Origin of the sequence: Chryseobacterium sp. Y16C (genome assembly GCF_022488405.1) — a bacterium.
In the GTDB taxonomy this organism is placed as follows: Bacteria; Bacteroidota; Bacteroidia; order Flavobacteriales; family Weeksellaceae; genus Chryseobacterium; species Chryseobacterium geocarposphaerae.
In genome coordinates this window covers 1,094,678-1,210,020 of the sequence record NZ_CP092711.1, presented here as the reverse complement: position 1 = coordinate 1,210,020, position 115,343 = coordinate 1,094,678, and the positions used below count along the sequence as shown (strand labels likewise).

Sequence of the window (115,343 nt, the reverse complement as noted above, 5' to 3'; positions counted from 1 at the left end):
TCCTGTTCGCTTTTTGTCGGATACCCTATAGTATCCGGCGTTAAGGGTTATTTCATCAATGGTATGAATATCAGATGATTCGCTTATGGTATCCTTTTTTGCGATTGATATTGCAGATAACTCTGTGTTAGAAGCTTTCGATTTGATTTTTTTTGGTCTAATTATAACACTGTTATTGTCAATTAAAGTTTCTACTGGAATATCTTTCAAAATTTTATTCAGACAGTCTAATACCGGTTCGTTTTTACATTTGGTGGACTGAACAGTGTAACCCTTAAGATCATCACTTGAGTAAATATTATCTTTTACATTTTCGGAGAGGAATTTTTCGACTGCTTGTGAAGCAGTTGTTTTTCCGGTTTCAAAATTTACCCTCTTTGTTGAGAGTTTTTCCTGAGCATAGAGCCCTTGGCAGGTTATTGATAGTATTAGGATCAATAGTACTGCGCTGCAAACTTTTTTCATTATTTTTGCATAGTATTTAAAAATTAATAATGGATCGAACAGTTATTGGTTGAATACGCGGCCGACGGTTGCACCCGTCGGTCTTTTTAATTTTATTCATCCAGGTCAGTTTGTTTTAGGAGTAGGGGATCAGTGCAGAAGTATGGACTAACCAAAGTCTATTCTTCCAATTGAAATGTTTTATCATTTATTTTTTTTGTATTTAGGTTTAGTTTTAGGGAGATCAGTCTTATCATATCCGCTGCAGTGGCTTTTTCTTTTGTAGCACTAAGTTTTGAATTTGAAGCGGTAGAAGGGTACTGAATTTCTACGGCGTAGGTATCTTCTAAAATTTTTATGGCATCCATAAGCTTTAAATCCGTAAATGAGATTGTCGCTGTATTGTTCTTTAGCGTTGTATCAGTAGTTTTAGTGGCAACAATGGTTGCTACATCCTTTGAGCCGAAGTTGGAAAATGTCTGTTTGGGTTTAATTATAAAGGTTTCTGTCGGTTTTTCCGCTTTTATAACCTGAACTTTGCCCTCGTAAAGATCTACGTTAAACCGTTGATTGTCCTGTGTGATTTTAAAGATTGTACCCAAAACTTTAGTTTGGTAAGATCCTGCATGAACGATGAAGGGATGTATTTTTGATTTGGTCACATTAAAAACTGCGTCACCTTCAAGAATTACTTCTCTTGTATCAGCTGGAAAAGACTTTTCAACGGTCAATTTTGCGCCTTTGGACAGCGTTACTATGGAGCCATCTTTTAGGGTTAATGTCAAGACATTCTGAGTAGCCTGATAGACATCTGGAAGGTACAGAGAGCGGTATGAAATTACGCTACCGATTAACACGAGTACGGCAGCAATCATCAGGGAAGTATATCGAATAGTTTTTATCTTTCTTTTTTTCGCCTGGTGAGCTTCTATTCTGGCGTAAAGTTTTTGATGGAACTCTCTTTTTTCCTGCTCTGTCGGAGTTTCCAGCTCGGCATCTGTTTTATTTCCGAGCTCATTCCATAATTCTTTTGCTTCATCAAAAGAAAGCTGATCGGGCTGTTTTCTCTTGTCCATAATAAAGGGGCTTTATTATGTATACCTGAAAGTAGCTGCAATAGCCCCCCCTAAAAATTGGATTTTAACTAAAATTAAGAAGTTTTAACGCAATTTAACTATTATTTTGGTGTTCACGCAAGAAAAGCATTGCTTTTGAGATCTGTTTTTTTACAGCTTTGGATGATAGATTGAGATTATTGGCAATTGTTTCCTGTGTCATGCCCTCAAATTTATTCATGGTGAATATTTTCTTTCGTGTTGCAGGTAGCAGTTCAATATTTATCCTTAAAAGTTCAAGCTCTTTTTCTTCTTCAAGAATTGCCTGTAATTGGTCAGATGAATCATCGGATAAATGAAGGTCAGCGACTTCTATTATGTAAGGAATTTTTTTCTGCTGTACGGAGAAATTTGAAATTTCCTGAATGCAGGTTTTTATAATGACGCTTTCCGCATTCTGTTCTGTTAATGATTTTCGATAATTCCATAAATGGAAAAAAATATTCTGTAATATATCGAAGACATCATCACGATCCTTCACTTTTCGGGATACCATCGCGAACATACGGTTCCAATATGTCTCATAAATTTTCTGAAACATAACATCGTAACTATTCTTATTGCGTGAGAATAATGGCATTTTTGGTTATTTAGGATAATTCGCAGTACACAAATTTAAGTATATTTTATTAAAATTGTTTATTTTAGCAATATATTTGTACGTTTATGGTATAAAAATTAAAGGATGTTATGCTAAATTGTAGTATATACCGATTATAATTTAATTTTGAATTTTATATCATATTTTAGTGATAATAATTTTCGTTTGTAAAAATATTTATATATTAGCACCCTAATTTTATCGGAAAAAAAAGCGTAAGCTGTCAAATTTGGCTGAGAGAAACTGCGAACTTCTAAAAAAACCAAAAATATTGACAGACTTACGCCTGTGTCTCAAAATATGGGCATGGGCTAGGTCGTCTATTTTGGTTTTGGGTTCTTCGCAGTACCTTCTCTAGCAATAGCACCTTGTTCCATGCCTTTTGTATTTACCCAAGAATACTTTAGTGCAAAGCCGTAATAATTTAGATTATTATACGACAGGTTTTGACGTTTTGAGAGTTTAGTTTCGCTTTTAAATCATTGATAATAAATACCTGGCCTGAGAATTTAATTCAAATTTCCGTGAAAACACGGAAGCCAGACTATTAAAAATAAAATATATTGCGAAGCCAAAATTAACCTTGAAAAACACACCTGTGAGATGAGACAAATATTATTATTTAGCTTGTTTTTATGCTATCATTATATATATGGACAGATTCCAAATCTGCCGCAAAGACCAGGTGTTTCCAATTTATACAGTGTACCTGAAAGTCTGAATAATCAACCCAGCCATAGACCAAACTCTCCAAATATTAATGCGACTTCAAATTATTATAAAAAGGTTACACCCCGAGATGATCAGGATGAGATCAATAAAGAGGTAGATCGGCAAATGGCAATGATCAGGGAAGAATCGTATGTGAAAAATTATATGCTTACTTCTTTATCTGATAGAAAAGGAACCGACTCTTATTACAGGGCTTTTGATAACTTAATGAAGTTCGACCCTGACAGCTACTCCATTACAGACGCTGTTTTTCTGGTTGAAAATGCATACAACAACAATGACCATAATTTTCAGTCAGCATATCAAACGCAGATTCAGAAAGCTACTAACATGATCAGGCAACAGATGAAAAGGAGTGTGATAGATGATTCTGATAATGTGGCCAAGAATCTTGCAATATTCAGATACTTTGCGCAGGATACAAAGCAGAATGGAAAAGTTATCCATAAGGCAATCAAATATGACTTTGAAGACTATATGGGTGCCAAGGATTACAGTAAGATGTTTGTTTCCAAATTGATGAAAACAAATACTGGGCAGTGTCATTCCATGCCGCTTTTGTATTTGATGTTAGCAGAACAGATTGGTGCAGAGGCCTTTCTTGTTGTGTCACCCAATCATTCTTATATACGCTTTAAAGATGGGGACGGCGAAGTTCTTAGTGTTGAGCTTACCAATGGAATGTTTTCTGCAAACTCTTTTGTTTTGAATTCCGGATATATTAAAGCTGAAGCTCTAAAGAACAAGCTTTATATGCAGAACCTATCAAAGAAAGAAGTTCTCTCACAGACTTATGTCGACCTTGCCAGTGGATATATCCACAAGTTTGGGTATGATGAGTTTGTTGCAAAAGTTTTAGGAAAAGCACTGGAGCTCAATCCAAATAATATAAATGCGACATTATGGAAAAGTAACACCGATCAGATGCGTTTTATGCAGGCCTGTAACCGGGTAAATATTGACCCTGAAAATAAGGAACAGTTGCAAAAGATCAGGAATTACCCTCCGCTGGAAAACCAATTTCTGGAAATAAAGGCTGGATTTGATTACATAGACCAGTCAGGTTTTGCCCAAATGCCTGCGGAACAGTATGAAAAATGGCTGGGTTCTCTACAAACGACGGAGAATAAGCAAAAGAGTGAGGAGATTGCAGAACGTTTGAGGATATTGAATGCACAAAAACAAAGGGAAGCTGCAAAAAAAATAAAACTTATCGTGCCTAAGAAGGAAAGTCCAAAAGTATATGCAATTCCGAAGGAATTTTTATAACCAGATAATTCAAAATACAACTACAATAATGAGAAAGATTTTATTTTTTGTTTTACTGTTTTTTATTGGTTTTAGCCAGGGGCAGGTAAAGCAAAACAAAAAGATAAGTAACAAAAAGGAATGGGTTAATCCTGTCAGACTGACAAAGGAAGAACATTCTCGTCCCTACATGGATGAGGTTTTAAAGACCAGGGATAGCTTAAGCCCTACGGAAGCTGAGAGGAGGCGAAAAAACATTGAGGCGGGAAACCCATTCAAAAAGTACGGTTACTATCCAAAAGTAGCGACGCTAAGCAAAGGAAAGTATCTGGAATTCCACGATCAGGATAGCATAGTCACAATCGGATCTGTAAGGTTTAATGTGAAAAAAGGGGAAATCGTTGATTTTATTGAAATAGACCTTGATGATCCGGACGCACAACCGATTGGAGATACACACGGCAGGTGGATCAGTCCAGATCCTTTAAGTGAGGAATTCCCAAGTTGGAGTCCCTATAGCATGTCGTTCAATAACCCTGTAAGATTTAAAGATCCCACAGGTTTAGCACCAGAAGACGCTACCGAATGTTGTTGGTGGTTACGTCTAATGCCGTTATTTGAAGAATCTTCAATAAAACCAAACTTAATTGAAACAGTTACGAAGACTGGTGAAGTCGGAACCAAGCAAAGTGAAGCCGTAACAAAAGCTCAGCAAGAACATTTCAATTTTGGTAGATATGTTGAAGAAAAACAGCTTGCCGAAATGGGAAAAGAGAAAAATACCAAAACCTATGAATACACCGATCCCAAGACTGGAAAGACAGGAAAAACTATTCCAGATGCAATGACAGAAGAAGGAGGAACAGTGGAAATAAAGCACGTTGCCAAACAATCGTTTACCAAACAGCTTAGGGGTCAGCAGGAAATTTCAAAAGCAAGTGGGCAGGAAGCAATTTTGAAAATTAATGAATCTGCAAAATTAAGCGAACCCCTTAAAAATTCAGGCATTAATATTCAACGATATACGCCTCCGGCAAAGCCTAAAATTGATAACCTTAGAGTTACACCAGCTCCGGCCCCAAAACTAATTCCTGTGCCAAAACCTAAAGATCCTTGTGCTGGCGTACCAGGTTGCACATAATTCCAATTTTATTATATTTAAAGATGACAAATGTTCAAATATTGCTTAGCGCTATTAAGGAGCAAGCAGAAAAATTTTTATCAGAAAGTGGAGAATTTGCCCCTTATGCTACCTATGTCAGAGCAAATGGTGACCTAGCTTATATCTCTGCTTATTCGGAATCAACTGACTCAAAAGAAATGTATGATATTTTATTGGCTGGAGCATATGATGATTTAAAAGATGGGAATGTTCGGGTTTATGCTATTGCTCAGGACGGAAAATATCAAGGTAAAGATGTATTGGTTGTGGATTTAATACTTTCACCTGAAAGCAAATTTCAGCAAATATATCCCTATACTATCGATGGTAAAAAAGTAAAATTTGGGGAAATGATCTAAATTCAGATTTATGATGGACAATCCATATTTAAAATTTAAAAATGATGACCTGAAGGAATCTAAAGTTTTAGCCGAAGCATTAAATATTTCTGAAATCGATTTTTTTAAAATTCAAGATTGGTTTGACCAATTACTTCTGTATCATCAAGAATTAACTAATGATAGGGAAGACCAATTGAAGGCAGAAAAGGAATTGGAGATTAACTTCCAGGAACTGATCTCATCAGAAATTGAAAAGAATAGCTATAAGTACATCCTGCCAAAACTGTTGCATTATAATAATGAATTTCATGGAGCTTTTTTAAGGTCTTTATATGTCGCCAGATTGGGAGCTTTGCTCGGAAATATTCTTATCCCAAGTTTTGTGAAGGACAAGATGATTACTTATTCACCGGAAGATTATTTTCATATTACGGTTTATCTTAAGCATAACTATTTTGTTTCACCGAATAGCAACATTTTGGAAGACATTATAAAAATTGAACAATCCCGAAGTATTTTCAAAAAAGCCACTGTGGAAGTTAAGCTATCAACTTCGAAAAATATATTGGATATTCTAAATCAGAAAACTTTTCACCATGATGTAATTTGTTTTAAAAAGATTTTAAAATTAGTAACAGCAAACGACACTGGATTAATGGATTATCTGAAAAATTATAAAGTGGAAAATAACCAATGCTGTTATAAAATTATTAGTGACATTCTGAATTTTGGAATAGCAGCAGATCTATGGAAAGACTTTGAAATTAAAGTTCAGCTAATTCATTTCTTTGATACATCGAGAGGTGCCAAAACTACATCGAGTTGGTTAACAAAGTTAGATGAACTAACCATGAGAGTCGGTAGTTCCAAACTTTTACAACTTGCTAAGACAGTTTTGAAAAATGAAAATTGTATAAACTATAAGTTTGATTATGGGGTACAATGGAGCGATGATACTGCAAAAAGATTTTTGAAATGTGCGCAATGGATAAAAGATAGTTTAAAATAAGTAATTCTCAAAAATTGATATTGTTAGGTATTCAAAATAACACTGACAATACCACTATTATTAATGGCTAAAAGAGTAAAAACAGAGATTGGAGATATATTCTCAGTGACTTTGGACAATGGAAATAAAAAATATTTTCAATACGTTGCTAATGACCATACCCAATTAAACAGCGATGTCATTAGATCATTTAAAAGAGAATATCCCGCTGATGAAATTCCTGTTTTTTCCGAACTGTTAGCGGGTGATATTGACTTTCATGCGCATACTATGATCAACATTGGAGTAAAACAAGATTTATTTAAACAGGGAGGAAAAAGCATTGTTTATCCAGCTTTAAACGATGTATTATTCCGCGACACAAATGATTATGGTAAAAAAGTTGGAGAGGAACCAATAAAAGTTTCCGTTAATTGGTTTGTATGGAAAATTAATGATGAGAGTTTCACAAAAGTAGGTAAACTGGAAGGCGAAAATCAAAACGCGGAAATAGGAGTTGTCATACCCCCTTTCGCAATCGTTTATAGAATAAAGACTGGCCATTATAATTTTATTTATCCGGGTTTTGAATAAAAAACGGTGTAATATGAATAAAGTTACAATTGCGCTTATGATTCTTACAATTCTTGTCCTGTAAATACAAAAGTGATAAACCAAATGTTGAATCATCTAAAGTTGTAGATTATAATATTATTGTAATGGTAAAATCTTATAATGAGGTTGCTATCAAAGAATTAGATGCTAAAGCAGTGAATGATCTGTATAAAAATGGGATTGTGAAAGATTCCAAGCACAAATTGGAATTTTTCTTTTATTTGAATCTAGTGGACTAAAAATTAAAATGCAGATAGCCATGAAATTAGTTGAAATTATTAAAGCGATCAGAAGAAATACAATTAACGATTTACTCGGTGAAGAATTCAGCGATACAGATTATGAGAAAATAATCCTATATGGAGAGTTCTCGGTGGGAGTTGATACAATATACAGGTTCTTCAAGTCAAAAAGGGGAATGGGAAACATAGTTAAAGATGGTGAAATGACCTACGAACGCCTTTGTTCACTTAAAGAATTAGGCTTTTTGATAGATTATTACCTTTCTCAGTATGATCGAAAGCCAGATGACATACTTGCAATAGATATCATCGATCATTTAGATGATCCAAATTTTTAAATCTGCTCTTTTTTGGGCATCAAAATTATGAAACACTTTTATATCTTTTTATTTTTCTTGGTTGCCGGTGTTGTCAAGTCACAGGAAAATCGATTTTATAATGAAGCATATGTGACTATTGATAATATGCTGAACGATAAACAGAAATATAGTTTTAAGACTGCTGTACTGAGTGTAGAAAATGCATATTATCAGGGAAAGCTAGATACGGTTGAAGTTGACAGAAAAATAAAATTTATCGCCAACTTTTGCAAAACTATCGTTCGTAACCGCGATCTGACCTATAATGAAAAAGATAAGGAAACAGTAAGTAAATATGCTGCAATCTTTTCGGTAATTTGTGAAGAAACTCCAATTTTAATAGATCAGGACACAATAAAATATAAACCATTTTCCTATGATTTTCAAGACGTTTTCGGGCACAAAGATCTGACAAGTCTTTTTGTTTCTAAACTGATGGCAACGCAAAAAGGTAATTGTAATTCATTACCTTACTTATATAAAATTCTTGCAGAGGAACTAGGTGTGGAAGCAAATCTTGCATTGGCTCCAAATCATATTTATATTAAACACCATATAAAATCCATCGGTTGGTACAATACAGAGTTAACAAGTGGTATTTTTCCACAGGATGCCTGGTTGATGGCTTCGGGATTTATCCATTTAAATGCTATTGAAAATGGAGTATATATGAAAGCACTAGACAATCGTGAGAGCCTTGGGTTATGTCTTGTTGATCTGGCAAATGCCTATAAGCGTTCTTTTCCGGATAATGACGGCACCTTTGCAATCAAGTGTGCTGAAAGGGCTCTGCAGATCAGTCCTAATTTAGTAACAGCGTTAATTTTACGCGCTGAAACCCACAAAGAACAATATCAGAAAGTGGAACGTTCTGATCCTAAATCAAAAGAGCTTCTGGCATCATTAAATAAAGAATACAATCATATCCATAAAATCGGGTATAGAAATATGCCGCAAGGGATGTATTTAGAGTGGCTCGTTTCTTTGAAAACGGAAAGAAAAAAATACGAGGATGTGAGAGTAGGTAGGTAATGAAAAAGTTCGTATATGTGTTATTTATATGTTAGTAAAAGTTTTATGGTGTATATTTGATTCGAACTAATTATAATGCCATAAAATCAATGCCTAAAAAAGTATTCGACAAGGAACAAATTTTCGGAAATTGGAAACTAATTAAAGAACTTGCTCACGGAGGCAATAGTGTAGTGTGGACCGTTGAAAACCAAGTGAGTGGTGACGAAAAAGTAATTAAGTTGCTAAAAAAAGATCATGAAACAGCTCGGAAGAGATTTTTAGATGAGATAAAAATTATAACTGAAAACCAGGATAATTATGGTGTAATGCGGATAATTGATCAGGCAACTTTCCAGGATGAAGATCTGTGGTACGTAATGCCAAAAGTTCAACCTATCAGTAAGTATTTGCATGATAAACCATCAATAGTTAAAGTAAATGCTGTTTTACAAATAGCGAAAGTACTTTCTGTCCTTCATAAAAAAGGTGTGTCACATCGCGATATTAAACCACAAAATCTTTTTTTTCAAGATAGGTTTATTGTTGGTGATTTTGGGTTAGTTGATTATCCTGATAAGGAGGAAGGTCTAACTATTATTGGTAATGCACTGGGACCTAGATGGACCATTGCGCCAGAAATGAGAAATAGTCCTGAGAATGCTCTTGGGGTTTCGGCTGATGTTTATAGTCTTGCGAAAACTTTGTGGATCTTATTGACAGGTAGGGAGAAAGGTTTTGAGGGACAGTATTCTCCTTCTGGATCTGTTGGATTAGGAAAACATGTCCCTGACATGTATTTGAATGTACTTGAAGATTTATTAGTTGCTTGTACTGAAAATGATGCAGAATCAAGGCCTGATATTGATAAATTTATTGAAGTTCTGACAGAATGGAATGCTATTCAAGCTGACTTTTATAAAAAGAATGATTTGGATTGGAGAACTATTCAATTTAAATTATTTCCAATGAATATGCCTGCTTATGCTGAATGGACAGATTTAGAGACCATTTGTGATATTTTTAATATAATAGGTGGAATTGAAGCGTTAAATCACATGTTCTTTAGTAATGGAGGAGGTCTTGATCTGAAAGGAGCAAAGCCATCGCGTGAAGATGGATTTTTGGAGCTTGATTTTGGAATTGCTTACATTGTAAAACCTATACGATTGTCTTTTTGTTCTTTTGGTGACGCTTTTGAGTGGAATTATTTTTATCTGGAACTAGGTGATATTGAGCATATATTTTATTCACATAATGGAAGTGAGCAGCTAATTGAATTAGCTTCTGGAGAATACAAGCCTTATGATTATATTGAGAGTTATTATGAAAAGTATGATGACGGAGAAAATTATGTTCCTTCTGACTATCGCACAGTAATCAGACTCAGTGGAGCACGGTTGGTTGCATTTAAAAAAACTTCTTCTTACAATTTAACTCCATCTACTTATGATGGACGTCATGGAAAGATGGGGCGTATCAACTTTAGAAATTATATAAAACATTTAATAGAAATAGGATACAATGCATCTTACGTTAAAGATGAAAATGGAAAAATCGAAGGTAAACGTTTTACACATGATCTACGTTTTTACAATCCTGAATTTGAGGAGTAGTTAATTTAAGGCAAGCGTAGACTAAAATCATTGTTTTATTATATTTCTTAATTCCCGAATTTCTTGCATCATTTTTATGAGCATTGATTTTACATCTTGATTAGTGAAGTCTATAATCTCCTGCTCCTTGGATGAAAAACTGCCAGCATATTGCCAAATTTCCCACACATCAGCAAATAAAATATTGTAACTATCATAAAATTCGTTATCTGATCTAACGGTAATGGAATCAGTATTTATGCTTTCAATACGTTTGAAGGTAAATCCTGATCGGGTCACCAGCACATGGGTTTTACCGACTTTGATATCGACAATACTTTCAATGTATTTACCCACCACATATGTGCCATCCTGATAAGGAGGCATGGAATCACCTTCTGCAGGAAATGCCCTATATTTTCCATTATGAAGGAAAGGTAGTGACATAGTTTGCAGGCTTTCGATATACTCAGGGTCAGCATAACCTGTTAAGTATCCCATTGAAGCTTTGTAAGGTATTATTTCTATTTTATTTTCCCCAACTGAATCCGTTTTTATAGGTAGCAAGATCCTATTATCAGGGAGATTTAACATCTCCTGCAGTTTATATTTTCTTAAATCGACAGTGAGCAATAAATCTGTGCTGATATGGTAATATCTGGAAATTGCCAATAATACATCTAACGGGGGTGAAGCCTTTGCGGTCTCATATTTTGCATAAGATACCCTAGTCACAACCAGTCTATCCGCGATCTGCTGTTGCGAAATTTCCGGAATTTGCTGTAGTCTTAAATACCTTATGTTATCCGCTAAAATTGAGAGTGTTGACATTTTGTGAATATTTTTCACAACAAATGTACTGTAATTTGTGAATAATCTTATCAAATTTGCTAAATAATTTAGTAAAAAAATGGAGCGGTCGATTGTACATTTAGATCTGGATACGTTTTTCGTGTCCTGTGAGAGATTGGTTAATTCCGGTTTAAACGGAATCCCATTGATTATTGGTGGTGGGGACAGGGGTGTAGTTTCTTCATGTAGCTATGAGGCACGAACTTTTGGTGTGCGATCAGCAATGCCCATGAAAATGGCGCTCCGCCTTTGCCCACAGGCGAAGGTTGTCAAAGGGGATATGGAACTATATTCCAGAATGTCCCATACGGTTACTGAAGTTATAGAGGAAAGTGCGCCTGTGATGGAAAAAGCTTCAATCGATGAATTTTATCTCGATCTGACCGGAATGGATAAGTTTTTCGGCGCTTATAAGTGGACAAATGAGCTTGGGGCAAAGATCGAAAAGGAAACAGGTTTACCGATAAGTTATGCGTTATCGACTAACAAAACTGTGAGCAAAATAGGAACTGGCGAATCAAAGCCTCACGGACATCGGGAAATACCATCTTTAGGTGTACAATCTTTCCTAAATCCGCTATCAATAAAAAAAATGCCGATGGTGGGGAATGCGACTTTTCAATTATTTTCGAGGGTCGGAATTAGAACCATAGGCACACTTTCTGAAATGCCTGTAGAGATCCTGCAGCAGATGATCGGCAAAAATGGTACAGACTTATGGAAGAAAGCAAACGGTATTGATGAAACTCCTGTCATTCCATATTCTGAAAGGAAATCCATTTCCAAAGAAAGGACATTTAGCAGCGATACAATGGATACCTATGAGGTAAAAGGTCTGATATCAGGAATGGCGGAGCAGCTTGCCCATCAGCTCAGGCAGGAGAAATGGCTGACCTCAACCGTGGTGATCAAGATCAGATACTCAAACTTTGACACCGAATCCAAACAATGCAGGGTGAGTTACACATCCTCTGACCACACCTTAGCGAGAGTTGCACTGGAACTATTTGATAAGATTTACACAAGACGTATGCGGCTCCGTTTGGTTGGTTTGCGATTTACGGACCTTGTTCACGGGAGTTATCAGATGAATCTTTTTGAAGATAATGCGGAGCTTATCAGCTTATACCAGGCGATGGATAATATCAAGAACCGTTTTGGTAAAGATGCGGTTGGACGGGCTGTTGGGTTCAATTTTTCACGTTAGCATGTACAAGTATGTTTTTAAATTGTCATTCCTTTCACAGTCTTCGTTATGGCACGTTATCCATAGACGACCTTATTTCTCAGGCTTTAGCACTGGGGGTAAAGGAACTTGTTCTGACAGATATAAATACGGTGACCGGAGTTTATGAATTTAAAAAGAAATGCGAAGAAAATAATATCCGCCCGATTGTTGGTGTTGAGGTGCGCAACGGAAGTGAATTATACTATATAGCAATTGCAAAAGAGTTTAGTGGGCTTGCCGAAGTAAACAAAATGCTGACTTCTTATAATTGCGATAAGATTGATTTACCATTGCAACCGGAATTAGCCTACAACTTTATCCTATATCCACTGAGCAATATTCCGGACAACCTTCAAGAAAATGAATATGTAGGAATCTATGAAGATGAAATAAATCTGTTGATAAGACCGGAATATAACAAGCTGTTATCTAAAATGGTTATTCTTTGTCCCATTACTTTCAGCACAAAAAAAGAATATAACCTACATCGGATTTTACGCGCCATTGATAACAATACCTTGCTTTCCAAGCTTGCAGAAAAAGAAGTGTGCAGGAAATCAGAATATTTTCGTTCTGTGGATTCAATACATAGAATTTATCGTCACTATCCTGAAATTATTCAGAATACGCAAAAATTACTTTCAAAATGCAGCTTTGATTTTGTGTTTTCCACACCCAGAAATAGAAAACATTATACAGGTACAAAGGCCGATGACCTTAAACTTCTGACCCGTTTAGCTTATGCAGGATTGGAAAGACGGTACGGTAGAAATCACGAGGTAGCAACTAAGCGAATCGAAAAGGAACTAAAGGTAATTGATGAACTAAACTTTAGTGGGTACTTTCTTATCACTTGGGATATCATCCGATATAGCAACAGTATGGGCTTTATGCATGTTGGGCGTGGGAGTGGAGCGAACTCTATTGTTGCGTACTGCTTGGAAATTACCGATATATGCCCCATAGAGCTCGATCTGTATTTTGAACGATTTCTGAATCTTAACCGGAAAAGTCCGCCTGACTTTGACATTGACTGGAGCTGGCAGGAGCGTGATATCATCCTTGATTATATTTTTAACCGTTATGGTAAGGAGTATGTTGCTTTTTGCGGAACCAATGTCGAATTCAAATACCGTTCGATCATTCGGGAAGTTGGAAAAGCATTTGGACTTCCAAAGGAGGAACTTGACGAGCTCAGCAAATATCCAGAGCGTGTATTTCGGGACGATATAGTAAAGCAGGTGCAGAAGTATGGGAAGCTGCTTGAAAAATTTCCTAACCAGCGGAGTATGCATTCCTGCGGGATTATTATTTCCGAGGAACCACTCACAAACTTTACGGCCCTTGAAATGCCTCCCAAAGGGTTTCCTATCGTGCAGTGGGATATGCACGTTGCCGAGGAGATCGGTTTTGAAAAGTTTGATATCTTATCTCAAAGAGGGCTAGGTACCATCAACGATACGGTCAGGCTTTTAGAAGAGAAGAGGGGAATTAAGGTAAATATTAAGGATACCACTATTTCCAAAGATGAAGTAAAATGTAATGAATATTTGAGCCAAGGGCGAACGATAGGTTGCTTCTATATTGAATCTCCTGCAATGCGGGGATTATTGCGCAGATTGAAATGTAATAACTATAAAGTTTTGGTAGCCGCCTCTTCCATTATTCGTCCCGGTGTTGCCCAATCGGGAATGATGCACGAGTATATTTTTAGACATAACAATCCTGACAAGTTTGAGTATTTCCATCCTGTCTTTGAGAAGCAGCTAGGAGATACTTACGGCATCATGGTATACCAGGAAGACGTGATCAAGATTGCGCTTCATTATGGTGGGGTGTCTGCTGCCGATGGAGATATACTGAGAAGAGCTATGAGCGGAAAAGGTAGGTCTTTAAGTGCACTTCAAAAAGTTAAGGACGATTTTTTTGCATCTTGCAGAAAACAAGGGCATCCAGAGGAACTGAGCCGGGAAATTTATAGACAGATAGAATCTTTTGCAGGGTATTCATTCTGTAAGGCTCACTCAGCTTCTTATGCAGTAGAGAGTTATCAATCGCTGTACCTGAAAGTTTATTATCCATTGGAGTTTATGGTTTCGGCGATAAATAATATGGGCGGTTTCTATAGGACAGAGGTCTATGTACACGAGGCAAGGATGTCAGGGGGTGTTATATTGAATCCATGTGTCAATAAAAGCGAGTACGAAACAACGATTTATGGAGAGGAAATATATCTGGGACTGATGCTGCTTGAAAAAGTTGAATCGAAATTTGCTCAGCTGATACCAAAGGAAAGAAAGGCAAATGGGGAGTATAGGTCAATGGAAGATTTTATCAAGAGAGTTCCAATTGGTATTGAGACTTTGCAGACGTTGATCTTTATTGGAGCATTCCGTTTTTCAGGTGTTCCAAAGAATGAACTATTGCTCAAAGCGCGCATTCTACTGGGGGATTTTAAACCAGAGAAAAGATTTCAGACTCTTTTTGAAGAACCGATCAAGGAATACAAATTTCCGGAGTTAAAAAGAAATGTGTTTGAGGATGCTTTCGATGAAATCGAGATTTTAAGTTTTCCGGTATCCTGTACACCTTTCGATCTACTTCAGACGAAGTACAGGGGAACTGTTATGGCCAAAGATCTTACAGAACATCACAAAAAGCAGGTGAAGATGCTTGCCTATCTGATTTCAAGGAAACATGTTCCTACAAAAAGGGGAACAATGTACTTTGGTACCTGGATAGATGTTCAGGGAAACTATTTTGATACAGCTCATTTTGCTGACTGCCTTGAAAAATATCCATTTCAGGGTGGGGGATGCTATCTATTATTGGGAATTGTGGAAGTTGATTTCCATTTTCCGACAATTACGATCACCAAAATGGCAAAGATGCCATTTATACCTGACCCGCGGTATTCCCATGATGAAGAGAAGAAATATGAAGCGCAACAGCGGATTCGGGAAGATGTAAGTATGACTTTCAGGGCCCCTTATCCGCAGGAGCATGAAATAGGACTTCCCAGAAAACGTTTTTAGATTCTTTTGAAGAAATTTTAAACAAATTGTTTTGAGGATTGGTTATTTAGAAAAACAGATAGGAATGGAAAATCACAAAATTATAGAAGTCTTAAATGATTTAATAGAGATCAACAATGATAGAGCTGAAGGCTTTGAAAAAGCTATCAGGGACATTAATGCCGAAAACATAGATCTTAAAGCTGCCTTTGAAAAATTCGCCTCACAAAGCCGAAGCAATATTACAGAGCTTGCCGGACTTGTGGGAAGCAAGGGTGAAGTTCCCGAAGACGGGAATACGGTCCTTGGAACATTACATCGCGCTTGGATCGATATAAAGGCAACTTTTGGCGGTAGTGACCTTCACAGTATTCTGGAAGAATGTGAACGTGGGGAAGATGCGATTAAAAAGGCATACAAAGACGCACTGCAGGAAAATGAGCTCGGAGAAGATGTTCGTGAAGTTTTATTAAAACAACAGGGTGGTATCCAAGCGAGCCATGATGCGGTCAAAGCTCTCAGAGATTTGAGCAAATAAAAATAAGGATTAGATTGTATAGAAAATGGTTGAAAAGCTGTGTTTATTTATTAACACAGCTTTTTCTTTTAGGAGATTATACAGAATATGATTGTGTGTATTAGAGAGTTAATGTTACTGCAAATAGAATACAGCAACAATAGATCTATTTCAGACCCTAATGATGATGTAAGCGGATTAGAAGGACTTTTTAGGGTATATAAGCATTATCTGCATTATATTTTTTACTTTTATTATTTAGAATAGTTCTTAATAACTTAATTTAAGGAAGTGATATGCCCAAAGTAACCCCAGAACTTTTTGAAGTTCTACACGATAGCAGAGCTGAAAATACATTGGCTAGGCTGTATAAGGAAGCTCTCAAGCAGGGCTGGTCTATGGTTTTTCATTTCATGCCCAAAGCATTTAAGTTCTTTGGTAAAGGAATAGACTGGAAAACAGAAAATGAAAGCTTTTATGAGGATAAATATATACCGATATTACCGTATCAGGGTACCTTTATCTATATGCAGGCGAGAGCACTGAATGCGAAAAATATCCTGGAATTTGGAACATCTTTTGGAATTTCTGCGATTTATCTTGCAAAAGCCGCGAAGGACAACGGAGGTAGAGTTATTTCAACGGAGTACTTACCCCATAAGGTTAAAATTGCCCGGCAAAACCTCATTGAAGCAGGTGTCCATGAGCATGTAGAGATTTTGGAAGGGGATGCGATGCAGACTTTAAAGGATCTGGATGTGGAATGGGATTTTGTTCTTCTTGATGGATGGCCGGACATGGTATATGCGGTATTCAAGCTGATCGAGCCGAAATTGAAAAAGGGCGCCGTGATCCTTGTGGATGATGTTCAGGGATTTCAACCTTCCATGAAAGACTATTTTGAGTATGTACGTAATCCTGCAAATGGATATCTTTCTACAACCGTATATCCAAAAAAAGCGATGGAATTTACGATTAAGCTTTAAATTTCTTATATTGGTAATGTGTTAACTAACCATCTTAATAGTATATTGTAGACTAGTCGTGAGATTAGTCTATTTTTTTTCACTTTGTCTGTCAGTCCGAGACATAATTTCAGGAAATGGTTTGTGGAAAAGGAAGATGTTAGCATGACCTTTCGGGTATCTTAAACGTAGGAGATTGCGGTTGGTCTTCCCGGAAAAAGGATGTTAAGGTATTGATAAAGAAAAATGATTTTAATGCCATTACGGAAACCCGTAGGCTGATCTGAAATTAATGCTTAAATTTGCACCTGAAAATTGAGAACCTTCGCTCAGGTCGTTCAATGGTCAATAATTATTTGTCAACATACAAAATATAGTATATTTCAAATACACGTTTGAGGCCACTTATGGTTTTAATACGTTTCATGGTTATTAGTTTTTAAACGCATCTTTTAAAGGTGCATTTTTTTATGGAGCTAATCACATAAAAAACTCCCATTTCTTGGGAGTTTTTAAGATTATGATCTAGCTAATATTTGATGATGCCCGATGCCACATTACTTTGGCGTTGTCTGTTTTTTTTCGATATTCTTTTCAATGACACTGGGGTCCATATAATCTAAATGGATACTATGCCTAAGATAATAGCTCCATCGCCAAAAACACAGTGGATTAATCTTGTACAATCTGTAAAGCCTCTGGTTCTCTTTGGCTGGAGATGTCTCTTTAATCCAATATTCAAAACCAAAAGTTGAGAATCCGGGGCTTTTAAAACCAAAATCTGTGGTTATCCTGTATGAGCCATCAAGATTGGAGTATCTGAAATATCCCTCATCTAACCAGCGATGAATATCCTTTCCAATAAAAGGCACATTGGGAAGTAGGATCATAATGCCTAGCACTATAATAATTGTTTTCCTCATCATTCTAATTGTTTTCCTCTTCATAGCTTTTAGTTCAGTTGCGGGCGATTTGCATTATCTGAGTTTTGAAAGTCCATTGAGCTCATTTATTGCATGATATTACTTTGACTGGTTTTTATTAGAAAAAGTCAGAAGTCCTGCCATTTATTCAATGGTTTAAAGGGAACTCTGTTCGGCTTTATTTTTTCCCAGTCGCGGTATTCGAAATTTTTGCTTACGGTTAAATAATAACGCCAACGCCAAAAACAAAACGGGTTAATTCTATACAACCTAAAAATTTCCATATTGGCCATTTCCGGTCTCGTAGCCTCGATAAATCCAAATGTTACCCACTTGCTCATCCAAGGGTGAAAAACCTCCATGTACTCTATACCGGTAAAAGAAGCGTTTGCATTAGCATACCGAAAATGGTCACCATCAATGGCCTTAAGTATCTCCGTACCTATAACCGGTGTATTGGGTATCACCAGAACAGATAGTACAATTCCTATAATAAATTTTCTTTTCATATCCTTTATTGACAATTCGTGCTAGTTGGAGGATCAATCCGACCTAATGTGACATTTGGATTGCCCGCCTGTTTTAAATTTGCTAAATATGTGTATACGCCATCTGGTGTTAAAAATCCATTATTGTTTAACTGTCCGTTACTTGGTAGAAGTAAATTAAAAACATCGGTAGCATAATGTGTACAGTTGTTATCATTGAGGTCATAGGGGACTTTCGATAGGGCAATAGATTGGCTTATGATTGCGTCGAATTGCGCCTTGGTGACAGACAAACTATATCTTGCATCACTTTTTCGCTTATAATCACTCGATTCTTCCCCCATTGCACTGGTAACTGGCAGCATGGTAGCCGCCGATGGACCAGATTGCGGGTAGAATCCATAAGAAAGCCTTTGAAGCTGAGTACCGTTTGATTTTTCAATTGTTAGAAAAGCGTGACCAGGTTTATCAGAATTAAGGTCTATTCTATGTGCATTTAAAGTCACCTTGTATTTTGTATTAGCATCATTTACCACATTGTTGAAACATTTCAATCGCTCCTGAATGTCAATAGTGGTTATAGGTGCAGCTACCACGAAAGATGTACTTGAAGTGCCTCCACTACCACCTCCATGATTACCACCGCCTCCTCCGCCGCCACCTCCGGTTGCTGTACCGCTGCACGTTGTATATAGATAAGTCCAATATTCGGTACCATCATCGTAGTACTGTACCAGATACCACTCGCTGCATACAACAGGTATATTTTTACTGGTGTCAGGTTTGCTGTTTTCTTTGTTTACGTTGGTATCGACATCCTTAGTCTTCAATTGAAGGTTTACCATTTTCAGCCCACTTGAGTCAAGTGATTGGCTGTACAACAAGGTATCATTAAGATCATATACCATATAATATACTTTTCCAAGCTCTTCACCTCGATACACTTGTTTTTTAACAAAATTAGAAACAGCCTGTTCGGAAAATTCCGCCACGGTTCTTGTATCTGCGAAAAGGCTCACCTTATTGGCGCTGGCTACTTTATTTCCTTCAATGGTAAAAATCAGGTTTTGCTGCATGGAATATCCCCAACCTAGGATTGTGCCGTCCTGCACGGGAACCACGAGCGTGGTACTTTTATTTCCGTTTATGAGCTGTGTTTTTTTCCAATCTAAGGGAAAAGGTTTCCCGTGATCCTCGTACCATTTTTTTGCTATCGAGGTTTGATCGTTCTGAGGATAATTTTCCATATCCCTTTCGCATGACTGTAGCAGCATAATTGCAAATACTGCACAAATTAGTTTTCTGAAAATTTTTGTTAACATGTTATCTGGTTTAAAGGTTAGTGTCGCTGTATTTCTTTGTCCAATGAATTATCGAAACTAAATTAAGCCTATAAAAACTTAAAACTTTTGACAAAAGGCAAAAAATCGATACAGATAGTAACGGGATCTTTATTAATTAGCAAGCTTTGAAAAAGCTCTATCGCAGGAATATCTGTAAATAAAGATTTCTGAATAAAATTAAAATTCTCTAACTTTACTCAAGAGTTACCAATTGCCCTGTTATGACATCCCGAAATTTGATCGACGAAAGGGCACTGCTTTCCCAGTTTCAAAGCGGTGATAAACTGGCTTTTGATCGGATTTTCACAATGTTTCACTCTTCATTGGTATTTTTCGCAGATAGGTTACTTCTGAATATCGGAATGGAAATTTCCAAGGATATTGTACTAGATATATTTCTGAAGCTATATGACAGAAGGGAAGGATTTGAAACCATGTCAAATATCAAAGCTTTCCTTTATATTTCAGTACGAAACAGCTGTATCAAAACTATTGAAAAGCAGAAAGTAAATCAGAAGCGGTTTGATTTGTATACGAAGAATTTGGATGAGTTTGACAAAAATGTACTGGATAACATTGTTCAGACCGAAGTATATGAAGAGCTCTATCGAGCGATTGATCTGTTGCCTGAACCATATCGGCTTATCATGGGCAGGCTTGTCAGCGGCGATACGCCAAAAGAGATATCCGAAGAGCTCGGTATCCCTGTCAGTACAATAAATACCCAAAAATCAAGAGCGCTTTCAATTTTAAAAAAATCCCTCTCAGGTGCTGGAATTGCACTTTTAATAATTTATTCATAATTTTTTAACTTTTTTGAGACAACAAATAGGCATTTCCGGTTTCTATTTAAAATGAAACCAATGGAAGAGCACAGAATCCTTGAGGAGTTAAAGATTGTTCCGCTTCTAACGAAGTTTGTCAGAGGGGAGGATCTGACCATCCTTGAAGAGAAAACGATTGAGATCTGGCTCAACGCGAGCAGTGCGAACCGTACTTTCTTTGAGCAATTACAAGATAAGGAGCACGTTGCTCGGGAACTTCTAAAAAGGGATGCTGCAGGTGCTACGACTTCCTCAGAACTTCTAAAATTACATGGTCGCTTAAAACAACGTCAATCCCGTTACAGACGGATCACTATCTGGACTGCGGCTGCTTCGATATTGTTGTTTTTTTCGCTTACCATACTTCTTTACAGATATTATCAGTCCAGAAATGTTAGTGATGAAAAAGTTGATGTGGCAATGGCTGACATTGATCCAGGAAAGGATCAGGCGACACTGACTTTTGACGATGGGAGAGTTATCGACCTTGATGGTAAAACAGTAAAAATTGATGCAGATGGTACTACCTACGTTGATGGGAAAACTGTTTCACAGGCTTCTGTGCAATATGCGACGCTCACGACACCCCGAAAAGGACAGTACAAAACGGTATTAGCGGATGGTACACAGGTCTGGTTGAATGCCGAATCAAAGTTAAAATATCCTACAAAGTTTACGGGAAAAGAAAGGTCAGTAGAGCTTCAGGGAGAGGGGTACTTTGAAGTAACGCACAAGCCAGATAAACCTTTCATTGTTATATCACGAGATCAGAAATTGAAAGTCCTAGGGACAAAATTCAACATAAATTCTTATGACAATGAACCTGCAATCATTACTACTTTGGTAAGTGGAAGTGTTGTACTCACGAGTAAGCAGGATGATAAACCAGTCCTATTAAAACCGGGGCAGCAAGGGAAGTTAACAGCACAATCATCCGTATTTACCATCAATAATGTGGATACCGAAGCGTTCACGGCCTGGACTGTGAGTGATTTTCAATTTGACGGTACTTCGTTGAAAGAGGTTTTTAGGCAGCTTGAACGCTGGTATGATATTGATGTGGATTTTAGCACTATTCCAGATACCAAAGTTGTCGGAACCATCAACAGGGAGAAAAAACTGTCAAGCGTGCTACATACACTTGAAAAAATTACAGATTTACAATTTAAAGTTACGGGAAGGAGGGTCCAGATCAAAAATTAAAGAATTATAGTTTCATATGTTGGCCCAAAAAAAGATGCCGGAGTGTTAGCGCACTCCGGCGATTGGGTCTATATCGAAGTTTTGAGCAACTAAAATACTATTTAACCCTATACAAATCTATGAAAAAACATGATTTTTCCAAGAAGGAAAACATCCCTCCGTCGATGGATATGTTTTCCAATCGGAGAAAACTTCTGCGCACTGGCATAAAGAGTACGTTATTCTTTATGCTACTTGCCAGCAGTACTGCGATAAAGGCGCAACAGATCAATCTCTCATTGCAGAGAGCGCCGCTATCTACTGCAATGTCCGAAATTCGGAAATCGACAAAATATGATTTTGCGTACAATAAAGATCTGCTCAAAAAGGTCAAGCCGATAACTGTAAATTTAAGAGGAGCCTCAATAGAGGAAACTTTAAAAGCTCTTTTTGCCGATCAACCCGTGACATACGAGATTGCGGACGGCATTATCATTTTAAAGGAAAAAAAGGTTTCAGATTTAAAAAAAAAGGAAACAATAAAAGGCAGGATCGTCGATGAACATGGTAATCCGCTTGCAGGTGCTACGGTACAGGTAAAGGGAACCAACTTTGTCACAACTTCTGATGGTTCAGGTTTTTTTGAGATACCAGATGAATTTTCAGGATCTGAACTACTGATATCCTATTTGGGATATGGACGTATTGAGGTAGCTGCTAAAAATGCGGGCAGCATTGTGTTGACAACAAATGACAACCGGATCGAAGAGGTGAGTGTTGTTGCCAGTGGGTATCAGTCCATTCCAAAGGAAAGGGCAACAGGCTCTTTTTCAAAAATCGATAATGCGACCTTTAACCGTCAGGTTTCAACTGACGTTATCAGCAGACTAAAGGGTATAGCGCCATCAATATTATTCGATGAGCGTTCAGGTTCTCCGAAGCTTACTATCAGGGGACAGGCTACTATATTTGGAAACGATCAACCGCTGATTGTTGTCGATAATTTTCCGTATGAAGGGGACATCAACAATATCAATCCGAACGATATTGAGGATATTGACATTTTGAAAGATGCTGCCGCAGCTTCCATTTGGGGCGTAAGGGCTGGTAATGGTGTGATCGTGATTAAAACTAAAAAAGGACGAGCAGACGAACCGATGAATATTGGTTTTACCTCAAATGTTACCATAGGACAGAAACCGGACCTTAATTATATTCCACAGATCAAACCGACGGACTTCATTGATATTGAAAAGATGCTTTTTGACAAGGGTTTTTACAATACCATTATCAGTAATACTGCTGACAATCGTCCATATTCACCAGTTGTAAGTATTTTGAATGATCAGAAAAACGGGCTAATAACGGAACAGCAGGCAAACACACAGATTGATGCCCTACGCAGTGGCGATCTGAGAAGAGACATGAGTAAATACCTGTACCAGCAGAGTGTTAAACAGCAGTATGCCTTAAATTTAAACGGCGGTACAAATAAATATACCTACTATTTTTCAGCAGGATTTGATAAAAATCAAAATTCAGAAAAGGGTAACGACTTTAGCCGTGTTAGCCTTAACAGTAATCAGGTTTTCCGACCAATTGAAAAATTGGAGCTTTCGGCAGGGCTTTCCTATAACCAAAATAACCAGTCTGCTTCTAATGTTATTTCGATGCTTAGCAATATGGGACAGGAACAAATGTATCCATACGCAAGGTTAGTCGATGATCAAGGAAATCCCTCAATTATAACAAAAGATTTTAGTAATGTATTAAAGCAAAAAGCACTTTCAGATGGCTTACTTAATTGGGATTTTATTCCGTTGAATGAACTGAATTATCAAGAGAATAAAATTAAGCAATCTGAAACACGGATTAATGTAGCAGTGAAATACATGATTTTACAGTCTTTAACTGCCGAAGCGAGATTTCAATACGAGAATCAGCTTGGCAAGATTCGTAATTTTTATGATGAAGGGAGTTATTTTATGCGGGGTCAGATTAATCAATATACAACTTTTTCCAATGGTTTAATAAAACGTAATATACCTTTAGGAGGTAAGCTTGATAATACTAACAGTGAATTAAATGCCCTGAATGGTCGTTTTCAGTTGAATTTTGATCAAAGATGGAATAAACATCAGGTAAATGCTATTGCTGGTTTTGAAGTTAGAGAAACTAGATCAAATGGCACTTCGGCTAGTTTATATGGTTTCGATCCAAATGTTGGTTCAAGCGTTACAGTCGATTACCTGAATGAATTTCCATTATATGGAACAAGCTTTACCAACCTTATTCCGCAAGGTAATGATTATTCAGAAACGCTAAATCGATTGCGATCTTATTATATCAATGCAGGTTATAATTATGACCTACGCTATGTTTTATCTGCAAGTGCAAGGATTGATCAATCTAATCTTTTTGGAGTAAGAACAAATCAAAAATCTGTACCGCTTTGGTCCGTTGGTGGAAAATGGAATATTAACAAAGAAAAATTTTATGATGTAAAATGGCTTCCAAATTTAAGTTTAAGATCAACATTTGGTTATAGTGGTAACGTGGATAGATCTATAACAGCCTATACAACCGCAATGATTACATACAATAGTTTTAATCGTCTTCCTGCGGCAACATTACTAAATCCTCCTAATAAAAATTTAAGATGGGAAAAAAACAGAATGTGGAATATTGGAATAGATTTCGGAACAAAAAATAATCGTTTTACTGGAAGTATCGAGTACTATAACCGAAAAGGTGACGATTTGATTGGCAACGGAGCAATCGATCCAACTACTGGTTTTTCATCTTATAGAGGAAATGTTGCAGATATGTCAGGAAATGGAATAGACGTCGAGCTTAATTCCAATAATATCAATGGGAAGCTTAAATGGAATACGACAGCTCTGTTTTCAATTGCCAAAAATAAAATCACAGCATATCAACGCCCAACCTCGTTAAGTAATTTTCTAAGCGATAACAGTGTTTATAGAAATCCCTCAACGTATTCACCTGTTGTTGGTAGACCTTTGTTCGGTATTTACTCATATCCTTGGGCAGGGCTAGATCCACAAACCGGACAAGGGCGGGGTTACATTGATGGTCTTGCATCTACTGATTATTCAAAAATTACACAACAATTAGCATTAGATCCAGAACAAAATTTGATATACAATGGTAATGCACTACCACCATATTTTGGAGCCCTTAGAAACACTTTCAATTATAATGGTATTGAGCTATCATTTAATATCACTTATCGTTTTGGTTATTACTTTAAAAGGAATAGTATAATGTATTCTGCATTATATAGCTATTATGGTTCGCATGGAGATTTTTATAATAGATGGCAAAAACCGGGAGACGAACTTCAGACAAATGTTCCTGCAATGAGTTATCCAGCAAATATCCTTGCAGATGATTACTACAAAAATTCTGAGGTCTTGATTGAGAAAGGGGATCACGTCCGTCTTCAGGATATACTTATTTCTTATAGTTTGAATCCACAAATTTTAAAATCGCTTCCCCTAAAAAATTTACGAGTTTCTGCAATCGCAAATAATATTGGTATTCTGTGGAGAGCTAATAATGTAGAATTAGATCCTGATTTTCCTACATCGAAGCTTCCAAAAACATTTACTATTGGATTGAATGCTAACTTTTAAAAATTATAGAAATGAAAAAGTTAATTACTATGCTCACATCAATATTCCTAATTTCGTTCGTGATAGGCTGCTCCGATAAATGGTTAGAAGAAAAGCAGGATATTAAATTGATTGTTCCCGCCACCCTCAATGATTTAGATCTACTTTTGAATGCTGATTTATTCCAATATGACGGGAGAGGTGGGATAGAAACCTCCTGTGACGATTATGAATTTACAATTGAACAATATAATCAAATTTCTTTTGGTTTTGATAGGGATTTTATTATTTGGAAAAAAGATAGAAATTATGAGAACTTAAACCTTGTTCAACAAAATGAGTGGAAATGTGCATATAGCCAGATTCAGGTTTGTAATGTAGTTTTGAAGCGACTAATTTCAATAGAAAGAAACAATTCTAATCAGATTGAGTATGATCGTATAAAGGGTACGGCTCAATATCATCGAGCAAAGCAATTTCTAAATATGGCTATGACTTTTAGTAAAAATTATGAGCAAAGTACCGCTAATACTGACTTAGGAATACCAATTAAGCTCGATGACGATATTGATGAAAATGTCAAAAGGGCAACAGTTGAGCAAACTTATCAACAGATTATTCAGGATTTACGACAATCTGCGCAGAATCTTCCTATCACACAACCTGATTACACGAAGGTCACCAAGGCAGGTGCCTTCGCCCTTTTAGCTAGAACGTTCCTTTATATGAACAGTTTTAATGATGCTAAAAGTGCAGCTGATTCCTCGTTGAAATATAATTCTTTTGTTCAAGATTTCAACCAGATTACCAATACTTCTGCTAGTCGACCCTTAAATATTCAATCAAAAGAAATTCATGTTAGAGGTGTTATGGTTAAATCGTCAAGTAATCCTACAACTGGCCGTATTAATACGATGCTTTATAATCAATACACCAATGATGATTTACGAAAGGTACTTTTTTTCAGAAGTGAAGCGGACGGAAAAGTCACATTTAAAGGTAGTTTTTTAAGTAGTCTTTTCACAGGAACGACTACTGCTGAGGTACTTTTAATTCTTGCAGAGGCGAAGGCTAGACTAAATGACACCAAAGGTTCACTAGAAGCTCTGAATAAATTGGCGCTCAACAGATACAAAAAGGAGAATTTTGTTCCATTTTCGGCTTCAAGTAATGCAAATGCTTTAGATATTGTTCTTAAAGAAAGAAGAAAAGAGCTGTTAGCAAGAGGATTGAGATGGCAAGATTTGAAAAGGCTAAATATTGATCCAAAATACTCGATAAACTTGACTAGAACTATTGGGACGGAAATATTCACATTACCTGCTAATGATCCCCGTTATGTTTTGCCAATTCCACAATTTGTAATAGATTTTAATCATATCGAACAAAACAAATATTAGAAATGAAAAACAATATTCTTTTAATAGCTTTCTCATTTTTTTGCCTGAGCCTCTTTGGTCAAATAAAAACTAAAATAACAGGGTTTATTCCTGAATATAAAGAGAATAGAGCAGATGTAGAACTAAATGTATTTTACCCACATATCATTGGAAACGGCCGAAAGGCTGACTATAAGACTAAGACTTTAAATGGTCGTTTCGAATTTGAAATAGAAATAAATGAACCTTTATCAATTAGCGCTAATTTAAATGAAAAGCATATGATTTTTCCTGGTGCATATGCAATCTTAGTTAATCCGGGAGATAGCATTAATATTGAAATACCCGATGCAAAGAAACTAGGTATAATGAATCTTAAATTTTCTGGTAATGGAAGCCAAAAAGTTTTTATGCAACAGGCAATAGTAGCAAAGCTACTTGCCCTTTATAAACAAGATCCAGCTTATAGTTTTCAATCTATAAGCTATAAGTTTATTAGCACAGATAAAAAATTAGATGTTATTGATTCAATTTGTAGAAAGTACAAAAATAGTTTTAAAAAATCTGATATTGACCTAATAAGGGCTATGGAGTACGAATCAGTATTAAATTTGTTGATGTATTCTAGCATTCAAAGTACAAGTGATTCTTTAAGCACATTATTTAAAGATTATATAGTAAAGAAAAATAGGATAAAAATATTTTTAAAAAATGATGTAATAAATAATGATGGAATGACTGTTCTTCGCGACTTTGTGTTACTTTCCGAATTCGATAACCCCGCCAAGCATGGAGGTATGCGGATAAGACAGGACAACCCAGTAGAGTACTGTAAATTAGTAATAAAACACTTATCGAAATATCCTGCTGCAAAAGAATATCTACTCGCAAGTGCTGCTTTAAATGTTTTTGCAAATGAGCAGGATAGCGAGAACACACGGGCGATATACCAAATATATTCGGATAATGTAAAACACGATTCGGAATTTTTTAGTACAGTAAGAGACAGCTATCAAATTGTCATGTCGAGATTAAAAAGAGGAATGGATTTTTTTGCTTTTTCATTGCCTGATACAACTGGAAAAAAATATAATCTTTCCGATTTTAAAGGTAAGGTTATTATCCTAGATTTTTGGTTTAACGGTTGCGGAGGGTGCAGGGTTTTAGCACCAATCATGGAGGATTTGGAGAAGGAATATTTAGATAAAAATATTCAATTTATTTCGGTAAGTATTGATAGTGATCGAAGTTGGTGGTTAAAAGGTATTGGGAAATACTGCAGCAAAAGTTCATTACAACTTTATACTGAGGGTCTTGAAACTAATCATCAGTTAGTGAAATTTTTAAATCCTAATGGATATCCTTTTTTGGTTGCAATAGATAAGGAGGGGAAACTAATTGGGGTACCTCCTAATCCAACAGGAAAACGAGAGGCTTTTAAGAGGTTTCTTGAGCCGTATCTATAAGAAAAGACGGCCATTTTTGGCTTGTCTTTTCACCTCAATATCTAACCAATTACTTGTAGATTATGAATTCGTGTATTCATTCTTTACAAATAGTATATTCAATATTACAAAAATAAAGAGACTGCTTTTAGGCAGTCTCTTTTTGTTATTGTTGTGGCCCGTTATGCATTTTGCTTGCATTTCCCGTTGGCAAACCGGTAGATGTATCATATTCTTGGGAGCATAAAATCTTTGTTTCATCTTGGCAACGATTTTCGCCGGTTACTTGTGGTCCTCGTGAACCGTCAGGATTCACGTAAAATTCTTGTAAAGCTAATTTTGCACTGCTACTTGCCGGCGCAAAAGAGAAAGCTGCGAAACTTCCGATTGCAATTGCTGCAACTCCTAATGTAATTCTTAGTGATTTCATGATGTTTGGTGCTTTTATAAATCAAAAAGCTAAACTTTGGTTAGTTTTTTGCCTACTCTTGGTTTCAGGTTTTCGGCTTCTCCTGTTTGGTTATTAGTTTAGTTATAAGTGGTCTGAACACTATTGTGTGGGGCTCGCCTTAGCGAAAAAAAAGTGATCAGACCAATAATGTTAATTGCAAGGGCAATGAAATTAAAATACAGCTGGTCATTCCAATTCATTCCTTTGAAAACTGCAATACATGAGCATGGAATGCTCGGTGCAAATTTTAAAATGTAAATTAGGTAAGCAGTATAAAGGATCAGGACAGAAAGGGAAGTTAATAATCCCAATCTTCTCCAGTTCTTTTTTAGTAGTAGTATGACAATCCCGAGGTGTACAGCCTGTAAAATATATGGTAGGACAGCTCCAACTGCAGATAGCAGGTAAGCACCTTTTATCTGTCTATTGAATGTATCAAAATCAAAGATTTTACTGGCGAACGTGTACGCCCATACAAGAATGAGGATAAATATGATCAGTTCTGAAATGATGTTCTTAATGCTCATGATGTGGTTATTTGATGGTTGTCATAAATGCCTTAACTGGTCGTATGCATTTTCGAGGATTTAAAAATCTATTTTCAAAATTTCTATTTCATCAAATTTAGAATGCATTTTGGCTGAAATGCAAGAACTTGTTGTCTCAGAATGCAAATGCACACTGTATTAGAAAAAATTCACACTTAATGTTTCCATTGATCTTTATCTTTTGGTGGTGGATCTTTGATCTCATTTCCGTCGGCGTCAAAACTTAAGTTTGACGTCGTTTGCAAAGTGTCATTCTCTGTTTTTAAATAGAGTTTTTGCTGATTTTCTTTTTCTGCCAGACTGTTTTCTTCTGGCACTATTTCCATTTCATCCTGTCTGCAAGATTGTAATGTGCAAAGGCTGAAAAGGATTATCGATATTGAGATAACCGTTGTTTTTTTCATTGTAAAATTTTTTAGATTATCTCGGCCGAGACGTGGTTGAATTCTGTGGTCCAAATTATCAGTCTTTGGGATTGGTTAAAACAACTTGTGGTCTCAGTTATCAAATGCACACCAATGAATTACCCACTGCAGCAGATGTAAATAATTGAAAAAAAGTCACCTAATATTTTTGAAAAAAAATGTGGTTTTGGGGGCATTTTTGAAGTGTATTAGAAACCATTCACATGTATTAGAACGCAAATTCACACTTGCAATTTTGATGTTTAATTTCGTAATGCGTTGATATATAGTTCGCTAATTTGTAAAACGCTTTTTCACGTAGCGATGAATTTGGGGTGTGTGGTATATGAGAAATTTTCTTAATTTTATAGTAATACTTAGCCATGAACCGCCCACAAATTCATTTTTTATCAATCATATTACTTTTTCTGTGCGAATTGCTGTTTGCCCAGCAAGAAAAGCTGAGCGATTTTTATCTCATCCAACGTCAATACGAGAACCTACCGGAAAATGATGCAGCAGCACTTCCGCTGGTAGGAAAGCTTATCCAAAAGGCAAAATCGGAGAATGATCATACCCAGCTGTTTCTTGGTTATAAGGACGCCCGCTATTACTCGGCTGATCCGCAGATCAAACTGAAATATGCAGACAGTGCAATTTATGTCGCAAAGGCAATTAGGAACGATAGTTTATTGAGCAGTGCGTACATGAGTAAAGGAGTGGTTTATTACTTTTATCTCAAAAAATATAAGCTCGCCCTAAATGAATATTTGAAAGCTTTTGAGAAGAATAAAAGCAATAAAGATCCATATTACAGAAACAAACTTAATTACCACATAGGAGTTGTTAAAAGCTATATAGGTTATTATAAGGAGGCTCTTAATAATTTTGAGGAGGGCAGAGCTTTTTTTGAGGGTGAAATCAAGAAGTATCAGCACCCTAATTTGATGTATGGGAATCAAAGAGGGTATTTGAATACGATCCATCAAATGATCGTATGTTACCGCAAACTGGATGATAATAAAAAGGCTGATTCGCTGATAGCGGTAGGGCTTGCAGGATCATCGAAAAATGCGGATTACAAGCAGGAACACAGTTATTTCCTCAAAGAAGAAGGCATTCGTGAATTCCGAAACAAGCATTATGGCAATGCGGTCAAAATGTTGAACAATTCTTTAGCAGCGCTTATCCAGGTCAATGACTTCGCGTGGTTGACCGTATCATACTCGTACCTCGGCAGAGCCAAGTGGGAGCAGGGAAATATCGGAGAAGCGATCAGGGATTTTGAAAATATAGATTCAATTTTCGTAAAGCATAATTTTGTTCTGCCGGAAGTAAGACATATATATGTCGATCTGATAAATTATTATGCAGATAATAAAGACAGTGCAAAATCATTATACTATACCAGGCAGCTTCTTAAAGTCGATAAAATTCTTGAAGAGGATTTCGTTTATCTGTCTTCAAAAATCCATCATGAGTATGATGCTGATAAACTTTTACAGGAGAAGGACAAATTACAGCGGATATCCTGGATTAGAGGAACTGTATATGTGATCCTATTATTTATTTTTTCCTTTGGAGCGTTCTATCTGCTTTTAAGGCTGAGGTCCAGAAAGACGGTTATTGGTCGGAATAGCGTTTTAGGGATTAACCTCGCAGGTGGTACCTTAAATATGGAAGAGGAAGGAGCATTCAGGATGCGAACGTACAGGAAAACCGATATAGGTAATGGTATTGTTGAGGATGTTCTTCGGAAGCTGAGTGAATTTGAAGCAAATCACGAATATCTTAATGAGCATATCAAGCTCAAATCAATGGCCAAAAGTTTTGGTGTAAACCACAATTATCTATCCGAAATTATTCAGGCACATAGGGGCGCAAATTTTCATCTATACCTCTGCGAGTTGCGGATTTCCTACATTACTAAGAAACTTGACACCGATAAAGAATACCATAAGTATACCAGTGACACACTCTCAAAAATGTGTGGAATTTCATCAAGGACTAATTTTTCAAAAGTATTCCAGCAGATAAATGGTATGAGTTTTACACAATATCTACACAAAGTCAAATCTGAACTGGGTAGCGTTCCTATATCCGTAAATGAATAAAATTCGCAATTTACCTTACGGATTTCCGTAATTATCCTTATCTTATATATAATATATTTAGCCTCTTATGAAAGATCAATGCACTATCACATGGACTGGTCGTGTTGTGAAGGAACCAATACCCCGTCATTTTGAACTTTTTGAATATGTAGGAACGGACGAATTAGGACAGCCGATCAAAGTTTACGTATATAGGGTTGAAAAAATTGAAAAGGATAAGGAGCAGCTTCAAAATAGACCTATATAAATAGCCTATTGCTGTCAATTAACTCCAATATTTTGGATTGAAATCATTGATAGATAGGGCATAGTAAAATTACGACACTTTTCAAAAAAGTGGGTAAATCATTTTGCCGTGATTTTTCAATATACTATATTGCAAAACCAAAATCACATTAATTTATGAAAAAGAATATATATATATTTAGTATTGACGTGCAACCCTGCACATAGAATGGAGTTTCAATCCTATTGAAATTTGTACGAATTCATCTCAGTACAGTCACTTAATTCCTTTATCCCAAATAAGGAAAAAAATAGATCGGACGACGTAGCTGAACAAAAAGTCTCACCGCGCTCAGGGAGAATATCACCGTAATTATATAAATGAAAAAATAGATATGTATGTTTCAGAAAGACATGGATCATATAGATTCGTCAACAGGAGGAGGAGAAAGTAGCAGTTCAACTACTGTTTTTTCTTCACAGCCTGAGAATGCAGGGGCAAAGACTTTTTTTGATAAGCCAATGCAGAATAACGAAAGGTCACTTACTAAAGGGAAGCTATGGAAGAACCAGCCTACTTCAAAAATTTATAATGCTGGAGCGATTTCGGAAAATGAAGTAAATGGGCTGAACAGGCTGGTGAAGCTTGAAATCGTGGTTGAAGGCACCACCATTCGATTCTTCAAGCATTTCAAGCTTACACAGAGTGCGGTAAAGCACCATACCTTTGAGTTGACCTTAGCGCACGACACATTGGGCGATGCTGAAAACCACAATTTGGAAGAGGCTCAAAATTTCCTTGGAAAACGGATTACCGTTGTTTTCAGATATAAAGATGTAGAAGAAAGCCCTGAAAGAAATTTTGTAGGGGTTGTGACTGAGGTCGGTTTCAGTCAGGATCAGGGAAGTTTGGGTAATATAGTCCTTATTGGTGAAAGCCCGACAATTTTGTTGGACGCTGCACCCCATACGCAAAGTTTTGGGGGAAGCCAGGAAATTAGTCTCAATAGTATTGCCCAGCAAGTTATAAACGAGGGACTTGATCCCAATAAGTTTGATTTCAGGGTTGATGCGAACTACGGGAACATAAGTTACAGTTCTCAATATGAAGAAACGCATTATAACTATTTGGGGCGGATGGCGGAGGCTTATGGAGAACAGTTCTTCTATGATGGAGAGGTATTGCATTTCGGAAAGCTTCCGCCAGCTGAAAACCCTGTGAAGCTAGTATACGGCAGGAATCTCAGTGATGTGAAAATAAGGATGAAAGCCCAGCATGTCAAGCCTTCTTTCTACGGTTACAATAGCCGTAAGAATGAGAAATTGACCGGAGGAGATCCAGCTATTAAACATACTTCAGATATCGCTCAGCGAGCCTATGAAATCTCTGCTAACACTTTTAAAACTCCTTCATTGCGCATAGCACCGATAAAGGCAAATTCATTTTTGGATGTTGAAGCTTCACAGAAGGGTACTGCTGGCAGCAAGGCTGCGGAGGTATTTGTTACTACCGGAATATCCACTGTACCGTTCCTCTATCCGGGTTGTATAGCGGACATTGAAATGCGAAAAGCAGAAACCAGCGAGACGTCATATTTTACCCGATTGTTATTAACGGAGGTCTTACATGAAGTTGATGCAAGGGGATACTATAGCGGGCGTTTTGAGGCTATAGCCGCTGATTCGGGTTATATCCCCCGACCAGAATTTATTGCCCCAAAAGCTGAACCGCAATTTGGAAAGGTGGTATCCAATACAGATCCATTAAACCAGGGAAGAGTTCAGGTTCAATTCGACTGGCAACAGGGGACGGATTGCTCCGAGTTTATCCGGGTCATGTCACCTGATGCAGGAAGCAGTGATGATGTGAAAACGAATAGGGGCTTTATGTCAGTTCCAGAGGTAGGAGATCAGGTGATGGTAAATTTCGTCTACCAGCATCCTGACCGACCTTTTGTGATGGGTGGTCTTTTTCACGGTGGCATTGGAGCTGGTGGAGGAACAGGAAACAATATTATGTCTTTTAGTGGAAGGAGTGGAACAGAACTAAAATATGATAATGGTGCAGGTTCAATAAATCTTAAAGACAAAGGTGGCGCAAATATGTATTTTGACGGAACGGGCAATGCCACTACTGATGCTAATTTAAATCATGTTGTCAATGCTGGCAGTACAAGTTCCATCAATGTAGGTGCAAAAGAAAACAGTCCTGCGACTTCGGTTTTTGAAATGGATGATAAGGGTAATATCAATTTTAAGGGAAAAAAGAGCCTAACAATTACTATCGGAAACAGTTCTCTGAAAATGAAAGAAGACGGTACAATCAGCTTGACCGGAAAGGACATCACTGTTACAGGAAGCAACAATCTGGCGATAAATGCTACGCCCTCTGAAAAGGGAGGTGGTTCAGGTACGATCGACATCACGGCCAAAGGAGGTGATATTACGATCAGCAATGACAAAAATATAAATGTGAAAGGTGGAATTGAAGTTAAATTGACCTAAAATGGAATATCTAAAAGACCAGGCGATTCTGGATTGTGACAAGGGCTTACTGACATCAACGTTGATTGTTACTTCCAATCCGAAGATCAAGCTCCGGGAGGGAAAGTTTGCAACTGATAAAGACAATGTTGCAGGATTGAATATCCCTCATTTTGGATTGTGCGCACTGAAAGGAATCTGCCGTTTAAATCTTGAACTTTCAGGTGTTCCATTGACTTGGATCAAGGCTGTACCAAAGATCAAAATATTGGATAAAAAACCATTATCAGACGTATCAAAATGTATATGTCCCTATGGTGGTATTATAAGCTGTAAGAACTCAGGACAACTATAAAAAAAAATTATGGAGTTAGCAATAGCAGGTGGAGCAAGTGGTTTTTTTGCAAGCGCAACCACCGCAGGGACTTCGATGTCGTGGAATCCTATCGGATGGATAATTCTGGCAGTTGTTGCGATTGCTGCAATCTGGTATTTCTGGGACGATATATGTGATTTTTTCTCTGCTGTAGGCAATGCAGTAGCGGAAACAGCAAAAGTGATCTGGGAATTTGTTTCTAGTCCAGCTATACCTGCTCCGCCTCCAGCAATAGATGAGGATCTGCCAAAACCAGTACCTCCTCCAATAGACATACCCCTGGATAAACCCGTTACAGTTCCGATAGCACCGCCGATTACAGTTCCACAGGTAAAGCCTCGAACAAGAAGGCGTGAGAAAGATATTTATAATGTTTATGACCTTCATGTGGGAACACCCGGACTAATGCGTAATTACACGTTTGGAGCTGGGTTCGTAAATCAATTTATGATGAGTGGAGCAATCTGGAAATATGGATTAACTTCTTTTAAGTCGGTTTATGCAAGATATTTAGTAATTTTCCAATTATATCATGGTGATAAAGATGAATATATTTTAAATAATCTATCTTCAGGAAAATTATTACCTTATGAGTGGTATTTACAGAATGTGAACTATGCTACAGCCAACGCTGAGGAAGTTTCTTTGATCGATGCATATACGGCAACGCATGGTAAGCTACCTCCTGGTAATACTTTTAGGGGTTAGTTTTTTACACAATTATAAAATTTGAATAATGAATGAGCAAGAAATAGAGAAGTTATTGCAGAAAATTAGCAATCAAAAAATGTTTGGTGAAACAGAAAAAGCAATCGCCAACTTACATATTTTAAATAATGAGTTCCCGAAAGAAAAGAAGTACTTAGCACTTTTAGCAAGTTCTTACCTTGATGCCGATTCCGTGGAAGTGGCGGAGGAATATTGCGCAAAAGCACTGGAAATAGATCCTAGTTATCCGGAGATATTCGAGCTCAAAGGTCTTATTGCAGAGAAGAGGGGCGATGATGAACTGGCCGAAAAATACTATAAGGAATCCATTTCAACGGGCATTCCCTTTAAAATGGGGCATCTTAGGCTTGTATTATTATATTACAAACTGGAAAAATATGAAGATGCAATAAAGGAAGCTGAATATCTGCTTGCCAATTTTGATATAGGTAGGAATGAGTATTCAGCCGATGAGCAACGTCAAATTTTTGCCCAATGGCTATCGTTTGCGTATAATAGGCTCTATTCGTCCCTTATACGAATTGGTCAATATGAAAAGGCAGCTAATAAAATCAAAGAATTTATTGCTTTCAGAGCTAACTATGTAAATGATCCATATCAGTTCCTTACCGAAGATGAGATCCTGTTTAAACTGTACCATGCCTTAAACGATGAAGAAAAAATGAAGGAGATGGCAGAAAAGATGCTCAACCACTATATGCTTCCTGAAAGTATGATAGATTCGATGAAGAAAGATGCACAGCAGGGGTATTTGGAAAGTGCAAACCCCGAAAATTATGCCGTATAAACAGTAAATTATAGGATGGCCATCATCCGCCGTTAAATCATGTCCGATCTATTGAACGCAGTGGAATATAGATTTTCATTTCACAAAAAGAGTTCTTATAAAGGTAAATCGTTATTCAATATAGAATCCTCTGGTACATTCACATTAGAAAAAGTGGATGGTGATAAAGCAGAATCGAATTTTACCTTTACCAATCTTAGCTATAAAAGCAGCAACACGAACGATCCTTTATTGTTCAGTCCTGTCGAATGGAAGTATTCCCGCGATTTAGGGATTGCTGCAATTATCAATAAAAAGAATTTTAAACCCAAGTGGAACCGTTTTAGGGATAAACATCGTAATCCATCAAACAGAGTTCTATTGATGGTCATTGAAAAATTATATTTCAATTCACCATTAGGGATGGAACATGATACCTTTTCAAATGGTGTCTATTTACCTTTCTTTATAGATTCCAATGGCACTTATACTGAGGGCGAAAATTACAGGGGGCTGCAATATTTGTCAATGCCACTGGATATACCCTTGGATACTGTATTTGTCTGCAAAAAAGCGGATGAAAGGGAAATATTGCTCGAAGGCTGGGTTACGTTAAACGAACAGTTTCTTGATAACCTACTTCTTGATCAGGGGTTTAGGAGTAAAGTAAAGGATTACCATGTATCCAGAGACTTTTCCATAGATTCCAAAATAATTGTTATTAAAGATACCGTTGCTGACGTAGTTAAACAGATAAGTTTCAGTTTAACTGTTAAAGGTGAGCAGGATCTTTTGGAGGAAATTACTTATGAGGTCCACACAGATTTTGATAGCTATGAAGGAAATGTACACAAGATCTTCGAAGGGAAAAAATATACACTTGAAGAGTGGGAGGAATTTGAGCGTGACCGGAAAAGACCAGGAAGGAACTTTTCTTTATTAGACGGGGATTGATTTCACGAAAAATGATATGACATAATTTCTCTGTTTAATTATAAAATTCGATTTCTGAATTATTTAACTTATAAAGAATATAAAACGATAAATAACATATCTGCGAAGCTAACTGGGATACTTTGTATCCCACAAATAACCCGCAACGGCTGTCGAAGCGGGGATAGCGTAGAAGGTTACAGCCGTTGCAGCCGATTTTCGCGCCAAAAGCCGAAGGCTTTTGGCCGCCGGCAGTTTTTTCAACTGCCGACGGTAATGGGTTGTGATTTAAAATTTTTCAGATTGAGGAAAAATCCACGGTTTTCTGTCATACCGTCCTTTAGCAGGTTCCATAAAAGCGATGCCCCCAAGTGCGCAATGGTACTATTGATGAAAAGATCCTGTTTTTCAAGTGATTCCGCCAGTGAACAGCTCGGGGTATCATCTTGCTGTTCCGAGATTTGCATAGCTGTACCATATTCCTCAATAATAGATGGTAGGTTTTCAAATGTTTTGAACTTTTTTGAGGTCGGCTGATCTATGTTTCCGATAGTTGAAAGTATGCCCTGTCCTGAAAATTTGGTATTGCCGAGGTCTAGCCAATACTTTGCTTTGTCCCTGTGGTAACCATAATCTTTGGTTAACTTCTGCAATATCTTGTTTATTTCAATTCTTGATGCAACCGTATCTGTACAGGTTACGTAAATTGATGCGCTTGCATAGTCGGGTATTTGTCCATCGGCATTACGCTCGAATTTTCTTGTTTCCGCTTTCCAGTTTGTACCAGCCCACCTGTTAAGCCTATTGATGATGGCTTGCGATTTATAAAGATTCCGTTCCGAGTCAGCAAACCGTTGCCGTCCGATATTGGAAGCTGTAATAATATCATCGTCCCACAGGTGTACGTCCAATCCTGGGTGGTCAAGTTCCATTAAACTATGATTGATTTCCATAAGTGCGGTCATAAATTTAGAGCCCGTTCCGCCCGCACCAATTACATTTACACGAATGGGATTTGTTGGACTTAACAGATAATTGTCCAAGAAATGGATATTTTTCTTTGGCGTTCTCATAATAAAATGTCTTTAAGTTTTTGTGATGTTTTTACAAGCATTTCAGTAGGGAATAGTTTACCGTTATCGATAAGGTTTTCCCACAGCATCACACAGTTTCCCTTAACAGGATTATGGTCAGACATAAGGTGTGAAAAGTAGCTATTGAAAAAGTAGTTTTCCCATAATTTCATCAGCTGGTCAATGGAACCAGTTTCAGCAGTTGAAATATCCACAGTCCCCATACATACGGAGCCATCCGCATAGACGTTAAAATATGGTGCGTTGTAAAGCGGTGTATTGATTGTGGGCTTTCTCGATGTTGAAAGTGCAAAAACTTTCAGCGTTTCCCTGTCTGCAACCCATACCATTGGAGGGGTATGTGCTTTTCCCGACTTTATCCCAAGATGGCTACTAAAGTGCAGATCCCGAAACTGTGCTTTTGTGTACCAGACAATGGTAGCGGATTTAGCATCGAAAGATAGCAGGTTGCTGTTAAGAATACCACTGGATTTTAAAAGGTTAAGATTTTCTTCATCCACCTGTAAAGCTGTCGCAAGTCTTTTGCCCTCGTTCACAGATAGGGGATGCGGATTGATGGGTATACCATTTTCCATGTCAAAATATTCGACATACGTTTCATTAAAGCCTGTCTTACACTGATAAAACACCAATGCGCAGGTAGGGTCGAAATAATTTGCGAAGCTGTTGGTTATATCTTCCATGAGTTCTGTTTATTAAAAGTTATGTTCCTGCCATAGCTGAATGAGCCTGTCAATATTGTCAAATACCTTTGTTTCAAAATCGAAATCATTATTTTCTATTTTTCTGTTATCAAATGGAATAAATCGTGTCGGTTCGTCTATCTCCGAAAATTCCTGCAGGTCGCCATTTACAAAATCGCAAAGGGTGTGAAAAAGGCTTCCTTCGATGGAAGCGCAGAATGAAACGTAGTTGTCAAGGGTGACAGGGCGTTCGGATTCTTCGGTCATTTCCCTGTACCGTAATGGAAAATATTTACGATCAATGCGGACATTTGGATAGGTGGTAAAGAGTTCATAAAATGAACTGGCTATCGAATGAACATCTTTTTCAAATTCATTTTTTGGTTTAAATCTGTGTAAGAGCTTTTTAAAAGACTGTAGATTCGTAGGTTCTGTGATTAGTTCTTTTATATGATCTCCTATCAATTCTGCATCCTTGAACTCAGTTAAATATTCATCTGAATTTGAATCTTCCTCCTCATCGTCCAAATAAGAGTTTTCGAGCATATCGTACATGGAGTTCAGGTAGCAATCGTCATTTCTGTAATAGGGAACAGCGAGTACCTGATAGATATATGCGTAAACACAGACCAAAAGTTTACTTGCTTTTACGGTTTTTCTATTGTGCAGGATTGTGTAAAGTGGAATCACAGGGATATAATAAAGTGTACAACCTGTGTTGTATCTGTCCTCTTTGGCAAAAAATGTACATTTTCCATCATTTACCAATCTGATTTCGCGCCAGTCCTCGGTGCTAAGTTTAAGCTGTGTTTTCAGGTGTGCCAATGATTCCGAAATATTATACGGGTAGGGCAGACCTGCACAGTCCAGTTTAGTTACATTCAGTTTTTTTGAGATATTGGAGAGAGATTTAAAAAACTCCCTCTCCAATTTTGAACTGTCGTAATTTTCGCCAATTTCTGGTTCCTGCAATCTTGCATGGAACTGCATGCCTAAAAAGGCATTGGTAACATCGTGTGCGGAGCGGACTGCCGTCTGTCCTTGCGAATTTCTCCTGCATCCTTCGGACGTTTCATCCAGTTCCCGAACCCGCACAACTGGCGGTGAAGTTGTGACTGGCTTACTGCTGTGGGCAGTTTTACCGTTTGCGGATATTTCTTTTGCATGATTCATGGGTTTTGAATTTTAATTAACCTTTAGTTCCGATAACTGTCTCAAAGCGGTATTCCACAATGTCGTCCACAATTGTAGGACGTGAAATTTTTGCCGTTGTCAGGGCAGGGTAGTTGTTTGAATAAAAATTCAGTACCGCCTGAAGATTCCATTTTGGCTCGGGATCATCGAGCCTGATTTCATGTTCTTTTTCTTTGAGGATAAAAACTCGCTGAAGTGTTGTTGCTACTAACATAATATTGCATTTTAGGGGTTATATTCTTCTTGGTCGATCTTTTCCTGCTCATTTACCTGCTCTGCTTTCTGCTCGGAAGCTGACCAGAGATCGGGAACAAATTGCTTTTCGTACTCATCCTGTTTCTTTCGGATGTCTTCTTTATGCTCGGGATAATCACCGACTTTCGGTAGTGCCGTCCATGCATCCTTGTACTTCCCAACTTTGGCAAGGGCATCGGCTTTCAGTAGTGCTTCGCTATACTTTCTGCCCTTAGCTTTTTCCTTATCTGATTTCTGTTTTTCCATCGCAGAGTTAGCCTGAGCCGTTTCCAGTCCCTTTAGAAAATTTTGCATATTTGAAATGAGTGCGTCTGCCATCTGAACGGGTTTTTTGATATGTTCAAAGAATCCGATATCCAGTTCTTCGGGACTTCCTTTCAGATTAAAAGGAGGAATGACATTTTTTGCCTTATCTGCGCAACCATCATTCTCGATCAAGATAGATACGAGTATCCTGTTTTCTGTTGCTTTTGTAATAGATAGCGTCAATTTGCTGTTGATGTCCATCTGTGCAATCTGTCTGAAAAAATTAGCTGTTTCCATAGTAGTTCATTGCTTTGTCGCTTACGCACTCAGTGATATATGATTCTGAAAAGCCCTGTTCCCGTAGGTAGTCTTCGTAGGCTTTCATTTCCCTTTTAAATTCCGCTGTACCTTCCTCTCCTGTGAGAAAAAGTTTATGTGCGGTTCCATTTTTCAGAGCCTTGGTAATGTCCCTGTATAGTTCCTTGATGTGTCTTCGCTGATCTGAAAGTTTACGGACTTCCATTGCGAACATTTGGTATCGTGAAAGAATATCTAAGAAAATGAACGCTTCCACTACATTCTGATTTTTATAGTTCTGTACAAACCTGTTATAGAGCCAGTCTGCGAACTTATATTTTGCCAGTATATCCATTTTTAAATATTTATGAGTTTGTTACTTAATTTTAGTTCTGTTTCAATTTGGTTCTTCACTATCTTGTTTATTTAGGGTTTCTGCGTAGCTTGTATAACGCTCGGTCAGATCTTCACCCTTATAAAATCGGTCAGCACGATAGTTGTAATTTTCCTCGTACATTCTGATGTCTTTTGTTATAAGATTTATGTAATATCTATACATGGCATTGACCCTTCTTTCATCCATTGTACAGTGCATTTTGAGAAAGTCCATTTCCTCGCTGTGGTTATTGAAATTTAGAAGCGGGGTGAATACTTCTTCTACGATATAGCCCTGTTCGGGTGCGCTCGTACTATCGGCAACACAGATAATCTGCTGTCCGTTTGATAAGGTGATATGTAAGTTTGAACGTGTCATTTTTTTAATTTTTAGCGGTTAAAATTTCCTGTATCAATGTGATGTCAAAATCGACTGTTCTGAATTTGACATCTTCAAAAGCTTCATAATTTGCCATTCCAGAGGGATGAACTATCAGCGAATCGCTTTTAATGCAGTCAAAGTGCCTGCATAACTGCTCGATTTCCTCCGCTTTGGCATCTAAAAAAGCCAGTTCTTTTTCACCGAACCACTGCTCGTAGAATGGTACTTTTTCTGTCCTGCACAGCAGAAAGGAAATACCGTGTTCTTTCCGTGTGATATAACCCGAATAGTATTCTACATTTAGGACTTCGAGCAGGTCTGTTGTTTCAAGCGACTTTTTTAGCCAGTCCCCCCAAAGGGGGATAATGGCTACTTCATAGTTGTTTCGACCTGTTTCGCTAAATGCCTTGATGAGCATGACATCAGTCATTTTATCTGATTTTTTCATAACTAAGGATTTAAGTTTATGTCTACTATTTTTCTGTTACCGAACAGCATATAAATGGCGTATTTAAAGTCTCGGCTACATTCCTTTTGCTCGGTATAATGTATCGTTGCGTGCATGGAGAAAAGCGCATCGTAACCGTCAAACAATTGATCTCTGAACGTCTTTTTATTTCTGTACAGCCTTGTACCGTTTTTAAGGTATCTGCGCTCAAAATTGGCTATGTAGTCAAACCACATGCTGACATCAATATCTTTTTCAGTCCAATTTTCTTCAATCTCGGTTCTATGGTTGTGCCACAGTTCCGCTTCCTTCTTGATAAATTCGGTCAGTGGTTTGAGTTCTTCGGGAAACAGTCTTGCGAGCAGATAGGCTCTATCAAGGTTGTTCATGTGATGTAAGGTTTTCATATAGTTTTAATTTGAGGTTTCGTTCTTTCTAAAATCAATAGTTACTACCTTATCGTCACCGAAATAGAGTTCTATTGCCAGTCTCAGCATTGTGGGTGTCACTGAGGAACCTGCAAATCTTATCATACAGTGAATCCCGAAAACGCTGTTATCCTGATAGAAAAAATGGTCAGCAAAAATCCTCGGATTGCGGTATAGCAGTACACCGAATTTTTCTATTGTCTGTTCAGCATTCTGCACAAGGCTATACCAATAATCGGCTGTTACAATGCAGTTTGGTGGCCATGCTTTTCTAATATCCTGCTCTTTCTCACGTAAGTGTGCTATTTCGGTTTTAATAAAGTCGGTCAACGTTCCGAGCTGATCGGGAAACAGCCTTGCAACGGCAAATGCCCTTTCGGTATTGTTCATTTCTTGTAATGATTTCATGATATTTTGATTTTAAAATGGTGGCAGTTCTATACAAGCCTGCCACCTTTTGGCTGTGCTTAATTCAGTTGGAAAATGTCTGTTCCGATTTTCTCGAAAGATGTGCATAGGTCAAATGCTTTCTGTGACTTGAGCTGTGCAGTACCGCCAAGTACAATGCTCTGTAACTTCGATTCATTGTCCTTGTAATTTCGTACGTTCTGAAAGTAGCCAGTTACGGCATTGTAAGCCCCGAACAAGGTGCCTTTGGTGGTTTCGAGTTGCTGTGTATCATTCATCATGGCGTATGCAAAGGCATCATCAACGGTATTTTTGAACATGGTCGAAAGTTCGTCCTCAGCTCCTTTTTTAAGTAGGTTATAGGCTTCTGTATTGGGGCATAAAGCAAGCTGTATCAGTTTTTTAACTTCGCTGTCCTTGATTTTGATGGTTGCCCAATGGTTAAAAATGCCGTCCATCTGCGTGGTCATGGTGTTTGCTAGTCCCATGACTTTATGTGCATCACTCAGACGTTGTTTTGCTCCTGCGGTATGTTTTATGCGTACCACGTTACTCATATTGCGGAGTGATGCGTTCAGGGTGTTTTGGCAAACGATTCGGATAGGGGTGAATGCTGCTGTAATGCTTCCGCTTCCGTCATGGCTTGTGGTCAGGAAGATGTATTTTTCAATGACATCGTCTGAACTTCCTATGCGGATGTAATTTGGGAGTTTGGCGGTAATGAATATGCGTTCGCCATTACCGAGTACGCCTGCGGTCTCGTACAGAATACCGCTTCCACCACCTACGATAGAATCAAAAAACGTAAAGGCGTCTTTATTCTGTACAATGTGGTAATCTCTACCCACAACGCCCAGAACGGTATTGTTATCTGTGCGGATATTGGCAAAATAGTTAGGTACTTCGATTTCAGTGTCCTGAATGACGATACCGTCCGAAATCTGTACGATTCCTGATCCTTTGGTGAATAAAGGGCTTTTTTCTACTTCGTAGTCCAATCCTGCGTGCCTGATTGCTTCGGCACTTGTCGGGTAATCCTGTACGATCTGCCCCAGACCGTGCCAAGCCTTTTCTTTTACAGCGAAAAATGAATATCTACCTGTTCTATTGTTGAAATTTAAATTATGTGCCATGATTTCTATTTTTTAAATGGGTTTAATGTTTTGGTTTTTGTACTGTCCTGCCTAGAATGGGAGGTCGTCTTTCTCGTCTTCTTTCGCAGTATTGGCAGGTTCCTGTTTTTTACTGGCCTGTACGGAATCTTTTTCCGATGCTGTTCCCCAAGCGGGTTTTATATTGGAGGTTGTGAAGTTCAGCCCCGCTTTTGGGTTGCCGTCCTTTCCCGTCCACGCCCTTGCGCTGATCTGTCCCGTCAGTTCGACATATAGCCCCTGTTTGAGCCATGAAACTGGTTTTGCGCTTCGCCAGTAGGCACATTCAATAAATGCGGTGTTGTCCACCCATTCCCCCTGTTTGTTTTTGTAGCCGTCATTTACAGCTACACTGAAGTTTACCACTTCCTTACCTGATGTTGTTTTGCTGACCGTTGCATCTTGTGTCAGCCTTCCTGAAATGTTCATAACTTTTGTTTTTAAGTTGTTATACAATCTTGTTACATTTGCTCCCTTTCCAGTCCTGCTGAGGCTCGCCCCCAAATCATTTTTTCAAAAGAAAAAACAGGAAAAAAAAGAAAGTCAATCCGTACATAGGGGAATTGCGGTAAGGCAAAAGGAAACGGAATAAAGGATGGGTGAGTGCGACGGCATGTGTTTATGCCGTAGTCTTTTGCGGGCTGAGGGTTGGCTGCCCGATGTACTTTTGAATGTCTTTTTCGACTGTTCTTTTGATAAAACTGATTCCCCCAATCTTATCCCTTTAAAAGATTTATGGGGTTAAAGGCATTGTTATTTCATAGGGAATTGTGAGATGATTGTGGAGGTATGGTGTGGACAGCTTGCGATTTGCTATGTGAGGGGAGCAGAAAGCTCTTTTACGGAGTGGTGAAGCGGCTGAGTAAATGTGCTTTGCTTTTGAATGGAAAAGAATAGAACTATTAAAAAAATAGGGATATAAAAGAAACATAATCTTGCGTGAGTGATAGAAGCGACATCCTTTTGCCTGGGCAAAAGATATAGCGGATAGCGCGGTCCTCCGGTCATTTAGTGAAAATGAGTGAAGGGCACGCCCAATTTTAGTTGCTATCGATTTATAGTTTATTTTAAATATGTGCTGATAACTTCAATATGTTAAGCATGATTTTAAGTATACTGAAAAATCCGGACGACATTTGTGTGATTTTTTACTTGCCTTAATAATTATTATATTAACATGCCAAACTTAATTATGATGTTTTATAATACTGCTAATTCAATTGTTGCCCCTACACAGATACAGTACACAGTTTTCAGTGGAGGAGGTGCAAATGAGTACAACGATTTCCATAGCGTTGCACTGAAAATTTTAAGGGAATTTCCTAAAGATCTTCTGCAATTGGCAGATCCGGCAGGATTCTATAACTGGTGTTTTCAGACGGGGCGTAATCAGGGAATAAATTTATACCTGCTCGAACCGGGATTGTTTACTGCTGAACGGGTAGTGAACAGTACTTTTTTCAATGAATACTCAGGATTTTTTAATATAGATCTGGTGAAGGTATTTTTAATCGATAGCAATATCCCCAACCATAAGGAGATTGCGCAGCTTGTTAGTGATATGAACTTTGGTTATTATATGATGATCAATGATCCAGGAGAAGAAAATGCTGCCTTTTATGATGAAAATAATTTCTTTGCGGATGCGCATGGTCTAATAAAGCTTATCGAAAGGGATTTAGAACAGATTAATATCGTATTGCAGAAAGATTACGGTTTTCAAATCGACAGTTTTAATTTTGAGACCAACCCAAAGGCCGATGAGCTAAATCCTTTCCATCCGACCATGTACAGCCATTCCAATTATTTTCTTCTTAATCAGATCTTAGCAAACGATTGGGCTAAGAAACATCAATGGCCTAAAAAGGAAGAGATGCCAATGTTCAATAAAAAGAGGGCGACCATTCAGTTGGGACAGGCGGCTGTTATTGATGGATTGTCTCAAGTTGTGCGTATCAAGGAACCGGCGGCACTTATAGAACCCCTTTACCCGCCGATTGTTATTATTGCACCATTTCATTTTCCGCGATTCAAAAAGTTTCGAGCAAAACCATTTGAAACCAGGAGGCAAAAGGCTTTATTTAAGGTTTCGCAGACCGAACAGAATCTTGATTATACATTTGAAATTGAGGAAGACACGCAAAAGATCTTGGGACATGAGCTGATCGGGCAGGCGTTCAGTTTTCTGACAAATAGATTGAATATGCTCGATTACGCAGGTTACCTTCACGGGCAGCTAACGTATTCGCCGATTTTCAGGATGCCTATTGTGGGAAAATCGCTCAATATGGACCTATCGCATTTTGAAAATGCTTTTACAACCAGAAAACATGCTATAAAAAAAATTGAAACAATAGGGGAATTGATGCGGAAAAAGATGGTCGTTCCAGCATTAAAACAATATTTGGAAGAAAGAAATGGACAGATTGTTTTTATATCCGATCTACCAATGGAGTGGTTACGTTTGGATAGATATCCCATTTGCCTGACCCATGATGTTTGTCGGATACCTGAATTTAATTTTAGTAGCCTTGTCAATAACTATGTGCACAACCAGCGGTTGACATTTGCGATAGGATCAGATATTTTGGAACATACATTAATTATTCATTGTGCCAGTGAAGAAGATCAGGACATGCACCATTACTTTGGGCGAATTGCAGCTATGCAAAAGGACCTAGGGTTTAAAAGCGTTTTCTGCAAAACCGTTGATGAAATCGAAGATGCTGTGAAGACATTAAATCCTCATTTTTTAATATTTGATTGCCACGGTGATTTTGATGAAAAAGATCTGTCAAGCTTCCTTATAGTCGATGACAAAAACAATGTAAGGCTAACAGGAGAAGAGATCATCGCGCGGGGTATTAGCGCTCCTTTGGTATTTATTTCTGCCTGCAGTACAATGCCAAATTATGGCTACGTGAAATTCTTATCAGATGCTTTTATGCAGGCTGGCGCATTTGCTGTTACAGCTACCTTTATGCCAATTATGATGCATGACGCTGCTGTACTTATTTTACGAATTTTAAGCAACCTCAAACAACAGGAAAATAAGGTGATTTTTTCCAATTGGCTGGGTTTTATATCCCATACTTTGCGAAGTACACTTATTTTTGAAACAGTAAGGAAAACCAGGTCAAAATATAATCTTGATAAGGAAATAGCTGATGATAAAGTTGCTGACATACTTTTAAGGCTGATGGTTTTTGATACGCGCGAATCTGCGCTGGATGAACTGAGTGAATATTTGCAGGGAATTATTCCTGAAGCTGATGTAGCTTTTGAAAATTTAAATCATGAATGGCTATCATATACAACCCTAGGCCGAGCAGATCTCATTAAATTTAAGCTTTGGCATGATAAGCATGTACAGATTAACGAAGCTGTTGAGCAGTAATATTTCCGCACATAATAAGTTTTATAAAAAGAAGTAAATTGTGATAAAATAATTATCATGGAAGTATTTTATAATATCAGTATTAATGTCAGCATCAGCAACGTTGAAGCTGGGTTATTATATAAATATTTAAAAATGCATCCAGTAGAAAAAAAGTATGTGGGCGAGGGACATTTCGCATTTTTCTTTGATGAGTTTGAACAAAACAAGGAATTTGAGTTCATGCTGAACACGGCAGTCATTGATTCTTGCGTAACAGTTCTGGAGGACCAGGATCTGGGTGATCCGCTGGAAAATGTACTAAAGAGAAACCTTCTGGAAAAAATTTATAAGTGGTCAGATATCATTGATAATGAACAAAAAGCTATTGATGAGCTGGAAAATAATTTCTATCTCAATTGCACTGAAGAATTTTATAGGGCGGATATCGGTTTTAGTTTTGAAAATTATTTAAAACTCCATAAGCAGGCTAGTCATATTCAAATTTTAATTAAACAAAAGGCATCTATTTTAGAGAAGATTAGGCGCTTCTTTAAGCTGTAAATATTTGTAGGATTTCAGCCTAGAACTAAATTCTTAACAGGCACGCACATTATAGGGTTATCTGAGTGAATTTCTTAAAGCAGTTCAAACTAATTGCGGTTTTGAATAGGGTTATCCTATCCAAAGAAATATTAAGTAAAGTTGGAAATTTTTACATATTCGAAGAGGATTATAATCAGTTTGATATGCAAATTTCTCATACTATACAATCCGTAAAAACCCCTTAAATAAATAGTGGAATCACTTATTTGTTGACTTTTGATATTTTATACCTTTCCGCCACAAAACCTAATAACCAAAATGCAAAATTTCCAAAATGTAGCAAGGTGGCGGTATAGCCTTTTATCACTGAATTTACCGTCATATTCACCGTCATATTTATTGTTTATCAAGGGATTTATTAAAATTAAATTTCCCTTAAAATTCACTTTAAGATTTTGTAAAGTGAGTTTTTAACGATTTATCACACGCATAGAAGGTTCCTTTATGTCAGTGTCCTTTCTACAAAAATAGTAAAACGCCTGCCCGGGCGTCTATATAAATTACACTACTAACTAATAATATTTTGAATCTATGAAAAGAAAATTTTTACCCTTATTATCATTATCGATAGGGTTTTTCGGATTTTCTCAGACATCCGAAGTCTACTTTAAGTATGATGAGGCTGGTAATCAGCGTTACCGCGGTCCAGACCTAAATGCTAAGCAGTCATCCCCCGACTCTAGCGAGACAGCGGCCAAAACAGCTTCTCTAACTCAAACAGCAATTTTGGATGAAAAGGAATTCTGGAAGCAGATACGGATTTATCCTGTGCCAGTAAATGATTTTTTAAGTATTGACTGGTCTGAAAAGGTTGACGGTTTAATTGAATCAGTCTCCCTATATCAACATAGTACAGTTCATTGGAAATTTCAACAGCAGAATATTCCATCGCTAAACAGGCAACTCAAAATTAATATGACCGGCTATGACTGGGGTGTATATGTTTTGCGCTTTACTTTAAAGGACGGAAGAATATTCAGCCGAAACATTACTAAAAGATAATCGATATGAGAAAGTATTATCAAAAAAAAATAGAATTATTTTCATCGGTTCTGTTATCTTTTATTTCCGCGCTGTGCTTTTCACAGACGCCACCTAAATTTCATGATACAAAAGGAAATATTGAAGTTAACAAATCCGGTCAGCTCCAATATACTCTAAATATTGATCTGCCACCTGGCGTAAAAGAGGTTGCACCCAATATCAGTCTGGTTTATTCCAGTGGAGGACAAAATGGGTTAGCAGGATATAACTGGAATATTTTGGGGCTAAGTTCAATTTCAAGAACAGGTAAAAACCTTGAAAAAGACGGTATTACCAAAGGAGTTCAACTGGATTATACTGACTATTACAGCTTTAATGGCCAGCGATTGATCCTGAAGTCTGGTGAATATGGTAAAGATGGAGCTCAGTATGTTTCAGAAAAGTATTCCAATGTTAAGATTAAGTCTATCGGATCTGTTTCTGGCGTTAGCTGGCAAGGACCTGAGTTTTGGGAAGTCACATTTGATGATGGCTCCCAGGCGTGGTATGGAGCAATAGCGACGGGTAACAGTTCTGGCAGAAGTCCAATTGATTATAATATTGTAAAATCTAAAGATACCAACGGAAATATCATCTCATATAATTATGTTTTGGACGGGAATGTTTCTCTTATCAGCAGTATTTTATGGGGCGGAAACGAGAATGCGGGTACGCAGCCGAAGAATAAAATAGATTTTGTTTTTGGAGCCCGGGCGAAACCTGAAAAGGCATTCATACGAGGTGTTGCTTTTACGCAGACAAAGCTGCTTCAATCCATTGTTGTCTCTACCAATAACAAGCAATATAAAAAATATAATGTTTCCTATAAAAAAGACGCTCAGGGGACAAACTACTCGTATTTGGACAAAATAACTGTATTAAACAGTAAAGATGAAGAGGCAAATCCAGTAATATTTGAATATGATTCATCTCCAAATTGGACTAATGAAAGTTGGCTATCACTTAATGCCACCACTACCACATCCTTAAGACCAAACAAAGATACCGATGTTGTCGGAGACTTTGACGGTGACGGTAAACTTGATATGTTAAGATATTTTTCCGTTACAAACGGGAGAATACCACAACCTGGAGTGTATCTATTCAGGGACTTTTATTCGAAAACTTACGAAAGTGAAAGTCCACAGTTTATAAACAGTTCCTTACAGAGTTTGAAAGATTTCATCCCCTCGAATTTTAAAAAGTCGAATATTATCAAAAACCGTCAGGGAATAATCGGGTTCAAAAAAGTGAACAATCCATCAACTTCAAAAAAAGACCTTCAACTTTCTTTTTACAGCTTGTCGGACACCGGAAACACTTTGGTACTTGATTTTAGTAAGACTGTTCCAAACATTGATACTTTTAGTGACGATCCCAACGAATTTGAACCGCCCGGTAATTTAATACATACAATATTGGGATTGGATAATTTTGATTTTAATGGAGATGGATTGAATGAGCTAGTTCTACAGATGAATTTTAATTATTGTACACCTGGCACGATTGATCCGAACCCTACATTTCCTAATGACGGTACTCTTAAGCCACCGGGTACAGTCTGTGAAAACCTTAAAAAATATGTGTTAATAGATCCGGACGAATCCATACAAAATGATGACTGGCATTACACAATCGACCTATATCCGGATACAAATGAGGATGTGTTCAAAACCTATAGATCGGGAGATTTTAATGGAGATGGTATTTTTGATTTTTTAAAGTTAGATCAGAATAAGAAGCCGCTATTGATCACCTTTCAGAAAAATCAAGATGGAAAGTACGAGTCCAGTATAAATTATTTTAATCCGACAGGTAACGAAATCATAGAAGGTGCCTGGGATTATAGTACCATTGGTGATTTTAATGGAGATGGCTTAAGTGATATTATGCTACCACAGTCAGGTGCTTCAAATCAGTGGAACAAGTATACATCGAAGGGAATAGGTTTTGAGAAAGAAGTTGTCACCTTCTTGGAGCCCCGCGGTAGAAATCTATGGAGCAACGGTCAAAATTTTGAAATTAAGAATCCAAGAACTTTTGTTTCCTATGATATAAATAATGATGGTAAAGCTGAGGTGTTGGCGCTTGAGTCCATCAGGGGATATTATTATGCAAGTGTTCAGGATAACAATCAAAATGCTAAGTATGGCACAATGACTGAAATCAGAACTACTTTTTGGTCGCCAACTGGTGGAGAGTATACAACAGATGGCTATTATGAGCATTTTACACAATACAGGGTTGATTCATATAGCTTGTACCTTAACAGTGGTAATATTGATGCTGAATTTGCAGTAAACTACCGAGATATGATCGGCTTACCTGTAAACCAGTGGGCAGGTGCTATGTTAAGAAAAATGGTTATGGTGTCTGCCGTAACTTCTGGCAGTGCTATCGGTGATCAGCAACGTCTTGTTTCACATCCATATTATGACATTGCAAGAGCGGGTCGAATTAAAAATATTACACAGGGTGGAATTACCACAACTGTTACTTATAAGCAATTAGACAAAGAAGTAAATCCCGGACTGTACGATGCTGTTCAAACAGAAAGTTATCCTTATGTTGAAATTAATCAGTCTACGGGAATGTTTGTGGTATCACAGCTCCGTCAAAGTACGACAACGGATAAAGTTTTAAAACAGGATTTCAGATATAGAGGGTTAACGTCCAATATCCTTGGTAGAGGCATGATCGGTTTCAGGAGGACTGCAAGTTCATCCTGGTATGCGGATGGGTTAGAAAACACAAAGATCTGGTCAGGATTAGAAATAGATCCGGTAAACGAAGGGGTGCCTGTAAAAGAATGGTCTATAAGAACCAACATTGAGACGAATATTTTCCCGGCAGATATTTCAGAAAATAACAGCCAGTTATTAAGTTTTAAATCCACTACATATCAAACGGATAAAATTCTGAACGGGCAGGTGATATCAAGTGTCGCAGATGCTGATAAGGCAAAGGTTGTTACAGCAATTCTTCCAAAAACAATAAAAGCCAAAGATTTTCTTACAAATACTCTTGCAGAAAATTCCAATACATATGGAACTTATTACCTTCCTGCACAGACAATTTCTAAGATCAATACTTCTTTTGCAATAAAAACCACACAATACGAATATGACCATAATCCAGCCGGAATTGGAAATGCTTACTACATCGGACGTCTAAAGTCAAAAACAGAATCTGTTCAGGCATATTTAGACACGAAAAATGACAAAGAGGAGTATACCTATGAAAATAACCGTATAAAAACATTAAAAAAGTGGAATTGGGATAATACTGCTTATACACTGGACACTTTCACATATGATGACTTTGGTAATATAAAACAGAAAGTTTCAACTAACAGTATAGATTCACAAACCATAACATCAGGTTATGTATATGATGCAACAGGTCGATTTTTAGAAAAACAGATAGATAATTTAGGTTTAGAAACCATTAGTACGTTTGGGGATTGGGGGCAACAGTTAACAAATAAAGATCCTTTTAATAATCTCATTACAAATAGTTATGACGATTGGGGCAAACTGTTAACATCCACAAAATCTCTTGGAGGCACGACAAGTTATCTTTATGAAAAAGATGGTAATTCCAATGTCACTGTTACTCAGAATGATGCCGACGGCAACATAGTTAAAAAGCTTACGAATAAGTTGGGCCAGTTATACAAGAGCACAACCAAGTCTTATGGGCAGGGACAATATGTATCGCAAGAAATACAGTATGATGCCCTTGGACGTAAAATAAAGGAATCAGAGCCTTATTTTGAGGGTCAGAGTGCCGATAAGTGGAATACAATTGTTTATGATGATTCAGTTTATCCTGCAAAGGCAACCTCCACGGCCTTTACTGGTAAGCAGTTAGAAACTATCGTCTCTGGCCTTACAACAACGGTTAAAGAAACAAATCTATCGGATAACGGTAGGATAACTATTAAAACCGCTGATGCGTTAGGTAATATAATTTCTTCCACAGATAAGGGCGGTACGATTCAATATTTGTACAATGCTGCGGGGCAACAGATACAGGCGAAATTTGGAGAAAATGTTGTTTTAACCAAATATGATACGTGGGGCAGAAAGTCAGAATTTAATGACCCTTCAAATGGCGTATATAAATACGAGTATGACGGATTTGGCAGAATCAGAAAAACAATCAGTCCTAAAGGAGAAAAAGAAAACATATATAACAATCTGGGGCAGGTTATTACTCAGAAAGAATTTTCCACAATTGACTCGGGCCAAACTACCAACAAGACCATAACGCTCTCTTATGGCACAAAAGGTTTATTATCTTCGAAATCAGGTGTTGTCAAAGGACAGAGTTTTAGCACGACTATAACTTATGACACATATGGTAGGATGATTTCGACGGTCGAGAACAGCTTTGGAAAAACCTATTCTCAAAAAGGTCTGATTTATGACGATAAGGGAAGAATAAGTTCATATGAAAAGGAGGTTCAATCATCTGGACTTACCACAAAAGTAACCATTGAAAATATTTATAGCCCCTGGAACGGAGCACTATCCCAAATAAAGGATAAAATTTCCGGAAAGATTTTATGGGAACTAAAAGAGGTCAATGCGAAGGGGCAGGCAAAAAAATCAAATTTAGGAGCTACTGAAATAAACAATGGTTATGATGCTAATGGTTACCTATCAAATATAAATCATTCTTCTGCGGCTAAACCTGGCATCCTGCAGATATCTTATTCATTTGATGCTATAAAAAATGAATTAAAAACCAGGACAACCGGAGGAGATTTTAGCATTACGGAATTTTTTGATTACGATGACAATAATCGATTAGTGAACTGGACAGATCCCGTAACGGGAATCAAACCAATGGCAAATCGTAATGTATTTGACGTGAAGGGAAGAATACAACAAAATGATCAGATCGGAACCGTGAAGTTCGAAAATCCGTCAAAGATTTACCAACCATCGGGTATGACTTTAAATTCAAATGGAGTGCAGAATTATAATGGTGATTTGATTCAGACGGTTATATATAATGAAAACAATGACCCAGTTCAGATCAACGGAGAGAAAGACAGGGTATCGTTTGATTATGGATTGGGAAATATGAGGCAGCGTGTAGACATCATTAAACTTAAAAATCCTGTAAGTGGAGGAGATCCGCCGATTAGCGAATTTAAAACTTCCGATTATGTTGCGCCAGTATGGCAAAATATAGAGGCAAAGTTCTATAGTGAAGACAACAGCTTCGAGGTTATCAGAAATCAGAATACCGATCAGGAAAAACATATAATATACATCGAAGGAACTCCTTACGAATCAAATGTTATTTATTTAAAGGATTTTGGACAAACTGCTGGTGGATATAAATTCCTGCACAAGGACTATTTAGGAAGCATCCTGGCGATCAGTGATGAAGCGGGTAATAAATTGGAACAACGGCATTTTGACGCCTGGGGCAATTTTACGCACCTTAAGATCGGAAGTAGTCCCATAGTTACGGATAAAAACAGTATCATAGCAGCAGTGTTGCTGATTGATCGGGGTTATACAGGCCATGAGCATTTCATGAATGTTGGTATAGTCCATATGAATGGAAGGTTATACGATCCATTGTTAAGAAGATTTCTGAATGCTGACGAGAATATCCAAGATCCATCAAATACGCAGAATTATAATAAATATGGTTATGTGTTAAATAACCCAATGATGTACAGCGATCCCAATGGAGAGATATGGTTCTTCATTGCTGGCGCCTTGATCGGTGGATATTTAAATGGTGTTGCAGCTAACCACGGTAACTGGAATCCGATAAAATGGGACTGGCAGAACACATGGGGAGCAGTAGTAGGCGGAGCTGTTGGCGGCGCGGCTATTTCAGGCGCATTTGGAAATATTGCCATAAATCCAGGAGCTATTAAAACTGTACTTCCCGGCATTGTTTCCGGAGGGTTAAGTTCTGCCTTTACGGGATCTAATTTCTTAAGTGGAATTGCCAGTGGTATTTCATACTCGGCAAACCTCTTCAACAATAAGATTACTTCTACTGATGCTGTTAGCATTGGATATAAGTATATTGTTTCTCCTGAAGAAAACAGTTCTGGTGGAGGTTGGGAAGATTTAACAAAAAGTATATTACTAAATTATGTTAAAACTAATTTTTGCGTATCTTGCTCATACGGAAAATTGCAACAAAAAGCAGGTAAAATGTTTGAAAGTGCTTTTAATTCAATTATGGGTCTAGATCTAGCTTCATTTAACTATACTGGAAATGACGTTAAAATAGCGGGGTTATACAAAGGTAGACCTAGAAATACTGTGCCGGATGGAGTATTTGATCTGGTAAGGGATGAGATAAAATATAGAACAAATGATCTGAGGGTCGGCCCTTTCAATATCAGGATTCCAATTCCAAATGGGCTTAATACGTTGCGATTTTATGGTGTACAATATGCAGAAGTTAAGGCGATGGATGGTACTTTATACACCAGTTCAAATCAGGGTCAATTAGAAGCTATGATAACATCTATGCATATGAATCGTGGGGTGAGCACATACGGAGGTCAGTTTATGATCGGAACGACCTCAGATACCGTTATATCGCCGAACATTTATACTCTGGGGGCAAGCTTTGGGAAAAGTGCCATTACTATCCTACACATGACCAGTCAATATAGAATGATTTCCGGGGAGATGCAGGTAAGGTTTATCCAAGGATGGATGAGTAGTCCGACCAGTTCTACTTACCTAAAATAATTTAACCATGAAAAATTTAATATTTACTATCTTAATCTTAAAATGTACTACCATGATAGGACAAAACAAAGTAACTCTATTAACTCGAGAGGAGGAAGCTAAGTATGATCTTAGCAAATTGAAGTTTTATAAAATGTCATCATATAATGAAAGTATTGCATATTTTATTGATCAAGATAACTTACTAGTACAACCCAACGTTCCTGCTGCGGAGCATTCCATTATTCTTAGTACCTCTGATTTTGATGGAAATAATTTTCCATTGCTTTCGGAAAATGACACACCATACTATAGATTAAAAGACGTCATGAATGAGGAAGGTTTTACCAAGGAAAATATGATGAAAGTTCTGCAAGAATTAGATTTCAGTTATAAAAAAGATTCGTTTTATGACGACGCAGAACGGTTTGTCAAGGGGCTTTCTAAAGATGATAAAATGAAGTTTTTTGGGCCGGCACTATATTTTATTGGCGAAGATTTACATAAGCTTTGTCCTAATGCAGAGTGGCAATTTAATACGATATATTATTTTAAGCCCTTTGCTGAAGCAGGTCTTCATTATGAAAAACGTAATTTTTCATTTTATGATCTAAACCTGTTATTGGAGGACAAACTAATCAGGAATAAGAAGGTATCCTTTAAGCAGATCTATCAGAAGGTTGAAAAAAAGTTTATGAAGGAGAAAGAACTGTGGTGGGATTTTGGAAATGTCAAAGGTGATTGAGAGTTTAAACTTGATCAGCAAAGAATTCTAAAGGAAGTGCAAGAGATAAAGATTTATAACGATGACAGAACAGAATTTTAAAATCGTCGAAACAAATTATAATCTGACTGATTTTGAGGCAATCAGGAAAGAACTGCAGAATTATGAATTTTTCAAGCAAAACCTAAATACGCATAAGACTTGTACCAAGCATAAGGAGAAAAGTGAATTTAGAGTTATGGCTGATGATAATAAGAAATTCTTTTTACAGTTTGACAACGAAGATAATGCTTTGGAATTTTTGAATTCTACGGAACGTCACGACTATGGAATATTGGAAACTGACTTGCAGGAGGAGCTGGAAAAGATCACCGCTGAAAATATTAATGAAAAATCTGCCGAATTTCTGGCACGTTTTAACAAAGTATTTAAATTGCAGGTGGATTATGATCCAAATGAATCTGACTTTTCGACAATTAATGAAAACGTCAGAAAGACGTTGTGGAACAAGGAAAGTCGTTTTCTGCTTAATTTTTATATGACGGAGGTTACAAAACGTAAATTTAACTTTCCTAATTGGAGTTTTGAGGAGGTTAATACTTTCAATCCCTTTTACGTTCCTCTGTATGTCGGAAGGGACGGCAAACCGCAAAGTTATTATCGTCTTTTAGAACCAAAGACAAGAAAGCATTTTGATTTCAAAATGTATTTAGGACTTTAGATATTTAATGACAAAAGCAGGATTTCCTGCTTTTGTTTTTTTTTATATACTTAGGAAGCAAAAGCGTGTTGTAGAACATTTTTGCTTCCTTTTTTATTGATTATACTTCGTAAGTTAGTTCAGGCACACCTTCATACACAAAAGCTTTCGTTGGCGTTCCGGTGGTCTTAAATTCCTTCTCGATCGTATAAGCTTCCATCTCGTTTGAATTGATCTGATAAGTTGCCAGTTCAGTGATCTGCTCTTCGGTTAGATCTGACATCATCCATTCCCAGGCAAGTTCATCAGGAAGCATTGTAGGCATACGGTTTTTTGAGTTGTGGATCTGCTTCATGAGGGAGTTCGCCTCCGTTGTTACAAGCGCAACTGTGTCAACTGTTTCACCTGTATCCTTATCAGTCCAGTTCTGCCAGATCGCAGCGATAAAAAAATATTCTTTATTTATTAATCCGATATGATACGGATATTTATCGGCTGTTTTTAGGGGCTGGTTTGTTTTCTTGTTTAGACGGTAAATATGTCGCCACTCATAAAATTCGCTGGATAAAATTAAACATCGTCTTTCAAGCGCAGCCTTGCGGAACATTTTCTCACGCCCTGTATTTTCATCTTTCAAAAGAAGTTCCTCACCTTTGGCATTTAACGTGGTGTAAGCTTGATGCCATTTTCCTGTACCGTCCTTATAGCCAAAACGCATCTTTTTTACATCTTCTCTATTTTTGATATAAGATGGTATAAATCCCCATTCCATCTGTACGATATCAAAATTGCACCTGTCCTCTGTGGGTCTTAAGACCGCAATATTTCCGTAATTAAAACCTTCATGTATTTCCTGATCCAGAAAGTCATAGTTGATAACGGCTTTTTCAAGATCCATTAATCTTATGAATTCCTCCCGTGATACGCGTTGTCCATTATAATAACACATAGTTCTATTCCTTTAAGTGTTTACTAATTTCGTTGCCAAATACATCAGCTTCTTGCTGTCGCCCTTGTGGAATGCTCATCCACATTTCACCATTCCAAGTTTTTGCACGAGATATATTCAAGGGGGGACGACCATCATTAAATGTTAGACGAAAAACTTGCTGATCTTTGACAGTATATTCAATTACAGCAATTTTTAAGCCTTGAATTTCAATTTCAAACATATTTTGTGATTACGAAGTCTCTATAGACCTATTTAAATTTAAAAAAATATTTACAAAATATTTAAATGTGTTTCGTATAATTTGAAATATTCATAAATTGCTTTAAAAGCTATATAATCTATTATGAAATTAAAAATCAACCAGGTCGTGGACTTTGGAACATTGGAAAGCGAGCGTGTTGAATTGTCGGTATTGGAAGATACAAATCTGTATTACTTTATCATTTCCGACACAACATATCTTGATGAAGGTAAAATTTCCAACAAAATGAGGCATACTTTCTGGTTTAAGCCACAGGAAGTAAATAAAGGGGACGAGGTGGTACTCTATTCAAAAGTTGGCATTAAGCGATCAACAGATATCAATGGTGGAAAAAACAAGAAATACCATATATACTGGGATTTAAAGAGTTCCGTTTGGAATAACTCAGGTGATGCGGCTGTTTTATTTGAGGTAAAAACTTGGAAAACTACTAAGGTAGCAGAGAATTAATCATACAATTAAAAATTTTTTAATGCTACCAGTAGACATCTTTGGTCTTAAAAATTTCAGAATTTTTGATGATCAGCATGGAATTCTTGAAAACTTTTCTGCAATAAATTTATTGACAGGTACGAATAATTCAGGGAAGAGTTCAATAATAAAAGGACTACAGCTGTTAAAGAATAGCGTTAGTACAAAAGTTTTTCCCTACGAACTCGATCTCACGGAACAGGAACATTTGTTAGGAAATTTAGAAAATGTACTTTACAAAAAAAACAATAAGAACATAACAGTTTCACTGCCCTTCAATTTCCTTGGGATGAGGCATGGACATATCTCACTTACATATGTGGTGCTTTCAGCTGATCCGTACAGGGCGAAATTAAGAAAGGTGCAGCTTTCTGACGCTCAGGATGGTGATATTTTACTTTCTTTTGCTTATAAGAATGCTTCTAAAGCTGACAAAGCCAGAGATCTGAGAAAGTATAAAAAAGATATTGAAGAGTACGAAAAGCTGAAAGCCGATCCAACCTACAAGAAGAGGGATTTTTATATTAAATACGGAATTTTTGGGAAGCCCGATGGAGAACCTCCAACAGGTCTTGTTAATTGGAGTATCAATACTGAAAAATTAAAATCCATTTTAAGCGACGGCTTGGAAATTTATGATTATCATCAAGATAATCAGAACGATAAAGTTTGGTTGGAAAAAGTTTTAGAGAAGGAGAGGTTTCGAGTTATTCCGTCTATATTAATGAGCTCCTTCAAGCCAGTGGCTGATCGAGAATCATGGATAAGTTTTCTTAATAAGGGTTTAAAGAAGAAAGTACTTCGGGGGTCCTTAAAAGTGTCAGATCGAGACTTTGAACCCCCTGAATATTTTTATCCGCAACTGGAGATTGAGGGTGTTTTTTACTCAAGCTGTCTTGAGATCTTAAGGGATAATCTAAAATGGATTGATGTTGATACTAATAATAAAAGCAACTATAATGTTATTGAGCATGCATTTATACAAAGCATGTCTCGCTTGGAGCAACGTCTGTTTTCGGTTAATTACCTTTCTACAGTTAGGGAACAGCATGTAAGAATCTATAATGCATCGTTAAATACTCCTTTCATTAACCTATTAAAGGGCTTCCTTCCATTACAGGGGGATAGCACTTCATTTTTAAATAGATACCTAAAAGCTTTTGAGATCGGGAAAAGGCTTTATATAGATTTTAAGCAAGATTACCAGTTAATTTTTGTTTCTGTAATTGATGTGAATGGGGATAAGCGCGAACTTGTAGATTTTGGTTACGGAATAAAACAGCTCATCTTATTGCTGATTCAGATTTGTGTTCTGGCCGAAAAAAATAAGAGGGAAGTCCATGAATATGATGATGAGGGTGAATATTGGAGGGACATTTTTGAGCCTAGCTTGTTATTGATCGAAGAACCTGAGACGAATTTACATCCAAAATGGCAGTCACTGCTTGCAGAAATGTTTTTTGAAGCCAACAAGCGATTCAATATCCAGTTGGTTATCGAAACTCACAGTGAGTATTTAATTCGTAAGTTTCAAAATTTGGTCGCAGCGCAAAATGCGGTTGACCTTGTTAAAATTTTTTATCTTCGACATTTTAAGAATATTAACAGTGGAAATAAACAGGTTGAAGTCCTTGAAATTCAAAATGATGGAAGTATACCATTCGAAGTATTTGATGGTGGATTCTTCGACGAATCAAATAATTTACAGTTGAGCCTACTAAATATTAGGAGAGACAACTTTGTGTTGGAATTTGAATCTATGAAGACCAATTTGGAGGACAGTGAAGAGAAAATTTCTAGATTGGAGGAAAAGATTGACGAGTTTGACGCGAGAATGGATATATCCCGTTATTTAGCAGACTTAGAAGTTTTATTCGACACGTCAAAGCTCGAAGCTACAACGGTCAAATATTTAGCATCAGGTCAGTTTTTATTAAATACGATTACATTGTCAAGTGACTTTTCTCCAGTTATATTACAATATGGCAGAGCTCTTGAAAACGAGCTAAAAAAAGTCTTTAACGTAGTCGATCCTGTAAAAAAGTGGATGGTAGGAGGTATGCAATCGTCGTTAGAAAAATTTAAATTCGGTAGAAGTACTTTAGGCCCGGGCTGTTCTTCAACCGAATTTGCCATTTTGGTAACCGTATTGACAGATATTTTCAATAGACCGAGAGATTTGCTGATTGAAAATATTGATGATCTCAGGATACGCAGAAATGCCGTAGCACATGCTGGGCAGCTAAAATCAAAAGTTGATGCTGAGCAATATGTCCTGGATATCAATGAATTTTTAAATGTATGGATAAATCAAACTAAATTATAAGCCCATTTTTCGATTTCCTAAATTTAAAAAAAGAAGAAAGTTTGGTTAGTGATCTTCACAAAATATTAAAGGATGAAAGTAATTTAAAGTTCATGGCTAAATCCAAGTAAAGCGAAAACAATATATTGATTTAGTTAGGCGGATATGATTTCTAGCGGATGGAACTCAATTAAATTCTGGCCTTTTAAAGACGCAAAAATTCGGTTTATGAAGTTTTTTCCGTCCATTCCGATAATAATCATCAATGGTTCTGGACAATGATATTTATAATCTGTGGATATTTTCTTAATCTGGTTGATATCCTGGAAGCTTGGATCGGGTAATGCATAGGGATGATAATGCCATTCTCCGAGGTAATACCTACCTTTTTTCCAGTTGTTATCTAAGATTTTTTTTAATCCCTTTGTTCCCCTGACAAATGTTGTTCTACCATGTTTGGAGTCACTGGGTGGGCCAATGACAGCTGTAATTTTTGCTGACATATTATTGTCTTCGTAATGTCCGATTAGTATACCTCCCGTTTCTAAATGTCCGGACTGGGTGCAATAAGTTTGTAGTTCAAGAAGTAGATCTTCGGAAAGATGAATTTTTAAATTATTTTCAATATTAGCGTAGACCATCGTTATTCTTCGAATATTTTGATACCAGTAAATGTATCGTTGTTATATTGTTTTTGGATGACGGTTAATTTAGCTGTATCACCATCAAAAATTTGCTTTTCAAAACTTTTTACTGCTGCACCTGCAAGCATTTGTATGTCATCTATTCTAGCAGGGAATAAGGGATGCCAACAACCGATACCTTCGATTAATTGTTCTTCTCCGCTTACTTTTTTTGCATCATTTTCCAGCCATTTTTTAGATTTTGCATTAAAATCACTTGAAAAATTTTGTTTACCCCTGTTGAGGCGAATCGTATAGAGGTACAAAGTGTCTGCCATGTAGCCTGTTGATATGGATGTAAAGAAACATTTGCTACCGACCAAACTGTCATTGAGAAAAGTAATGACGGAATCTTGACCAGTTGCTTCAATTATAATATCAAAATCTGATAAGGTTACCTTATTTTCACTGATGGCCTCTTCAAGTGAAGAATTTTCATATGTGCTATGTACAGATGGGAATATGCTGTTCAGATGATTTGATAATGCTTCGGCTTTCGGAAAACCGACAGAATCAAGCGTCAAAATATGGCGTGATAAATTTCCTGCTACGACCGTATCAGGATCAATTACTTTAATGTTATTGATACCAAGTCTAACTAGTGACTGAATGAAAATTGAGCCGACAGATCCTGCTCCAATTAACAATACTTTCATTTCTGACGTATCTTTTATCATTCTACCTCTATTTGTCAATTGTTCCTGATTCCAGTTATCTGTTTTGATCCAGTTTATTTTTTTATTAGGCTGTAAGGCCAGTTTGATAAGATGTTTTGATAATCCGGTGGCATTGGGACGGAATCCTTTTATTTTTGGTAATTGTGGATATGAGAACGCAAACCAATGCATTAAATGATGTCCCTGTCCGATCCGCTCTGCTACAGGAAAACCTAAAAATACAACATTAGGAAATGAGCCTTGTTTCTTTAGATTCTGCGTTTGCTTTACAAAGGTGGATAGCAGATCAATCTTTTGGAGATTTAATATCTCAATTAATTCTCCAAAAGTAGTGGGAATCTGCCACGGGCTAATAACTGGAATATTGTCAAGAACTATCCAAATGCCGTGCTGATGCCCGTTTTGACTATTCGTAATGTATTTACCCCAGTTAGGCTCAATGCTAAAATTGTCGCTTTTGAATTGAAGGACAGCATAAATATCCTTGCTCAATTGCTTATAAGTGAAAGTTCCTTCCTTATGATCACTTTTACACCAGCTACCAAATGTAGACCGGTTTTCGTTAAAAAAAAGCTGGTATTTTTGTCTTGGTGGGAAGGCTGGCAATTCGAAAGGATCACCATCTTCAACCAAAGTATTATTGCTGGCGGCGGTTAGCCAGCTTTTACATCTATCGATATGCCAATAAAGTCTCGATGTTCCGGATTTCGGTTCGGCAAGATATTGTTTTCTTCCCCAGCTTCCTTGACTCTCGTCAAGACATAACTTGCCGCTGGACCATGGTCGATCTTTAACGATATGATTAAAATCCTGATGTTGAAAAGTGGTTGTAATACCATCTTTTCCGTCAGGCATCACTAAAATATTGCCTGCGGGATATTTGTGGTCAACTAAAACATGCCAAACGGTTTCGTTTGGCACTAAGTCTTGATCATAGCTTTCAATGGAAATCTTAAAGGTCAGTCTCCACTTTTTTACGGCGTAATCCCAAGCCATATCTTCTAGCATTTGATAACCTTTAATATCCTCCAGTTGCCTGCGAGCAGCTTTCAATATTTCGGTAGGCTCCAAATTATGCGAATCTACCTGGCCCAGCATCTGTATTCTCCTTTCTTGTTGTGAACCCCGCTGAGGAGGATAGCGTATTTTTGGAGTCATCTCCGTCATATGATGGAAATTTATCACCAAAGAATTCTCTCCACTTTTCTACTTGCTCCTTTAAAGTTTCAGCCTCCAATGCCTCCTTAGCCAGGGATGCATATTCTTCTACAGAATCATAAAATGAAATAAAATCATCATTGGAGACCCTTTTCCAAACATTGTGTTCTGGCACACCTCGATCAGGAAGAACAGGAGTATTCTTCCATAATCTCTGAGAACTGTAATTGTCTACAATTCCCTGCAGTGTCTTGTAAACACCTTCAGCAACAGAAGTGACACCGTCTGGACAGCAGTCACCGACCATATGTTCAATTGGGTAACCTTTTGGATATTTTAGGTCAGTTAGCTTCAGTGTTCTCCACCATTTTAGTGCTTTAACAATATTGACAAAATGCTTATTTGTATTTTTATTCTTGTCTCTAGTCCAACGGATTTGCTCTAGTGGATGAGTTTGGTCCCAAGAATTAGCTTCACTGTCTGGAATCCATAAAGGCTCCATTTTCCACTCCGCTTGGTTTTTTACGGATTCTGCCAAAAAGTTATAAGATTTCATAGGATCAGGATCGCTCCATCCTTTTGTCAGACGCCATTCATAATCGTTGTTAAAATCTTCAAGCATTAGACTTGATGTCACACTGCTTGATTTTAGAAGTTCTCTATCTGATTCAGACGGAGCAGAAGTTATTACAATATCCAGATCTACATAAGATAGTTCAATTCCAATCGATCGGCCTTGAATTTCATACTTTCCCTTATAATGTTTTTCTACAAAAGGGATAAATTTTTCAATGGCCTGCTGAGGTGTAATTTCATTTCGGTCTAGGTTGGTGACTACTATCACATCAACATCTGCGCGCTTACCATTTAAAGGCCTTACGGCGGTAGACCTTCTGTAACTACCCTGTAGGAATGTTGAAATAATGATGTCCTTAAGTTCATCATCTGCAGCAAGACGGTCGCGTAATGTCTTATGTCCTCTTTTTAAATCATCTTTTTGAGAAGATGTGAGTCTAATATTTGACAAAAAGTCATTGAAATACGAATTGATTTTCATATAGGTTTAATATTAAGTTATGATATTTCCAAGATGGCATGATACCCACCATTTCGTTGTTGTTCAAAGTCAAATTCATATAGTGCTGATTTTCCGAGCAGGCTGATCTTTTGCCCAAGATAGAAAGCCATTGCATTTGGTGCGGCTATAAATAAATGAACTTTGCCCATCGCGGAGCATTTACGTTTCACCGTTCTGATTGTATTTATTAATTCTTCGAGTGCTGAAACTGCGTGATTGGCATCGATTAATGAAGTGGCTCCAATATTTGGCAGTATGGTTGCGTGCACACGTGCTTTTATGTGGCTGAGATTTTCTTCGACAAATGCATTTACATCTTCGACGATATTATGTGTCACGTTAATTGATAAAACAATTTCGTCACCGTGTTCATTGATTTGTTCCTCTGTGATTGTCCAGAAAGGAGCGGTCAGTGCTGATGTGGTAACTGTATCCGCTTTCCATAACTTCTTGCCATTAAATGTTTTTTGTACCAGCGTAATTTCTGGAACACCAAATTTAGGATTCAGCTGAGATCCTAATAAGGTCGCTAGAGACAAATGAGTATCCAGATGCAATAGGACAGGTTTTTTATTTTCAATTATTTTCTCTGCAATTGCCTTTATTTCTGTGTTAATGAAATCCATTCCTGCATATTCTTCCAAAATAAATCTACTCGAAAAGCAGTGAAGAAAACAGCTTATTTGATCAACTTCATTGTGCAAATTTTCTGCACCTTTTCTAAAGCTACGTACACCCACCTTAAAGTAGTTTTCCTCCTCAGTAACTTTACCAATATAAAGATCCTCAGCTTTCAAAATATTGAAAAGCTCATCTTTAGTAAAGACATTTTTGCCCGATGCGTGCAATTTTTGAATTAGGTCATTATATTTGCTGGAGTGCTGGTCGGCAGGGATAGGTCTCAAACCCGATAGTAACAGATTAGAATTTAGCTGATCCTTTACATGTCGTTCATCTCCAAAGCTATGCAATATTCTCAAGGGAGCTAAAATTTCTCTCAATTTTTCATCGCTATCAATTTCAAGATGAGCTTTCCAAGCTTCCCTTATTTTACCATTTGCTGATGTAGGCCCTTTTTTAAATAGGATATCGAGACGAATGCCACCATTATTTCCAAGTAATTTTGGTAGTTCATCATTATGATCTAAGCCCCAGGTATTAACGATATTGTACCGTTTTGAAGCAAAAGTGGAAGGGTCATTATTGTAATTTTTTTGCAATCTCTGTAAGATGGATTCCGTAGTATTTCCGATAAATGAAGGGTCCATTAATGCCTCACATGTAAATGCTCTTCTGTGGTCAACATGAAATTTTACTTGGTAATACTCTTCTGCCACATCGTACCCTGATTCTTTAGCTGACGGCTCATAATACACCACCACGTCATCAAATCCAAACGTAGAGTCCATTTCCCAAGCAACTTTTTTGATGCATGTATGTGGAAGGTTCAATCCACAGGCTTTTAGCCAAAAGAATTTTGATTGGAAATCGTCGCCGCTTTGTCTTGCAATTACACTGGTTGCCATATGTTTATAATTTGTGATTTATAGATTACACTAATTATGCCCTAAATAGTTTAAAGACAAATTGTCCCTAATATACAATATCCTTTACCTTAATATTTGTTTTTTTTTGTACTCTTCGCATTTATCTATCTAATATTTAAGGTCAATATGTCAGTTATGATTATGTGTAACAATTCTTAAATTTACTATTTCATTAATTGATCAAATTAATAATTAATAACTAAGTGGATGTCTTGATAATTTCTTGTTTTGATTGTTCTGAAACAAAGTATGGCATATCATTATAAAGTTGCAGAATATTACTAGAAATAATTGTAGTCATGCTGCAGATACATTACGCTATCGACTATTGAACAACTGGGACTGTCGTTTAAGGAAGTAGATTTGTAAAAAAATCTTATTTTCTGTTAGAAAGATTTTAGGAGGATTTGAGTCCGAATATTTCTTTTCGTTTTCATAACATAATTTGTAATGAAGTAGATTATGCTCATATTGCAATCACCAGTTGAGAATTTATAGGAATTCTAAGGTAAGTATAAGCTTTAGCTCCGGATGGGGCCCTGACTTTAAATATTTTTCCGTTCGGAAAAGATTTTTAGAATGGGTGCAAGGAAAAAAAATGGTACAAGTACTAGGGGTATGAGTTCTACTGTTAAGCAGATGGACTTAGATCATTTTATTGTACTTGATGAATTACCCGTCGAGCAGTATTCAAAAATGCTCAAGGAAGCTGGTCTGGATGTTGACGAAGATGAAGCTGCTAAGATTATGACATTCTTAAACCAATTAGCAAGGATGACAATCAAAGAAATTTTCTCGCCTGATTAAAACTTTTTGTAATTTTATACTTTCAAAACTATCATTAAATTTTTAATAATCAGTTATTTGCTAATCGCTATGATAGTGATTAATTGATTGCATGTCCAATTAAAACAGATGTATTATGACCGCGGATTTATATATAAGAGTTTCCACCGATGAGCAGGCAGATAAAGGATATTCGCAAAGAGACCAGGAAGATCGATTACGCACTCATTGCAATCGAAATGGGATCACCATTGATAGAGTGATTTTTGAAGATCATTCTGCCAAAAATTTTGATCGACCTGAATGGAAGAAGTATCTACAAAGTTTTAAAAGGAGTAGGGGTTATCGGGAAGAAAGGCTAGTGTTATTTACAAAATGGGACAGATTCAGTAGAAATACTGCGGAAGCATACCAGATGATCAGTTTTCTCAATAAAAATAATATATTACCACAGGCTATTGAACAACCATTAGATTTAAACGTACCTGAAAATAAAGTATTACTCGCTATTTATCTTTCCACTCCAGAAGTAGAAAATGAAAGACGAGCAATTAATGTAATGAACGGGATGAGACGTGCAATTAGAGAGGGTAGATTAATGGGCATAGCTCCGTATGGATATGTCAACAAATGTACAGAGGATGGTAGAAAATATATTGCCATCAAAGAACCGGAAGCTTCGAATATTATATGGGCTTTTAAAGAGGTGGCAAAAGGCCATATGCCGACTGCAAAGGTAAGGGAAGCAATGAATAGAAGAGATGGAAAAAATATCTCTAAAAATGCTTTTATGGAAGCATTGAGAAACGTCGCCTATTACGGTAATGTTCTCTTGCGGGCATATAAGAGTGAGGAAGAAAAAATTGTGAAAGGGAAGCATGAACCATTGATTTCTGAGGAATTGTTTTTAAAAGTACAGTATGTTTTGAAAAAGAAAGGTACTAAAGATCTTAGAATGCCTGGGGGAAGGATTATCAATGAAGAACGATATCCACTTAGAGGACTTCTGCTATGTCCTAAGTGTGGAAAAAATTTAACGGCTAGTAGTTCAAAGGGTAAAACGAAACATTACTATTATTATCACTGTTCATCAATATGCGGATTCAGGCAACATTCGGAAATTGTAAATGACCTTTTTCAGAAGGAGTTATCTAAATATGAATTTCCAAGCGGAATAATTAAAATTTTACAAGAGATTATTATAAAAAATACTAAATCAACCTCGGGCAATTTAAGTGATGAAAAAGGTGTGCTTCGAAAAAAGATTAATGATATTAATGAGCGCATTAGCAAAGCTCGAGATCTGTTCCTTTCTGACAAGATAGATGAAGATGATTTTAGGGATATCAAAGACAGATATAAAGGTGAGCTGATTGATTTAGAATATAAACTTAGTCTTTTGGTAGCTGCAGAAAAGGAGGATGATATAGCGGGTAAAATCTCCAAAGCTTTAAATATTGTTACGAATATCTCAGAACGGTATAAAAACGCGATGACTGCTGACAAAAGAGTTCTTGTGAGTTTGATATATCCTGAAAAGATAATATTTGATGGAGACCATTTTCAAACACCTAAAGTTAATTCATTTGTTGATAGTATCTTCTTGATTAAGAAGGAGTTATCTAGACAAAAAAAAGGGGCTTTAGATTTTAAAAATCTAAAGCCCTGTCATGTGACCTCGACAGGATTCAAACCTGTAACCTTCTGAGCCGTAATCAGATGCGCTATTCAGTTGCGCCACGAGGCCGTTGTTTCCTTGTTGTTTAAAGGTTTGCAAATATAGTGCTTTTTTCTTTTCTTTGAAACATGAAATCAAGAATTTTTCTAATATTTGCCATTTGGGCGCTAATCTCTTGTAAAAGAGACCCAAAAATTTCATCCTCACAGTGGATTTCTGTATCAAAATATGTACAATACAATGAAACCGGAGAGGCTTTAAAACTAAAATCGGGAAATTTCACCTACGATTTTAAGAAAAATCAGATTCCTTTTAAGAAAGTGATTCTATTAAATGCAAGTATGGCCGGTTATATTTCGGAACTTGGAGCTGAAGATCTGATTATTGGGGTATCCAGCCCGGAATATATTTTTTCTGAAAAAATTCAGGAAAAAATAAAAAAGGGAAGTATCCAGAATGTAGGGAATGAACAGAAATATGATGTGGAAAAGATTATATCTCTAAAACCGGACGCGATTTTTACCAATCATATTGCCAGCTTTGACAATACTTATCAATTATTGAAAAACAATGGAATTCAGGTGATTTTCCTGGATGAGTATAAAGAACAGAAACCATTGGAAAAAACTGCTTATTTAAAACTTTTTGGAAAGCTTTTCGGAATGAATGAAAAAGCGGAAGCCGAATACGCAGAAATAGAAAAAAATTATAATGAGCTCAGACAATTAGCTTTAAAAGCAAAAGAAAAGCCTTTGGTTCTGGCAAATGAAATGTATGGTGATGTTTGGTATCTGCCTGGAGGGAAAACATCGGTGGCTAATTATATTTCAGATGCGAATGCTCAATATATTCTGAATAATAATACAGAAGAGAAGGCCGTAACAATGAGCTTTGAGGAAGTGTTTTCAAAAGCTAAAAGCGTGAAATACTGGGTAAATGCAGGGAATCATATCTCTAAAAAAGAGATGCTGAATATGAATCCGTTTTATGGTAAACTGGATGTTTTTAATAAAGGTTATGTCTACGGAATTGGAGGCAGAGAAAAAGAAAAAGCTAACGACTTCTTCGAAAGCGGTATTGTAAGAGCAGATTGGGTACTGAAAGATTATATTAAAATTTTTCATCCGGAATTATTACCAAATTATCAGCTTACTTATATGAAAGAATTAAAATAACTCGAAGGATTTATTTATTTTTGTGTCTCTTTTTTAGAACTTATGTGGAAAAAAATTAAGCAGATTATTTTTATAATCCTTATTCTGAATGTTTTATTTATTGTTTGGGGACGATTTTTCAACCCACCCATTACCATTACACAGATCGGAGGACTTTTTGAGTATGGAAAACTTCAAAGAGATTATGTTTCTTATGATGAAATGGGAGACAAAGTAAAGAAAGCTGTCATTGCATCCGAAGACCAAAAGTTTTTTATGCATGATGGGTTTGACTATTCTGCCATTGAAAAGGCAATGAAGCATAATGAGAAAGGAAAAAAAATAAGAGGGGGAAGCACCATTTCGCAGCAAACAGCAAAAAATATTTTTCTCTGGCAGGGAAGAAGCTGGTTCAGAAAAGGATTGGAAGCTGTTTATACATTTATTATTGAAAAAGTTTGGGGTAAGGATATTATTTTAGAAAGATATCTGAATTCTATTGAAATGGGACAGGGGGTATTTGGAATAGAAGCCGCTTCAAAATATTATTTTGGAAAATCATCCAAAGATCTTACAACTTCTGAAGCAGCCTGGATTGCCGCTGTATTGCCCAATCCCAAAAAATATGACCCAAAAAATCCTTCGCCGTATCTGACCAGGAAACATAACTGGATCATGAGGCAGATGAGAAATGTGAGTCTGAAATAAAAGTGAAAATTTAACCCAGCTTAAGAATTTTAGTTGGGTTCTTTTATTGTTATAAAGAAGTTTAAACAAGTTTAGTATCTTTGTACTGATGAAGCTTTTTAATTCCAGCACAAACTTTGAGTCTGTTCTTAAAAAATATTTTTCCTTTAAGAACGAAACCCTCTCTCTAGAACCTTTTGCGGACTTCTTAGAGAGTATTAAAAGGGCAGACTTTACGGATGTACTCAATTTTTTTAAAAGCAATTCTCAGGTTACTGAAAATTTTAAATATTATATTCATAATATTTTTAAAGGAAGACCTTTTAATTTGTCGTTAACGGAAGCGAATATTTTATCCGAAAACTCTTTTTTTCCTGAACTTAAAAAGCGAATTTTAAATAAAGTACTGCCACCTGTAGAAAATGAAAATACGGTGTGGTATATGATTGATAATGTAAGCTTAAGTCCCCAAAAAGATCTTAAGTTTTTCCAGAATCTTCCCGAAAATGAAGTAGATGAGTTTTTAAAACTTCTTGGAGCTTCGGATTTTATTATCAAACCTGTAGTCAAAAAAGAACTGATCTTTGCCATGAATATTCTTTCCTGGCGTGCTACAGGAATGGCTATGGAAGTTGAGGTAGTAAGAATGGCACCGGAATACAGGAATTTTGATAATCCTTTTTTGGCGTTGCAAAATGAATTGGAAGGGCTTGCTGAAGAACTTGATAATAATCCGGAATTACAGCTTCATTCCAAAGACAGCCGGTATAAGCAGATAAAAATCTACGCAGAACAATGTCTAGAATTTGTAACGATTGCCTTTAAAAACTCGGCAAAATATGGTATTTCGGGTAAAATTAATCAGTCTTTGCTGAAGATTCGTCAGCAGACCAATAGAATTTATGAAATAGTTCAGTTGCTGGTCATTGATGAAGATAAAGATGTTTTTATCAATTCAAAACAACTGATATTTAATATTATAAGGTATAAATCTCATAAAAATAATATTTCTGAGCTTGTCAATGACAGTACAAGGCTGATTTCTCACCTTATCACCAATCACACAGCGGAAACAGGAAGTCATTACATTACTTCTTCCCGGAAAGAATATATGAAAATGTTCTATAAAGCCAGTGGTGGGGGAATTATTGTAGGAGCTTTGTGTGTATTGAAAATGCTTTACGGATACTTTCCGGGAAGTGATTTTTTCCATGCTTTCTTATACTCAATGAATTATGCAATGGGATTTATCATGATTTATCTGATGGGATTCACTCTGGCGACCAAACAGCCCGCCATGACGGCGGCGACGATGACAAAAGTGCTTTCTGAAGAAGGTGGAGGAACCAGAAATAATACGGAATTTGCCCATCTTGTTTCTCAACTGTTCAGAAGTCAGTTTATTGCTTTTGTTGGTAACGTTTTGCTTTCTTTTCCTATTGCATTGGCTATTATTTATGGGTTAGATGTTTTTACCTCTCAGAATATGGCGGTAGACAGGGCAGATAAGCTGCTGAAAGATCTGGATCCATTTAAGTCAAAAGCAATTCTGCATGCAAGTATTGCCGGATTTTATCTTTTTATTTCGGGGATTATTTCCGGAAATATCGGGAACAATTCTGTCTTTTATCAGATTCCTGAACGTATTGCCAAAAACCTGTCCATCAGAAAGTTCTTTGGGAAAAAATTTGCCAAAGGTCTTTCAAAATATTATGCTAAAAACTGGCCGGGAATTATATCTAATTTCTGGTTTGGGGTATTTTTAGGCGCAACCGCTCCGGTTGGGCTATTCTTAGGATTAGACTTGGATATTCGCCACATTACCTTTGCAGCCGGAAACTTTGCTTTAGGTCTTTATGGCAAGGACTTTTCAGTAGATTCTTATACATTCTGGATTTCCTTTGTTACGGTTTTTCTTATTGGATTCTTTAATTTCTTGGTAAGTTTCACACTGTCAATGTTTTTAGCGTTTAGATCCAGAAAATTGAACTTTGGTCAGGTAAGTGAAATCTATAAAGAAATCTTCAGATACTTTTTGAAAAACCCGTTGAGGTTCTTTATCCCGTTACGCTCAAAATTAGATCAGAGAGCAGATGATTTAAGAAATAGTACGATTACAAAATCTGAAGATCATTAAATTTGTCTTCCCCGAACTGAGCCTGAAATTTTTTCAGAAAAAAGCTTTTACGAAGCTGGAAATCATGCTTTAATAAAGGTGAATTGATTTCTATGATTACACAGCGGTCTTCAATATTCACACTTTTTATCTCACGGAAAAGACTTTCATCAAGATATTCTTCCAAAAAATCCTTAATTTCAAAAGCTACCAGTTTGCTTTCAAAACCATGAATTCTTGCAAAAGATTTTACAAGTTCTGAGGATTGGTATTCGCGTTTTTTCTTCTTCATATTATATCTCAAAAATGATACTTTCTTCATTTATTTTTTTCACCACACTTTCCGTACGTTCTCTGTGAGTATCGGTTATGAAAATCTGTCCAAAACTTTCCCTGTTTACGAGCTCAATCAATTGAGAAACTCTGTTGTCATCCAGTTTATCAAAAATATCGTCTAACAGAAGGATCGGAGTTTTATTTGTTAATTCCTTTACCAGACTCATTTGTGCCAGTTTTAATGAAATTAAGAATGATTTCTGCTGTCCCTGTGAGCCGATTTTTTTGATTAATACTGAATTCATTTCAAATAAAAGGTCATCTTTGTGAATTCCTTTTGATGTATAGGTAAGCATTCTGTCCCTTTCCAGACTTTCCTTTAATAGGCTTTCAAAAGAATCGTTTAGTAAATGAGATTCATAGATAACAGAAACCGTTTCTTTTCCACCGGAAATAATTTGATAAAAATTCTGAACGATAGGATTCAGCTTTTCAACAAAAGTCCGTCTTTTTTCAAAAATCTTAGTCCCGAATTTAGAAATCGGATCATCATAAATTTCCAGTGAATCTTTATCCCAGACACGGTTTTTAGCGAAATATTTTAATAAGGCATTTCTCTGCTGAATTGCTTTTTGATATTGAATTAAATCAAAAAGATATTCTGAATCTGTTTGGGAAATCATGGAATCCAAGAATTTTCTTCTGCTTTCCCCCGAATCTGAAATTAAATTGGAATCATACGGAGAAATCATCACACTGGGCAAATATCCGATATGATCTGCCATTCTATCATAGCTTTTGTCATTCTTTTTAATGACTTTTTTAGCTTCTTTAGGCTGAAGGATTTTGATATTGTCTTCACTGTCTTCACTTTGGATCTCAGCATCAATGGTGAAGAAATCTTCATCTTTCAGAATGTTATTAAGATCTGTGTTGCCTAAAAAACTTTTGCCCACAGAAAGATAATGTAGTGCATCCAGAATGTTGGTTTTCCCTACACCGTTGTTTCCGACAAAACAGTTGATTTGCGGAGAAAATTCAAATTTTTTCTCAGAATGGTTCTTGAAATTGTACAGGGAAAGTCTCTTAATAATCATTCGTCAAAAATACTCCATTATTAGTAAAAATAAAAAAGGAAGTGCAGAACAGGTTTCTACTCCGAATGAAAAATAAGCGTCACTTCTCTCATTTTCAGAAAAATAAATAAAAATATAAGAAATAATTCCCGACAGAAAAAAAGGAATGGAATAATGGGGAGTTAAATATAATATAGCAATAATATTGCTCATAAAAATCAGTAAATAAGCAATGTATTTGGTATTCTGAACCCCGATCAGCATGGGAAAAGTCTGTACTGTATCCCGTTTCATATCCCGAATGTCAAAAGGTAAAACCAATGCCGTAATAAAAAATAAGCTGATAAAAAATATAGGGAAATTAAACTCGGGTAAAGTAAGCCAGCAATTGACAAGAGCCCAGACCAAGCCTACATAAAATACTTTTAAAAGAGGAATTTTACGGATATAGACATCGAGAAAAAAACTATTGTAAAGCAATCCCAAAACAACAATAACAAACCATTTCACCAATCTTATTTCATTGTGATTATGATAAATCAGAAAAGCGCAGATGATGCCTGCAACACCATTTAACATCAAAATTTTAAAAAAATATTTAGTGTGCTGATACTTTGTATAAAGATAACCGCTGAAATAGGTGATGAAAATTAGAACAACACTGGGTAAACGGAATGTATTTTGCTCTTCCATGAAAAACACTGCAAAAAGAGTTCCCATTAAAGACACATATAATTGACTGTCAATGATGGATTTTTTCAGTATTTTTAGAAGGTTCATTTATCAAAAATAACATTTATGAAAAAAAAATCCAAGATTTTTCTGCTTTTGCTGTTCCTATTGAATTTTTCTGCGGTTTTTGCCCAGAAATATTATGATGAACAGTGGAAAAAAGTATCCGCTAATTCCCAGAAAGGCATTTACAAATCCAGTCTTCCCATCATTTTAGACATACAAAAACAGGCGATGAAAGAAAATAATATTGTACAGCTTATACAGTCTTTGAAGGCAGAATTCAACATTTTGAATCGGACAAGAGATGATGAAAAAAACGATTCTGTAAGCCAGCTTTTTAAAAAACTGACAGAGGTTCAGAAACAGCTGAAAGGAGAAGATAAAACTGTATTTGAGGTACTGTTGAATAGCTTTCTCATGGATTATTATAATGAACATTCCTGGGAGATTGGAAGCCGGACGAATATCAATTCTCAGAATACTTCAGAAATTGAAACCTGGAGTAAGCTTGATTTTAAAAACTATCTGAATAAAAACTATCAGGAGCTTGACCAGCAAAAAGCTGAAATGAGAAAAATTGCTCTTAAAAAATATGAGCAGGTTTTTTCATATAATGATTATATTTCTTATTTCCCAACCTTATGGGATTGGTATTCCGTAAAAAAAATAGATTTTTTTTCCAGTAGAGATCTTTTTACTAAAAATGAGCTTGAAACAAACCATACCATCATTAACGGAATTTATGATGAGCTAATTGCTCAGAATACAGGAAATCCCAAATTGTATTTCATGCACAAAGAATTGCAGGATAATTGTGATTTTACTCGATGCAAGGATAAACTGAAGCAGCTTAAAACTCTTTTGAAATCTGATGTTAATGGCGATTACAAAGTTTTGATCATTGATGATATTGTGGATGAATTAGTAGGTAAGAATAAAGAAAAGGAAGCGATTCAATTCATTAATCAGGCAAAGACTCAATATCCAAAATCTCCCTTTATTGATAATATTAAAAATAAGGAAAGCCAGATTCTGAATCCTTCTCTGAACATTAAATATGATGCACAGACACAAAGTAATACACCGATTCACTTTATCGCTGAATACAGGAATGTTTCTGCATTTTCAATCAGTATTTATGAAGTGAAGGAGGATCTGACATCGTTTTTACAGTATGCAAAAAATTCTTATGGAAACCCATTGAATAAAATTAAAAAAAGTCTGGTAAGAAAAGAAGCATATCCATTAAACGATTCGCAAGATTTTCAAACCCATAAAACATCTTTGGAAATAAAGCCGCTTCCTTCCGGGATTTATGTCGCGGAATATTCTGTTACCGGAATTAACAATAAGGATAGTGATGATGATAAAGATTTTTATTTCCTGGTTTCAGGTAATAAAATTATTTATCAGAAAAAAGCAAATAATAATCCGCTATCTGATGAATTGAAATTGGTAAATAGTGAGAACGGAAAACCAGCTGTTAATGAAAACCTTACATTTTATGAATTTGTTGGAAATAAAACGTTTACTAAAGCGGAAGGGAAAACTGACGATAAAGGAGTCTTTAAATTTCCAGCAACGGCCAATAAAGAATACTATAGAACCTTGTTGATCAGACAACCCAAAACAAATGATTTCCAGATAATGGAGATTTATGGAAATAGACCAGTTAATACAGCCGATCAAAATAAAGACGCTAAAGAAAGTAAAGCTCAGATCTTTACAGACAGAGCTATTTACAGACCTGGACAAACCGTTTATTTTAAAGTAATCAATACTCAGCGTGATAAAGAAATTGAGTCTGTAGTTGCAGGATTACAACAAAAAATCACGCTTACAGACACTAATGGACAGGAAGTCTCTTTTCAAACATTTACGACCAATGAATTTGGTTCCTATCACGGAAGTTTTGTTCTTCCAAAAGGTAAACTGAACGGAACGTTTTATTTGAGAACTTCAGGAAACAACGGTTATTTCGATTTCAGGGTTGAAGAATACAAAAGACCCAAATTCGAAGTGACTTTCGATCCGGTAAAAGAAGAGTACAAATATGGACAGACTATCGAGCTGAAAGGTAAAGCAATGATGTTTTCAGGAGTGGCTTTAAGTAATACAACGGTCAATTATGAAATCAGAAAACGGAACATTCGTTGGAGATATTTCAGTTGGTACCCACAGGATAATGATAATGAAAATTCGATTCTAGGTGAGGCAAAAACTAATGAAAAAGGAGAATTTATCATCAAACTTGATCTTAAAAAAGATGAAAAACTGGATGGAATCCAAATTGATAATTATGAAATTAATGCTTCTGTAACGGATATTAATGGTGAAACACAAACTGCAGATACGCAGCTGAAAGTGTCTTCGGTTTCCCATTATATTCAAGCAGAAGAAATTAAAAATGTTTTCTCCGGCGAAAATGTAAAACTAAAGGTGGAAACCAAAAATTATAACGAGCAACTTCTTAAAAAATCTTACCAGGCAAAGCTTTCAAAGCTTCAGTCACCTAACAGAATTTTTAGGAATAATTTTATTTCCGAAGTTCAGGATTTTCCAAAATATTCAAAAGAAGAATTTATCAGTAAGTTTCCACATGATCTGTACGATAAGAATGATAAGGTGGAAAATTGGAAATCTCAAGTACTCTCCACTAAAACCGAGTCATCTGAAAATTTAGATCTCGGAAAATTAGAAGCAGGAGATTATCAGCTTGAATTATTTAATATTGAAGGTAAAGACACCATAAAAACCGTACAGAATTTCAGTGTCTGGAATAAGAATTCTTTACAGGCCAATCAGAAGACATTTCTTACTGTTGTAGAGCCTAAAAAAGAATTTGTAAGAGGAGAAAAAGCTCTTTTTTATTTGTATTCTTCGATTCCTGATGCTTTGGTAAATGTTTTTGTGCAGGATGGTTCAGGAAAAACAATTTCAGAGGTTCACCAGCTAAAAAACGGAATCCTGGAATATGGAGTAGAAATTCCAAAAGATAAAAATGTACAGACATTGAATGTACAGTTCCAGATTGTTGCGTTTAATGATGTTCAGACACAATCTGTAAATCTTGAAATAAAAGATGCTAAAGAAAAAGAGTTAGCAATAGAGACGGTTACTTTTAGAGATAAAATCCAGCCTAATTCCAAAGAAAAATGGTCTGTAAAAGTCTTAGGAAACGGGAAGGAGAAGATCAGTGCAGAACTGTTAGCAAATATGTATGATATGTCGCTCGATAAGTTTGCTGCCAACAGATTTAACTGGGATCATTTCTATATTCCGGCTTCTATTGTAACATCTTATGACATCAGACAATACCTTCGTCAAAAATATTATCAAAAAAGACTGGAATATTTTAATGGGCAACAGGTAGAAGCTCCTGCTTTTGATTGGTTTGATGAAAGTGTGTTATGGATGAATACACGTTTACTGGAAACAACTACAGGTTTAGTGAATCAGGAAGGTGTAAAAGCAGCAGCATATACACCTCCGCCACCACCTCCAACTGGAGGAGCAAAGAGAAGTGTTGCAATGATGAAGAAAGAAGCTACAGTGGACGATGCTATGATAGATGTTGTTCAAAATGTTGTTCCTGAAGCAGTAAAAGCACCAAAAGAGACCCCTTCACAAGCAGATTTGAGTAAAGTTCCAGTCCGTCAGAATCTCAACGAAACAGCTTTCTTCTACCCGGATTTAAAAACAGATTCAGAAGGTAATGTAAATTTCGAATTCACTTCTCCGGAAGCATTGACAAAATGGAAGCTAATGTTCCTGGCTCATACAAAAGATGCAAGAGCTGCAACATTGGAAAAAAAAGTGGTGACCCAGAAAGAATTTTCGGTAACGCCAAACTATCCGAGATTTTTAAGAGAAGGAGATGAACTAAACCTGCAGTCAAAACTTTCAAATTTAACCAACAAAAAACTGAATGGTTCTGCCCAATTGCAAATCCTTGATGCATTTACCAATGAAGATGTTTCAGAAAAATTCGGGCTAAGCACATTGACGGCGGTTCCCGGATACAATAAAGAACAGGCTTTTTCATTAGATGAAAATGGAAATTCCGCTTTAACATGGAAAATAAAAGTTCCGAAAGATGTTTCTTCAATTATTCTTAAAGTGGTTGCAAAAGCCGGGCAATATTCAGACGGAGAGCAAAAAGCCATTGCGGTTTTACCCAACAGAATGCTGGTAACAGATGCGCTTCCTATTTTTGTGAAAGAAGGAGAAACAAAGACTTTTGAGTTGGAGAACCTTAAGAATACCACTTCAACAACGATTTCCAATGTTTCCAATACACTGGAACTGACAACCAATCCGATTTGGGAAATTATGTTTGCGCTTCCAAGCCTTAAAAATGATCAGAACAATTCTGCCGATGTTATCTTTAATAAATGGTTTGCTGATGTGTTGGCCTCTGAAATTTTCAAAGCTAATCCGAAAATGAAAACCATCTTTGAGGAATATCAGAACAAAGGATTGTTAAATTCAAATCTTGAAAAAAATCAGGAACTAAAGCAGTTGCTATTGGAGGAAACACCTTGGGTATTGGAAAGTAAAAATGAAAATGAGCAGATGTCAAAACTTGCACTTTTATTTGATATCAATACGATGCGGAATACCATTCAGGGAGATTGGGATGATTTCAAAAAACTGCAGAATCCTGATGGAGGTTTCTCGTGGTATCAGGGATATCCGAGCTCTTATTCAACCTCGTTGTATATTTTGAAAAACTTAGGGAAAATGAATTCCTGGTTAAAAGATAATGTGAAGGACTATCAATCCTCGGAACAGAAAGAACTGGTTGCGAATCTGGTAAAATATGTAGATAATGAGATTGGTAAATATTGGGATGTAAAGAAAGGAAATGTTTGGAGCAATTGGGCACTAGACTATCTGGATACCAGAAATTATTGGGAAAAACAATATCCTTTAAAAGGTAAAGGTGCAACTCTAAAATCATTGGTAAAACAAAAAGCCAAAACAGCAAAAATTACAGAATTTACATTCTTCGGACTGCACAGAGCCGCTTTATTGATGAATAATTATGGTTTAAAAGAGGTTTCTGATAAGCTGATAACTTATTTAAAAGAGACTTCAGTAGATTCAAAAACTCAGGGAGCATACTGGAAACAGAACCTTGATGATTGGGGTTGGTTCAGCTCAAAAGTGGTGAATCATGCAGGTGCTTTGGAAGCTTTCAATACCTTAAAGCCAAACGATCAGAAATTTATTGAAGACATGAAAATCTGGCTGATCACCCAAAAAGAAGTGAATTCGTGGGGAAGTTCAAGAGGAACATCAGAAGTAATTTTTACCATTTTAAATTCAGGAAAATCCTGGACGAGTCCGGAAAGTGATAAAGCTACCGTTGTTTGGGGTGGAAAGGAACTGAAGCCCGAAACTCAGGCAACAGGATATGTAAAATCTTCAGTGAAAACGGATGTTATAGATAAGAACTTAGCGACTGTTACAGTAACAAAACCAGGTCCGGGAATTGTTCAGGGGGGATTGTTCTGGCAGTATTATGAAGATCTGGATAAAATAAAATCTTCTGAAAATTACATTTCGATTACCAAAGAGCTGTACAAGAAGATCAAAACGGTGAATGGTGAGGAATTACAAAAGATCTCATCGGAAACACCATTAAAGGTAGGAGATAAAGTGACGGTAAGAATGATTCTGAATACCGACCGACCGATGGAATTTATTCATATCAAAGACATGAGAGCTGCCGGATTCGAGCCTGTAGATGTATTGTCCGGATATCAATGGAAAAGCAACTTAGGATATTATCAGTCTACTAAAGATGCGTCCACCAATTTTTATATTCAATATATGCCAAAAGGTAAATATGTATTCGAATATGATTATGTAGCGAATGCATCCGGAAAATTCTCAAATGGGATTACTACAATGCAGAATTATTATGCGCCGCAGATGAACAGTCATACGAAAGGAACCAATGTGACGATCTCGGAATAATTTCCTTGTAAATAAACAAAAACTGCAGTAATCTTACTGCAGTTTTTTTATGAAATCCAGCTAGAGATTATCTTCACGTTCAGCATTTTTTAGTCCATTTTATTTTATAGGTTTCCTCACTGATATATTTTATATTAAACAATTGTTTAATTTTGGAATGGTTTTTGAATTTAAAGAATATATAAAAAATAAATACAAAATTTATGAAATTTTCAAAAACAATTATTTTAGGATTCATGCTGGTTATCGGAACGAATATTTTCGCTCAAAAGAAAGCTGAAAAGTTTGAGAAATTACAGATTGAAATGTTCCCGAAAGCAAAAGAAGGGTTTAAACAAGTTTATATCCAGCTTCCTGTTGCAAAAAATGAAGGTGATCTAAAAGTTGAGTTTTTTGTCGGGGTAGAAAAAATGTTAGACTGTAACAAGCATTTCCTTATCGGAAAAGTAAATAATCAGGATCTTCAAGGTTGGGGATATAACTATTACGAAGTAGAATCAAAAGGCGAAACGGGCGGCACACTGATGGCTTGTCCGGATCAGAAGCTGACTAAGAAGTTTGTTTATCTTCAACCGGAAACCGTAAGATATAACAGTAAATTACCATTAGTTTTCTATGTACCGAAAGATATGGAAGTTCGTTACAGAGTTCTTAGACCTGATGCAATGAAGAAAGCGGTGCAGAGATAATTCCAATTTATTTTATAAAAAGTCCTCATAGTTTATGGGGACTTTTTATATCTAATTAATTCCATATAATCCATATTTTTCAGTAATACTGAAATGAGTTTTAAATATTTGTTTTTCAATCGTTTGATGGTATTTCTAAAAATAATTAAAAAGCATGAAAAAAAACTGATATATTTGTTTTTCAACAATTACATGGACTATGGAAAACGTATTTGATATCAAAGATGCTCAGAATTATATTGATAGGATTAATAAACTTGTAGAAGACACTCATGGTCTTTGGGGAAGAATGACAGTTGATCAGATGCTGGCACACTGTTGCGTATCTTATGAAATGGTTTATGAGCCTGAAAAACATAAAAAACCGGGTGCTATCGCCAAATTTATTTTAAAAAGTTTTGTAAAGCCTAAAGTGGTAGGGGAAAAAGCTTATCCCAGAGATTCTCCTACAGCTCCACAGTTTTTAATTAAAGGAAGAAAGAATTTTGAAGAAGAAAAGAAAAGACTGATTGGTTTTATCCAGAAAACCCAACAGCTTGGACCCTCTGCTTTTGACGGAAAAGAGTCCCATTCTTTTGGTAAGCTGTCTTCTCAGGAATGGAATAATATGTTTGCAAAACATCTGAACCACCATTTAGCACAATTCGGTGTATAAATGGCGCTGGGATTTTGAGGATACATTTAAATTATATTTAATCTAATATTTAAAAACACATGAAAAAAGCTTTATTATTCCTCATTCTTGTTTCCAACTTTTTCTTTGCTCAAATGCCGGATATTTCATCCGTTTGGTTGAATGGCAGTAAACCTTATATTGGAACCATCGGAAAGGAGAAAGAGGTTCTTAAACTGAAGATCAATATTTCTGAACAAAACAGGAAAAATGACCAGGAATATTTTGTTTCCGGGTATTCTCTGGTAGATAAAGTATATGCCAAATTTGAAGGTAAATTTACCATTACCAAGTATAAAGACAATAAAAAAAGCGGAACGGTTTTCGGAACTTACGAACTGGCAGAAGAAAATAAAGGAAAGCATTCCGGACTTTTCACAGGTAAGTTTGTTTATACCTTCAAATGGAATAAAACAACTGAAAAAATTGAAGGACAATATATTGAGTTGATTGGTGACTGGAAAAGTTATGACGGAAGCTTAGATTTTAAAACCCGATTAAAAAATCAATAATCATGTTAAGACAATTTTTAGCTGTGATCGCCGGAATTATTGTCGGTTCTCTCGGTATTTGGCTGGTGGAAAGAATTGGACATTCACTGTATCCCTTTCCTGCAGACTTGAAGCCCGATGATATTGAAGGGTTTAAAGCCTATGTTGAAAACCTGCCTTTTATGGGCAAATTTATTGTCATTCTGGGGTATGCTTTAGGGGCTTTAGTTTCAGGATTCGTTGCAACAAAAGTGGGCAACAATAACAAACCGGCAGCGGCTATTGTTTGCGGAGGTATCTTTCTCTTTTTTACCATTTACAATATGTTGGTTTTACCAACTCCGGCTTGGTTCTGGGTACTGGGAATCGTAGTTTGGAGCCTTGTTCTTGTAGGATATCGATTAGCTTTAAATAAAAATAAGGAATGAAATTAGGAGCATTTTCAGTAAGTTTAAGTGTAAAGGATTTGCAAAAATCAAAAGATTTTTATGAAAAATTAGGCTTCAGCTCTATGGGCGGAAGCATGGAACATAATTACCTGATCATGAAAAACGGAGATCATTTAATTGGTCTTTTTCAGGCAATGTTTGACGGCAATATGCTGACTTTTAATCCGGGATGGGATCAGAACGCACAGAATCTGGAGGTATTTGATGATGTTCGTGATATTCAGAAGTATTTAAAAAGTCAGGGTGTTGAATTGAGTAAAGAAGCAGATGAAACCACAGAAGGTCCGGAGCATATTTTCCTTAAAGATCCCGATGGAAATATGATTTTAATTGATCAGCACAGATGAATAAAAGTTGAAAAACTTGATAAATAATTTAGATACAAATTTTAACTAACTTAAAACACTATGGCATCAGTAAACGTTTATTTAACATTTAATGGAAACTGCAGGGAAGCATTCGATTTCTATAAATCTGTTTTCGGTGGGGAATATCCATATATAGGAACTTTCGGAGAAATGCCTTCAGAAGAAGGTAAAGAAATGCCTGAAGAGGAAAAAAATAGAATTATGCATGTTTCTCTTCCAATCTCTAAAGAAACAATTTTAATGGGAAGCGATACAGGCGGAGAATGGGCTTCTCATTATAAAGCGGGAAATAACTTCTCGATTTCCATCAACGCAGAATCTAAAAAAGAGGCGGATAAATTATTCGCTGGATTATCAGAAGGAGGCACAGTAACCATGCCAATGGCAGATACATTTTGGGGAGCATATTTCGGAATGTTTACAGATAAATTCGGAATCAACTGGATGGTAAACTACGACGATCCTGCGAAAATGCAGCAACACCCATAATATAGTTTTACAAAATAGAATATAAACCGACGGTAATTGTTACTGTCGGTTTTCTTTTATATTAGATTGCATTTCAAAAATCTCTAAATTTGAGTGTAAAGTTTCTGACTGATTTTAAACAGATAAGAAAATTTTCATAAAAAATATATTTTTCTTATTATTGATAATTGATATTGAATTTGATTAGTTTGATCGATTTTAATAATTGAAAAATAAAGGAATGAAGATTTTAAAAATACTGGCGATAGGTATTAGCTTGTTAGGAACAACATTTTCATATGCCCAGAAAAATGATTTAGGAGCATGGTATATGTATTTTGGAAATAACAAAATAAGTAAAAAGCTGAACTGGCACAATGAAATTCAATACAGAAATTTTGATGCTGTTGGAGATCTGGAGCAGCTTTTAATCCGTACAGGAATTGGATATGATTTAACGGAAAATAATAACAACATTTTATTAGGATATGGTTTTATACTAAGCCAGCCTTATGTAAACGGAGAGAAAACTGAAAATGTCGAACACCGTATTTTCCAGCAGTATATTACGAAGCAGAAGTTCGGCCGTTTTAATATTCAACACCGTTACCGCTTAGAAGAGCGTTTTTTGCAGGATGATTTCAGGATGAGGTTTCGATATCTGTTAGGATTGAACATTCCGATCAATAATAAAGAAATGCTGCCAAAAACCTTTTACGGGTCTGTGTATAATGAGATTTTCCTGCATTTTAACAGTCCTACCTTTGACAGAAACCGTGTTTATGGTGCTTTAGGATATGTTATTAATAAAAATATGAGAATAGAAGCGGGATATATGAATCAGATCCAGGAAACCCGAAACAGAGGACAGATTCAGATCGGTTTTTATAACAATATTCCTTTTACGAAAGACTAAAGATTTCCTTAGAAAAGGAATTAGATAAACATTAATTTCATAAAATATAAATAAATGATTCACAATTATGTCATAATATCAATCACGGTATTGTTGTCTGTGATGATATTGGTAATGATAGGGCAGAAGCTGAAAGTAGCCTATCCCATATTTCTGGTCATTGCAGGGCTTTTAATAAGCCTTATCCCGGGAATGCCTCATATTGAAATAGAACCCGACTTGGTTTTCCTGATTTTCCTTCCGCCGATCCTCTTTGAAGCCGCCTGGTTTACCTCATGGCAGGATTTTCATAAATGGAGAAAGCAGATATTTTCTATGGCTTTCGGACTGGTATTTCTCACTTCAATTGTGGTAGCTTATTTATCATCATCAATTATTCCGGGACTTACCGTAGCAATGGGTTTCTTGTTGGGAGGAGTGAATTCTCCGCCGGACGCTGTTGCCGCAACTTCAGTTTTGAAGCACATGAAAATCCCTAAAAAAATCACCAGTATTCTGGAAGGAGAAAGTCTGATTAACGATGCATCCAGCTTAATTGTATTCAAATTTGCTTTAGCAGCAGTGATTTCCGGGCAGTTCATATTTGGGGAAGCAGTAAAGGACTTCTTTACGATGGCGATTGGAGGTATTGCTGTTGGCGTAGGATCAGGATTGCTTTTTGGAGCTTTACTGAGAATTATTCCCTCCAATTCAAATATTGATACCATAATCACCTTAATTGTTCCTTACATCATGTATGTGGGAGCGGAACATTTCCACTTTTCCGGAGTGTTATCTGTAGTTGCAGGAGGATTGCTGATGTCTTACAACTCTCATTGTTATTTAAGCCATACTTCCAGAATTCAGTCAGGAAACGTTTGGAGTGTACTCATCTTCTTAATGAATACCATTATTTTTATCCTTATCGGATTGGAATTGCCGGTTGTAGTTGCCGGAATGAAAGATTATACCATTTCTGAAGGAATTTTCTATAGTATTGTAATTGGAGGCGCCATCATCTTTACCAGAATTTTGTACAGTTATGCGCTGATGTATTTTCCGAGACTTTGTTCAAAAGAAGTAAGACTGAAAGCTCCGAAACCGGACTGGAGGGAGCCGTTTATTATCAGTTTTGCAGCAATGAGAGGCGTAGTTTCCTTGGCGGCAGCATTGTCAATTCCGGCATTTTTACCCAATGGGGAAGCTTTTCCGCACCGGAATATTATTTTGTTCGTCACTTTTGTGATTATATTGATTACCTTAGTTGGTCAAGGCCTGCTTCTTACGCCGATTTTAAAGTTTTTGAAAATAAGCGATGCAGGAAGCGAATTGCCGGAAGAAAAGCAGGAAGTGATTTTAATGAGAAAATTAAAAGAAACGGCCTTACATAAACTTGATAATGACTTTTTAGGGTTGGCTGAAAAAAACAGTTTGGTGCAACATCAGAAACATAAACTGGAAAATGAAATGATGATGATGGCAGATAAAGTACAATGTATGGCTACAACAGGAGACTATGTAACGGCAATGAATGAAAATAAAGATGTGATGAGGCAGATCATTCAGGCACAGAGAAATGAGCTTCACCGGTTAAAACGTGAGAAAATATTTGATGATCATGTCATGAGAACCATCGAAATGCAGCTTGATTTTGATGAGGCAAAAATTACAGGCTTTTCTCATGGATAATTAATAGTAAATTAAGAATACAATGAGTATCCCAATAATAGTTCAGTACAAAGTGAAAGCTCCGGCTGAAAAAGTATGGAAAGCTTTGACCGACAAAGATGAAATGAAATCCTGGTATTTTGATATCCCCGATTTTGAATTAGAAATAGGTAAGATCTTTAATTTCTATGAACCCGGAGAAGAAAGGAAGTTCCACCATCAAGGCAAAATATTGAAAATCATTCCCCATAAAAAACTGGAGCACAGCTGGTCTTATCCTGACTTATCAGACGGAATTACCACAGTAACCTGGGAACTCAGACAACAGGGTGAGGAAACAAATGTCACGCTTATTCATAATGATATTGATCAGTTGAAAGAATTAGGAGCTAATTTTTCCAGGGAAGCTTTTGCAGACGGTTGGAACGGAATTTTAAAACAAAGTTTAAAACCTTATCTGGAAAACTAAAAATATGTCAAAATATAAATCACTTCGTCCGATATTATGGACAGAAAATCTTGATGATACCATTGGCTTTTATATTCACATCCTGGGATTTACGTTACAGGAAAGAAATGATGATTGGCAATGGGCTTCGCTGGAGAAAGATGGAGTGGAGATTATGCTTACAAAGCCGAATCAGCACGAAGATTTTAAAGGGATTGGTTTTACAGGCTCATTTTATTTTACTGTAGATCATATAGATGAGCTTTGGGAGGATTTGAAAACAAAAGCAAAAGTCTGTTACGAAATTGAAACTTTTGATTGGAGAATGAGAGAATTTGCAGTATATGATAATAACGGGTATATATTACAATTTGGTCAACATATTGATGAAATTAGCAAAGAGGAATAAATTTTGCTATTTTTGGGGAAATATTTAGAAATTCAATGAAAAAGAATATCATAGCAGGTTTTGCTGCAATTTTGTTATTGGCTTCATGTAATAAAGACGAAAAAATCTTAAGTACTTTAAGTGACTATAACAATTCTATGGAAGCAAAAGGATATCATTTTGGTGATAAACTGAACCTTCCAAAAGAAGTGACGGATAATGCAGAAAGTATTACCGTTAGTTTCGGAGATAAAGAAACTACAGATTTAACAGTAGATCCCAAATTTTTTACATTGGGCGATAATGCGGTTACTTTTAATATAAAAACAAAAGGAGGAGAAACTCTTAATCAGGATGCTACCATTAACGTCTTTGCAAAAAGTCCTGAAAAAAATATTGCTTATCAAATTGTAGCAGAATATCCTCATGATCCCAAAAACTTTGTACAGGGTTTCCAGATTGAAGGAAATACGATCTATGAAAGTGATGGGCAGAACGGTTCTTCACAAATTCTGAAGTATACTTTGGGCACAACAACGCCTCTTGCTTCTACAAAGCAGGCACAGGAAGATTTTTCTGAAGGAAGTACCATTGTAGGAGATAAAGTATATCAGCTGACCTGGCAAAGCAAAAAAGGATATATTTATGATAAAAGTTCTTTAAAACTATTAAAAGAATTTGCCTATCCGAATGTATTGGGAGAAGGTTGGGGATTGACCTATGACGGCAAAAATCTGATCGCTTCCGACGGAAGTAAGCTATTGTATTTCTTAAACCCGAATGATCCTTCCAAATTGGTAAAATATATTGCTGTTGCAGGAAGTTCTCAGGCTTATGACCAATTGAACGAACTGGAATACCACAATGGATTTATTTACGCAAATGTTTGGCAAAAACCGATCATCTTGAAGATCAACCCGGAAAACGGGGAGGTTGTAGGGAAATTTGATTTTACCGAAATTGCTAAGCAAAACACAAAAGGAAGTGATGATGTACTGAACGGAATTACTTTCAAAGGAGATAATATGTTGGTAACCGGTAAAAACTGGTCAAAAATTTATGAAGTAGCCATTAAAGAATAAGAGGTAATTTCTCAACATAAAATATAGCGTTCCTCCGGAGCGCTTTTTTATATTAGAAAATACTATTTTTGAATAAAGATTAAAAATTCAATGAAAAGAAATCTACTGATCTGTTTTACATCCATGTTATTCCTGATGTCCTGTAGCAATAAAGAACAATTACTAACTTCTTTAAAAAGATACAATAATACAATGGAATCAAAAGGATATCATTTTGGAGATCAGTTGACGCTTCCGAAAGAAGTTACAGATAATGCAGAAGCAATTACAATCAGTTTTGGCGATAAAGAAACATCCAATCTGAGCATTGACCCGCAATTCTTTGAATTAGGAAATAATGAGGTTACTTTTGTGATTAAGACTAAAGGAGGGGAAACTTTAAACCAGGATGCCACGATTAATGTTTTGGCTGCTAATCCGGAAAAAACTATTTCTTATGAAATCGTAGCAGACTATCCGCATGATGAGAATAATTTTGTAGAAGGATTTCTGTTAGAGGGAAATACGATCTATGAAAGTGACGGTCTTGAAGGTTCTTCCCAGCTTGTAAAATATACATTGGGTGATAAAGCTCCGACAGTTAAAGAAAAACAGCAAGATAATATTTTTTCTGAAGGCTGTGCTATTGTTGGTGATAAAATCTATCAGTTAACTTATCGAAACAGACTTGGTTTTGTATATGATAAAAATACATTGAAAAAGATTTCCGAATTTCCTTTACCTAATGCTCTTGCAGAAGGTTGGGGATTAACCTATGACGGAAAAAGTCTTATAGCCACAGACGGTTCTAGCAACTTGTATTTTCTTGATGTGAATGATCCTTCAAAAGTGGTAAAAACAGTTTCTGTAGCCGGAAACAAAGAGGTTTATGATAAACTGAATGAACTTGAATATCATAATGGCTTTATTTATTCCAATATCTGGTTTAAGCCTGTAATTTTGAAAATCAACCCCAATACAGGAGAAGTTGTCGGGAAATTTGATTTTACCAAAACCACGGAAGAAAATATGGCGGGAAATACAGAGCATGTATTGAACGGAATTGCCTTTAAAGGAGAAAATATGCTGATTACTGGTAAAAACTGGTCAAAAATCTATGAAGTGGCTATCAAAAATTAATATAAAATGATTTCCTTGAATATAGGGATCTTAAAAATGATTCTATTACCTTTGACAATCTTTTGAGTTATATTTTTTCAGTATATTGACCGTATTAAAAAAAGCTGGGTGAGGTTTCTACATCTTATAATATTTTTCCTATTCTGTTCATTTTCTGCACAGAAGGTTCTTCCTTTAGATAGTTTAAAGCTCAAGGAAGCTGGAGATATGCTGGCTGATGATTACGGTAACCTGTATATTTATAAAAACAAAGATTTCAGCTTTACAAAATACGATTCTACCGGAAAGCAGATCGGGAAAATGATGCTTACTGTGCCTTTTAAGCCTCAAAATGTTCAGAACCCGTTAAGTGTGGCTCTCTTTTCTGAAAATGCTCAGGAACTGAAATTTGTAGATCAGAATTTAAACGAAATACAGCGGGTAGATTTTAAGCAGAAATTCAGCTTCATAAAATATGCGTACGCTGAAGACTTACAGCAGATCTGGCTGATGGATGAAAGTATGAAGCGCCTTATTCAGTATAACTTCAGAAACGAAACCACCATCAATTCTTATCCTTTTGATGCTAATTTTGATGACCTTATCGATCTTTTGGTATATGATAATAAGGTATATGTTTTAACCAAAAAGCAATTCAGAGTCTTTACTCTGAAATTTGAAAAGCTCTTTGAAGCTGAGGTGGAAAACGGGAAACGTTTCAGGAGAGAAAATGATATGATCTTAATCATCACTAAAAATACAATTTTAAGATATATTCCGGATAAAGAATTAGTTAAGATTTTTGATGATCCTGACGCGCAAATTGTGGATAAAAACACCCTTGCTTATTTTGAAATCAAAGCCAACAAACTCTATCTTTACACCCTTGAAAATAACAAGGAAACCAAACCTCCGGCAGACCCGGGAACTACTCCAAAGGACAATAAAGATCCGAAGGAACATGAAGAGAAAAAAGAACAGCCGGATTTAATAAAGCTTATGGAAGAGGTTTCGGAAGTTCAGTCATTAGGGATAGATAATTTATAATCATCAGTTAAAATACTATACAAGGATGCATATTGCGGTTACAGGAAATATTGGAGCGGGAAAAACGACTTTAACTACAATGTTGTCTAAACATTACGGTTGGGATGCTCAGTTTGAGGATGTGGATCATAACCCTTATTTGGAAGATTTTTATGCCGATATGAGCAAATGGAGTTTTGCTTTGCAGATTTATTTTCTGGGAAGCAGGTTCCGTCAGGTAAAAGAAATCAGAGAAAGTGGGAAAAATATCATTCAGGATCGTACGATCTATGAGGATGCTCATATTTTTGCGGAAAACCTGAATGATATGAATCTTCTTTCGGATAGGGATTTCAATAATTATGCTTCCGTATTCAATCTGATGAAATCTTTTGTTTCTGCTCCGGATTTGTTGATTTATCTGAAATCTGATGTTCCGAATCTGGTAAAAAAGATCTATAAAAGAGGAAGAGAATATGAAGCATCTATCAGTATAGAATATTTATCCAAACTGAATCAGAAATATGAAAAATGGATCTCCAATTATACAGAAGGAAAGCTTCTTATCATAGAAGTTGATGATTTGGATTTTGTTGAAAAGCCTGAGGACTTTGGCTTTATTTTGGAAAAAATAGAGGCTGAACTGAATGGCTTATTCTAAAACAAAAATACCATAATAAAAACCAGAAAAATGATTAAGATTCTACATAACGGAAATTGTTCCAAATCAAATGCAGCGTTGGAGTATTTGGCGCAGAATAATATACCGTTTGAAATCATTGATATTATCAAGGATCCGTTAAGCGTTTTGGAAATAAAAACCGTTTTAAAGAAGCTGGGTAAAGATGTTTCTTATATTATCCGGGCAACAGATAAATTGTATACGGATAATTTTGTGGGTAAACAGCTATCAGATGAGGCCTGGATTGAAGTTTTGTCAAAAAATCCGTCTCTGATTCAGCGTCCTATTTTAATAAAAGGTTCTGAAGCGATATTGGGAAGACCTTTAGAGAATGTAAAAAGTTTTGTAGAGAACAATTAATCTGCCTATCATATTAAAAAAAACAAAGTCAGCGTTATGCTGACTTTCTATTTTACAATAAAATTACTCCTTCTATTCTTGCGACTTCTTTATAAATAGAAACGACCTGTTCTGCATCTAACACAAATGCATTGATGTTGCAGGCAGTGTATTTTCCATTTTTGCTTTCACGGTTTCCTAATGTAAATTTGATACCATCAAAAACCCTGTATATTTCCGTAAGTTTCGCCTGATCTGTAGGAATGATAAATTTGAATAAATAATCTTCCGGAAAATCGTGGTGATCTTCCAGTTTAGCCTTTAAAGAATTATAAAAATCTTCCGGGCTTGCATGTTGATTTCCTTGTAATATATCCATCTGCAGTTATAAGTTATATATAAATATAGCAATTTTTTTTCTATTTGCCAAGTGGTCCTAAAAGCGACTTAGAGTTCTGGATTTCATAATCTTCGATAATGTTGAAGAGCCCGTTTACCAATTGTTCTGAAGCCAGTGTACTCAGTCCGCCGGCATTTACGTTTGATTGATTCCCACCCAAAAGGCTTCCCAGAAGATTGCTTCCGGATAAAGCTGTATTAATGGTTTTTACAATTCCGTATTTGTTAAGTTCCTCCTCTACTTTAGGAGAAATAGCTGCAATAAGCTGTTGAGAGGTCTTTTCCTTTAAAATAAGAGTTGCCGTGCCTTTCTCGCCCTGAATGATTCTTGTAACATCCTGAGCATTTAAGCTATGAACTGCATTTTGAAGAATGGGTTTTGATATGTTTACAGTATATACGGCAGCATCGGCAATATATTCTCTTTCTTTTTTTACCAGAGAAGGTGCTATCTTCTCCAGTGTTGAATTAATATCTCTCAATTCTTTCGGCAAAGCTTTGTCTACAAGGTTGTTTTGAAGAAAGGCATCTCTGTTTCCGTAGACCAACGCTCCTTTATCAATACCTTTTAACAAAATATTTTTGATGATTGATAATCCTATATCGCTCGTTGCCAAAGAAGTACAGGAATGAGTAACCGATGATATGATCGCTCCCGTCCCTATTATTAAACTTGCGGCAATAATATATTTTTTCATGAATCTTAATAATTATTCTTAATGGTTTCAAATACTGCACCAAAGGTAAAGATTTAACGAAAAATAACAGTATTTATTCCCTTTCTAGCACAAAAAAATCCTTAAAGCTTTAAAATGAAGCATTGATAGCTGTTTTTAGGTGTTTTTTATGATTTTCAAAGGTTTTTAACGATGTGAATAATTTAATTATATTTATTTTTTTTAATGATTTTTTTAATAATTTAATATTTTTTTTAATTTTTTATTCATATAATATGATTTAATATTATTTTTTAAGTAACTTTAACATTGTTTAAGATATTTTTTTATTTTTGATTAATGTCTTTTTTTGAGAATAAAGAATTCTCCATAAAAGACTATAAAAACTGAAAAGTTTTTATCCTGACTTGATTGTACGAATAAAATTAAACTATATGAAACAACGTGATTTAAAGTATTCATGTCTCATTGCTGTTCTATACTTTGGTATGAATGTCAATGCGCAGGTTACTCCTAAAAAAGATTCTGTAACTAAGGAACAGAAAATTGAGGAAGTAATTGTAGTAGGCTACGGTACTCAGAAAAAAGAAAATGTTACAGGGAGTATTGGGGTTATTTCATCAAAAGATTTGGCAGATAGGCCTAATTCTAATGCATTAAGCTCGGTGCAGGGAAAAGCAGCTGGTGTACAAATTTTTAATTCGGGAACGCCGGGTGGATCTCCTAGAGTAGATATTAGAGGTATCGGCTCTATGACGGGAAGCACAGTTTATATTGTTGATGGTTCGATTACCACAGATATATCCTATCTTAATCCTCAGGATATTGAGTCTATGAGCATTCTTAAAGATCCTTCGAGTTTAGCTATTTATGGAGCACAGGCTGGTAATGGGGCTGTAATTATTAAAACGAAAACAGGTAAAGGTAAGAAACCTACATTTAATGTGAATTCTTATTTAGGAATAAAGACCGTTACTAATATTCCTAAAATGGTTAATGGAGATCAATATATAGAATTATACAATGAAAAATTGATTAATGATTCTAAAACCCCACCATTACCAACAGACTTTATTACAAAAGCACAATATCCAGGAAATACAGATTGGTATAAAGAAATTTTAAGACCAAGCAGTATCAGTTCAAACGATTTTTCGGCTTCTGGTTCAGTGGGTAAACTTTCTTATTATGGAAGTGTAGGATATCTTCAGGATGAAGGAAATTTAGATGCAAATAAAGGTATCAACTCAGGAAGTAATTTTAAGAGATTTACTACCAAAGCAAATTTAAGCTATAAAATTACGGATAATATTACCATAGGTGATAATTTTACTTTTTCTAAAATTCTTACTAATATAGCAAGCAACCCTTTATTGAATGCTTATATTGCACCCCCTGTCTACGGACCTATAAATCCGAGTACAGGAAATTATCAGTACTTTACTTTGGCCAATATAACCAATCCAAGAGCGCAGCTCGATCTTTTCAGATCTCAAAACAGGCAGCAAAGAATGTTGAATAATGTTTGGGGTGAGGTGAAGTTTTTACAAGACTTTACTTTTAGAATCAGTTTGACTAATGATAATCTAAATTCAAGTTTATATGAATATACTCCTGTAATGACATATGTGCCTAAGCCGGGGAATTCAACCTTGGTAACAAGGGATTCTAGAAATAGAGATTATGTTTGGGACAATACTTTAAATTGGAAGAAAAAATTTGGATCTCATAATTTAGATGTTTTAGCAGGTTTTTCTAGAACTCAAAACTATTATTCGCAGGCTTATTGGAAAGCAAGTAATGTAAATTATGATGGTACTAATGGCTCTCTTCAAATTTCAAACGGAAACGAGATTTTTGGAGTAGATGTATATAATCCAGATTATAATGTGATTCCTTACCTATCTCGAATTCAATCATTTTTTGGAAGAGTTAATTATGATTATAAAGGAAAATATTTAATTAACGCATCTATACGTAGAGATGGATCTTCTAATTTTAATGTTAATAGAAATGAAATATTTCCATCTGTGAGTGCAGGTTGGGTAGTGTCGAAGGAAAATTTCATGAGTAATCAGAATATTTTTGATCTATTAAAATTAAGAGGAAGCTGGGGTAGAACAGGAAATCCAAATGTGCAATATGGCGCCTATCAGTTATCTGCTACTGCTATAAAGGAAGGAGCATATTATGGTTCTACAGGGTCTCCAGCTCAAACAATTAGTCAATTTATTGATACTACGATTGGTTGGGAGATTACAACTGGAAAGGATTTTGGTGTTGAAATGGCTTTTTTAAAAAATAAATTAAAGTTTGAAGCTACTTATTTTGATAAAGATACTAAAGATGTAGTGTATGGTATAGTTCAAGGTACAGTTTCTGGAGCAAGTAATTATAATAATTATATTACCAATGCTTTTTCTTTTAGAAACAAAGGTTTGGAACTATCTGTAAACTATGACGCAAAGCTTTCTGAAAAAGTGAGATTAGGAGTATACGGAAATTTCACTTCGCTGAAAAATGAAATCACTTCTGTTTTTGGGGGATCCTATCAGAATGCGGGAGCAAGTCTCTTTGGAAACCAAATCGTAAGACTTGAAGCTGGTCAAGCAGTAGGTTCCTATTATGGATACCAAGTTGCAGGAGTTTTCCAAACAGATGCAGAAGCTTCCGCTTCAGCACAAGGGACTTCGGGAGCAAAAGCGGGCTGGTTTAAATTTGTAGACCAAGATGGAAATGGTATTATTGATGAGAGAGATAAAACATTCTTAGGAAGTCCGGTCCCAAAAGGAACTTACGGTTTCGGATTTAATATGAATATATCAAATATTGATTTTGGAATCGATTTCCAAGGTGTATTTGGAAATAAAATCTATAATTATAACAGGGAACAGCGTTATGGTAATGAAAGCTGGGATTTAGATTTTTATAATAACAGATGGCATGGTGCAGGTACATCCAATGCATATCCAATGGTTACCAACAATCAATCAGTAATTTTACCAAGTAGTTTTTATGTAGAAGATGGAAGTTATTTCCGTATCAGAAATATTCAGATTGGATATACATTTCCAAAGGGTTTCTCAAAATGGCCTAATTTCAATAAAGTAAGAATTTATCTAAGTGCTCAAAACCCTTGGACATCATTCAAATATCACGGCTTCTCACCGGAGATTACAAGCACGGATAGAGTAAGTATGGGGGTAGATAATAATATTTATCCGATGTCTGCAATCTATACAATGGGTACAAGTATCACTTTTTAATTTAAAAATCATGAAAAAAATAGTTTTAGCATTAGCTTTAATAGGAATTGTAGTAAGTTGTAAGGATGATTATTTGGATACCGTACAACCTGGAAGAGTAGAAGCAGCAACATTTTTTACTACTCAAGAAGATGCAATGCAAGCTACAAATGCTATTTATGTAGCACTTAGAAGCTGGGAGAATTCGGCTTTTCCCGCACAATATGTTTTTGGAGTTCCGGCAGATGACGTAGAAAAAGGATCTAATCCAGGAGATGGTTCATTTATTAATGTTTACAATAATTTTACTTATACAGCAAGTGATGGAGGGGTGGAAGGTTATTGGATAGGGCAATGGCAGTTTGTTAATCGTTGTAATCAGGTCATTACAAATGTACCAGCAATCAATATGGATGAATCTCTTAAAAATAGATTAATAGCAGAAGCCAGAATGCTTAGAGCATACTTCTATTTTAATTTAGTAAGAATTTATGGAGGGGTTCCAATTTATGACGGGCTTCCGGCAGACAAAAATTATAACATTCCAAGAAATTCTGTTAATGAAGTCTACGATTTTATAATTTCAGACCTTACTGCTGCAGCTGCGGTTTTACCTCAATCCTATGATGCAGCGAACTTAGGTAGAGTTACTAAAGGTGGCGCTCTTGGGCTACTTTCTAAAGTATATCTTTACAAAAAAGATTGGCAAAAAGCTTATGATACTTCAAATCAGGTAATTTCAATGGGATATGCTTTAGATCCTGATTTTAATCATTTGTTTAGACCAGCTGGAGAATTTGGGTCAGAATCTGTTATTGAAGTGAATTGTCAATGTTCTTCGCAGTTTGGCGGTAGTCAGTATGCTGAAGTTCAGGGCGTTAGGAATCAATTCGGGTGGGGGTTCTTCACTCCAACAACTGCTTTAGAAAACGCATTTGAGCCGGGAGATATTAGAAAAGAGTTGACTATTTTAAGAGAAGGAGAAACAACTCCTGAAGGAGATTTGATTCACAAAGGAGATCCTCAAGCAGGCGATATGTGGAATCAGAAAGTATATGTCCCGACATCTCTTAATAATAATAGCTGTGCATATGGTTCTATTCAGAACATAAGAATTTTAAGATTCGCAGAAATTCTTCTTGTCAATGCTGAAGCAGCAAACGAATTAGGAAATACTGCCGTGGCTACTACAAGTTTGAATAAAGTGAGAACAAGAGCTCAGCTTCCAAATACAACTGCATCTGGACAAAGCAGTTTAAGGAATGCCATTTGGCACGAAAGAAGAGTAGAGCTTGCATTAGAAGGTGACCGTTTTGTAGATCTTGTAAGAACAGGTCAGGCGGTAACTGTTTTAGCTTCTTATGGATTTAAAGCTGGGAAAAATGAAGTATTTCCAATTCCATTAAATTCCATTAATCAAAGTAATGGTGTTTTAACTCAAAACCCTGGTTACTAATAATTATTGATAAAACTTTAGAGGAGAATGAAAGTTCTCCTCTTCTTTTATATTTCATAAAAAATGATACAATGAAAAGGATACTATTACCCATCATTGCAGCATCACTATTTGCCGTTTCCTGCAAGAATTCTCAAAGTGTTAAACAAGAAGCTTCAAAAATTGAAGCTGTAAAAAGCAATATTTCCGACGAACAGCTCATGAACAGGGTTCAGAAAGATGCTTTAAAATATTTCTGGGATTACGCGGAACCCAATTCAATGTTGGGAAGAGAGCGCTATCACGAAGACAATATCTATCCGGATAATGATAAACACGTTGTTACAACGGGTGGATCAGGATTTGGTTTAGCAACAATATTGGTGGGAGTTGAGCGCGGCTTTATTCCTAGAAAAGATGCGGTGAAACGCTTGACAACCATGATGGATTTTCTGGCAAAAGCAGACCGTTATAAAGGAGCCTGGTCACACTGGATCAATGGAGAAACCGGAAAGACAGTCCCTTTTGGAAAAAAAGATAATGGCGGAGATTTGGTGGAAACAGCATTTCTTACTTCAGGAATTTTAATGGTTCGTGAGTATTTCAAAAACGGAAATGCTGAAGAAAAAGCACTGGCTAAAAAATGTGATGAGCTTTGGAAAGGAATTCAGTGGAACTGGTATACAAAAGGTGGTGAAAAAGTCCTTTACTGGCACTGGTCTCCGGAATATCAATGGGAAATGAATTTTCCACTTCAGGGGTACAATGAGTGTTTGGTTACCTATATTCTGGCTGCATCCTCACCTACTTATTCTATAGACGCGGAAACGTATTATAAAGGATGGACAAGAAACGGAACTTATCTTTCAGATAAAGAAAAATACGGACTTCCGATGTATGTTAAACATAACGGAGCGGAAGAGTATGGAGGTCCTTTATTTTGGGCGCACTATTCCTACATTGGCTTAGATCCTACGGATTTGTCCGATAAATTAATTAAAAACTATTTTGATTTAAATAAAAATCAGGTCCTTATTGATTATAAATATTGTGTTGAAAATCCGAAAGGCTGGAAAGGATACGGACCCAATTATTGGGGATTAACGGCTAGTTATTCAAGAAATACAGATGGAGGTGTGGGCTATGATGCACATTTTCCACAAAATGATCACGGGGTAATTACTCCGACGGCGGCATTAAGCAGTTTCCCTTATTCGCCAAAAGAATCTATGGATTTCCTGAGATTTATGTATACTCAAAAGCCTGAATTCATTGGTTCTGCAGGACCTTATGATGCGACTTCAATCAATTATAACAACTGGACAACACCAAGGTATTTAGCAATCGATCAGGGTACAATCGCTCCGATGATTGAGAATTACAGGACAGGATTTTTATGGAAACTATTCATGAATGCTCCTGAAATACAGCAAGGACTAAAGAAACTAAGCTTCAAATCTGAAAAGTATCATATTAAATAGATAGTTTTTTAGAAGCTTAATCCCGCTTTCCGCTATATCTTTTTTGTTACGGGCTCGTTTCACTCCGCCCACAACAAAAAAGGATGCCGCTGCAATCGGGGCTAATTAAAACCAAACAAACCTGAAATATTAAAATGAAACTAAAACTAACCCATTTACCGCTTTTATTTCTGCCACTGTCACTGAGTCTCAATGCTCAGGAGGTTAAGGCGGAATTAAATAAAGAAGTTACAAGGAAAGAGAAGATTTCTTACATTCTTGATTACCCTCAGAAATCAAAAGGAAACGTTCCTTTGATTGTATTTCTTCATGGTTCCGGTGAAAGAGGAAGTAATTTAGAACTCGTAAAAGCGCACAGTCCATTTACATACAAACATCTGATAAAGGAACCTGTGGCTATTTTGGCACCTCAATGCCCGGAAAATACCTGGTGGGATACGGTGACGGTTTATCATTTGATTAAAGAAATTCAGAAAAAGTATAAGATAGATGCTTCCAGAATTTACCTTACAGGACTTTCTATGGGAGGTTGGGGAACATTGAAACTGGCAATGGAACATCCTGAAATGTTTGCTGCAGTTGTTTCAGTTTGTGCACCTACAGATCGGGTGATGTATGCGAATATTCATCAGTACAAGAATCTAAACATGAAAATCTTTCATGGCGGAATGGATGATGTGGTTTTGCCTGAAAATGCATTCAATTTTTACCAAAAACTTCATCCGGTTAATCCGTCTGCGGAATTGACAATTTTCCCGAATGATAATCATAATTCGTGGGATTCGACATATTCCAATCCAAAATTGTATGAATGGATGCTCTCAAAGAAAAAAGAGAAATAATTTAGTATAAGTATTTTAAACAGTAAGCCTTTGTTGAGTGAAACGCCTTTGCGAAAGAAAAATAGGCAGGGTATTTTAAATAAGATCTTTGCGAGCTTTGCGTTTAAAATGCATTATGAAAAAAACAAAAAATAGAACGATAATTAAAGAAGATAGATTTATGAAAAAGTTAATTGTAATCGCCACCTTAGCATTGGCACCTGTGTTTTCGGCACAGGAAATGGTAACGAAGCCCGTTCAGTCATATCAGACAGCCCAGTATCAGGCTAAAAAGAAAACCTTTGTAGATAATCTCCTGTCTAAAATGACGCTGGATGAAAAAATAGGTCAGCTTAACTTGCCGAGTTCAGGGGACTTTACCACAGGACTGGCTAAAAGTTCAGATATCGGAAAAAAAGTGAAGCAGGGCTTAGTGGGCGGATTATTCAATATAAAAGGAGCCGAAAAAATCAGAGCTGTTCAGAAAGTAGCAGTAGAAAACAGCCGCCTGAAAATTCCTTTAATTTTCGGAATGGATGTTATTCACGGTTATGAAACGACTTTCCCTATTCCATTGGGGTTAGCCGCTTCCTGGGATATGAACTTAGTTCAGCAGTCAGCGAGAGTAGCGGCAAGAGAAGCTTCTGCTGATGGGATTAACTGGACGTTCTCTCCGATGGTGGATATTTCTCGTGAACCAAGATGGGGAAGAGTTTCTGAAGGTTCCGGTGAAGATCCGTATTTAGGAAGTGAAATTGCTAAAAATATGGTGTATGGCTACCAGGGAAAAGATCTCTCTATCGGAAATACGATTTTGGCTTGTGTGAAGCATTTTGCATTGTACGGAGCAGGTGAAGCAGGAAGAGATTACAATACGGTAGATATGAGCCACGTGAGAATGTTCAACGAATATTTTCCTCCTTATAAAGCGGCAGTTGATGCAGGTGTAGCTTCTGTAATGGCTTCTTTTAACGAAGTTGATGGTGTTCCGGCAACGGGAAATAAATGGCTGCAGACCGATGTTTTAAGAAATCAATGGAAATTTAAAGGCTTTGTTGTTACCGATTATACAGGAATCAACGAGATGGTTGACCACGGAATGGGTGATCTTCAGCAGGTTTCGGCTTTGGCCCTAAAAGCAGGTGTAGATATGGATATGGTAGGTGAAGGATTTTTAACAACTTTGAAAAAATCTTTATCGGAAGGAAAAGTTACACAAGCTGAAATCGATATGGCAGCACGAAGAATTCTTGAAGCTAAATATGATTTGGGATTGTTTGATGATCCTTACAAATACGGAAGTGCAAAACTGGCAGAAAAAGAGGTTTACAATTTGGAAAACCGTAATATCGCAAGAAGTACGGCAGCTCAGTCAATGGTATTGATGAAAAACGAAAACCAGGTATTGCCTTTGAAAAAATCAGGTACAGTTGCGGTAATAGGACCATTGGTAAACAATTCACTGAATATGGCAGGAACTTGGAGTGTGGCTACAAAACACGCTATTTCTGTTAATTTAATGCAAGGTTTGCAGGCAAATTATGGTAAAGAAGTAAAATTCCTTTCTGCTAAGGGTGCGAATATTGATTACGATGCAAAATTAGAAGATATTTATGCGGCTCATGGTAAAAAAACCGACAGAGATAACCGTTCAAAAGAAGAATTGTTGAAAGAAGCGGTTGATATTGCAAAAAAATCAGATGTTATCGTTTTGGCTATCGGAGAATCAGCAGAAATGAGTGGAGAGTCTTCTTCAAGAACGGAGATTACGATTCCACAGTCTCAGGTAGATTTGTTAAACGAATTGAAAAAAACGGGGAAACCAATCGCAATGGTGCTCTTCACAGGCCGTCCTTTGGCTTTAACCAATGTAAAAGATACTCCTGACGCAATCCTGAATGCTTGGTTTGCCGGTTCGGAAGCAGGAAATGCAATTGCAGATGTTCTTTTCGGAAAAGTAAATCCTTCAGGAAAATTACCGATGACATTCCCAAGAAGTTTAGGACAGGTTCCTATTTATTATAATGCTAAAAATACAGGTCGCCCGTTAGATCAGGCATTGGTTGATAAATGCGAATATCAAAGGTTCCGTTCAAACTATATGGATGAATGTAATACGCCTTTATATCCGTTCGGTTATGGGTTGAGTTATACAAAATTTGATTATTCTGATGTTACGGTTTCCAACGCCAATCCAAAAGGAAATCAAACCATTCAGGCTTCCGTTACCGTAACCAACTCCGGAAACTACGATGGAGCAGAGGTTGTTCAATTATACATCAGAGATATGGTAGGAAGCATCACAAGACCTGTAAAAGAATTAAAAGGATTTCAGAAAGTAATGTTGAAAAAAGGAGAATCTAAAAAGGTTACCTTCAATATTACTCCGGAAAGCTTGAAGTTCTATAACGGAGATTTGAAGTACGATTGGGAACCCGGAGAATTTGATATCATGATCGGTACGAATTCTTCTGATGTGAAACATTCAAAAATCAACTGGACAAAATAATTTTTTATAAGCCGCTCAATTTGAGTGGCTTTTTTGTAACTTAGAAATAAATTAACTGATACCATATTTTGGCATAATTTTTACCAATAAGAAAACAAAAAAATTAGATATGAAAAAAACAATTTTATTGGGTGCAATGTTCTTTACTTTTTTAGTGTTTGCACAAAAAACTCCTGTTGTAGGAGGCGACAAAGACGTTCACGGCTGCAAAGGTTCTGCGGGTTATACCTATTCACAGCTCAGAAATGACTGCGTAAGAGTTTTTGAACAGAAAATAAAGCTGAAAGAAGTGAATTCAGATAAAAGCTATACCACATCAACGGCGGTTATTTTCAGTAAAAATATGAGCAAGGCTGAAATTTTCATTCCGGATGGAAGCTCAAACAGTATTATTCTCGACAGACAGGGAAAATCTAAGATCTGGAAAAGTGGCAAACACATTAAAGAAAGCTATGTTTTGGTTCCGTACAAGAAAACAGGATACCAGATTAAAAAAGATAATGTAGTAATCTACCAGTAGTAATCAGAAATAACAGAAATACAAAAAAGCCATTCGTAAAGAATGGCTTTTTTGTAAGTAAATAATAGATGTAATAAGATGTTTTTCTGATTTGTTATTTATATATGATTTAATCTTGAAAAACATGATAAAATATTTGCTGATAATTTTTTTTAGTATTCCCGTTTTAGTGTATACCCAACAATCTGATCCGAAAGAAAATGATTACAATATTCAGGATAGTGTAATGATCAAAATGAGAGATGGTGCAATGGTCTCTGCGATTGTTGTGAGAAAAAAGGATATTGAATATGCACTTCCTGTTATTTTTCAATTCACAATTTATGTCCGTGATAAGGATCGTGATCTTCAGAGCCTGAAAGATGCGGCCGACAGAGGATATATAGGGGTAATAGCCTATACAAGAGGAAAGAGATATAGTCCAAATGATATTTTTCCGTACGAGTTTGATGGAAATGATGCTTATGATGTGATTGACTGGATCAGTAAACAAAAATGGTGTAATGGAAGTGTCGGCATGTATGGGGGAAGTTATAACGGGTTTACTCAGTGGGCAGCTTGTAAAGCACAGCATCCTGCCCTTAGAACTATTGTACCCTATGTTGCTAACAGACCAGGAATGGGATTGCCGATGGAGAATAATATTTTTATAAATCCAAATTATGAATGGGCTTTTTATGTCGCAAACAATAAATATCTCGATACTGAAACCGGAAACGACCGGAAACGATTTAGAGGGATGATGTTTAGATGGTGGGAAACAGGAGTTGCCTATAATAAAATGGATAGTATTGATGGGAGTCCTAACAAATGGTTTCAACGTTGGATTGCACATCCTGATTTTGATGAATACTGGCAAAAAATGGCTCCCTATAAAAATGATTTTAAGCAGATTACTATTCCTGTTCTGGCCATTGATGGCTATTACAATGATTCGCAGAATTCTGGACTCTATTATCTCAGGGAATTACAAAAATATAATTCCAAAACACCGTTTTATCTGATTATTGGTCCATATGGACATTTTGGAACGCAGCGCGGAGGAGAAAAAATTATTAATGGATATAAAGTAGATAGTGTTTCACTTTTTGATATTAAAAAAATTACTTATGATTGGTTTGATTATGTTTTAAAAAAAGGGAAAAAGCCCGACATCCTCAAAGACAAAATAAATTATGAAGTAATGGGGGATAATGAATGGAGAAGCGCTTCTTCGTTAGAAAATATGCATAATGATTTCCTGAAATTTTATCTTTCGAATATAAAACGAAAGGAATATTATTTCTTAGATCCCAAAATGTCTCGTAAGAATACGTATCTGATTCAAACGGTGGACTTTGTCGATCGTACAACCAGCAACAATGATTATTATCCGGATCCCATAGAAAAGGATGAAATAAACAAAAACAACGGATTTGTATTCATGAGTGATCCTGTTAAAAAATCAATGATCATCAATGGCTCTTTTTTAGGAGAACTTAATATTTCAATTAATAAAAAAGATGTGGATCTTGGGGTGACATTATATGAATTAACTTCCGAAGGAAAATATTTCCACTTATCCTATTACATTGGAAGAGCCAGCTATGCAAATGATATCACACAAAGAAATCTGCTTGAGCCGGATAAAAAAGCTTCAATACAGTTCACAAACACTCATTTAGTGAGTAAACGAATTAAAAAAGGAAGCCGGATTGTGGTGGCAATTAATGTTAATAAAAATCCATTTTCACAGATCAATTACGGAACAGGAAAAGAAGTAAGCTCCGAAACGATAAAAGATGCATCCGAACCTTTAATTATTAAATGGTACAATGATAGTTATATAAAAATTCCGGTTTTAATTGACTGATACATTTTTGAAAACAAATGTTCCTGTTTTTTAATAAATTTAAACATCAATCTCATTTTCAACTCTCGCTGAAAAACCGTATTTTTGCATATCTAAAAGTAAAAGAAAGAATGAATTCCTACAAAAATCCATTGGAAGAGCGCTACTCCAGTGAAGAAATGTTATTTAACTTCTCACACAATAACAAATTCCGTACTTGGAGAAAGCTTTGGATAGCTCTTGCTGAAATTGAAAAAGACCTTGGACTTGAAATTACAGACGAGCAGATCGCTGAGTTGAAAGCTAATGCTGAAAACATTGATTATGATAAAGCAGCAGAGTATGAGAAAAAATTCCGTCACGATGTGATGGCTCATGTTCACACCTATGGTGATGTAGCGCCTTCAGCAAAAGGAATTATTCATTTGGGGGCAACTTCAGCCTTTGTAGGTGATAATACAGATTTAATTCAGATCCGTGACGGACTTTTAATCTTGAAGAAAAAGTTGGTGAACGTAATGAAAAACTTAGCAGATTTTGCTATTCAATATAAAGATCTTCCAACTTTAGGTTTCACACACTTCCAACCGGCTCAGTTAACGACCGTCGGAAAAAGAGCCACACTTTGGTTACAGAGTTTAGTTCTTGACATCGAAGAGCTTGATTTCTTCTTGGAAACATTAAGATTCAGAGGTGTAAAAGGAACAACCGGAACTGCTGCAAGTTTCTTGGAGCTTTTCAACGGAGATTATTCTAAAGTGAAACATTTAGATAAAGAATTGTCAAAAAGATTCGGTTTTGAAAAAGTTTTTGGAGTTTCCGGACAGACTTACGACAGAAAAATCGATGCTAAAGTGGTAGCTTTATTAGGAAATATTGCTCAGTCAGCACATAAATTTACAAACGATTTACGCTTACTTCAAAATCTGAAAGAAATTGAAGAACCATTCGAGAAAAACCAGATCGGTTCATCGGCAATGGCGTACAAGCGTAACCCAATGAGAAGCGAAAGAATTGGAGCGTTGGCAAAATATGTAATGTCTTTAACGACAAGTTCTGCGATGGTAGCTTCAACACAGTGGTTTGAAAGAACGTTGGACGATTCTGCAAACAAGAGATTAACAATTCCTCAGGCATTTTTAGCGGTTGATGCAATTCTATTGATCTGGAACAACATCATGAACGGAATTGTGGTGTATCCGAACAGAATCAACAAGCATATTATGGATGAACTTCCTTTCATGGCGACGGAATACATCATTATGGAAGAGGTAAAAGCTGGTGGCGACCGTCAGGAAATCCACGAAGTAATAAGGGTTCATTCCATGGAAGCGTCTAAGCAGGTGAAAGTAGAAGGTAAGGAGAACGACCTTATCGAAAGAATCCTGAATGACAATTCATTAAAACTGGATAAATCAAAATTAAAAGAGGTTCTTGATCCTAAAAATTTCATCGGTTTTGCACCCATTCAAACGGAGGAATTCATTGCCAATGAAGTCCAGCCGATTATTGATCAAAACAAAGACTTAATAGGATTAGAGGCAGATCTTAAAGTATAATGTAAGTATGCAGCTTTTTCGGCTGCATATTTTATTTTAACCCGACCAAATCAATTAATGAAAAAAATACTTTTAGCTATTTTATTAATGCCTGTACTTTCTTTTTCTCAGGAGAAAGAAGTGTTGAAGTATTTTAAATCAAAAGATTCATTGGTTGGAGTTAAAAACCAAAATGGGAAGATCATTGTTCCTGCACAATTTAAAATTTATTCAGACCTTAAAGATGGTGATCCGGTAGAGGGAGAAACCATTCTCTTTGACGGCGAGAAAAAAGGCGAAAAGCCTCAGAAATATGCCTGGGGATATATCTATGACAGAAAAGGGAATTTCCTTTATACTCCATTCCTATATGATAATGGCCCTGACTATTTTGTAGAAGGGCTGAGACGTTTCGTTAAAAACGGAAAGATCGGTTTTGTGGATAGAAACGGAAAAACAGTTATTGAACCCAAACATGATTTTGTTGACCATTTTACGTATGGATATGCTTCATTTTGTGACGGATGTAAAAGGAACGATGAGGGCGGATATATAAAAGTACCCGGCGAGAAATGGGGAATGATGAATACCAAAGGAGAAACGGTTCAGCCGCTTACCAAATATTCCGATAAGGACGTGAAAATTGTTGGAAAATATTATCCATACCCTTTTCAATACAACGAAAAAGAGAAAAATATTCTCCAGTTTTTTGATAAACAAAATAAGCTGCTGGCAGACCTTTATTATGTAAACCAATACAATAAAATACCTGAAAAAGAAAAGAGACTGTATTTTGAAATTGTAGAAAGACCAAAAGAAAATTTCTCTTATTATCAGGTAAATACTTATGACTATACAAAGAATGATTTGGGAATGCTCTATCGCTTTAAATTCCTGGTTTCAGAAGATGCTAAGAAAATTTATACCATAAAATCATACAATGAGCAAAAAGTTCCTTTTGAAGAATGGTTGAAAAATGAAATAAAAGAAGCAGAACAATATCAAAAAGAACACCCTGATAACCCGAATAAATTCAAAAAATAACCAGATTAAACTTAATGAGAAAAAATATCCTTGTATTTATTTTTGCTGTGGCGTCTGTAATGAACCATGCACAAAGTGATAAAAAAGTGTACTCAATCATAGATGCTGCGGCTCAGAAAGTAGCGGGAGAATCTAAAGCATACTCTGTGTCTGTTGGGCTTATCAAAGATGGAAAAATTTATACCAGACACTTTGGAGAAATAGACAAAGGAAAAGGCAATAAAGCAAACGATAATACTTATTTCGCCATAGCTTCTATTACTAAGCTTTTTACAGGGCAATTGCTGGCTCAGGCAGTTCTGGAAGGGAAAGTAAACCTTGATGATGATGTAAGAAAATATCTGAAAGGTTCTTATCCCAACTTAGAATATGATGGAGTTCCGATAAAAGTCCGTGACTTAATTTCTTATCAAACCGCTTTACCTAGAAATCTGCCTATTGATGATGAGCTCAGAAAAAATATGAATGATGAGACCCCTTTTCTTTACGAGAAACTTAATAAAGGATATACAAAAGACGACTTTAAAAAAGAGCTGTCTACTGTAAAGTTAGATGCAAAGCCAGGGACAAAATATAAATACAGCAATACAAGTCTGGAGCTAACCGGTCTTATGCTGGAAAATATTTATGGAAAAAATTATGAAACCCTTTTGAAAGAAAATATTTTCTCAAAAGCTGGAATGAATCATACCAAACTGGAACTTGATAAAAATGAAGCTCAGGCCAACGGATATTATGAAAACGGCCGGCTGATGCCAATTTCAACAAGTCTTTTATGGGGAGCAGGGGGTTCTAAAACCGAATCTACCATGGAAGATATGATGAAATTCTTAAAAGAAGAATTAGATCCAAAAAATAAAGTAGTACAGGAATCTCAAAGAAATGTCAACAATAGTAAAGAAGCCTGGACCGGATATTTCTGGGACAAATACTTGATTACCGAATTCGGGAAAAGAGGATACAAACATGGTGGTTCTTACGGAATAAATAGCTTGTTTACAGTATTTCCTGAATTGAATCTGGGAGTCTGCATTATTGTAAATATCACCGGAGCCGATACATTTGGGACACTTTATAACGGAACCAGCAGTTTAGTGGAAGATCTTATTTCAAGCTCAGACGAAAAGCAGGTATACGGATATACGGTGAAAGGCGATAAAGTCGTTTTTTCTTATACCCATCCCGTAAATTTAGACGCAAACCTTCTTCATACGGTCTCCGTAGCAGGAAGCTTCAATGATTGGGATGCTGAAAATAAAGAATATCAGATGGTGAAAAAGGGCAGGAATCACTATGAATTGGAGGTTCCGGCATCTCGTTTTGAAAAAGGAAAAACTTATTCCTTCAGATTGGTATTAAATAAAGAAGAATGGATTGGAGCTTCTAAAAGGACATCCAATAATGATGGTACCAAAGATAATAATCTGGCATTGGTATTATAAGAAAAAGATTGTGGTGAGAGAAAGTAAAAAGAGTAAATTTGTACTCTGGAATGAGACCAATGTGGATGATTAGAAAGTAACAATCTGACATAGGTTCTCTGAAAAATATCTGAAGAATGAGGTAATCTAATTCTGTCTTTGTTGATTTGAGATTGCCGCATCAGCGATGTGACAATTATAGAGGAAGTTTTTTACTGTTACACTCTGTATCTGAAGATGGTTATCGTTCAATAGATATAAAATTGAAAGAAAAATAAATCTAATATTAAATAAAATCTGACATCTAATGTCTCAAAACAAAAGAATTTTCGTAGAAAAAAGAGGAATTTTCGATGTGGAAAGTCCAAAAATTTTTGATGAAGTAAAAGCAGTGGTTCCGTCTATCCAAAGTGTAAAAGTATACAATGTTTACGATATTTTTGGATTAAACGACGGTGAATTCGAAAAAGTGGTGAACAGTACTTTTGTGGATCCGGTTACTGATATTCTAATCGAAGAAAATCCTGCACAGGGAATCCACTTCGCCTTAGAATTTTTGCCTGGTCAATATGACCAGCGTGCAGATTCTGCCCAACAATGTATCGCTTTACTGACTGGAAATGAGAAAACTAAAGTAAGAAGCGGAAAATTAATCGAGTTCGAAGGAGTTTCTGAATCTGATTTAGTTAAAATAAAAGATCTTTTAATCAATAAAGTAGAATCTCAGGAAAAAGATTTAACCATTTTAGATATTCCTGCAGAAGAAACGCCGTCAAAAGTAATTGTTCACGAAAATTTCATCAATTTCGATGATGTTCAGCTTGAAGAGTTCTTTAACAATCACGGTTTTGCATTAGGTTTAGATGATTTGAAATTCATTCAGGAATATTTTAAATCTGAGAACAGAAATCCTACGGAAACAGAACTGAAAGTTTTAGACACCTATTGGAGCGACCACTGCCGTCACACAACGTTTGAAACGGAGTTGTCAAATATTGAATTTGAAGGACAGTTTAAACATACATTGGAAACGATTTTCAATGATTACATCGAAAAAAGGAAATTCTTAGGACGCGAATTGAAACCAATCTCTTTAATGGATCTGGCGACAGTTTGCGGAAGATATTTCCATAAAACAGGCAATCTGGAGAACTTGGTGGTTTCTGATGAAATCAATGCTTGTACAATCCAAATTGAAGCTGAATATGATGGTAAAAAAGAACCTTGGTATTTATTATTCAAGAACGAAACACACAATCACCCTACGGAAATTGAGCCTTTTGGTGGGGCTTCAACGTGTTTAGGTGGTGCAATCAGAGATCCTTTGTCCGGACGTTCTTTCGTTTTCCAGGCGATGAGATTAACGGGTGCTGCAGATGTTTTGGAATCAGTTGATAAAACATTACCGGGCAAATTACCTCAAAAAACAATCACAAAACAGGCTGCGAACGGATATTCTTCTTATGGTAACCAAATCGGTTTGGCGACTACAATGGTTTCTGAAATCTACGATGAAGGTTACAAAGCCAAAAGAATGGAAGTTGGTTTCGTTGCCGGAGCGGTTCCTGTAGACTGGGTAAGACGTGAAAAACCTGAAGCTGGTGATTCTATCATCATTTTAGGTGGTGCGACTGGTCGCGATGGTGTTGGTGGAGCAAGCGGAAGTTCAAAAGAGCAGGACGAAACTTCTATCCACACGATGAGTTCTGAAGTTCAGAAGGGAAATGCCGTTGAAGAACGTAAAATTCAGAGATTATTCAGAAATCCTGAAGTGACGAGACTGATTAAAAAATCAAATGACTTCGGAGCTGGTGGTGTTTCTGTAGCGATTGGTGAAATTGCTGATTCTTTGGAAGTTAATTTGGATGTTTTACCTTTAAAATATGAAGGTTTGAACGGAACGGAACTGGCTATTTCCGAATCTCAGGAAAGAATGGCAGTTGTGGTTGAGCCAAAAGATAAAGAAAAATTCATCAAGTTCTGTGAAGCTGAAAATATTGTAGCTGTTGAAGTGGCAAAAGTGACAGATTCTGGAAGAATGCAGATGTTCTGGAAAGGCGATAAAATTGTAGATCTTTCAAGAGAATTCTTAGATACGAACGGTTGTTCGAAAAGTCAGGAAGTTAAAATTACTCACCTTAATGAAGTAAAAGAAGAAACTCGTGCATTTAACGAAGAGAATTTCTTAAAAATATTAAGTGATAAAAACGTTGCCTCTCAAAAAGGTTTACTTGAAATGTTCGATTCATCGATTGGTGCAACTACGGTTGCGATGCCTTTAGGTGGAAAATATCAGCAGACTTTGATGGAAGGAAGTGTTCAGACATTACCGATCATCGGAGCAAAAGATATTGAAACGGTTTCTTTGGCGAGTTGGGGATTTGATGCAGAAATTTCTAAACAGAATTCTTTGTTGGGAGCTTCTTATGCGGTGGTAGAAAGTGTTGCAAAAATCGTTGCAATGGGTGGCGATTACAAAAATATCAGATTCAGTTTCCAGGAATATTTTGAGAAATTAGGGCAGAATCCTGAAAAATGGGGTAAACCTTTGGCTTCGCTTTTGGGAGCTTACGATGCTCAGATCAACTTTGGTTTGGCTGCGATCGGAGGTAAGGACTCAATGAGTGGAACGTATCAGGATCTGAATGTTCCGCCAACATTGATTTCTTTCGCTTGTGCAAACGGAGAAAAGAAAAATATTATCTCTCCTGAATTTAAAGGTAAAGGAAATAAAGTCTATTTCTTCAATCATATCGCTCAGGAAAACGGACTTCCGAATTATGATGCTTTAAAAAATATTTATGAATTTATTTTCGAAAATATCAAAGCCGGAAAAATTGTTTCAGTAAAAACGATTAAGGAAGGCGGAGTTGCAGTTGCTTTGGCAAAAATGAGTTTCGGAAACAGATTAGGTGCTGAAATTACAGTTGCTGAATCTGTTTTATTAGCTAAAAATATCGGTAGCTTAATCATTGAATCTAAAGAAGAATTAAGCTCTGTAAACCTTCAGTTAATAGGAAAAGTTGTTGCAGACGAAGTTTTAACAATCAACCAACAACCAACAACAATCAACCAATTATTAGCTGCAAACACTAACACCTTTGAAAATCTCTTCCCAACGATTGAAAAAGAAAGAATAACAGTTGAGATCGACGAAAAACTAAACTCGATCAACCCAAGAAATATCATCATTAAAAAACACGGAATTGCTCAGCCGAAAGTATTCGCACCGGTTTTCCCTGGAACAAACTGTGAGTATGATACGCTGAATGCTTTCGCAAAAGAAGGCGCTGTAATCAACAGTCTGCCTTTAATCAACATCAATCACCAGTTATTGGATGAAAGCATTGATGCGTGGGTAGAAGAAATCAAAACTTCTCAGATTTTGGCTTTCTCAGGGGGATTCTCAGCAGGTGATGAGCCGGATGGTTCTGCAAAATTCATTGTCAACGTTTTAAAGAACGAAAAAATGAGAAATGCAGTTCATGAATTACTGGACAGAGACGGAATGATTATCGGGATCTGTAACGGTTTCCAGGCGTTGGTAAAATCAGGATTATTGCCTTACGGAAGAATTAAAGATCTGGATGAAAATTCTCCGACCTTGGCTCACAACGCGATCAGAAGACACATTTCTCAGATGGTAAATGTAAGAGTGGTGAATGACGAATCGCCTTGGTTGAAAGGAATGAAAGACCAGGTGTTCACGATTCCGATTTCTCACGGGGAAGGTCGTTTTATGGCTTCGGAAGCTGAAATCCAAAAGTTATATGAAAATGGGCAGATTGCAACGCAGTATTTAGATTTAGAAGGAAATATTGCTCACGGAATGCCGTTCAACCCAAATAATTCATTGTTCGGAATTGAAGGCGTTACCAGTCCGGACGGAAAAATCTTCGGTAGAATGGGGCACCCTGAACGTTTTGCAGAAGGATTGATGAAAAACATTCCAACTGCGAATTATCACAATATCTTTAAAAATGGAGTTGAATACTTCAAATAACAATAAAAAGAAAATGACTGTCATCAATGGCAGTCATTTTTCGAATATAGATGGTTTCTACGAAGAAGTTTCCCAGCTTTTTATGAAAGATGAAGATTGGAATGTCGCGACTCTGGACGGATTTGATGATATTTTGTATGGCGTAGATACAGACATAACCTGGAAAAATTCCCAAAAGTCGAGAGAAGATTTAGGTTTTGATTTGACTAAAGAATTTTATGAAAATAAAATCAGAATGGGAAAGCCTTACAATGTAAAATTAATTCAACAAAAACTGGATGATTTGATTGAGGGAAAAGGACAGACCTTATTTGAAATTTTAATTGAAATGATGGAGTCGCACAAAAATATTAGACTAATTTTGGATTAGTTTTAATTGTAAAAATTTAGATAAAAATGAAGAAAATGATGTATGGACTGTTCTTCGGTGACAGCATCACTTACGGAGAATACGATGGCATTTTTGGAGGCTGGGTGGATATCTTGAAAAGATATGCTTTGCAAAAATATAATGAAGGCAGCAACGAGTTGATTCTCTTTAACCTTGGAATCGGTGGCGAAACAACCGAAGGTCTTTTAAAAAGAATGCCTCACGAAATGGCGGCCAGAAATGCTGCAGATGGAAATATTATTTTCATTGGTTATGGAGCAAATGATTTGGCTGTAAAAGAAGGGAATTATATAGTAAACCCGGAACAGTTTAAGATTAATATTTTAACAGCTATTCAACTGACAAAACAATATACGCAAGATATTTATTTGGTGAGCATTCTGCCGATTTCGAAAAATATAGATGGAATAGAGGTTGCTTCAGGAAAATTGAGGTCGAGTGATGAGGTTTTGATTTACAATCAAATCCTAGAAAATATTGCTGCTGAAAATTCATTGCATTATATTGATTTCCATTCGGCTTTTTTAGATGATAAAGAAGTTTTACTTTCTGCAGACGGTGTTCATCCCAATGAAAAAGGCTATGGAATGATGGCTGAAATTGTAATTCCAATTATTGAAAACTATTTATAATACCTCAATTATGTTCTTATGGAAAAAGCATATATCTAATTTATTAATTTTGCCTGCAATAAGAATGTCTGGTTTAAGATGAAAAATGGAATTGATTTTTTACTGAAATACAAAGTTTTCATAATTTTTAATTTTTTAGTTTTTATTGCAAAGATTGGCTATTCTTATCAAAAAGGATTTGATGGGCTTACATTCGAAGACTGGGATATTGCAAATAACTTGGTCAAGTATGGAGAATATGCAGAGTTTATGAATATTGGACCTACTGCATATAAATTGCCGGTTTATCCTTTCTTTTTATCCCTTTTTATTACTATTTTTGATGAACACGCAAAAGAAGCAGTGATTGTTGCCCAGCATATTATCTGCTTTTTCATTCCTTGTATGTTCATCCTGATTGCTAAAATTTTTAATAAAGAGCAGGTTGGAATATTGACAGGATATTTATTTATCTTTTCACCTTCTTATTTTTTCTATTCTAATACGTTGGAAATTACCAATGTTTTTATTCTTATTTTCTTGAATTTTTTATACTGGTTTTTAATTGTTTGGAATAAAGGATATACTGTTGTAAGAATTATAATACTGGGGATAAGTGCTACATTACTTTTTTTAAGTCAGGTTGTTGCTGTCCCTATTTCAATACTTCTTCTTTTCTGTTTAGTCTTATTTAGAAAGCTCCATATAAAACAATTGGTTGTACTGCTGGGTATTACAGCTTGCTTATATTCACCCTGGGTTGTACGTAATTATCTAACTTTTGACAAGGTAATTATATCTAAAACTCCGGTCTGGCAAAATATACACTTTGGTTATTTTTACAATGTACAGGTCTTTAAATCACTGCAAAAAATATCTCCTCAAAGGAGCGCTCAAATAAGGGAAATGAGAATGAATATTGATGAATTTACAATGGAAAAGATATATGAGAAGGAAGTGAAAGATATTGTAAAAAAGAATCCATATATTTCATTGAAGAAAGCCTTTGCTAACGCACTTATGCTGTGGTATGTACCATCTAGATATTTCTATGATAATTCTTTATCTATATTGTTAGGGCGTAAGTTGTATGTTATTATTTTAAACCTTATTTCATGCATAAGCTTATTCCAATTATTCAAGGAAAAAAAATGGAAACTGTTGTTCTTCTCTTTATTACTATTTATAAATTTTACGGTACCTTATATGATCGGACAGGCCGCAATGACAAGATTTAAATTGGATTTTGAATGGTATCAGCTATTCCTTACTTCTTACTTTTTATATTATAAATTAAATACAAAAAAAGCAGTACAAATTAGAAGTATTTTCTTTAGGATATAGTAAGTTTTTAACTGAATCAAATAATGATAAACTAATTTCAAAAATTCGTATTGGGTTATCAAGTAAAAATATATTTCCAATACACCAAAATTCCAACAACAACCGACAAAAGTGTCATTAAAACAACAGCTCCTGCAGAAATATCCTTGATAAAACCTATTCTTTGATCAAATTCGGGCTGTACGATATCACAGATTTTTTCGATGGCAGTGTTGAAAATTTCTGAAATTAAGACCCCGGAAGAAACAAGCAGAATAAAAATGGTATCGATGGTAGAAAGCTTTAAATAA

102 protein-coding genes and 1 tRNA gene (2 of these 103 running past the window's edge) are annotated in these 115,343 nt (G+C 36.2%); 68 read left to right on the top strand and 35 right to left on the bottom strand.

Annotated elements, in window-relative coordinates:
* From MKS83_RS05270 to MKS83_RS05260, 3 genes are all read right to left on the bottom strand, one after another.
* Positions 1–465 carry the start of a SusC/RagA family TonB-linked outer membrane protein gene (locus tag MKS83_RS05270; protein ID WP_240582289.1) on the bottom strand. 2,628 nt of this gene lie to the left of the window's left edge, so only the first 465 of its 3,093 coding nucleotides appear in the window; the start codon lies at positions 463–465; its stop codon lies off the left edge, out of view.
* 158 nt (positions 466–623) lie between these two features.
* Positions 624–1,520 carry a FecR family protein gene (locus MKS83_RS05265; protein WP_240582288.1) on the bottom strand — a complete coding sequence of 299 codons (897 nt, stop codon included), beginning with the start codon at positions 1,518–1,520 and terminating at the stop codon, positions 624–626.
* Between the two features lie 94 nt (positions 1,521–1,614).
* Positions 1,615–2,139: a sigma-70 family RNA polymerase sigma factor gene (locus tag MKS83_RS05260; protein WP_240582287.1), complete on the bottom strand. Its 525-nt coding sequence runs from the start codon at positions 2,137–2,139 to the stop codon at positions 1,615–1,617.
* Positions 2,140–2,763: 624 nt separating this feature from the next.
* Between MKS83_RS05260 and MKS83_RS05255 the strand changes: the two genes are divergently transcribed.
* The 9 genes from MKS83_RS05255 (at position 2,764) to MKS83_RS05220 (ending at position 10,474) form a co-directional block, all read left to right on the top strand.
* Positions 2,764–4,161, top strand: a complete 1,398-nt coding sequence (locus MKS83_RS05255) for a hypothetical protein (protein ID WP_240582286.1) — start codon at positions 2,764–2,766, stop codon at positions 4,159–4,161.
* A 28-nt stretch (positions 4,162–4,189) separates the two neighbouring features.
* Positions 4,190–5,281 (top strand): putative toxin, encoded by a 1,092-nt coding sequence (locus MKS83_RS05250; RefSeq protein WP_240582285.1) that lies wholly within the window; start codon positions 4,190–4,192, stop codon positions 5,279–5,281.
* A gap of 23 nt (positions 5,282–5,304) precedes the next feature.
* Complete coding sequence (locus MKS83_RS05245; RefSeq protein WP_240582284.1) at positions 5,305–5,661, top strand: hypothetical protein; 357 nt, start codon at positions 5,305–5,307, stop codon at positions 5,659–5,661.
* 10 nt (positions 5,662–5,671) lie between these two features.
* Entirely contained in the window at positions 5,672–6,652 is a 981-nt protein-coding gene (locus MKS83_RS05240) for a hypothetical protein (protein WP_240582283.1), read from the top strand.
* 63 nt (positions 6,653–6,715) lie between these two features.
* The gene (locus MKS83_RS05235) at positions 6,716–7,225 is read left to right on the top strand and encodes a hypothetical protein (RefSeq protein WP_240582282.1); all 510 of its coding nucleotides are present in this window, start codon (positions 6,716–6,718) and stop codon (positions 7,223–7,225) included.
* Positions 7,226–7,350: 125 nt separating this feature from the next.
* Positions 7,351–7,485: a hypothetical protein gene (locus MKS83_RS22230; protein WP_262916677.1), complete on the top strand. Its 135-nt coding sequence runs from the start codon at positions 7,351–7,353 to the stop codon at positions 7,483–7,485.
* Positions 7,486–7,505: 20 nt separating this feature from the next.
* Positions 7,506–7,826 (top strand): hypothetical protein, encoded by a 321-nt coding sequence (locus tag MKS83_RS05230; protein WP_240582281.1) that lies wholly within the window; start codon positions 7,506–7,508, stop codon positions 7,824–7,826.
* Between the two features lie 27 nt (positions 7,827–7,853).
* Positions 7,854–8,879 (top strand): tetratricopeptide repeat protein, encoded by a 1,026-nt coding sequence (locus MKS83_RS05225; RefSeq protein WP_240582280.1) that lies wholly within the window; start codon positions 7,854–7,856, stop codon positions 8,877–8,879.
* Positions 8,880–8,968: 89 nt separating this feature from the next.
* Positions 8,969–10,474, top strand: a complete 1,506-nt coding sequence (locus MKS83_RS05220; protein WP_240582279.1) for a serine/threonine protein kinase — start codon at positions 8,969–8,971, stop codon at positions 10,472–10,474.
* A gap of 27 nt (positions 10,475–10,501) precedes the next feature.
* Here the strand turns inward: MKS83_RS05220 and MKS83_RS05215 are convergent, their stop codons facing one another.
* A complete protein-coding gene (locus tag MKS83_RS05215; protein ID WP_240582278.1) occupies positions 10,502–11,284 on the bottom strand; it encodes an XRE family transcriptional regulator in 783 nt (260 codons plus the stop codon).
* 79 nt (positions 11,285–11,363) lie between these two features.
* On the opposite strand from MKS83_RS05215, the gene dinB reads away from it, so the two are divergent.
* The 4 genes from dinB to MKS83_RS05195 all read left to right on the top strand — a co-directional run bounded on the left by dinB (position 11,364) and on the right by MKS83_RS05195 (position 17,050).
* A complete protein-coding gene (gene dinB, locus MKS83_RS05210) occupies positions 11,364–12,512 on the top strand; it encodes a DNA polymerase IV (protein ID WP_214588923.1) in 1,149 nt (382 codons plus the stop codon).
* An 11-nt stretch (positions 12,513–12,523) separates the two neighbouring features.
* Positions 12,524–15,568, top strand: a complete 3,045-nt coding sequence (locus MKS83_RS05205; protein WP_240582277.1) for a DNA polymerase III subunit alpha — start codon at positions 12,524–12,526, stop codon at positions 15,566–15,568.
* Positions 15,569–15,599: 31 nt separating this feature from the next.
* The gene (locus MKS83_RS05200; protein ID WP_240582276.1) at positions 15,600–16,085 is read left to right on the top strand and encodes a PA2169 family four-helix-bundle protein; all 486 of its coding nucleotides are present in this window, start codon (positions 15,600–15,602) and stop codon (positions 16,083–16,085) included.
* A 275-nt stretch (positions 16,086–16,360) separates the two neighbouring features.
* Entirely contained in the window at positions 16,361–17,050 is a 690-nt protein-coding gene (locus MKS83_RS05195; protein ID WP_240582275.1) for an O-methyltransferase, read from the top strand.
* A 536-nt stretch (positions 17,051–17,586) separates the two neighbouring features.
* Here MKS83_RS05195 and MKS83_RS05190 read toward each other — a convergent pair.
* The 3 genes from MKS83_RS05190 to MKS83_RS05180 form a co-directional block, all read right to left on the bottom strand.
* A complete protein-coding gene (locus tag MKS83_RS05190; RefSeq protein ID WP_240582274.1) occupies positions 17,587–17,976 on the bottom strand; it encodes a hypothetical protein in 390 nt (129 codons plus the stop codon).
* Positions 17,977–18,080: 104 nt separating this feature from the next.
* Positions 18,081–18,461, bottom strand: a complete 381-nt coding sequence (locus MKS83_RS05185; RefSeq protein ID WP_240582273.1) for a hypothetical protein — start codon at positions 18,459–18,461, stop codon at positions 18,081–18,083.
* Positions 18,462–18,466: 5 nt separating this feature from the next.
* Complete coding sequence (locus tag MKS83_RS05180; protein WP_240582272.1) at positions 18,467–19,714, bottom strand: hypothetical protein; 1,248 nt, start codon at positions 19,712–19,714, stop codon at positions 18,467–18,469.
* Between the two features lie 290 nt (positions 19,715–20,004).
* Here MKS83_RS05180 and MKS83_RS05175 point away from each other — a divergent pair, with 290 nt between their 5' ends.
* The 5 genes from MKS83_RS05175 to MKS83_RS05155 all read left to right on the top strand — a co-directional run bounded on the left by MKS83_RS05175 (position 20,005) and on the right by MKS83_RS05155 (position 28,272).
* A complete protein-coding gene (locus MKS83_RS05175) occupies positions 20,005–20,586 on the top strand; it encodes an RNA polymerase sigma factor (protein WP_240582271.1) in 582 nt (193 codons plus the stop codon).
* 60 nt (positions 20,587–20,646) lie between these two features.
* Positions 20,647–21,810 carry a FecR family protein gene (locus MKS83_RS05170; protein ID WP_240582270.1) on the top strand — a complete coding sequence of 388 codons (1,164 nt, stop codon included), beginning with the start codon at positions 20,647–20,649 and terminating at the stop codon, positions 21,808–21,810.
* Positions 21,811–21,929: 119 nt separating this feature from the next.
* Entirely contained in the window at positions 21,930–25,448 is a 3,519-nt protein-coding gene (locus tag MKS83_RS05165) for a SusC/RagA family TonB-linked outer membrane protein (RefSeq protein WP_240582269.1), read from the top strand.
* A gap of 11 nt (positions 25,449–25,459) precedes the next feature.
* Positions 25,460–26,827, top strand: a complete 1,368-nt coding sequence (locus MKS83_RS05160; protein ID WP_240582268.1) for a RagB/SusD family nutrient uptake outer membrane protein — start codon at positions 25,460–25,462, stop codon at positions 26,825–26,827.
* Positions 26,828–26,829: 2 nt separating this feature from the next.
* Positions 26,830–28,272 (top strand): TlpA family protein disulfide reductase, encoded by a 1,443-nt coding sequence (locus MKS83_RS05155; protein ID WP_240582267.1) that lies wholly within the window; start codon positions 26,830–26,832, stop codon positions 28,270–28,272.
* 145 nt (positions 28,273–28,417) lie between these two features.
* On the opposite strand, the gene MKS83_RS05150 is transcribed toward MKS83_RS05155, so the two are convergent.
* From MKS83_RS05150 to MKS83_RS05140, 3 genes are all read right to left on the bottom strand, one after another.
* Positions 28,418–28,681, bottom strand: coding sequence for a hypothetical protein (locus MKS83_RS05150; RefSeq protein ID WP_240582266.1), 264 nt, complete (start codon positions 28,679–28,681; stop codon positions 28,418–28,420).
* A 98-nt stretch (positions 28,682–28,779) separates the two neighbouring features.
* Positions 28,780–29,229, bottom strand: a complete 450-nt coding sequence (locus tag MKS83_RS05145; protein ID WP_240582265.1) for a MauE/DoxX family redox-associated membrane protein — start codon at positions 29,227–29,229, stop codon at positions 28,780–28,782.
* A 176-nt stretch (positions 29,230–29,405) separates the two neighbouring features.
* On the bottom strand, positions 29,406–29,654 hold the full coding sequence (locus tag MKS83_RS05140) for a hypothetical protein (RefSeq protein WP_240582264.1): 249 nt from the start codon (positions 29,652–29,654) through the stop codon (positions 29,406–29,408).
* 383 nt (positions 29,655–30,037) lie between these two features.
* Here MKS83_RS05140 and MKS83_RS05135 point away from each other — a divergent pair, with 383 nt between their 5' ends.
* From MKS83_RS05135 to MKS83_RS05105, 7 genes are all read left to right on the top strand, one after another.
* Complete coding sequence (locus MKS83_RS05135; protein WP_240582263.1) at positions 30,038–31,768, top strand: helix-turn-helix domain-containing protein; 1,731 nt, start codon at positions 30,038–30,040, stop codon at positions 31,766–31,768.
* Positions 31,769–31,835: 67 nt separating this feature from the next.
* Positions 31,836–32,015 carry a hypothetical protein gene (locus MKS83_RS05130; protein ID WP_214588937.1) on the top strand — a complete coding sequence of 60 codons (180 nt, stop codon included), beginning with the start codon at positions 31,836–31,838 and terminating at the stop codon, positions 32,013–32,015.
* A 377-nt stretch (positions 32,016–32,392) separates the two neighbouring features.
* On the top strand, positions 32,393–34,498 hold the full coding sequence (locus tag MKS83_RS05125; RefSeq protein WP_240582262.1) for a type VI secretion system Vgr family protein: 2,106 nt from the start codon (positions 32,393–32,395) through the stop codon (positions 34,496–34,498).
* Between the two features lies 1 nt (position 34,499).
* Positions 34,500–34,832: a DUF4280 domain-containing protein gene (locus MKS83_RS05120; RefSeq protein ID WP_214588939.1), complete on the top strand. Its 333-nt coding sequence runs from the start codon at positions 34,500–34,502 to the stop codon at positions 34,830–34,832.
* 9 nt (positions 34,833–34,841) lie between these two features.
* Positions 34,842–35,561, top strand: a complete 720-nt coding sequence (locus MKS83_RS05115) for a hypothetical protein (RefSeq protein ID WP_002981386.1) — start codon at positions 34,842–34,844, stop codon at positions 35,559–35,561.
* A gap of 79 nt (positions 35,562–35,640) precedes the next feature.
* Positions 35,641–36,369 (top strand): tetratricopeptide repeat protein, encoded by a 729-nt coding sequence (locus tag MKS83_RS05110; protein ID WP_240582261.1) that lies wholly within the window; start codon positions 35,641–35,643, stop codon positions 36,367–36,369.
* Between the two features lie 39 nt (positions 36,370–36,408).
* Complete coding sequence (locus MKS83_RS05105) at positions 36,409–37,302, top strand: hypothetical protein (RefSeq protein WP_240582260.1); 894 nt, start codon at positions 36,409–36,411, stop codon at positions 37,300–37,302.
* Positions 37,303–37,541: 239 nt separating this feature from the next.
* Here the strand turns inward: MKS83_RS05105 and MKS83_RS05100 are convergent, their stop codons facing one another.
* Genes MKS83_RS05100 through MKS83_RS05045 form a run of 12 tightly spaced genes read right to left on the bottom strand, consistent with a single transcriptional unit; the run spans position 37,542 to position 44,671 of the window.
* A complete protein-coding gene (locus MKS83_RS05100) occupies positions 37,542–38,354 on the bottom strand; it encodes a PRTRC system ThiF family protein (protein ID WP_240582259.1) in 813 nt (270 codons plus the stop codon).
* On the bottom strand, positions 38,351–39,058 hold the full coding sequence (locus tag MKS83_RS05095; RefSeq protein ID WP_240582258.1) for a prokaryotic E2 ligase family D protein: 708 nt from the start codon (positions 39,056–39,058) through the stop codon (positions 38,351–38,353). Before MKS83_RS05095 ends, MKS83_RS05100 begins: the two co-directional genes overlap by 4 nt.
* 12 nt (positions 39,059–39,070) lie before the next feature.
* Positions 39,071–40,231: a hypothetical protein gene (locus tag MKS83_RS05090; RefSeq protein WP_240582257.1), complete on the bottom strand. Its 1,161-nt coding sequence runs from the start codon at positions 40,229–40,231 to the stop codon at positions 39,071–39,073.
* A gap of 16 nt (positions 40,232–40,247) precedes the next feature.
* Positions 40,248–40,466, bottom strand: coding sequence for a PRTRC system protein C (locus tag MKS83_RS05085; protein WP_002981373.1), 219 nt, complete (start codon positions 40,464–40,466; stop codon positions 40,248–40,250).
* Between the two features lie 11 nt (positions 40,467–40,477).
* A complete protein-coding gene (locus MKS83_RS05080; RefSeq protein WP_240582256.1) occupies positions 40,478–41,050 on the bottom strand; it encodes a PRTRC system protein E in 573 nt (190 codons plus the stop codon).
* Positions 41,037–41,405, bottom strand: a complete 369-nt coding sequence (locus MKS83_RS05075; RefSeq protein ID WP_240582255.1) for a hypothetical protein — start codon at positions 41,403–41,405, stop codon at positions 41,037–41,039. The genes MKS83_RS05080 and MKS83_RS05075 overlap by 14 nt, the downstream gene beginning before the upstream one ends.
* Before the next feature lie 42 nt (positions 41,406–41,447).
* Positions 41,448–41,804, bottom strand: a complete 357-nt coding sequence (locus tag MKS83_RS05070; protein WP_240582254.1) for a penicillin-binding protein — start codon at positions 41,802–41,804, stop codon at positions 41,448–41,450.
* Positions 41,805–41,808: 4 nt separating this feature from the next.
* On the bottom strand, positions 41,809–42,255 hold the full coding sequence (locus tag MKS83_RS05065; RefSeq protein ID WP_240582253.1) for a hypothetical protein: 447 nt from the start codon (positions 42,253–42,255) through the stop codon (positions 41,809–41,811).
* A gap of 2 nt (positions 42,256–42,257) precedes the next feature.
* On the bottom strand, positions 42,258–42,644 hold the full coding sequence (locus MKS83_RS05060) for a hypothetical protein (RefSeq protein WP_240582252.1): 387 nt from the start codon (positions 42,642–42,644) through the stop codon (positions 42,258–42,260).
* 24 nt (positions 42,645–42,668) lie between these two features.
* A complete protein-coding gene (locus MKS83_RS05055; RefSeq protein WP_240582251.1) occupies positions 42,669–43,091 on the bottom strand; it encodes a hypothetical protein in 423 nt (140 codons plus the stop codon).
* A 59-nt stretch (positions 43,092–43,150) separates the two neighbouring features.
* Positions 43,151–44,224, bottom strand: coding sequence for a DUF932 domain-containing protein (locus MKS83_RS05050; RefSeq protein ID WP_240582250.1), 1,074 nt, complete (start codon positions 44,222–44,224; stop codon positions 43,151–43,153).
* A gap of 51 nt (positions 44,225–44,275) precedes the next feature.
* Complete coding sequence (locus MKS83_RS05045; RefSeq protein ID WP_240583167.1) at positions 44,276–44,671, bottom strand: single-stranded DNA-binding protein; 396 nt, start codon at positions 44,669–44,671, stop codon at positions 44,276–44,278.
* A 748-nt stretch (positions 44,672–45,419) separates the two neighbouring features.
* Between MKS83_RS05045 and MKS83_RS05040 the strand changes: the two genes are divergently transcribed.
* The 6 genes from MKS83_RS05040 to MKS83_RS05015 all read left to right on the top strand — a co-directional run bounded on the left by MKS83_RS05040 (position 45,420) and on the right by MKS83_RS05015 (position 57,414).
* Positions 45,420–47,639: a CHAT domain-containing protein gene (locus tag MKS83_RS05040; protein ID WP_240582249.1), complete on the top strand. Its 2,220-nt coding sequence runs from the start codon at positions 45,420–45,422 to the stop codon at positions 47,637–47,639.
* 57 nt (positions 47,640–47,696) lie between these two features.
* Positions 47,697–48,182 carry a hypothetical protein gene (locus tag MKS83_RS05035; protein WP_240582248.1) on the top strand — a complete coding sequence of 162 codons (486 nt, stop codon included), beginning with the start codon at positions 47,697–47,699 and terminating at the stop codon, positions 48,180–48,182.
* A gap of 573 nt (positions 48,183–48,755) precedes the next feature.
* Entirely contained in the window at positions 48,756–49,226 is a 471-nt protein-coding gene (locus MKS83_RS05030) for a hypothetical protein (RefSeq protein ID WP_240582247.1), read from the top strand.
* A 5-nt stretch (positions 49,227–49,231) separates the two neighbouring features.
* A complete protein-coding gene (locus MKS83_RS05025; protein WP_240582246.1) occupies positions 49,232–55,990 on the top strand; it encodes an RHS repeat-associated core domain-containing protein in 6,759 nt (2,252 codons plus the stop codon).
* A gap of 52 nt (positions 55,991–56,042) precedes the next feature.
* The gene (locus tag MKS83_RS05020) at positions 56,043–56,714 is read left to right on the top strand and encodes a hypothetical protein (RefSeq protein WP_240582245.1); all 672 of its coding nucleotides are present in this window, start codon (positions 56,043–56,045) and stop codon (positions 56,712–56,714) included.
* A gap of 61 nt (positions 56,715–56,775) precedes the next feature.
* Complete coding sequence (locus MKS83_RS05015; protein WP_240582244.1) at positions 56,776–57,414, top strand: hypothetical protein; 639 nt, start codon at positions 56,776–56,778, stop codon at positions 57,412–57,414.
* A gap of 100 nt (positions 57,415–57,514) precedes the next feature.
* On the opposite strand, the gene MKS83_RS05010 is transcribed toward MKS83_RS05015, so the two are convergent.
* Together MKS83_RS05010 and MKS83_RS05005 are read right to left on the bottom strand one after the other, a co-directional pair.
* Entirely contained in the window at positions 57,515–58,342 is an 828-nt protein-coding gene (locus MKS83_RS05010) for an SOS response-associated peptidase (RefSeq protein WP_240582243.1), read from the bottom strand.
* 4 nt (positions 58,343–58,346) lie between these two features.
* Positions 58,347–58,565: a hypothetical protein gene (locus tag MKS83_RS05005; RefSeq protein WP_240582242.1), complete on the bottom strand. Its 219-nt coding sequence runs from the start codon at positions 58,563–58,565 to the stop codon at positions 58,347–58,349.
* Positions 58,566–58,688: 123 nt separating this feature from the next.
* Here MKS83_RS05005 and MKS83_RS05000 point away from each other — a divergent pair, with 123 nt between their 5' ends.
* A complete protein-coding gene (locus MKS83_RS05000) occupies positions 58,689–59,057 on the top strand; it encodes a hypothetical protein (RefSeq protein ID WP_240582241.1) in 369 nt (122 codons plus the stop codon).
* 22 nt (positions 59,058–59,079) lie between these two features.
* Positions 59,080–61,404 (top strand): AAA family ATPase, encoded by a 2,325-nt coding sequence (locus MKS83_RS04995; RefSeq protein WP_240582240.1) that lies wholly within the window; start codon positions 59,080–59,082, stop codon positions 61,402–61,404.
* Positions 61,405–61,538: 134 nt separating this feature from the next.
* Here the strand turns inward: MKS83_RS04995 and MKS83_RS04990 are convergent, their stop codons facing one another.
* Genes MKS83_RS04990 through MKS83_RS04975 form a run of 4 tightly spaced genes read right to left on the bottom strand, consistent with a single transcriptional unit; the run spans position 61,539 to position 66,505 of the window.
* On the bottom strand, positions 61,539–62,024 hold the full coding sequence (locus MKS83_RS04990; protein ID WP_240582239.1) for a Mov34/MPN/PAD-1 family protein: 486 nt from the start codon (positions 62,022–62,024) through the stop codon (positions 61,539–61,541).
* A gap of 2 nt (positions 62,025–62,026) precedes the next feature.
* Positions 62,027–63,910, bottom strand: a complete 1,884-nt coding sequence (locus MKS83_RS04985; RefSeq protein ID WP_240582238.1) for a ThiF family adenylyltransferase — start codon at positions 63,908–63,910, stop codon at positions 62,027–62,029.
* Positions 63,816–64,958: an SMODS domain-containing nucleotidyltransferase gene (locus MKS83_RS04980; protein WP_240582237.1), complete on the bottom strand. Its 1,143-nt coding sequence runs from the start codon at positions 64,956–64,958 to the stop codon at positions 63,816–63,818. Before MKS83_RS04980 ends, MKS83_RS04985 begins: the two co-directional genes overlap by 95 nt.
* 17 nt (positions 64,959–64,975) lie before the next feature.
* Positions 64,976–66,505, bottom strand: coding sequence for an SAVED domain-containing protein (locus MKS83_RS04975; RefSeq protein WP_240582236.1), 1,530 nt, complete (start codon positions 66,503–66,505; stop codon positions 64,976–64,978).
* Positions 66,506–67,105: 600 nt separating this feature from the next.
* Between MKS83_RS04975 and MKS83_RS04970 the strand changes: the two genes are divergently transcribed.
* Together MKS83_RS04970 and MKS83_RS04965 are read left to right on the top strand one after the other, a co-directional pair.
* Complete coding sequence (locus MKS83_RS04970) at positions 67,106–67,333, top strand: hypothetical protein (protein ID WP_240582235.1); 228 nt, start codon at positions 67,106–67,108, stop codon at positions 67,331–67,333.
* Positions 67,334–67,448: 115 nt separating this feature from the next.
* Positions 67,449–69,020 carry a recombinase family protein gene (locus tag MKS83_RS04965; protein WP_240582234.1) on the top strand — a complete coding sequence of 524 codons (1,572 nt, stop codon included), beginning with the start codon at positions 67,449–67,451 and terminating at the stop codon, positions 69,018–69,020.
* On the opposite strand, the gene MKS83_RS04960 is transcribed toward MKS83_RS04965, so the two are convergent.
* Positions 68,986–69,059 (bottom strand) — tRNA-Arg (locus MKS83_RS04960). The genes MKS83_RS04965 and MKS83_RS04960 overlap by 35 nt on opposite strands.
* Positions 69,060–69,118: 59 nt before the next feature.
* Here MKS83_RS04960 and MKS83_RS04955 point away from each other — a divergent pair.
* The 3 genes from MKS83_RS04955 (at position 69,119) to MKS83_RS04945 (ending at position 72,968) form a co-directional block, all read left to right on the top strand.
* Positions 69,119–70,165 carry an ABC transporter substrate-binding protein gene (locus MKS83_RS04955; RefSeq protein WP_240582233.1) on the top strand — a complete coding sequence of 349 codons (1,047 nt, stop codon included), beginning with the start codon at positions 69,119–69,121 and terminating at the stop codon, positions 70,163–70,165.
* 42 nt (positions 70,166–70,207) lie between these two features.
* On the top strand, positions 70,208–70,852 hold the full coding sequence (gene mtgA, locus MKS83_RS04950) for a monofunctional biosynthetic peptidoglycan transglycosylase (protein ID WP_240582232.1): 645 nt from the start codon (positions 70,208–70,210) through the stop codon (positions 70,850–70,852).
* Between the two features lie 88 nt (positions 70,853–70,940).
* Positions 70,941–72,968, top strand: coding sequence for a site-specific recombinase (locus MKS83_RS04945; protein WP_240582231.1), 2,028 nt, complete (start codon positions 70,941–70,943; stop codon positions 72,966–72,968).
* Here the strand turns inward: MKS83_RS04945 and MKS83_RS04940 are convergent.
* Genes MKS83_RS04940 through MKS83_RS04930 form a run of 3 tightly spaced genes read right to left on the bottom strand, consistent with a single transcriptional unit; the run spans position 72,946 to position 75,079 of the window.
* Positions 72,946–73,239: a hypothetical protein gene (locus MKS83_RS04940; protein WP_100376017.1), complete on the bottom strand. Its 294-nt coding sequence runs from the start codon at positions 73,237–73,239 to the stop codon at positions 72,946–72,948. The genes MKS83_RS04945 and MKS83_RS04940 overlap by 23 nt on opposite strands.
* A 1-nt stretch (position 73,240) precedes the next feature.
* A complete protein-coding gene (gene recF, locus MKS83_RS04935) occupies positions 73,241–74,320 on the bottom strand; it encodes a DNA replication/repair protein RecF (protein ID WP_240582230.1) in 1,080 nt (359 codons plus the stop codon).
* Positions 74,321–74,323: 3 nt separating this feature from the next.
* A complete protein-coding gene (locus MKS83_RS04930) occupies positions 74,324–75,079 on the bottom strand; it encodes a hypothetical protein (protein ID WP_240582229.1) in 756 nt (251 codons plus the stop codon).
* 18 nt (positions 75,080–75,097) lie between these two features.
* Between MKS83_RS04930 and MKS83_RS04925 the strand changes: the two genes are divergently transcribed.
* The 16 genes from MKS83_RS04925 (at position 75,098) to MKS83_RS04850 (ending at position 91,804) form a co-directional block, all read left to right on the top strand.
* A complete protein-coding gene (locus tag MKS83_RS04925; protein WP_240582228.1) occupies positions 75,098–81,019 on the top strand; it encodes an alpha-2-macroglobulin family protein in 5,922 nt (1,973 codons plus the stop codon).
* Between the two features lie 203 nt (positions 81,020–81,222).
* Positions 81,223–81,708: an ecotin family protein gene (locus tag MKS83_RS04920; RefSeq protein ID WP_240582227.1), complete on the top strand. Its 486-nt coding sequence runs from the start codon at positions 81,223–81,225 to the stop codon at positions 81,706–81,708.
* Positions 81,709–81,907: 199 nt separating this feature from the next.
* A complete protein-coding gene (locus tag MKS83_RS04915) occupies positions 81,908–82,363 on the top strand; it encodes a DUF1569 domain-containing protein (protein ID WP_240582226.1) in 456 nt (151 codons plus the stop codon).
* 59 nt (positions 82,364–82,422) lie between these two features.
* Positions 82,423–82,893, top strand: a complete 471-nt coding sequence (locus MKS83_RS04910) for a hypothetical protein (protein WP_240582225.1) — start codon at positions 82,423–82,425, stop codon at positions 82,891–82,893.
* A 2-nt stretch (positions 82,894–82,895) separates the two neighbouring features.
* On the top strand, positions 82,896–83,300 hold the full coding sequence (locus MKS83_RS04905) for a hypothetical protein (protein WP_240582224.1): 405 nt from the start codon (positions 82,896–82,898) through the stop codon (positions 83,298–83,300).
* Positions 83,297–83,668: a VOC family protein gene (locus tag MKS83_RS04900; RefSeq protein ID WP_240582223.1), complete on the top strand. Its 372-nt coding sequence runs from the start codon at positions 83,297–83,299 to the stop codon at positions 83,666–83,668. Before MKS83_RS04905 ends, MKS83_RS04900 begins: the two co-directional genes overlap by 4 nt.
* A 60-nt stretch (positions 83,669–83,728) precedes the next feature.
* The gene (locus MKS83_RS04895) at positions 83,729–84,178 is read left to right on the top strand and encodes a VOC family protein (protein WP_240582222.1); all 450 of its coding nucleotides are present in this window, start codon (positions 83,729–83,731) and stop codon (positions 84,176–84,178) included.
* A 220-nt stretch (positions 84,179–84,398) separates the two neighbouring features.
* Complete coding sequence (locus MKS83_RS04890) at positions 84,399–85,073, top strand: DUF2490 domain-containing protein (RefSeq protein WP_240582221.1); 675 nt, start codon at positions 84,399–84,401, stop codon at positions 85,071–85,073.
* 54 nt (positions 85,074–85,127) lie between these two features.
* Entirely contained in the window at positions 85,128–86,741 is a 1,614-nt protein-coding gene (locus MKS83_RS04885) for a Na+/H+ antiporter (protein ID WP_240582220.1), read from the top strand.
* 22 nt (positions 86,742–86,763) lie between these two features.
* A complete protein-coding gene (locus tag MKS83_RS04880) occupies positions 86,764–87,189 on the top strand; it encodes an SRPBCC family protein (protein ID WP_240582219.1) in 426 nt (141 codons plus the stop codon).
* Between the two features lie 4 nt (positions 87,190–87,193).
* On the top strand, positions 87,194–87,577 hold the full coding sequence (locus tag MKS83_RS04875) for a VOC family protein (RefSeq protein ID WP_240582218.1): 384 nt from the start codon (positions 87,194–87,196) through the stop codon (positions 87,575–87,577).
* A gap of 35 nt (positions 87,578–87,612) precedes the next feature.
* Positions 87,613–88,638 (top strand): glutaminyl-peptide cyclotransferase, encoded by a 1,026-nt coding sequence (locus MKS83_RS04870; RefSeq protein WP_240582217.1) that lies wholly within the window; start codon positions 87,613–87,615, stop codon positions 88,636–88,638.
* A 90-nt stretch (positions 88,639–88,728) separates the two neighbouring features.
* Positions 88,729–89,757 carry a glutaminyl-peptide cyclotransferase gene (locus tag MKS83_RS04865; protein ID WP_240582216.1) on the top strand — a complete coding sequence of 343 codons (1,029 nt, stop codon included), beginning with the start codon at positions 88,729–88,731 and terminating at the stop codon, positions 89,755–89,757.
* Between the two features lie 108 nt (positions 89,758–89,865).
* Complete coding sequence (locus tag MKS83_RS04860) at positions 89,866–90,783, top strand: hypothetical protein (RefSeq protein WP_240582215.1); 918 nt, start codon at positions 89,866–89,868, stop codon at positions 90,781–90,783.
* 25 nt (positions 90,784–90,808) lie between these two features.
* Positions 90,809–91,423: a deoxynucleoside kinase gene (locus MKS83_RS04855; RefSeq protein ID WP_100376001.1), complete on the top strand. Its 615-nt coding sequence runs from the start codon at positions 90,809–90,811 to the stop codon at positions 91,421–91,423.
* Positions 91,424–91,453: 30 nt separating this feature from the next.
* The gene (locus tag MKS83_RS04850; protein ID WP_240582214.1) at positions 91,454–91,804 is read left to right on the top strand and encodes an ArsC/Spx/MgsR family protein; all 351 of its coding nucleotides are present in this window, start codon (positions 91,454–91,456) and stop codon (positions 91,802–91,804) included.
* A gap of 52 nt (positions 91,805–91,856) precedes the next feature.
* Here the strand turns inward: MKS83_RS04850 and MKS83_RS04845 are convergent, their stop codons facing one another.
* On the bottom strand, positions 91,857–92,162 hold the full coding sequence (locus tag MKS83_RS04845; RefSeq protein WP_100375999.1) for a DUF493 family protein: 306 nt from the start codon (positions 92,160–92,162) through the stop codon (positions 91,857–91,859).
* 40 nt (positions 92,163–92,202) lie between these two features.
* Positions 92,203–92,880, bottom strand: a complete 678-nt coding sequence (locus MKS83_RS04840) for a DUF4197 family protein (RefSeq protein WP_240582213.1) — start codon at positions 92,878–92,880, stop codon at positions 92,203–92,205.
* A gap of 413 nt (positions 92,881–93,293) precedes the next feature.
* Here MKS83_RS04840 and MKS83_RS04835 point away from each other — a divergent pair, with 413 nt between their 5' ends.
* The 14 genes from MKS83_RS04835 (at position 93,294) to MKS83_RS04770 (ending at position 115,053) form a co-directional block, all read left to right on the top strand.
* Positions 93,294–96,125 (top strand): SusC/RagA family TonB-linked outer membrane protein, encoded by a 2,832-nt coding sequence (locus MKS83_RS04835; RefSeq protein ID WP_240582212.1) that lies wholly within the window; start codon positions 93,294–93,296, stop codon positions 96,123–96,125.
* Positions 96,126–96,135: 10 nt separating this feature from the next.
* Complete coding sequence (locus MKS83_RS04830) at positions 96,136–97,560, top strand: RagB/SusD family nutrient uptake outer membrane protein (RefSeq protein ID WP_240582211.1); 1,425 nt, start codon at positions 96,136–96,138, stop codon at positions 97,558–97,560.
* A 71-nt stretch (positions 97,561–97,631) separates the two neighbouring features.
* Positions 97,632–99,020: a glucoamylase family protein gene (locus MKS83_RS04825; protein WP_240582210.1), complete on the top strand. Its 1,389-nt coding sequence runs from the start codon at positions 97,632–97,634 to the stop codon at positions 99,018–99,020.
* 134 nt (positions 99,021–99,154) lie between these two features.
* Positions 99,155–99,862, top strand: coding sequence for a prolyl oligopeptidase family serine peptidase (locus MKS83_RS04820; RefSeq protein ID WP_240582209.1), 708 nt, complete (start codon positions 99,155–99,157; stop codon positions 99,860–99,862).
* Positions 99,863–100,022: 160 nt separating this feature from the next.
* Positions 100,023–102,350, top strand: coding sequence for a beta-glucosidase BglX (bglX, locus tag MKS83_RS04815; RefSeq protein ID WP_240582208.1), 2,328 nt, complete (start codon positions 100,023–100,025; stop codon positions 102,348–102,350).
* 109 nt (positions 102,351–102,459) lie between these two features.
* Entirely contained in the window at positions 102,460–102,870 is a 411-nt protein-coding gene (locus MKS83_RS04810; RefSeq protein WP_240582207.1) for a hypothetical protein, read from the top strand.
* A 136-nt stretch (positions 102,871–103,006) separates the two neighbouring features.
* Positions 103,007–104,722, top strand: coding sequence for a CocE/NonD family hydrolase (locus MKS83_RS04805; RefSeq protein ID WP_240582206.1), 1,716 nt, complete (start codon positions 103,007–103,009; stop codon positions 104,720–104,722).
* Positions 104,723–104,832: 110 nt separating this feature from the next.
* Positions 104,833–106,260 carry an adenylosuccinate lyase gene (gene purB, locus MKS83_RS04800; protein WP_240582205.1) on the top strand — a complete coding sequence of 476 codons (1,428 nt, stop codon included), beginning with the start codon at positions 104,833–104,835 and terminating at the stop codon, positions 106,258–106,260.
* A 57-nt stretch (positions 106,261–106,317) separates the two neighbouring features.
* Positions 106,318–107,283, top strand: coding sequence for a WG repeat-containing protein (locus MKS83_RS04795; RefSeq protein WP_240582204.1), 966 nt, complete (start codon positions 106,318–106,320; stop codon positions 107,281–107,283).
* Positions 107,284–107,297: 14 nt separating this feature from the next.
* The gene (locus MKS83_RS04790; protein WP_240582203.1) at positions 107,298–108,725 is read left to right on the top strand and encodes a serine hydrolase; all 1,428 of its coding nucleotides are present in this window, start codon (positions 107,298–107,300) and stop codon (positions 108,723–108,725) included.
* Between the two features lie 286 nt (positions 108,726–109,011).
* Positions 109,012–112,707, top strand: a complete 3,696-nt coding sequence (locus MKS83_RS04785; RefSeq protein ID WP_240582202.1) for a phosphoribosylformylglycinamidine synthase — start codon at positions 109,012–109,014, stop codon at positions 112,705–112,707.
* A complete protein-coding gene (locus tag MKS83_RS04780) occupies positions 112,685–113,077 on the top strand; it encodes a ribonuclease inhibitor (RefSeq protein WP_240582201.1) in 393 nt (130 codons plus the stop codon). Before MKS83_RS04785 ends, MKS83_RS04780 begins: the two co-directional genes overlap by 23 nt.
* Before the next feature lie 26 nt (positions 113,078–113,103).
* Positions 113,104–113,730 (top strand): SGNH/GDSL hydrolase family protein, encoded by a 627-nt coding sequence (locus MKS83_RS04775; RefSeq protein WP_240582200.1) that lies wholly within the window; start codon positions 113,104–113,106, stop codon positions 113,728–113,730.
* 78 nt (positions 113,731–113,808) lie between these two features.
* The gene (locus tag MKS83_RS04770) at positions 113,809–115,053 is read left to right on the top strand and encodes a glycosyltransferase family 39 protein (protein WP_240582199.1); all 1,245 of its coding nucleotides are present in this window, start codon (positions 113,809–113,811) and stop codon (positions 115,051–115,053) included.
* A 58-nt stretch (positions 115,054–115,111) separates the two neighbouring features.
* On the opposite strand, the gene MKS83_RS04765 is transcribed toward MKS83_RS04770, so the two are convergent.
* A protein-coding gene (locus tag MKS83_RS04765) for a diacylglycerol kinase family protein (protein WP_240582198.1) crosses the window boundary here: on the bottom strand, positions 115,112–115,343 show its 3' portion. It continues 125 nt past the right edge of the window; the window shows 232 of its 357 coding nt (coding positions 126–357); the start codon falls outside the window, past its right edge; the stop codon is at positions 115,112–115,114.

Excerpts from the sequence above, each read along its gene's own strand:
- MKS83_RS05265 (WP_240582288.1), bottom strand. The coding sequence starts at position 1,520 with ATGGACAAGAGAAAACAGCCCGATCAGCTTTCTTTTGATGAAGCAAAA.
- MKS83_RS05260 (WP_240582287.1), bottom strand. The coding sequence starts at position 2,139 with ATGCCATTATTCTCACGCAATAAGAATAGTTACGATGTTATGTTTCAG.
- MKS83_RS05255 (WP_240582286.1), top strand. The coding sequence starts at position 2,764 with ATGAGACAAATATTATTATTTAGCTTGTTTTTATGCTATCATTATATA.
- MKS83_RS05250 (WP_240582285.1), top strand. The coding sequence starts at position 4,190 with ATGAGAAAGATTTTATTTTTTGTTTTACTGTTTTTTATTGGTTTTAGC.
- MKS83_RS05245 (WP_240582284.1), top strand. The coding sequence starts at position 5,305 with ATGACAAATGTTCAAATATTGCTTAGCGCTATTAAGGAGCAAGCAGAA.
- MKS83_RS05240 (WP_240582283.1), top strand. The coding sequence starts at position 5,672 with ATGATGGACAATCCATATTTAAAATTTAAAAATGATGACCTGAAGGAA.
- MKS83_RS05235 (WP_240582282.1), top strand. The coding sequence starts at position 6,716 with ATGGCTAAAAGAGTAAAAACAGAGATTGGAGATATATTCTCAGTGACT.
- MKS83_RS22230 (WP_262916677.1), top strand. The coding sequence starts at position 7,351 with ATGGTAAAATCTTATAATGAGGTTGCTATCAAAGAATTAGATGCTAAA.
- MKS83_RS05230 (WP_240582281.1), top strand. The coding sequence starts at position 7,506 with ATGAAATTAGTTGAAATTATTAAAGCGATCAGAAGAAATACAATTAAC.
- MKS83_RS05225 (WP_240582280.1), top strand. The coding sequence starts at position 7,854 with ATGAAACACTTTTATATCTTTTTATTTTTCTTGGTTGCCGGTGTTGTC.
- MKS83_RS05220 (WP_240582279.1), top strand. The coding sequence starts at position 8,969 with ATGCCTAAAAAAGTATTCGACAAGGAACAAATTTTCGGAAATTGGAAA.
- MKS83_RS05215 (WP_240582278.1), bottom strand. The coding sequence starts at position 11,284 with ATGTCAACACTCTCAATTTTAGCGGATAACATAAGGTATTTAAGACTA.
- dinB (WP_214588923.1), top strand. The coding sequence starts at position 11,364 with ATGGAGCGGTCGATTGTACATTTAGATCTGGATACGTTTTTCGTGTCC.
- MKS83_RS05205 (WP_240582277.1), top strand. The coding sequence starts at position 12,524 with ATGTTTTTAAATTGTCATTCCTTTCACAGTCTTCGTTATGGCACGTTA.
- MKS83_RS05195 (WP_240582275.1), top strand. The coding sequence starts at position 16,361 with ATGCCCAAAGTAACCCCAGAACTTTTTGAAGTTCTACACGATAGCAGA.
- MKS83_RS05190 (WP_240582274.1), bottom strand. The coding sequence starts at position 17,976 with ATGAAGAGGAAAACAATTAGAATGATGAGGAAAACAATTATTATAGTG.
- MKS83_RS05185 (WP_240582273.1), bottom strand. The coding sequence starts at position 18,461 with ATGAAAAGAAAATTTATTATAGGAATTGTACTATCTGTTCTGGTGATA.
- MKS83_RS05180 (WP_240582272.1), bottom strand. The coding sequence starts at position 19,714 with ATGCTGCTACAGTCATGCGAAAGGGATATGGAAAATTATCCTCAGAAC.
- MKS83_RS05175 (WP_240582271.1), top strand. The coding sequence starts at position 20,005 with ATGACATCCCGAAATTTGATCGACGAAAGGGCACTGCTTTCCCAGTTT.
- MKS83_RS05170 (WP_240582270.1), top strand. The coding sequence starts at position 20,647 with ATGGAAGAGCACAGAATCCTTGAGGAGTTAAAGATTGTTCCGCTTCTA.
- MKS83_RS05165 (WP_240582269.1), top strand. The coding sequence starts at position 21,930 with ATGAAAAAACATGATTTTTCCAAGAAGGAAAACATCCCTCCGTCGATG.
- MKS83_RS05160 (WP_240582268.1), top strand. The coding sequence starts at position 25,460 with ATGAAAAAGTTAATTACTATGCTCACATCAATATTCCTAATTTCGTTC.
- MKS83_RS05155 (WP_240582267.1), top strand. The coding sequence starts at position 26,830 with ATGAAAAACAATATTCTTTTAATAGCTTTCTCATTTTTTTGCCTGAGC.
- MKS83_RS05150 (WP_240582266.1), bottom strand. The coding sequence starts at position 28,681 with ATGAAATCACTAAGAATTACATTAGGAGTTGCAGCAATTGCAATCGGA.
- MKS83_RS05145 (WP_240582265.1), bottom strand. The coding sequence starts at position 29,229 with ATGAGCATTAAGAACATCATTTCAGAACTGATCATATTTATCCTCATT.
- MKS83_RS05140 (WP_240582264.1), bottom strand. The coding sequence starts at position 29,654 with ATGAAAAAAACAACGGTTATCTCAATATCGATAATCCTTTTCAGCCTT.
- MKS83_RS05135 (WP_240582263.1), top strand. The coding sequence starts at position 30,038 with ATGAACCGCCCACAAATTCATTTTTTATCAATCATATTACTTTTTCTG.
- MKS83_RS05130 (WP_214588937.1), top strand. The coding sequence starts at position 31,836 with ATGAAAGATCAATGCACTATCACATGGACTGGTCGTGTTGTGAAGGAA.
- MKS83_RS05125 (WP_240582262.1), top strand. The coding sequence starts at position 32,393 with ATGTTTCAGAAAGACATGGATCATATAGATTCGTCAACAGGAGGAGGA.
- MKS83_RS05120 (WP_214588939.1), top strand. The coding sequence starts at position 34,500 with ATGGAATATCTAAAAGACCAGGCGATTCTGGATTGTGACAAGGGCTTA.
- MKS83_RS05115 (WP_002981386.1), top strand. The coding sequence starts at position 34,842 with ATGGAGTTAGCAATAGCAGGTGGAGCAAGTGGTTTTTTTGCAAGCGCA.
- MKS83_RS05110 (WP_240582261.1), top strand. The coding sequence starts at position 35,641 with ATGTTTGGTGAAACAGAAAAAGCAATCGCCAACTTACATATTTTAAAT.
- MKS83_RS05105 (WP_240582260.1), top strand. The coding sequence starts at position 36,409 with ATGTCCGATCTATTGAACGCAGTGGAATATAGATTTTCATTTCACAAA.
- MKS83_RS05100 (WP_240582259.1), bottom strand. The coding sequence starts at position 38,354 with ATGAGAACGCCAAAGAAAAATATCCATTTCTTGGACAATTATCTGTTA.
- MKS83_RS05095 (WP_240582258.1), bottom strand. The coding sequence starts at position 39,058 with ATGGAAGATATAACCAACAGCTTCGCAAATTATTTCGACCCTACCTGC.
- MKS83_RS05090 (WP_240582257.1), bottom strand. The coding sequence starts at position 40,231 with ATGAATCATGCAAAAGAAATATCCGCAAACGGTAAAACTGCCCACAGC.
- MKS83_RS05085 (WP_002981373.1), bottom strand. The coding sequence starts at position 40,466 with ATGTTAGTAGCAACAACACTTCAGCGAGTTTTTATCCTCAAAGAAAAA.
- MKS83_RS05080 (WP_240582256.1), bottom strand. The coding sequence starts at position 41,050 with ATGGAAACAGCTAATTTTTTCAGACAGATTGCACAGATGGACATCAAC.
- MKS83_RS05075 (WP_240582255.1), bottom strand. The coding sequence starts at position 41,405 with ATGGATATACTGGCAAAATATAAGTTCGCAGACTGGCTCTATAACAGG.
- MKS83_RS05070 (WP_240582254.1), bottom strand. The coding sequence starts at position 41,804 with ATGACACGTTCAAACTTACATATCACCTTATCAAACGGACAGCAGATT.
- MKS83_RS05065 (WP_240582253.1), bottom strand. The coding sequence starts at position 42,255 with ATGAAAAAATCAGATAAAATGACTGATGTCATGCTCATCAAGGCATTT.
- MKS83_RS05060 (WP_240582252.1), bottom strand. The coding sequence starts at position 42,644 with ATGAACAACCTTGATAGAGCCTATCTGCTCGCAAGACTGTTTCCCGAA.
- MKS83_RS05055 (WP_240582251.1), bottom strand. The coding sequence starts at position 43,091 with ATGAAATCATTACAAGAAATGAACAATACCGAAAGGGCATTTGCCGTT.
- MKS83_RS05050 (WP_240582250.1), bottom strand. The coding sequence starts at position 44,224 with ATGGCACATAATTTAAATTTCAACAATAGAACAGGTAGATATTCATTT.
- MKS83_RS05045 (WP_240583167.1), bottom strand. The coding sequence starts at position 44,671 with ATGAACATTTCAGGAAGGCTGACACAAGATGCAACGGTCAGCAAAACA.
- MKS83_RS05040 (WP_240582249.1), top strand. The coding sequence starts at position 45,420 with ATGCCAAACTTAATTATGATGTTTTATAATACTGCTAATTCAATTGTT.
- MKS83_RS05035 (WP_240582248.1), top strand. The coding sequence starts at position 47,697 with ATGGAAGTATTTTATAATATCAGTATTAATGTCAGCATCAGCAACGTT.
- MKS83_RS05030 (WP_240582247.1), top strand. The coding sequence starts at position 48,756 with ATGAAAAGAAAATTTTTACCCTTATTATCATTATCGATAGGGTTTTTC.
- MKS83_RS05025 (WP_240582246.1), top strand. The coding sequence starts at position 49,232 with ATGAGAAAGTATTATCAAAAAAAAATAGAATTATTTTCATCGGTTCTG.
- MKS83_RS05020 (WP_240582245.1), top strand. The coding sequence starts at position 56,043 with ATGATAGGACAAAACAAAGTAACTCTATTAACTCGAGAGGAGGAAGCT.
- MKS83_RS05015 (WP_240582244.1), top strand. The coding sequence starts at position 56,776 with ATGACAGAACAGAATTTTAAAATCGTCGAAACAAATTATAATCTGACT.
- MKS83_RS05010 (WP_240582243.1), bottom strand. The coding sequence starts at position 58,342 with ATGTGTTATTATAATGGACAACGCGTATCACGGGAGGAATTCATAAGA.
- MKS83_RS05005 (WP_240582242.1), bottom strand. The coding sequence starts at position 58,565 with ATGTTTGAAATTGAAATTCAAGGCTTAAAAATTGCTGTAATTGAATAT.
- MKS83_RS05000 (WP_240582241.1), top strand. The coding sequence starts at position 58,689 with ATGAAATTAAAAATCAACCAGGTCGTGGACTTTGGAACATTGGAAAGC.
- MKS83_RS04995 (WP_240582240.1), top strand. The coding sequence starts at position 59,080 with ATGCTACCAGTAGACATCTTTGGTCTTAAAAATTTCAGAATTTTTGAT.
- MKS83_RS04990 (WP_240582239.1), bottom strand. The coding sequence starts at position 62,024 with ATGGTCTACGCTAATATTGAAAATAATTTAAAAATTCATCTTTCCGAA.
- MKS83_RS04985 (WP_240582238.1), bottom strand. The coding sequence starts at position 63,910 with ATGACGGAGATGACTCCAAAAATACGCTATCCTCCTCAGCGGGGTTCA.
- MKS83_RS04980 (WP_240582237.1), bottom strand. The coding sequence starts at position 64,958 with ATGAAAATCAATTCGTATTTCAATGACTTTTTGTCAAATATTAGACTC.
- MKS83_RS04975 (WP_240582236.1), bottom strand. The coding sequence starts at position 66,505 with ATGGCAACCAGTGTAATTGCAAGACAAAGCGGCGACGATTTCCAATCA.
- MKS83_RS04970 (WP_240582235.1), top strand. The coding sequence starts at position 67,106 with ATGGGTGCAAGGAAAAAAAATGGTACAAGTACTAGGGGTATGAGTTCT.
- MKS83_RS04965 (WP_240582234.1), top strand. The coding sequence starts at position 67,449 with ATGACCGCGGATTTATATATAAGAGTTTCCACCGATGAGCAGGCAGAT.
- MKS83_RS04955 (WP_240582233.1), top strand. The coding sequence starts at position 69,119 with ATGAAATCAAGAATTTTTCTAATATTTGCCATTTGGGCGCTAATCTCT.
- mtgA (WP_240582232.1), top strand. The coding sequence starts at position 70,208 with ATGTGGAAAAAAATTAAGCAGATTATTTTTATAATCCTTATTCTGAAT.
- MKS83_RS04945 (WP_240582231.1), top strand. The coding sequence starts at position 70,941 with ATGAAGCTTTTTAATTCCAGCACAAACTTTGAGTCTGTTCTTAAAAAA.
- MKS83_RS04940 (WP_100376017.1), bottom strand. The coding sequence starts at position 73,239 with ATGAAGAAGAAAAAACGCGAATACCAATCCTCAGAACTTGTAAAATCT.
- recF (WP_240582230.1), bottom strand. The coding sequence starts at position 74,320 with ATGATTATTAAGAGACTTTCCCTGTACAATTTCAAGAACCATTCTGAG.
- MKS83_RS04930 (WP_240582229.1), bottom strand. The coding sequence starts at position 75,079 with ATGAACCTTCTAAAAATACTGAAAAAATCCATCATTGACAGTCAATTA.
- MKS83_RS04925 (WP_240582228.1), top strand. The coding sequence starts at position 75,098 with ATGAAAAAAAAATCCAAGATTTTTCTGCTTTTGCTGTTCCTATTGAAT.
- MKS83_RS04920 (WP_240582227.1), top strand. The coding sequence starts at position 81,223 with ATGAAATTTTCAAAAACAATTATTTTAGGATTCATGCTGGTTATCGGA.
- MKS83_RS04915 (WP_240582226.1), top strand. The coding sequence starts at position 81,908 with ATGGAAAACGTATTTGATATCAAAGATGCTCAGAATTATATTGATAGG.
- MKS83_RS04910 (WP_240582225.1), top strand. The coding sequence starts at position 82,423 with ATGAAAAAAGCTTTATTATTCCTCATTCTTGTTTCCAACTTTTTCTTT.
- MKS83_RS04905 (WP_240582224.1), top strand. The coding sequence starts at position 82,896 with ATGTTAAGACAATTTTTAGCTGTGATCGCCGGAATTATTGTCGGTTCT.
- MKS83_RS04900 (WP_240582223.1), top strand. The coding sequence starts at position 83,297 with ATGAAATTAGGAGCATTTTCAGTAAGTTTAAGTGTAAAGGATTTGCAA.
- MKS83_RS04895 (WP_240582222.1), top strand. The coding sequence starts at position 83,729 with ATGGCATCAGTAAACGTTTATTTAACATTTAATGGAAACTGCAGGGAA.
- MKS83_RS04890 (WP_240582221.1), top strand. The coding sequence starts at position 84,399 with ATGAAGATTTTAAAAATACTGGCGATAGGTATTAGCTTGTTAGGAACA.
- MKS83_RS04885 (WP_240582220.1), top strand. The coding sequence starts at position 85,128 with ATGATTCACAATTATGTCATAATATCAATCACGGTATTGTTGTCTGTG.
- MKS83_RS04880 (WP_240582219.1), top strand. The coding sequence starts at position 86,764 with ATGAGTATCCCAATAATAGTTCAGTACAAAGTGAAAGCTCCGGCTGAA.
- MKS83_RS04875 (WP_240582218.1), top strand. The coding sequence starts at position 87,194 with ATGTCAAAATATAAATCACTTCGTCCGATATTATGGACAGAAAATCTT.
- MKS83_RS04870 (WP_240582217.1), top strand. The coding sequence starts at position 87,613 with ATGAAAAAGAATATCATAGCAGGTTTTGCTGCAATTTTGTTATTGGCT.
- MKS83_RS04865 (WP_240582216.1), top strand. The coding sequence starts at position 88,729 with ATGAAAAGAAATCTACTGATCTGTTTTACATCCATGTTATTCCTGATG.
- MKS83_RS04855 (WP_100376001.1), top strand. The coding sequence starts at position 90,809 with ATGCATATTGCGGTTACAGGAAATATTGGAGCGGGAAAAACGACTTTA.
- MKS83_RS04850 (WP_240582214.1), top strand. The coding sequence starts at position 91,454 with ATGATTAAGATTCTACATAACGGAAATTGTTCCAAATCAAATGCAGCG.
- MKS83_RS04845 (WP_100375999.1), bottom strand. The coding sequence starts at position 92,162 with ATGGATATATTACAAGGAAATCAACATGCAAGCCCGGAAGATTTTTAT.
- MKS83_RS04840 (WP_240582213.1), bottom strand. The coding sequence starts at position 92,880 with ATGAAAAAATATATTATTGCCGCAAGTTTAATAATAGGGACGGGAGCG.
- MKS83_RS04835 (WP_240582212.1), top strand. The coding sequence starts at position 93,294 with ATGAAACAACGTGATTTAAAGTATTCATGTCTCATTGCTGTTCTATAC.
- MKS83_RS04830 (WP_240582211.1), top strand. The coding sequence starts at position 96,136 with ATGAAAAAAATAGTTTTAGCATTAGCTTTAATAGGAATTGTAGTAAGT.
- MKS83_RS04825 (WP_240582210.1), top strand. The coding sequence starts at position 97,632 with ATGAAAAGGATACTATTACCCATCATTGCAGCATCACTATTTGCCGTT.
- MKS83_RS04820 (WP_240582209.1), top strand. The coding sequence starts at position 99,155 with ATGAAACTAAAACTAACCCATTTACCGCTTTTATTTCTGCCACTGTCA.
- bglX (WP_240582208.1), top strand. The coding sequence starts at position 100,023 with ATGAAAAAGTTAATTGTAATCGCCACCTTAGCATTGGCACCTGTGTTT.
- MKS83_RS04810 (WP_240582207.1), top strand. The coding sequence starts at position 102,460 with ATGAAAAAAACAATTTTATTGGGTGCAATGTTCTTTACTTTTTTAGTG.
- purB (WP_240582205.1), top strand. The coding sequence starts at position 104,833 with ATGAATTCCTACAAAAATCCATTGGAAGAGCGCTACTCCAGTGAAGAA.
- MKS83_RS04795 (WP_240582204.1), top strand. The coding sequence starts at position 106,318 with ATGAAAAAAATACTTTTAGCTATTTTATTAATGCCTGTACTTTCTTTT.
- MKS83_RS04790 (WP_240582203.1), top strand. The coding sequence starts at position 107,298 with ATGAGAAAAAATATCCTTGTATTTATTTTTGCTGTGGCGTCTGTAATG.
- MKS83_RS04785 (WP_240582202.1), top strand. The coding sequence starts at position 109,012 with ATGTCTCAAAACAAAAGAATTTTCGTAGAAAAAAGAGGAATTTTCGAT.
- MKS83_RS04780 (WP_240582201.1), top strand. The coding sequence starts at position 112,685 with ATGGAGTTGAATACTTCAAATAACAATAAAAAGAAAATGACTGTCATC.
- MKS83_RS04775 (WP_240582200.1), top strand. The coding sequence starts at position 113,104 with ATGAAGAAAATGATGTATGGACTGTTCTTCGGTGACAGCATCACTTAC.
- MKS83_RS04770 (WP_240582199.1), top strand. The coding sequence starts at position 113,809 with ATGAAAAATGGAATTGATTTTTTACTGAAATACAAAGTTTTCATAATT.